Source organism: Thioalkalivibrio sp. ALJ3 (assembly GCF_000377205.1).
In the GTDB taxonomy this organism is placed as follows: Bacteria; Pseudomonadota; Gammaproteobacteria; order Ectothiorhodospirales; family Ectothiorhodospiraceae; genus Thioalkalivibrio.
In genome coordinates, this window is the sequence record NZ_KB897910.1 from 1 (window position 1) to 112,654 (window position 112,654).

Below are 112,654 nucleotides of genomic sequence, written 5' to 3' on the forward strand. Positions count from 1 at the left end.
CGCAAGACACAAGGTTCGTGACCTCAGGATGCGATCGGGTTACCCCGAGTCCGGTGCGGTCCATGGTAGCGATCCGTGAACCGCAAGACACAAGGATGCGTTTCGCTGCCGCTCAACGCATCCTACGGTTCTTCGTTACGGTCGGGATGGCCGGGCGGCATGGGCCGAAACAATCAAACGACCGAACCACAGGGAGGTGGGGATGGCGATTACCGACTGGCCTGCGGCCGAGCGCCCGCGGGAGAAACTGATCGAGCGGGGCGCGGCCGCGCTTTCGGATGCAGAACTGCTGGCGATCTTTCTGCGCACCGGCGTGGCCGGCAAGAGCGCGGTCGATGTCGCGCGCGATCTGCTCAGCCGTTTCGGCGGACTGCGGCCTCTGCTGCAGGCCGATCAGGCGGGGTTCTGCGCGGCGCCGGGGCTGGGCGATGCCAAGTACGCCCAGCTCCAGGCGGTACTCGAGATGGGGCGGCGGCACCTGGCCGCCGACCTGGAGCGTGGCGATGCGCTGACGTCGCCAACCGCCACTCGACAGTTCCTCGCGGCGCGTCTGCGCGACTATCCCTTCGAGGTCTTTGCGGTCCTGTTTCTGGATAACCGCCACCGGGTGATCGCCTTCGAGGAGCTGTTCCGCGGCACGATTGACGGCGCCGCCGTGCACCCGCGCGAGGTGGTGCGGCGTGTACTGCACCACAATGCGGCCGCGGTGATCCTTGCCCACAACCACCCGTCCGGGGTGGCCGAGCCCTCGCGCTCGGATATCGCGATCACCCGGCGCTTGACCGAGGCCCTGGGGCTGGTGGATGTGCGGATACTCGATCACGTGGTGATCGCCGACACCCCGATATCCATGGCCGAGCGGGGGCTGCTATAGACCCAGGCTAGCGCGCCAGGCGCCGCCACAGTGCCTCGATCGGCCCGGCGCCGATGTAGCGCTGCCACAGCAGGGAGAAGGTGATCTGCACGGCCCAGATCGCCAGCACGATGCCGAGCAGTTCGAGATGCCCGAACTGCGAGAACAGGCCGAGCCCGATCCCGTAGAAGATCATTGCGGCCACGATCGACTGGCCGATGTAGTTGGTCAGCGCGAGGCGGCCGACTGCCTCCAGGGCGCGGATGACGCCCGGCAGGATCCGCCGACGCCCGTCGGGATGGGCCAGCAGGATCACCAGGGCCACCCAGGCCAGGGCGATCGCGACACTGCCCCAGAGATTCGCGATGCGGCCCAGGAACATCGAGTAGCGCAGATCCCAATCCACGGCCGTGTTGAACCACAACCCCGCCAGCACCAGCGGGATGCCGATGCCCAGTCCGGCCAGCACGACGCGCCGGTAGCCGGCCAGTGACCAGCTCCCGTGGAGAAAACCAAGCCGCATCAGGGCCATGCCGATGAACATCATCGCGAGCATCTGCCACAGGCGCTCGGAAAAGAACATCCACAGCTGCGCCGTCAGCGCGCCGGTCGCCCGCTCGCCGGTCGCCGCCAGCCAGTGCAGGGACATCCGGTTGAGCTCGTCGCTGACGACATCGGCGCCGGGCTGCCAGTAGCGCTCGTTGAGCGTCTGCAGCCAGTGTTCGGGGACGAGGAAGATCAGGATCACGCTCAGCGCGAGCCAGAGCGCGGTCAGTCCTCCGATCAGCGCGATCCCGAAGGCCAGGAGCGTCATCGGCGGGTGGTCGCGAAAATGCATGGCCACCAGTCCGCACACCGCGTACGCCGCGAGGATGTCGCCGGGCCACAGGATCAGCCCGTGTGCCAGCCCGATCAGGAACAGCCAGCCCATGCGGCGGCGAAAGCGCTGTTCGAAGGTGTCGGCCGGATGGCGTGAGCCCGACGCCATCAGAACGATCCCGGCCCCGAACAGCAGGGTCAGCATGCTGATGAACTTCTCGTCCGCCAGTACGTGGACCACGATCCAGGCGATCCAGTCCGCCAGCGGGAGGGGACCCAGTGCCATCGGGTTCAGGTATTCGCTGGAGATGCGCCCAAACGACTGGATGTTCATCACCAGGATCCCGAGGATCGCGACCCCGCGCAGTACATCCAGCACGATCACGCGTTCCGGTGCGGACGGGGACGTATTGGCGGGCAGGGTCCGGGCCATGGAGTGAACCATTCCGTGCTGTGCGGCCCTTCGGTAGCCGGACGGAAGGCGTCGCCGGCCGGGTCAGGGCAGGTTGGCCCTGCAGGATAGGCGATGGTGCCCGGGGGCGTTCAAGGCCCCCGGGGCACTTGGGGCAATGACGCGCTTATCCGCGGATCTCCCAGTGGCCGGGTTCGTCCGGACAGGCCATGCCGGTATGGCGCTCGCCGTCGATCGTCATCTCGAAGTCCCGGCAGCCGTTATCGCGAACGCGCCCCGGCGTCATGTGCACCGGCTGGCCATGGGCGTTGTCCCAGTACACGGGCTGTCCGGGTTCGGCCAGTTCCAGTGCATGGCCCATGCAGGCCTGGTCATTGCGGTCCATCTGACGTCCGATCATGCCGCCCAGGACCGCGCCCCCGGCCGCCCCGATCAGGATGGCCACCGGATCGCCGTCGCCGACCCGGTGGCCGATGACTGCGCCGGCACCGCCGCCAATCGCCGCGCCGATCGCGTCGCGGTTGCAGCGGCCGTCCATTACGCCGTAGTCGTGTTCCCAGCGGTCGTAACTGTAGCCGTCGTAGCCGGCATAGCCCGGGTCGTTCTGCGCGCGCCAGCCGTGGGCCGGTGCCCAGGGCGGCGGGGAGGCCAGGGTGTCGGCGGCGAAGCCGAGCAGCACCGCAGCCGCCAGCGCCTTCAGATGGGTGGGGACACCGCCTCGGGAATGGTTGCGATTCCTTGCCATGGTCCGTCTCCTTTCGACCGTGTTCGGCTTCAGCCTCGCGTGGGGTCGCTGAACGGTTCTTTAACGGGGAATGGCGGTTGTCGGAAACGTGAAAGACATCAATGCCGGGGTGTGGGCTGGTTCACGGAGCCGCCTGATTGAGGGCGTGTTCCAGCGTGTGGAGCAGGGCATCCACCTGGGCCTCGGTGTGGGCGGCGGACAGTGTGATGCGCAGCCGCGCCTGGCCCTCGGGGACCGTGGGTGGACGGATCGCCGGAACCAGGAAACCGGCGGCCAGCAACCTCTCTGCCACGTCGCTGGCGCGGCGGGCGTCACCAATGTGGACCGGCTGGATCGGGGTCAACGGGGGCGGGTGCTGCAGGCCGAGCCGGTCCAGTCCCGCCCCCAGACGCTGGAGCAGGCCCTGCAGGTGCGCACGCCGATCCTCGGCAGCCTCGGCGATGCGCACGGAGGCCAGCGTTGCGGCGGCGAGGGCAGCCGGCATCGCGGTGGTGTAGATGTAGGGGCGCGCGGTCTGGATCAGGGTCTCGATCAGGGCCTCGGAGCCGGCGACGAATGCCCCGGCGGTGCCGAAGCCCTTGCCCAGTGTGCCCATCAGGATCGGAACCTCGTCTGCGCCGAGGCCGTGGTGCTGGCAGCTGCCGCCGCCGGTCGCGCCCAGCACCGACAGGCCGTGGGCGTCGTCCACCATCAGCCAGGCGTCGTACTCGCGCGCCAGCGCGGCCAGCTCCGGCAGTGGGGCGATGTCGCCGTCCATGGAGAACACCCCGTCGGTCACGATCAGGCGGTGACCGCTATCGGGGGCCTGCTGCAGGCGTTCGCGCAGATGCCCGGGATCGGCATGGCGATAGCGCTGGCTGCACGCGCCGGCCAGGCGCACGGCGTCGATTAGCGAGGCATGGTTCCAGCGGTCCTCGAACACCGTGTCTCGGCGGCCGGCCAGCGTCTGTACCAGCGCCAGGTTGGCCATGTAGCCAGTGGAGAACAGCAGTGCGCGCTCGCGCCCGGTGAAGCGCGCCAGCGCCTGTTCCAGTTCCATATGGGTGCGGGTGTGGCCGTTGATCAGATGGGCAGCCCCTGCCCCGACCCCGTAGCGGTCGAGGGCCTCGCGGGCGGCGGCGGCGACGGCCGGATCCGCCGCCAGACCCAGGTAGTCGTTGGAGCAGAAGGCAACAACCGGCTGGCCGTCGATGACCTGCTCCGGTTGCTGCGGCCCACCCAGCGTGCGCAGCCGGCGCCAGCGACCGTCCGTGCGCACGCGGTCGAGACGGGCCTGCAGGAAGGCCTGCAGCGACTCACTCATGGTGAGTGGCTCATGGTGAGTGGCTCACTCACGGCCGCAGCCCGGCACGCAGGAAGATCGGCCAGTGCACGCGGGCGGTGATGTCCGCGTTCGGCCACAGTGCGTGCAGGGCTGGCTCCAGTGCGGCCAGCGGATCCTGGCCGGCGGCCTGTGCGCGGCGGATGGCGGACCAGGTGCCGAGATAGCCGAGCAGGGTGTCGCGGTCCCAATCGCGGTCGATACGGAACTCGGGCGTCTCGATCTCCGGCCAGGGGAAGGGCAGGTCGCGGTAGTGGCTGCGGATGTGGCTGCGCTCCTCCGGCCACCAGGGCGCCAGGGTCGTGTCGTGGAAGTCGGTCAGCAGGCGGTCCAGCGCCGGGTCCTCGGCGCGCAGGATGCCGTAGCCCCAGATCGCCAGCAGGCCGCCCGGGCGCAGGACGCGCGCGACCTCGTCATGGAACTCGGCGTGGCGAAACCAGTGTGCGGCCTGGGCGACACAGGCCAGATCCACCGAGGCGTCGGCCAGCGCGCAGGCCTCGGCGGCACAGGCCACGCGATCGACCCCGGTGGTCGCCGGCAGGGCGGCCAGCAGGGCCGGGGCGGCATCCGTCGCCACGACCTGCGGGAAGTGCGGCTTCAGGCCCTGCGCGGCCTGGCCGTTGCCGCTGGCGCAGTCCCAGGCCCGTTCGTGGCGCGGGGTGTGTGCGGCCAGCCAGTCAAACAGATCGGCGGGGTAGTCCGGGCGGTGGCGGGCATAAGCCGCCGCCACCGCCGAGAAGTGATCGGGAAAGTCGCCCGCCACCGGCCGTCGGCTCAGGCCGATGCGGAGGCGGGCCGGTCCGATTCCGCGGGGGCTTCCGGCCCGGTCTCCGGGCGCAGGCCCAGGCGTTCGAACAGCGCGAGATCGTGGTTTTCGCCGGGGTTCGGCGTGGTCAGCAGGGTGTCGCCGTAGAACAGCGAGTTGGCGCCGGCGAGGAAACACAGGGCCTGCATCTCGTCGGACATCTCGGTGCGCCCGGCGGACAGGCGCACGTAGGAGGCCGGCATCAGGATGCGGGTCGCGGCGATGGTGCGCACGAACTCGAGCGGGTCGAGGTCCTCGATCCCGTGCAGCGGCGTGCCCTCGACCTGGATCAGCTGGTTGATCGGGACAGACTCCGGGTGTTTCGGCAGGTTGGCCATCTGCTGCAGCAGGCGCGCGCGGTCGCGGCGCGACTCGCCCATGCCGAGGATGCCGCCACAGCAGACGTTCATGCCAGCCTCGCGCACGTGCTCCAGGGTCTCCAGGCGGTCCTCGTAGGTGCGCGTGGAGATGATGTGGCCGTAGAACTCGGGTGAGGTGTCGAGGTTGTGGTTGTAGTAGTCCAGCCCCGCCTCGGACAGGCGTTTCGCCTGCTCGGCCTTCAGCATGCCGAGGGTCATGCAGGTCTCCAGACCCTCGTCCTTAACCGCGCGCACCATCTCGATCACGCGCTCCAGGTTCTTGTCGGTGGGGTTGCGCCAGGCGGCACCCATGCAGAAGCGGGTCGCGCCCTGGGCGCGGGCGTTGCGCGCGGCCTCGACGACCTCGTCGAGCGGCAGCAGACGTTCGCGTTCCAGCTCCACGTCGTGGTGGGCGCTCTGCGGGCAATAGGCGCAGTCCTCCGGGCAGGCCCCGGTCTTGATCGACAGCAGCGTGCTCACCTGCACCGCGTTCGGGTCGAAGTGCTCGCGGTGCACCGTCTGCGCGCGAAAGATCAGGTCGTTCAGCGGCAGGTCGAGCAGGGCCTCGACCTCTTCGGTGTTCCAGTCGTGGCGGGGCTCGCTCATGAGTGTGGCTCCTTGTCGGCTTCCGCCGGAATGGCGACATCGGCCCAGGGTTCGCGATAGATACGGAACAGGGCGTATATCGTCCACGGCAGCAGGATGGCGGCCGCCACGGCCCAGTAGGCTCGGTAGTAGGCCAGATCCGGCGGAAAGAAGGTGGCGACCCCGATCAACAGGCCCATCAGCGCGTAGTAGCGATAGGCCGCCCACTGCGTGAAATGGCCCACGCGCGGATCGGGGTGGTGCTTGTTCAGGGCGTAGACCAGCATGGAGGCACCAAACCACAGCACTAGCGGCACGATGCCCATGATCGCGGCAATGATGAACCCGACCCCGACCCCTTCGCTGCTGACCACAAACAGCGGGATGCCGGCAATCGACACGCTGATCAGATTGCCGATGTCGAACATCGCAGCGGAGCGCCGCGAACTGCGTGCGGAGACGGTCTTGGTCGCCATGGACTACCCTGAATGCAAAAGCGAAAGCATACCATTATGGCTCATCCCCCTTCAGCCACGCCGGGGCGAATCGGGCGGCGATCGGGCGCGTTGCGTGCGCTGGCCACTTGGGCAGCTCGGGCGCTGTACCCGGACCACTGCGGCTTGTGTCTGGCCCCGTTACCGGAGGGTGGGGCCATCTGTCCCGGCTGTCGCGAGGACCTGGTGCGGGTGGAGGCACCGTGCCCGGGCTGCGCGGCGCCTTTGCCGGTGACGGTGGCCTGCCCTGCCTGTCAGCGGCGCCCTCTCGCACTGGACAGCCTGCGGGCACCATGGGCCTATGCCTGGCCGCTGGATCGGGTGCTGCTGGCCTACAAGCGCAGTGGTTACGCCCGGGCCGAACGGATCCTCGTGGAACTGGCCGCGCAGGCGGCCCGCGAACGCCGGGCTGCGCCGACACTGTTACCTACCCGCGTGGTGCCCGTTCCATTGCACCCCTCGCGTTTGCGCGAGCGCGGGTTCAATCAGTGCGAGCCGCTGGCGCGGTGCGTCGCCGAGGTCCTGGGGCTCCCGCTGGATGCCGCATGCGTTCGCCGCGTGCGGGCCACGCCTTCGCAGCAGACGCTGAGTGGCCCTCAGCGTCGCCGGAATCTGCGCGATGCATTTGCCGTGAAGGCGGAACTGGCGGACGAACGGGTGTTATTGGTGGACGATGTGGTCACGACCGGGGCGACCCTGGATGCGCTGGCCCGTGCGCTGCGGGCGGCGGGAGCTGCGTCGGTCGAGGGCTTGGCACTCGCTCGCGCGTAAGCGCGTTAGCCTCCCAGATAGTGATCCGCGATCATCGCGAGCATGACCACGGCGCCGAGATAGTGGTTGTTCTTGAATGCCCGCAGGCAGTCGGTCGGCTCGCGTTCGGCGATCAGGAACTGCTGGTAGAACATCAGCATCGCCACGATCACCAGCCCCGCCGTATAGTAGCCGCCGAACCCGGCATGCTGACCGATCAGGTACAGCCCCAGCCAGACGAGCACCTGTAGCCCTGCCGTGATCAGCCGGTCCATCTCGCCGAACGCGATGGCGGTGGACTTCACCCCGATCTCCAGGTCGTCTTCTCGGTCCACCATCCCGTAGAAGGTGTCGTACACCACGGTCCAGGCGAGCACGGTCACGTACAGCAGCCAGGCGAGCGGAGGCGGGTGATCCCCGGTAACCGCGGTAAAGGCCATGGGCACCGCCCAGGCGAAGGCCGCGCCCAGGTGCACCTGCGGAAAGTGGTGGAAGCGCTTGGCGAAGGGGTAGGTGGCGGCCAGCACCACCGCGACCAGGGAATAGAGAATGGTCAGCAGGTTGGTCAGCAGCACCAGCACGAAGGCGGTCAGCGCCAGCACGGCGAAGGTCGCCAGTGCCTCGTTCGGCGTAATGGTGCCGAGCGCCAGCGGGCGGTCGCGTGTGCGGGCGACATGGGCGTCGAAGTCGCGGTCCGCGTAGTCGTTGATCGCACAGCCGGCCGAGCGCATCAGCACGACGCCGGCAACGAAGATGAAGATCAGCGAACCCGGCGGCCAGCCCTCGGCCGCGATCCAAAGCGCCCACAGAGTCGGCCACAGCAGCAGATAGATGCCGACAGGCCGGTCCAGGCGGACCAGTCGGGCCAGTTCCCACAGGCGTGCACGTGCGTCCATGGCGGCCAAGCTTACCAGCCTGGCGTGCCGGATGGATGCGGAAGGGGGTGGGCCGGACAATCCCCGGCGCGACCCCGCTGGTAGTCTGCGCTCAGTCCGCGGTCAGCGGGAACAGGGTCAGTTCGACGCGCCGGTTCATCGCGCGGCCCTCGGCGGTCTCGTTGGTCGCGACGGGCTGATGCGGGCCGAAGCCGATGGTGTCGACTCGCACCGACTGGACCCCGCGCCGGATCAGGGCGCGCCCGACACTTTGTGCACGGCGTTCGGACAGGTCCATGTTGTACTCGACGCGTCCGGTGATGTCGGTATGGCCGGCGACCTCGATCCCGGTCTGGTCGTATTCGGCCAGGACCAGCGCCACCGAGTCCAGCACGTCCTCGAACTCCGGCTTGATGTCGGTGCGATCGACATCGAAGGTGATGTGCCCCGGCATGTTGAGGATGATGTTGTCGCCGTCGCGGGTCACGCTGACGCCCGTCCCCTGAAGCTGCTCGCGCAGCTCGGCCTCCTGGCGGTCCATGTAGTTGCCGATCGCGCCGCCGGCCAACGCCCCGATGCCCGCCCCGATCATCGCGCGCTGCGTGCGGTTGCGGCGGCTGGTGATGCTGCCGACCACGGCGCCTGCCGCGGCGCCCACGCCGGCTCCGATCGCAGTGCGCGATACGCGCTCCTCGCCGGTATAGGGATCCGCAGTGGTACAGCCGATGGCGAAGGTCAGAAAACCGACCAGTAACAGAACACCAATGCGCGAGATCATGCTTGCCCCCCAGCCGGGAAGGAACTCCCGGGTTTCAGTCTGCGCCCATGGGCGCGCTTGGGGACAGGATTGCGCCGTTGCTTGAACGGAAGGTGAACCGTGCGTCAGGCCGCGTCGTTTTCGTGACGCAGTTGGCGCAATACCGGGGTGGTGTCGGGGTGGATGCCGCGCCAGATCGCGAAGGCCTCGGCGGCCTGCTCGACCAGCATGCCCAGACCGTCCGCCGTCTGCCGGCAGCCGGCGTCATTGGCCCAGTCGAGGAACCGGGCCGCGCCCGCGCCGTAGACCAGGTCGTAGGCCAGGCTGTCCGGGTGCACCAGCGTCGCGGGCAGGGTGAGGCCCTCGTCCGACAGGCCGGCGGCGGTGGCGTTGATGACCAGGTCGAACGGGCCGGCGGGCAGGGCGTCGAGGCCGCAGGCGGACAGCTCGGTCTCGATCGCCAGGTCGGCGAAGTCCTCGGCCAGCGCTTCGGCCCGCGCCGCGGTGCGGTTGGCGATCACCAGCTGTGCGGGATGTCGCTCCAGCAGGGGCTGCAGCAGCCCGCGGGTCGCGCCGCCGGCCCCGAGGATCAGGATGCGCCGGCCGGGCACCTCGCCACCCAGGCGGTCGAGGTCGCGGCAGAAGCCGATGCCGTCGGTGTTGTCGCCGTGGAGCTGGCGCTCGTCGTCGCGCCAGAGGGTGTTCACTGCACCGGCGCGCCGGGCGCGATCGGTTAGCACCCGGGCCAGGGCGAACGCCTCTTCCTTGAACGGGACGGTCACGTTCAGGCCCCGGAGCCCGGAGGAGAACCACGCCCAGACCTCCTCGGCGAACTGCCCCGGGGTGCCCAGCAGGGCTTCGTAGGTCAGGTGCTGCCCGGTCTGTTCGGCGAACAGGGCGTGGATGCGCGGCGACAGCGAATGACGAATCGGATTGCCGACCACGCCATAACGATCGGGGCGCGGCTCGCTCATCGGGCCGCGTCCTCCTCCAGCCATTCGGCCACGGTGCGGGCGTAGTAGGTGAGGATGCCGTCGGCCCCGGCGCGCTTCATGCCGGTCAGGGTCTCCAGCACGCAGGCGCGCTCGTCCAGCCAGCCGCGTTCGGCGGCGGCCTTGAGCATCGCGTACTCGCCGGAGACGTGATAGACGAAGGTCGGGCGCTGGAATTCGTCGCGGATACGGCGGACCACATCCAGATACGGCATCCCCGGCTTGACCATCACCATGTCGGCGCCTTCGGCCAGGTCGAGCGCGACCTCGTGCAGGGCCTCGTCGCCGTTGGCCGGGTCCATCTGGTAGGTCTCCTTGCCACCCTTGCCCAGATTGCCGGCCGAGCCCACCGCGTCGCGGAACGGCCCGTAGAAGGCCGAGGCGTACTTGGCGGAGTAGGCGAGGATGCGCGTGTGCACATGCCCGCCATCCTCCAGCGCGGTGCGGATCGCGCCGATGCGCCCGTCCATCATGTCGGAGGGGGCGACCACGTCGGCCCCGGCCGCGGCATGCGACAGTGCCTGCCTCACCAGGGCCTCGACGGTGATGTCGTTCACAACAAAGCCGTCGTCGTCGACAATGCCGTCCTGGCCGTGGGTGGTGAACGGGTCCAGGGCGACGTCGGTGATCACGCCGAGCTCGGGGTGGGCCTGCTTCAGGGCGCGTACCGCGCGCTGGGCCAGGCCCTCGGGGTTCCAGGCCTCGGCGGCATCCAGGCTCTTCTTTTCGCCCGGGACCACCGGGAACAGGGCCAGTGCCGGGATGCCGAGGCGCACGGCCGCGGCCGCCTCCTCCAGCAGCAGGTCAATGGTGACGCGGTCCACGCCGGGCATCGACGGCACCGCCTCGCGCACCCCCTCTCCTTCGGTGACGAATATCGGCAGGATCAGGTCGTCCGTGCGCAGGTGGTGCTCGCGCATCAGGCGGCGGGAGAAGGCGTCGCGACGCATGCGGCGCGGGCGGCCGGCGGGATAGGGGGCGATCGGTGCGGTCATGCGGGTCATCCTTGTTGGCGTAGTCAGCCAGCGGCCTCGGCCAGCCAGTCGCGCGGCTTCAGGTAACGTTCGTACAGTTCGGCCTCGGGCGTGCCGGCCTCCGGCTGGTAGTTGTATTCCCAGCGCACCAGCGGCGGAAGCGACATCAGGATCGATTCGGTGCGCCCGCCCGACTGCAGGCCGAACAGGGTACCGCGGTCGTAGACCAGGTTGAACTCGACATAGCGCCCACGCCGGTAGAGCTGGAACTGGCGCTCGCGCTCGCCGTATTCGGTCGCGTGGCGCCGGTCGACGATCGGGCCATAGGCATCCAGATAGGCATTGCCGACGCTCTGCATGTAACCGAAGGCGTGCTCGAAGCCGCCCTCGCTGAAGTCGTCGAAGAACAGCCCGCCGACGCCGCGCGGCTCGTCGCGGTGCTTGAGGTGGAAGTACTCGTCGCACCACTTCTTGTGCGCCGGATAAAGGTGCTCGCCAAACGGCCGACAGGCGGCCTCGGCCGTGCGGTGCCAGTGGATGCAGTCCTCGTCGAAGCCGTAGTACGGGGTCAGGTCGAAGCCGCCGCCGAACCACCAGATCGGCTCCTCGCCGGGCTTCTCGGCGATGAAGAAGCGTACGTTTGCGTGCGAGGTCGGTACATACGGGTTGTGCGGGTGGATCACCAGCGACACCCCGGTGGCCTGGAACGAACGCCCGGCCAACTCCGGGCGGTGCGCGGTGGCCGAGGCCGGAAGGTTGTCGCCCATCACATGGGAGAAGTTGACCCCGGCCTGCTCGAAGACCCGCCCCTCGTGCAGCACGCGGGTGCGGCCGCCGCCGCCGGCCGGGCGTTCCCAGGCGTCCTCCTGGAAGCGGGCCTGGCCGTCCAGGCGCTCGAGGCCTTGGCAGATGCGGTCCTGCAGGCCCTGCAGGTATTCGATGACACGGTCGATGGAGACGTGGTCCTGGCTCATGCTGCGTCCCGATTGATCAGTTCTCGGTGTTGGTGTCGGGGTCCGGCGCGCCCCGGAGCCAGGCCCCGGTGCGGGCGTCGCGGATCGCGCTGGGTGCGGTGCGCCCGCCACATTCTGCCTGCAGGATCGCATCGATGCCTGTCCCGAGCTGTGCGTTCACGCAGTCCCAGGTTCGGCAGGGCTCCGCGCCCGCGCGGTTGGCGCTGGTGGAGACCAGGGGGCTGCCCGCGGCCGCGCACAGCGCGCGCGTCTCCGGGTGGGCGGTGACGCGTACCGCGAGGCTGTCGTGTTCGCCGCGTAGCCGCGGCGGGCAGGCATCGGTGACGGGCAACAGCCAGGTGGTCGGCCCCGGCCAGCTGGCGTCGATCTCGGCCCGGCGTTCGGCCGGCAGCGGCGCCAGCCAGGTTGCGAGGCGCTCCATCCGGTCGGTGACCACGATCAGCCCCTTGGCGGCCGGGCGGCCCTTGATCTCGAGGATGCGATCGATTGCCTCGGCGTTATCCGGGCGGCAGCCAAGGCCGAAGACCGCCTCGGTGGGGTAGGCGATCACGCCGCCGTCGCGCACGCACTGCGCGACGGGGTCGATCTCGGGGGTTAGCAACGGGGCGTTATTCGGATCCACGGTCGCCGGAGGGCTGGGCACTCAGGCGGCTGTCGCCGGCGTTGTCGCCGCTGCCGGACTTCGCGCTACCAGACTTGGCGGTCGAAGCCTTCTTCGCCGGGGCTTTCTTCGACGTGCTCTTCTTGGCGGCGGTCTTTTTCGTGCCCGTCTTGCTGGCAGCCTTCTTGGTGGCCGTCTTTTTCGTGGCCGTCTTCTTCGCGGTCGACGACTTGGCGGTCGACTTGGCCGCCCCCTTGCGTCCGCGGCCCTTGCGTTCCGGCGCGGCGGCGATCAGTTCCTGGCACTGCTCAAGCGTCAGGGACTTGGGATCGGTCTCCTTGGGGATCTTGGCGTTTTTCTTGCCATCGGTCACATACGGCCCGTAGCGGCCGTTGAGGACCTGGATACCCTCTTCGTCGAAGCTCTTGATGAAGCGTTCGGCGTCCTTTTTCTTCTTCTCGGCGACGATCTCCAGCGCACGTGGCAGCTCGATGGTCCAGACGTCGTCGTCCGGCCCGAGGGAGGCGTACTTGGAGCCGTACTTCACGTACGGGCCGAAGCGGCCGATGTTGACCATCACCGGCTCGCCCTCGGGGGTCTCGCCGAGGTCACGCGGCAGTTTGAACAGCTCCAGTGCCTCGTCGAGCGTGATCTTGTCCATCTTCTGCCCGGGCAGCAGGCCGGCGAAGCGCGGCTTCTCCTCGTCGTCCTTGGTGCCGATCTGCACGATCGGGCCGAAACGGCCCAGGCGCACGCTGACCGGGCGCCCGCTCTGCGGATCGGTGCCCAGCTCGCGTGACTGCACGGCCTCGGCACGGGTGACGTTCTCTTCCTTTTCCTTTACCTGGTCGCGGAAGTCGCCCCAGAAATCCTCCAGCACCGGGACCCAGTCCTTCTCGCCGCGCGAGATCGCGTCCAGCTCGTCCTCGAGCTTTGCGGTGAAGTCGTAGTCCACGTAGCGGTCGAAATGCTGGGTCAGGAAGCTGTTCACGATCCGGCCGGTATCGGTCGGGATGAAGCGCTTGCCGTCCATCTCCACGTATTCGCGCGACTGCAGGGTGGAGATGATGCTGGCGTAGGTCGACGGACGGCCGATGCCGTATTCCTCCAGCGTCTTCACCAGGCTGGCCTCGGTGTAGCGTGGCGGCGGTTCGGTGAAGTGCTGGTCGGCGGTGACTTCTTCGAGTTGGACCGTGTCGCCCTCGGCCATCTCCGGCAGGCGCTTGTCCTCGTCATCGTCTTGCGCGTCGTCGCGGCCCTCCTGATAGACCGCGATGAAGCCGGGGTCGACCAGGGTGGAGCCGGTGGCGCGGAACTGATGCCGGCTGTCGCCCGGGACCAGGTCGGCGGCGACGGTGTCGAAGGTCGCGTGGATCATCTGGCAGGCGACGGTGCGCTTCCAGATCAGGTCGTACAGTCGCGCCTGGTCGCTGGTCAGCCGGGCGCGGATTTCGTTCGGCAGGCGGCGCACGGAGGTCGGGCGGATGGCCTCGTGGGCCTCCTGCGCGTTCTTCGACTTGGTCTTGTACTGGCGCGGGCTGTCGGGGACGTTGTTGCCGCCGTAGCGCTCCCCGATCAGGCCGCGGATCTCGGCGATCGACTCGCCGGCCAGCGCCACCGAGTCGGTACGCATGTAGGTGATCAGGCCGATCGCACCGGAGCCCAGGTCGATCCCCTCGTACAACTGCTGCGCGGTGCGCATGGTGCGGGACGCGGTAAAGCCCAGCTTGCGCGAGGCCTCCTGCTGCAGGGTCGAGGTGGTGAACGGCGCGGCCGGGTTGCGGCGGCGCTGCTTCTTCTCGACCTTGGCGACACGCAGCTCGCCGTTCGCGGCCTCGGTCAGGCGCTTCTGGGCGTCATGTGCGAGTTCGGCGCTGTTCAGGTCGAACTGGTCCAGCTTGTTGCCGTCCAGGTAGGTCAGGCGCGCGGTGAACGGCTGCTCCTGGCGCTCGGCCTTCGCATCCAGGGTCCAGTATTCGCGCGGGACGAAGGCCTCGATCGCGTCCTCGCGCTCGCAGATCATGCGCAGCGCCGGGCTTTGCACGCGTCCGGCGGACAGGCCGCGCTTGATCTTGCGCCACAGCAGCGGCGAGAGGTTGAAGCCGACCAGGTAGTCCAGCGCGCGGCGCGCCTGCTGGGCATCGATCAGCGGCTTGGCCAGGTCACGTGGCTCCTCGATCGCCTGCTGGATCGCCTTTCTGGTGATCTCGTGGAAAACGACCCGATGCACGCCGCGATCGTCCAGCAGGCCGCGGTCGCGCAGCACTTCGTAGAGGTGCCAGGAGATCGCCTCGCCTTCGCGGTCGGGGTCAGTCGCTAGGATCAGGTCGTCGGATTTCTTCAGCGCCTTGGCGATCGCGTCGATCTGTTTTTCGCTGCGCTCGATCACGTCGTACTTCATACGGAACCCGTTTTCCGGGTCCACCGCGCCTTCCTTGGGGACCAGGTCGCGCACATGGCCATAGGAGGCCATGACCTGGTAGTCCGGGCCGAGATATTTTTCGATGGTCTTGCCCTTGGCGGGCGACTCTACGATGACGAGGTGCTTGCTCATGTCGCTCGGGACCGTCTCCGTGGCAGCGGGTTCCGTTTAGGGGCGATCGCGGTCGCATGGCAGCGACCGGGTTCACGGGCGCTAAAGACTAGAGGAGGAAATGCCGGTTGGCTACCGTGCTGTCTGCGGGAGACGGAGAAATCAGTGCAGATAATCCACGGCCGCGGGGCCAGAATCGTCGCGCATCACCTCTTCCAGTCGGGAGTAGGCGATCGCGTCGTCGGGCTGGTTGAACAGCACCATCAGGACCACCCAGCGCAGCTGGTCGAGGTCGATCTCCTCGGCATCCAGCTCCATCACGCGGTCCAGCACCAGCTCGCGCGTGCCGGCGGTCAGCAGGCCGTTTTGTTCCAGGTGCAACAGGAAGCCGTGCGCCTCGGTATCCAGGCGCTTGCGCTCTTCCGGGGCGTAGATGCGCTGGGCCGCGCTGTCGCCACCGCGGCCGGTGAGCGGGGCCTCGCTCATCAGGCGATCCAGCCAGCCCAGGGCGCGGTCGATCTCGGGGCGGGCGAAACCGGCTTCCACCAGGTGGCGTTCCAGTTCCGCGCGATCCGGCTCCTCTTCGGATTCCTCGTCCATGGTGTGCTCGAACAGGTACATGAGCACATCCAGCACGCTTTCGTTCATGATTCAGGGGATCCTGCGTCGAGGCGCTGGTAGCGCCCGTGGTCGAGGGCGGCCACACGGCCGTTGAGTTCCAGCAAAACCAGCATGGATGAAAGCCGCTCGATGGTCAATTTGGTGCGATCCCGCAGGGTTTCCAGCGGGATCGGGTCAAAACCCATCGCGTTCAGCACGCGTTCCTGCTCCGGGTCCAGTGGTTCCCGAGCCGGCTCCGGCGACGTTTCGGGCGTCTCCCCGGGGGCGACACCGATCCAGTCCGCCAGATCCTCCAGCACGTCGTCGGCCGACTCCACGAGTTGCGCCCCGTCGCGGATCAGGCGATGGCAGCCGCGGCTGACCGAGCTCAGTACCGAGCCCGGCACCGCGTAGACCTGTCGGCCCTGTTCCGCAGCCAGCCGGGCGGTGATCAGCGAACCGCTTTTCAGCGCGGCTTCGACGACGACCGTGCCCAGGGCCATGCCGCTGATCACCCGGTTGCGCTGCGGAAAGTTGCGCGCCAGCGGGCGTGTGCCGGTCGGCCACAGCGAGACGACCAGGCCGTGATCCGCGATGCGGTGGGCGAGGCGACGATGCTGGGCCGGGTAGATGCGGTCCGGGCCGGTCGCGACGACCGCGATCGTGTGGCCACCGGGGGCAGCCAGGGCCCCCTCGTGGGCGGCGCCGTCGATGCCGCGCGCCAGGCCGCTGGTCACCACCACGCCGGCACCGGCGAGCTCGCGCGCGAACTCCCCGGCCAGCCGTTCGCCCTGCGGCGTGCACTCGCGGGCGCCGATGACCGCGATCTGCGGCCGATGTAGCAGGCTCGGGTCGCCGTTCAGGTACAGGACGGGGGGCGGATCGGGGAGTTCGGCCAGTAGCGGCGGGTAGTCGGGGTCATCCCGGCACAGCAGATGGTGCCGTTCGTCCTGGTCGAGCCACGCCTGGTCGGTATCGGCCCCCGCTGTGCGGGCCTCCAGGTCGATATCCAGCTCGACGCCGTGACGCCGCCATTCGCTGAGGGGTGCGGCCAGGGCAGCGCCGGGACCGCCAAAGACCTCGACTAGATGCAGGAGGCGCTGGTGGCCAAGCCCCGGGGTATTGATCAGTTCCAGCCAGTCGCGGTGACGTGTTGCCCGCTCCCGATCATCTGCCATCGGAGGTGATCACGCCCGTGCAGCCGGGTCAGCGCGACGGATGGCGGACCTTGTCGCCCTCGCGCAGGGTACGGTCGGACTCTGTAACCAGGATGTAGGAGACCTTCTCGAAGGTCTGGAACACCATCACCGTGCCGACCGATTCCTCGGGCAGGGTCACGACCTCGTTCGGCCGGTCGCTGACTGGGTCGCGTACCTGGCGACCGGCGGTGTAGGCGGTCATGACCTGGCCGTTCTCGATTCCGTCGCGCTCGCCGCGATTGATGATCGCGGCCTGCAGCTGGCCGATCTGGCTAATTGCATCGAACAGGGAGATGATCGTGCCCTCCATGTCCTCCGGGGGGCGTCCGATCTCGAACAGCATGTCCTGTTCGTCGGCAAAGGGAACGAGACGATCGCCACGGATCGCCTCGCGTTCGCCCTTGCGAATGTTGGCGCGTGCCACGTTGCCGGGTTCGACGATCTCCGCCTCGCCAATTGGCAGAGTCGCAATGCCCAGGTTCTCGCCCGTGTCCGGGTCCACCAGCTCGCCGTCACGGCGAACGATGTGATAGAGGTCGTATTGCTGCGTGTCTTCGGCGTTGCGCACGTAGACACGGTCGCCCGGGCCGAAAATCACGCGTTCGTCCTGCGAGGCCAGGATGTAGGGGGCGTTGTCCAGCGTCTCGTCGTCCAGCACCTGCGGGCGGAACATGAACGACTGCAGGGTGGAGATCGGGGTGACGTCCTCTTCGCGATCCACCACGCGAACTTCGGGCGACAGGCGCTTGGTTGGACGCACGCGCGGGCCACCATCCACGGTGATGCGCGGTTCACCATCTACGTAGTAGATACTGAGGACATCACCCGGATAGATCAGGTGCGGATTCTCGATCTCCGGATTCACCAGCCAGATCTCCGGCCAGTACCAGGGATCACGCAGGAACATCGCGGCGATGTCCCACAGGGTGTCACCTTCGCGGACCACGTAGCGTTCGGGTGCGGACTCGCGGATTTCGGGTTCCGGCTCGGAGGTGCCGGAAGTTTCGGAGGCGCGGTCGTTGTCGCGGGAGGTGCCCTCGGTGCGAGCCGTTTGAGTGGCTTCGCTGTCCGCAGGAGTGGCAGCCCCTTCTTCGGTCTGGGTGGCTGCGCAGGCGCCGAGTAACAGCGTTACACTAAATAGAATGCCCGGCAGAACGAAGGTCGTGGTCGCCCTGGTCTTGTACATTACTGTCCCCTGTCAGGTCCGCGCGCTCCCCGAGCCTTCCTTTTGCCCTAGCCCGGCCCCATGCGGATGACGCAATTCCGCGGATATTGCGGTCCAACGTTAGCAGAATTGTGACGTCTGTACAGTACAAAGTTTGAGGTTTTTCATGGCCAAGCGCGAAATACTGCATTTCCCGGATCCGCGGCTACGCCTGAAGGCGGAGCCGGTCGAGACGGTGGACGACGAGATCCGCACCCTGGTCGACGACATGCTCGAAACGATGTACGACGCCCCGGGCATTGGTCTGGCGGCTACCCAGATCAACGTGCAAAAGCGGGTGCTGGTGACGGACGTCTCCGACGACCAGAGCGAGCCGCACGTGCTGATCAACCCCGAGATCCTCGAGACCTCCGGCGAGGAGGAGATGGACGAGGGTTGCCTTTCGGTGCCCGGTTTCTACGAACGCGTGCAGCGCGCCGATCGCATCCGCGTGCGGGCCCTCGGGCGTGACGGCCAGCCCTACGAGCTCGATATCGACGGCCTTCTGGCCGTCTGCATTCAACACGAGATCGACCACCTCGACGGCAAGCTGTTCGTGGACTACCTGTCCAGCCTGAAGCGCAATCGCATCCGCAAGAAGCTGGAGAAGCAGGGCGCACGGAGCGGCGCGGGAGACAAGGCCGCGGCGCCCGCCGTCTGATGGGAGTGGCGGACACGGACGTCGAGTCCCTGCGCATTGTCTATGCCGGCACGCCGGACTTCGCGGTCCCCGCGCTGGAGGCCCTGATCGAGCGCGGCCCGCGGCCCGTGGCCGTGTACACCCAGCCGGATCGCCCGGCGGGGCGTGGGCGTCAGTTGCGCCCGAGCCCGGTCAAGGTCGCCGCCGAAGCGGCCGGCATCCCGGTGCTGCAGCCGGAATCCCTGAAATCGCCCGAGGCGCAGGCCGAACTGACTGCCTGGCACCCGGATATCCTGATCGTCGCGGCCTACGGGCTGATCCTGCCGCGCGCGGTGCTGGAGATCCCCCGTCGGGGCGGGCTGAATATCCACGCCTCGCTGTTGCCCCGCTGGCGCGGCGCGGCGCCGATCCACCGCGCGATCCTCGCCGGTGATACCGAGACCGGGGTCTGCCTGATGCAGATGGCGCCCGGCCTGGACACGGGGCCGGTGCACGCCTGTCGCTCGACCCCGATCACTGCGGCGACGACCACCGGCGAGCTGCACGACACGCTGGCCGCGCTGGGCGCCGAGCTGTTGCTTGAACGGCTGCCCGCGATCCTCGCGGGGCGTTCGCAGCCGGAACCACAGGACGATGCCGGCGCGACCTACGCGCGCAAGCTGGAGAAGGACGAGGCCTGGCTGGACTTTGCCCGCCCGGCGGTGGAGCTGGATCGCCAGGTGCGGGCCTTCAACCCCTGGCCGGTTGCCCAGGCGCGCTGGGGAGAGCAGGTGATCCGCGTGCATGCCGCGCGCCCGTTGCCCGGGCCGGCGGACCCGGAGCCCGGTACCATCCGTGCCGCGGACCGCGACGGGGTGGAGGTTGGCACCGGGGAGGGCCGACTACGTCTGGAAATTGTGCAGTTGCCAGGCAAGCGGCCAGTCGCGGCCGCGGACTGGGCCAACACCACGGCGCTGGTGGGACAGCGCCTCTCGGGGCCCTAGGCGATGGCAGCCAAGCGCTCCGGACGCATCGTCCCCTCGCGGGTGGACTCGCGCTCCCCGCGCCAGCGGGCGCTGGAGGCGACCGAGGGGGTCGTCCTGCAGGGGCATTCCCTGACGCGCGCGGTGGAGCAGGCTGTCGAGGGACTGAACACCCGCGACGCGGCCTGGGTGCAGGCGCTGGCTTACACCACGCTGCGCTGGTATCCGCAGCTGTCGGCGCTGGTGAACGGATTTCTGGATCGCCCACTGCGCAAGAAAGACGCGGTGATCGGTGTGCTGCTGGCGCAGGGGCTGGTCGAGCTGATGCATTTCTCTACCCGGGACCACGCGGCCGTGCGCGAGACCGCGGAACTGGCGCGGGCGATCCATCGCCCCGGTGCGGTGGGGCTGATCAATGCGGTACTGCGGCGCGCGCAGCGCGAGCAGGATGCGCTGGAGGCGGCGGTCCGGGAAGACCCGGCGCTGCGTTATGCCGTTCCGGAATGGCTGCTGGAGGCGATTCGCGCCTCCTGGCCCGACGATTGGGAGACGCTGCTGGAGGCGGCTACCCGACCCGCGCCCATGACCCTGCGCGTGAACCTGTCTCGCACATCGCGTGAGGACGCCCTCCAGGCGCTCGTTGCGGCGGGACACCCGGCACAAGCACATCCTCAGCTGGATATGGCCCTGACGCTGGAGGAACCCGCAGACGTGACCCGGCTGCCCGGTTTTGCCGAGGGCCGGCTCTCGGTGCAGGACGCCTCCGCGCAATGGGCGGCGGTGTTGCTCGATCCGCAGCCGGGCGAGCGCGTCCTGGATGCCTGCGCGGCCCCGGGAGGCAAGACCGGGCACTTGCTGGAGCGGGCCCGTGGTGATCTCCAGCTGACCGCGCTGGACAGCGACGCCGAGCGCCTGGTGCAGGTGCGCGAGAACCTCGATCGCCTCGGCTTCGCGGCGCAGTTGACCGCAGCCGATGTCGCCGATCCCGCTGCCTGGTGGGATGGTCACCCCTTCGACGCGATCTTGCTGGATGTCCCCTGCTCGGCGACCGGGGTGATCCGGCGCCACCCGGACATCAAGACCCTGCGCCGTGCCGACGACATCCCGCGCCTGGCGGCGGAGCAGGCGCGTATTCTGGAGGCCGCCTGGGGCCTGCTGCGACCTGGCGGGCGCCTGCTGTATGCGACCTGTTCGCTCCTGGCGGAGGAAAACGACGCGGTCGTTGCGGGCTTTCTCCAGCGGATGCCGGATGCGCGCGCGCCGGAGCCCGAGGGTGGCCCGCCGATCGCCGGGGCGCATGCGCGTTCAGCAGGTTGGGCGCTGCCACTGGGCCTGGAGGGCGGCGATGGTTTCTACTACGCACTGCTGAAAAAGGACTAGGGCATGGGCGCGGGTCGTCGGTCGCCGATCGGATTCCTGCTGGCGTGGTCGCTTGTCCTGGCGCTCGTTCCGGGTACGGCGCAGGCGCTGGAGATACGCGACGCTCGCCACCTGTGGATGGGCGATGACACTCTGCTCGTGCGCTTGATGCTCGACATGCGGCTGCCGCAGGTGCTGGAGGATGCGCTGGCCAACGGAGTCACGCTGGAGTTCGAGGCCGAGGCCCGGATCGAGCGCGATCGCTGGCTGGGCCGGGAAGACGTGCAGCGCGAGACACGCCGGGTCAAGCTGCAATACTTTGCGCTGAACCGATATTACCTGGTAACCGACGTGAACGACGACCGGATGGAGCTCAAACCGACCCTGGGCGATGCCCTGGAGCATGTGGCCCGACGGCTGGGGCGCCTGCCGATGCATGGCGTGCCGGAGGCGGTGCGCGAGCAGCCGGAAGACTACAACTTGGCGGCGCGCCTGTTGCTGGTGTATTCGGCGTTGCCCCTGCCGCTGCAGCTGGATGCCGGCCTGCGCGGTGACCTGACCACCCGGCGGGAATGGCACCGATGGTCCTTGGATTAGGGAAATGCTGGTCAATGAACACGCTCGCGTTCGAGTCGCTTTTGCGTGCAAACAAGGCGCGGCGACTGCCGTGCAGTCATTCTGCGCAAGGGAATCGCAACGCCGCGCCCGTTTTTGTCAACAAAGGGAGGCCGGGCCCTTGCTCTCAATGGTTCGTGGAATGGGTACCCCAGGTTCCCCGATCCGGCGTTGCGGCCCGAATCAATCAAAAACGGGCCGGTAGAATTACTACGGGCTGCGGACCGTGCCTTGTCGCGGACAACCTGGGGTGCCAACGCGGGTGTTTACATTGATCAGCGTTTCCCTAAGACGCTTCCCTTGGGGCCTTCTGGGCATGGGCCTGCTGTTTCTGCTGCTGCTGACCTCGCTGGTGGTCATGGGCGGGGCGGCGCAGGATCAGGCCCGCTTCGAGCAGCTGTTCCTGTGGCTGCTGGTATTCCATGCCGCAATCCTCCTGGTGCTGGGTGGCCTGATCATCCACCAGTTCGTGCGTATGGTCGCCCAGTATCGCCAGGGTGTGCCCGGCAGCCGCCTGACACTGCGGCTGGTCGGGGGGTTCATGCTCGTCGCGGTGTTGCCCGTATCGGTGGTCTATTACTTTTCCTTCGAGTTTCTGAACGAGGGTGTGGACTCCTGGTTTGACGTACGCGTGGACTCCGCGCTGGAAGACGCCCTGGAACTGTCGCGCTCGTCGCTGGATCTGCGCGTGCGCCAGCTGGCCACCGAGACGCAGGAGATGATGAGCGAGCTGGAAGGGGTCTCCGAGGGCCTGGTCCCGCTGGCGCTGAATGACTACCGCCGCCAGGTTGGAGCCCAGGAACTGACCCTGGTCGGCTCCAACAACCGCATCATTGCCTCCTCCACCGACAGCCCGATCCGCCGCCTGCCGAGTCCTCCGGGGGCCGATATCCTGATGCGGGTGCGCCCGGAGCAGCCGTATTCGCGGCTGGAACCGCAGCCCGATGGCTCGCTCGTGATTCGCGTGGTGGCCACTACCAGCAGTCGGCGCCCGGGGGCGGAGAACCGCATCCTGCAGGGGATCTATCCGGTGGACCCGCGCATGTCGGCCCTGTCGCAGCGGGTGGAGGATGCCTTCGCCGGTTACCGCGAGTTCGCCTACCTGCGCGGTCCGATCATTCAGGGGTTTATCTTTACCCTGTCGCTGGCCCTGGCGATCTCGCTGATGGCGGCCCTGTGGGCCGGCCTGCTGGTCGCGCGGCGCATGGTGCGTCCGATCTCCGATCTGGTGCAGGGGACACGACTGGTGGCGGCCGGGGACTATTCCACCCGCCTGGCCGTGCAGCGGGCGGACGAGCTGGGCTTTCTCGTGCAGTCGTTCAACGCCATGACCCGAACGCTGAACGAGGCGCGTGACGAGGCCGAACGCAACCGTCGTCTGCTGGACGCCGAGCGCGCGTATCTGGAGAGTGTCCTGCAGCATCTTCGTTCCGGCGTGCTGGCGCTGGACGGCAGTCTGCGCCTGCGCACCGCCAATGAAGCCGCCGGCCAGATCCTGGAGTGCAACCTGCAGGGTGCGCGCACCCGGTCGATCTCCGAGCTGGGCATCGAATGCCCGCTGGTGGGGCAGTTCTTCGAGGCGATCAACGATGCCCTGGCGCGCCAGGAAGACGAGTGGTCACGGCAGGTCGTTGTCTTCACCCGCTCCGGGCGCAAGGTGCTGATGACGCGCGCCGTCTGGCTGCCGACCTCGGGCTCCAGCCGCGGCCTTCACGCGATCGTGTTCGATGACATGACCGAGTTCCTGAAGGCGCAGCGCGACGCTGCCTGGGGCGAGGTGGCCCGGCGTCTGGCACACGAGATCAAGAATCCGCTGACCCCCATCCAGCTCTCCGCCGAACGCCTGTCGCGCCGACTGGGCAAGGTCCTGGACGGCGCCGACCGCGAGGTCCTGGATCGTGCGACCAGTACCATCATTCAGCAGGTGGAGGCGATGAAGACACTGGTCAATGCCTTCCGTGATTACGCCCAGGCCCCGCGACTGGAGCTGGGGTCGGTGGACCTGAACCAGCTGATTCAGGATGTCTGCGAGCTGTATGTCGACTCCGACGGCCATTCCCTGGTGGAAACCGAACTGGAGCCGGATTTGCCCGGGATTCGTGGTGACGCCGGGCGCCTGCGTCAGTTGCTGCACAACCTGATCAAGAACGCGCTGGAGGCCGGCAAGGGCCAGGACACGTTCGCGGTGCATATCGCGACCGCCTATCTCGACGACCCGGCCGGGCCGCACATCGAACTGTGCGTGACCGATACCGGCCCGGGGATCAAGCCCGAGCTCCTGGAACGCATCTTCGAGCCCTACACGACGGACAAGCCACGTGGAACCGGTCTCGGTTTGGCGGTTGCACAGAAGATCGTCGAGGAACATGGCGGCATGATTGAGTGCCATAATGCACCGGCGGGCGAAGGCGGGGCCGTCTTTCGCATCCGCATCCCGGTGGAACATACCCCGCAGGCCCTGGCCCACGAGGAACGGGAATGAGCGAACCGTACGTACTGGTCGTCGACGACGAACCGGATATCCGGATGTTGCTGCAGGATGTCCTTGAGGACGAGGGCTACCAGGTGGCGCTGGCCGGCTCGGTCGCCGAGGCCAAGGCCCAGCGACGGAGTCGGCGGCCGGATCTGATCCTGCTCGATGTCTGGATGCCGGACGGCGACGGGATTTCGCTGCTCAAGGAGTGGGGCGACGACGAGGGCCTGCCCTGTCCGGTGGTGATGATCTCCGGGCATGGGAACGTGGAGACTGCGGTCGATGCCACGCGCCTGGGCGCCTACGACTTCATCGAAAAGCCGCTGTCGATCGACAAGCTGCTGATCACGCTGAACAACGCCCTGGAGGCCGCCCGCCTGCAGCGCGAGAACGTGGGCCTGAAACGCCACGCCGGTACCGTCGCCGACCCGGTGGGCGGCAGTGCGGTCATGGTGAACCTGCGCGATCAGGTGCAGCGCATGGCGCAGCACGACACCTGGGTGCTGATCACCGGAGAGCCCGGGGTGGGCAAGCAGACCTTCGCCCGCCTGCTGCATGCGCGCAGTGCGCGCCGGGACAGTCCGTTCATTGTCGTCTCGGTCGGTTCGCTGTCCGGCGACGAGGCCGTGGCCGAGTTGTTCGGCAGCGAGCAGGGCGACCGCGTGCGCTATGGCTTGCTGGAGCAGGCCGCAGGTGGTGTGCTGTTTCTCGACGAGGTCGCCGAGATGGACATGCAGACACAGGGCCGGCTACTGCATGCCCTGGACACCCAGCGCATTACCCGCATCGGGGGCGATCAGCCGATCAGCGTCAATGTACGGGTGATTGCCGCCAGCCAGCACGATCTCGGCGAGGCGGTGGAACAGGGCCGGTTTCGCGAGGATCTGTACTACCGGCTGAATGTCCTGCCCCTGGCGATCCCGCCACTGCGCGAGCACGCGGAGGACATCCCGGAGCTGCTCGACTACCATATGCGCCATCTGCACCAGCAGGAAGGCCTGCCGATGCGGGCGTTTCAGCGCCCGGCGCTGGAGCGGATGCAGCAGTATCATTGGCCCGGCAATGTGCGCGAACTGCGCAATCTGGTGCAACGGCTGATGATCCTCGGCTCCGGTGACGAGATTACGCGCGACGAGGTCGAACGCACCCTGACCGGGCAGCCGCAGCGCGGCGAGGAGTTCGAAGAGGGGGTGCTGGCGATCCCGGATCTGCCGCTGCGCGAGGCGCGCGAGCAGTTCGAGCGCGAGTATCTGATTCAGCAGCTGGAGCGCTCGGAAGGCAACATGACACGGCTGGCCGAGCGGGTGGGACTGGAGCGTACCCACCTCTATCGCAAGTTCAAGGCACTGGGCATCGATCCAAAACGGGTGAAGGCCGACGGCTGAGGCTCTGGTCGTTTTCCTGGCACGGCGCCCTGACATCTCCGGGACGGGAGACGCATGAAGCACATCATTATCCTCGGCGCGGGGCAGGTGGGCCAGTCACTGGCCGAGGCCCTGAGCGCCGACGGCATCGACATCACCATCGTCGACTCCCGCGCTGAGCGCCTGGCCGAGCTGGAGGATCAGTTCGACATCAAGACGGTGAATGGCTTCGCCTCGCACCCGAGCGTGTTGGAGGCCGCGGGCGCGCAGGATGCTTCGATGGTCATTGCGGTGACCGACTCCGACGAGGTGAACATGATCGCCTGTCAGGTCGCCTCCACCCTGTTCAATGTCGAAACCAAGATCGCCCGTGTGCGCTCGCGGGACTACCACGAGACCCCGGAGCTGTTCGCCCAGGATGCGATGCCGGTGGATATGCTGATCTCGCCGGAGGCGATCGTCACCCGCCACATCCATCGCCTGATCGAGCACCCAGGCTCGCTGCAGGTGCTGGAGTTCGCCGAAGGACTGGTGTCGCTGGTCGGCGTGCGGGCCTACTACGGTGGCCCGCTGGTCGGACACGAGCTGAAGAACCTCAAAAGCGATATGCCCGGCATCCATACGCGGGTCGCGGCGATTTTTCGCAAGAACCGCTCCATCCAGCCGGATGGCGATACCGTAATCGAGGTCGACGACGAGGTCTTCTTTGTTGCCGCGAAGAAGAACATCCGCGCGGTGACCTCGGAGCTGCGCAAGATGGAGAAGCCGTACAAGCGCATCATGATCGCCGGAGGTGGCAATATCGGCGAGCGCCTGGCGGAGACGCTGAGCAAGCGCTACCGAGTCAAGGTGATCGAGCGCGATCCGGACCGCGCCGACCACCTGGCGCGTTCGCTGCCCGGCAATGTGCTGGTCCTGCATGGCGACAGCGCGGACGACCGCTTCCTCGAATCGATCGGCATCGAGAACAACGATGTCTTCTGCGCCGTAACCAACGACGATCAGGCGAACATCTTTGCCGGCATGCTGGCCAAGCGCTGGGGTGTGCGCAAGGTGATGTCGCTGATCAATCGCCCGAGCTACGTGGACCTGCTGCAAAGCGGCACGATCGATGTCGCGATCTCGCCGCAGCAGGCGACCATCAGCGCGCTTTTGGCGCGTGTGCGCGAGGGCGGAACGGCCACCGTGCATACCCTGCGCCGCGGGGCCGCCGAGGCGATCGAGACGGTGGTGAACGGCGATGCCCGCACCTCGCAGGTGGTGGGCCGGCGGATCGAGGAGATCGATTTCCCCGAGGGCACGAGTGTGGGTGCGGTGGTGCGTGGCGAGGACGTGATCATCCCGCACCACGATACGGTAATCGAGGCCGGCGACCACGTGATCCTGTTCCTGACCGACCGGCGCAAGGTCAAGCAGGTGCAGCGCCTGTTCCAGCCCTCCGCGCTGTTTTTCTAGGTCGTCCTGGCCGATGCTCCATTTCGCATCCACTGCCCGCCTGCTTGGGGTCCTGCTGACCCTGTTCAGCCTGACGATGCTGCCGCCGGCAGCCATCGGCTTTCTCTATGGCGAATCCACCGCCTGGGTGTTTCTGCAGGCGTTTGCGTTGTTGCTGCTGATCGGCGGGATCCTGTGGAGCTCGCTGTACAAGGCGCGCTGCGATCTGCAGGTGCGCGACGGTTTCATCCTGGTCGTACTGTTCTGGCTGGGGCTGGGCATTGCCGGGGCGGCACCGCTGGTGCTGGACCCGAACCTGCCGGTGTCGTTCACCGACGCGGTGTTCGAGTCGATGTCCGGGCTCACCACCACCGGCGCGACGGTGCTCACCGGGCTGGACGACCTGCCGCGCGCGATCCTGTGGTACCGCCAGCAGCTGCAGTGGCTGGGCGGCATGGGGATCATCGTGCTGGCGGTGGCGATCCTGCCGCTGCTGGGCGTGGGCGGTATGCAGCTGTTCAAGGCCGAAACCCCCGGCCCGATCCGCGACAACAAGCTGACCCCGCGCATCGCCGAGACCGCGCGCAACCTCTGGTATATCTACCTGGGTCTGACCGTGGCCTGTGCGCTGGCCTACTGGGCCGCCGGGATGGAGGCCTTCGACGCGGTCGGGCATGCGTTTTCGACCATCGCGATCGGGGGGTTCTCCACCTACGATGCCAGCATCGGGCACTTCGATTCGGTGGCAATCGAGACGGTCGCGATCGCGTTCATGATCCTCGGCGGGATGAATTTCGCGCTGCACTTTCTGGTGCTGCACCGCGCGACCTGGAAGCCGTATCAGCGTGACGAGGAACTACGCACCTATCTGATCCTGCTCGTCTCCGCCGCCGTGATCGTGGTCGGCTACATGCTGTGGAGCGGCTTTGCCACCGACACGAACGACGCGCTGCGGCGCGGGGTCTTCCACGTGGTGTCGGTGGCGACTACCTCGGGCTTTACCACCGATGCCTTCTATCTGTGGCCGGGCTTCCTGCCGGTGCTGCTGATCTTCCTGTCGTTCATCGGGGCCTGCACCGGATCCACTGGTGGCGGGATGAAGGTGGTGCGCGTACTGCTGCTGGTCAAGCAGGGACTGCGCGAGATCAAGCGCCTGATCCATCCCCATGCCCGGATCGCGGTGAAGGTGAACGGCAAGGAAGCGCCCGACCGCGTGGTCCAGGCGGTCTGGGGCTTCCTCGCCGCCTACGTGATGGTCTTCGTGGTAATGATGCTGCTGATCATGGCCTCCGGGCTGGATCAGGTCACCTCGTTTTCCGCGGTGGCCGCGACTCTGAACAACCTCGGCCCCGGGCTGGGCGAGGTTGGGGCCAACTACGCCTCGATCAACGACTTCAGCAAGTGGGTGCTGGTGCTGGCGATGCTGATGGGCCGGCTGGAAATCTTTACCGTGCTGGTGCTTCTGTCGCCCGCCTTCTGGCGGCGTTAGCCTGAAGATATCCAGAAGGAGGAGCCCTATGAGTGACATGATCGAACGCTTCCAGAACATGCTGGATGGCGGACAGGACTCCGCGATGCTGCGTTTTTCGCTGGGCAATGCCCTGGCGACCGACGGCCAGAAGGAGGCCGCGATCCCGCACCTGGAACGCGCGCTGGAGCTGGATGGTGGCTATTCCGCCGCCTGGAAGCTGCTGGCCAAGACCCTCGTCGACCTGGAGCGGCCACAGGCCGCGCTCTCTACCTGCGAGCGCGGCATTGCCATCGCTACCGAGAAGGGCGACCTGCAGGCGGTGAAAGAGATGGAGGTCTATGCGAAGCGCGCACGCAAGCAGCTCGACGCGGGCGGGGGCGCATGAGCGAACCGGCCGGGGAGACCCGCTCGGGCCATGAGGCAGGCGCCTATCGGGCCCCGCTGACCGCCCGTCATTTCGCCCCGCGCTACTGGGGCAGCTGGCTGTTGCTGGGCGTGGTCTGGGTGCTGCAGGAGATGCCGCGCCCGGCCGTGCATGCGTTGGCCCGGGGACTCGGGCGGCTGATCCGCAAGGGCGCCGGGCGCAGCCGCGCGGTGGTGGAGCGCAACCTCGAGCTGTGTTTCCCCGAGATGACCCCGGCCGAGCGCGAGAAGCGCATGGAGGCCTATTACCGCTACCAGGCGCAGACCGTGCTGGACTACGGCCTGCTTTGGTTCGGCAAGCCCGGCCAGCACGCCGCGCGCATCCGAGTCGAGGGGCTGGAACACTACGAGCGCCTGCAGGCGGCCGGCACGCCGGTGATTATCCTCGCCCCGCACTCCCTGGCGCTGGACTACGGCGGCGTGCGCATGAGCCAGATGTACGACGGCGTGTCGTTCGCCAAGCCGATGAAGAACCCGGTGCTGGAGTGGATCAACCATCGCAGCCGCACGCGCTATTCGGGCGACATCTTCGCCCGCGAGCAGGGCCTGCGCCCGGCCATTCGCCAGCTCCGCCGCGGCCGCTTTTTCTATTACCTGCCGGACGAGGATCTGGGGGCCGAGGGGGCGGTGTTCGTCGACTTCTTCGGGGTCCCCAAGGCGACGCTCACCGCGCTGGGCCGCCTGGCGCGCATGTCGAAGGCGGCCGTGCTGCCCAGCTTCGTCTGGTACGACTCGGTGGCGGACCAGTACGTGATGCGCCTGTGGCCGCCGCTCGAGGGCTTCCCCAGCGGCGATGACCATGCCGACACCCGGCAGATGAACCAGGCCATCGAGCGCGGGGTCACGCAGGCCCCGGCCCAGTACCTGTGGTCCATGCGTCTGTTCCGCACCCGCCCCGAGGGCGAGCCCCCGCTCTACCCCAGCCGCAAGCGCTGATCGTCCGGCCGCGATGCCCGAAGGCGATACCATCCACAAGCTGGCCCGGGCGCTGGGTCCGGTGCTGACCGGTGCTGCGCTGGAGTCTGTGTTGACCCGGTCGCGGTGTGGTGAGGCACTGGTGGAGCATGGGGCCATGGCTGCGCGTAACGTGAGTGCGCGCGGCAAGCACCTGCTGATCGAGCTCAATGACGCCTCGGGCCGCGCCTGGCAGCTGCGCACGCACCTGGGGATGTACGGGACGTGGCACCAGTATGCGCCCGGGGCCGCCTGGCACAAGCCGGAGCACCAGGCCTGGGCCGTGCTGCGACTGGCGGACCGGGTGCTGGTCTGTTTCCATCCGCGCGAACTCGCCTGGCAGCCACAGCCGGAGGGGCGCGGCGACCCGGAGCGACTGGATGCACGCGTGGGGCCGGATCTGCTGGACCCGGAGGTCGACCTGACCGCCGTCGTACGACGTGTGCGCACCCGCAGCGACCCCGCGCGACCCGTCCTGGACGTGCTGCTGGATCAGTCGCTGGCGTCCGGCATCGGGAACATCTACAAGTCGGAGGTGCTGTTCCTGCTCGGGCGATATCCACTCGACCCGGTCGGTGTGATTGCGGATGACGAGCTCCTGGCGCTCTACCGCGAAGCGGCGCGCCTGTTGCGGCGCAACCTCAAGCCCGGTCCACGCATCACGCGCGAACGGGCCGAGACGGACGAGTATCTACTCGTGTACGGGCGCGGCGGGCAGGCCTGCCGCACGTGCGGGACAGCGGTGGAGCGTGCGCTCGCGGGCGAGCACCTGCGTTCCACCTACTGGTGCCCGTCCTGTCAGCCAGGGAAACATTGATCAGTGGTTCCCTGGGGAACCCCGAGGCGGGTAGGGGCCACCAACGGGTACGGACCTAGGCGAGGGCAGGGATTATGGACAAGCGATACCCGGGGCGGTTACTGGCGGCCCCATTGCTGGGCGGGCTCCTGATGGCCTGCGGGGGAGCGGCCGGGATCGCGGCCGAGGAGTTCTATGCCGCTGACGGTGAGTTGCGCGGCGAGGTCCTGAGCTCGGAGCTTAATCATCCCTGGGCGATGGCCTTTCTGCCGGATGGCGGGATGCTGATCAGCGAACGGCCCGGGCAGCTTCGCTATATCCCCGACGCGGAGAACGTCGAGGGGCGCGGCGAGATGGTTTCCGGTCTTCCGGGCGATCTGATCGCTCAGAACCAGGGCGGGCTGCTCGATCTGGCTCTGCATCCGGATTACGAGGACAACGGCTGGCTGTACTTTACCTACTCCGCGCAGGTGGATGGTGGCCAGACGACCCGCCTGGCCCGCGGGCAGTTCGCCGATGGTGCGCTGCAGGATGTCGAGGTGCTGTTCTCGGTGGAGCCGGGGGTGCGCGGCGGGCGCCACTTCGGTTCGCGGATCGTGTTCGACGCGGACCACTACGTCTATATCAGCATCGGGGACCGGGGAGAGCGTGACCATTCGCAAGACACGTCCACCCACATCGGCAGTATTGTCCGCCTGCATGACGATGGCTCGGTGCCCGAAGACAACCCGCTGGTGGGTGAAGGCGAGGCCAAACCGGAACTGTGGGCCTGGGGAGTGCGCAACCCGCAGGGCATGGTGATCGACCCCGAGACCGGCACCTTCTGGCAGAACGAGCACGGTCCGCGCGGTGGCGACGAGGTGAATATCATCGAGCGCGGTCTGAATTACGGTTGGCCAGTGATCAGCCAGGGCCGCGAGTATTCCGGCGGGCCGGTAGGCGACGGTCTTACGGAAAAGGAAGGGATGGAGTCGCCTCTGCACTACTGGACTCCGGCGATCGCGCCGTCCGGTATGGCGATCCTGCGCGACCCCGCCTTTGCCGACTGGAATGGTGATCTGCTGGTCGGCGGGCTGCGGGGCCAGACCCTGCGCAAGCTGACCTTCGACGGTCGCGAGCTGGTCAACGAGGAAGATCTGCTGCCCGACCTCGGCCGCCGCATCCGTGATGTCCGCGTGCACGATGGGGCGATCTGGGTGCTGACCGACCACAACCCGGGCGAGCTGATCCGGCTGACCCCGGCCGACCCCGGCTGATGAATCCACGTTTCCGGAAGGAGCCCTTTTGATGTTTGCGTTTTCCGAGCCGCGCATGCCCGCGCCCGAGGAGGCCTTGCCCGGGCGCGAAGAGCCGCTGCCGGTCCCGCCACGGCACATGGTGCTGGGCACACCGCTGGTGCTGCCCTATCCGGAGGGCGCGCAGGTGCTGCATGTGGGTATGGGCTGCTTCTGGGGTGCGGAGCGGCTGTTCTGGCAGATCGACGGCGTGTATTCGACCAGTGTGGGTTATGGCGGCGGCTATACCCGCAACCCGACCTACCGCGAGGTCTGTTCCGGGCAGACCGGGCACACCGAGTTGGTGCGTGTCGTGTTCGACCCGGCCCGAGTGTCGATCGATACGCTGTTGCGGGTGTTCTGGGAGGGACACGACCCGACCCAGGGCATGCGCCAGGGCAATGATGTCGGCACGCAGTACCGCTCCGCGATCTATGTGGAATCGGCCGAACAGCAGGCGGCGGCCGAGGTCAGCCGCGAGCGCTACCAGGCGGCGCTGGATGCCGCAGGGCGTGGCGCCATCACCACGGAGATCCAGCCACTGGACGCCTGGTACTTTGCCGAGGACTACCACCAGCAGTACCTGGCCAAGGTGCCTAACGGCTACTGCGGTCTGGGTGGGGTGGGCGTGCCCTATCCCTCGGGCTGAGGGTTCTTCCGTCTGCTATCCGCGGCCGGAAGAGCCGAAGCCGCCGGCGCCACGGGCGCTCTCCTCGAAGTCCTCGACCACGCGAAAGCGCGGCTGGACGACCGGGACGATGACCAGCTGCGCCAGGCGTTCGCCGACCTCCAGGGTGTAGGCGTACGCGCCCCGGTTCCAGCAGGAGACCATCAGCGGCCCCTGGTAGTCGGCGTCGATCAGTCCGACCAGGTTCCCCAGCACCAGGCCGTGCTTGTGACCTAGCCCGGAGCGGGGCAGGATCATCCCGGCATAGCCCGGGTCCTCGATATGGATCGAGAGCCCGGTCGGGATCAGTTCGGCGGCGCCCGGCTCCAGCGTCAGCGGCGCCTCGATCATCGCGCGCAGGTCGACGCCGGCCGAGCCGTTGGTGGCCGGGGCGGGCAGCGGGAAGTCCGCGCCCATGCGCGGGTCCAGGATCTTCAGGTTAATCTCGGGGGCGGGCATTCGGGGTTCCTTGATCCGTTTCGCATTCGGCCAGGCGCTCGACGATCAGGTCGATCAGCGCCCGGGCCAGCTGGGTTTTCGGCTGGCTGGGAAGCCGGTGCTCGCCGCCCTCCCAGAGGCACAGCAGTTCGTTGTCGGGTGTGCCAAAGGCGCGGCCCTCGCCGACCCGGTTGGCGGCGATCAGGTCGAGTCCCTTGGCGCGGCGCTTGGCCTCGGCGTGTTCGCGCAGGTGCTCGGTCTCGGCCGCGAAGCCGACCAGGAACGGGCGTCGGGGGAGGGAGGCCGCCTGTGTTGCCGCCTCGGCCAGGATGTCCCGGGTGCGCTCCAGTGCCAGGTGCATCACCGGGTCGGATTTCTTGATCTTCTGTGCCTGCGGTTCGGCCGGGCGGTAGTCGGCTACGGCCGCGGCCGCGATCAGGATGTCGGTCTCGGGCAGTCGCTCCATCACCGCGGCGTGCATGGCGGCCGCCGTTTCCGTGGCGATGCCTGCGACGCCCGCGGGCACGGCCTCGGCCGTCGGCCCATGCACCAGGGTCACGTGTGCGCCCGCATCGCGCGCCGCCGCGGCCAGGGCAAAGCCCATGCGCCCGGAGCTGCGGTTGCCGATAAAGCGCACGGGGTCGATCGGCTCGAAGGTGGGGCCGGCGGTGATCAGTACGTGACGTCCGGCCAGCGGGGCGTGTACCGGCTGCAGCAGCTCCCGCGCAATCGCGGCGGGCTCGCGCATGCGGCCCTCGCCCTGCTCGCCACAGGCCTGATCGCCGCTGTCCGGCCCGATCAGGGTTACGCCGCGCTCGCTCAGGGTTGCAATATTGGCCTGCGTGGCCGGGTGGGCCCACATGCGATGGTTCATCGCCGGTGCCAGGGCGACCGGCGCGGTGGTGGCCAGCAGCAGCGTACTCAGCAGATCGTCCGCCAGGCCCTGGGCGTAGCGGGCGATCAGGCTGGCGCTGGCCGGGGCGACCACGATGCGGTCCGCCCATCGTGCCAGGGCGATGTGATCCATGCCGGATTCCGCTTCGGCATCCAGCAGCTCGGTACGCACCGGCGCGCCGGACAGGGCCTGGAAGGTCAGCGGGGTTACGAAGGCGCGGGCGCCGGCCGTCATCACTACGCGCACTTCGCAGCCGGCGCGCTTTAGCTCGCGCACCAGCTCGCAGGCCTTGTAGGCGGCGATGCCGCCACTGACGCCGATCAGGATCCTAGGTTGGCTTTGATGGTCCGTCATGCGGCGGATTCTACCCGTTCAGGTCTTTTCCTGGCGCGCGGAGACGCCGGCGGTCAGGGCGTAGCGCATCGCGTCTTCCAGCGACATATCGAGCGGTTCCACGCGGCTGCGCGGCAGCATCAGCGTGTAGCCGCCGATCTGGTAGCTCATCGGTGTGTATACGGCGATGGTTTCCGGGCCGCCCAGGTTGTCCGGTAGTCCCTCGAAATCCTCGCGGGTGACAAACCCGACCAGCTTGAAGTCGCTGCCCGGGAAGGTGACCAGCACGGCCTGTCCGAAGCGCTGGTGGATGTCGCCGGAAAGGAGATTCGTTACGTCGCGCACGGTCCCGTGGATGGTCTTGACCACCGGGATGCGCTGCATCAGCGATTCCATCCAGTCGAACAGGCCGCGTACCACATAGGCCTGCAGCAGTACGCCCAGTGCGAACACGAGCACCAGCCCGGCGAGGATGCCCAGGCCCGGGAAATACAGGGCATCGGGCAGGATCGCGCGCAACAGCCCGCCCAGGACAGTTTCCGCTGTGGTGCCCAGCCACCAGAGCAGGGCCAGGGTGATGACCAGCGGCAGGATGGCCGCCAGGCCGGTCAGGAAGGTCCGGGAAATCTTGCGCACTTGCAGTCTCCATCCTAGGGAAACACTGATCAATGTACACGTCGCGCTCGAGTCGCTTTTGCGTGCGAACAAGGCGCGGTGAGCGCAGTGTAGCCGAGCTACATAAGCGAGCCGCAACGCCGTACGCACGCAAAAGCGGCCGAGCCCCTGCTGTTCAATGGTTTGTGGGGTTGGCACCCCAGGTTCCCCGATCCTGCGTTGCGCCGCTTGCGGGTAGAACCACTACCCGCTGCACGACGCTCCTTGTCTCGGAAAACCTGGGGTACCAACGCGAGCGTGTACATTGATCAGTGTTTCCCTGGGGGAGGCCCCGATGCTACCAGTTTCGGGCGCGCAGGCGCCGCTCCGCACTTTGTGGGGGTTGGCGGGTCTATTCTTCACAATCGAGAATATCCGGGGGTTATTGCGATGCAGGGATGGAAGCCATGGGGGATGTTACTGGCGGTTGTAGCGATGGGATCGGTCTTCGTGACATCGTCGCCGGCCGGCGAGCCGGCGGCGCCTGAAGATTACGAAATGCAGCCCGAGGTCGTGGCCCCGGGGGTCTATGCAGTGATGACTCCGGCGCGCGATTTCCCCAGCCGAGAGAATCTCGGCTGGAATGCGAACATGGCGTTCGTGGTGACCGGCGACGGCGTGCTCGTGTTCGATACGGGGTCGTCCGAGACCATGGGCGTTGCCCTGCGCGAAGCAATCCGCGAGGTGACCGATCAGCCCGTGCGCTGGATCGTGAACAGCCACAGTCATGGCGACCACTGGCTGGGCAATCATGCCTTCGCAGAGGACAAGCCGGAGATCATGGCCGGCCCCGAGGCCATCGAGCGCATGAAGGCCGAAGCCGAGACCTGGGTCGATAATTTTCGCGAGATGACCGAGGGGGCGACCGGTGACACCACGCCACTGCTGCCGAACACGCCCGTGGATGAGCGCATCACGCGCGATCTCGGCGGAAAGGAGGTGGTCATCCTGCCCTCCGGCGGCGCCCACTCCCCGGGTGACCTGATCGTCTGGTTGCCGCAGACGAAAGTCCTGCTGGCTGGGGATGTGGTGTACAGCGATCGCGCGCCCTCGGTCTGGGATGGCGACGTCGTGCAGTGGATCGAGCTGCTGGACGAACTGATCGCGCTGGAGCCCGATGTGGTCGTGCCCGGCCATGGCCGGCTCGAGGGGGCGGAGACCCTGCCGCGCCTGCAGAACTACCTGGTCACCCTCTGGGGCGCGATCGAGGAGGGTGTGGAGCAGGGGCTGGCCGACTTCGAGACCGTGCCGCTCGTGCGCGAGCGCATGGCGGACATCATTGATGACTACCCGGGCTTCGAGGACAAGATCGACCGCTCGGTCGCCACGACCTACCCTGATGTGGAGGCTGCCGTGTTCTGAAGCGCGCGGCCGGCGTCAGAACTGCCAGGTGGCGTGCAGCGAGCCGAACTCCGCTGCGCGCTTGGCCTGGCCACTGAACTCGCGCGAACGCCAGACATGGGTGTATCCCAGGCGCACCCCACCCACGTGGAACACGAATCCGGCCGTAAACTCCCCCACCGCCGGGTGCTTGTCCACCGAGGGCCCGTCGCGAAACAGCGGGCCGTCCAGAAACAGGTCGTAGGCCATCAGCCGGGTATCCACCCCCGCGAACAGGTAGCCGCCCGCGGAGCCGACCGTCTCGAAGGTATGCGAACCTGATAGCGCCGGGTTGATCCGGGGCGGGCCGTAGTCGCGCGGCAGGTTCCGTCCGGCGCGCACGATCGCGCCAGCGTTGGCGAACGTGAACGGGCTGCCCACGGTCGCGCCCCAGTGTGGGGTCAGGTCCCAGCCCCAGCCGCCCTCGGCGCGATGCGAGCGCCCGCGCAGCTGGCGCTCGTAACCCACCATCAGGGTCGCCTCGTTGCCGATCTGGTCGTCCCACCCCTGCGGTTGCGGTGCGCTGGACCAGCTGTGGACTTCCTTTTGTGTGCGGTCGGCCAGCGAGGCGGGCCCGACGGTGCCCACGGTGACCTGCAGGCGGTCCAGACGGTCGCCATGATCCTCGGCCAGGCTGAAGTTCAGGTATAGCCAGCCGGCGTAGGGGCGGTCGTCCGGGTCTGCGGGCGACCGCTCGATGTCCTCTGGGGTGTACATGTTCTGGCCCAGGTGGATAGCCGATTTCAGGCGGCCGCGTTCCTCGCGATCGACGAAGTACGGCAGTGCGTCCGCGACCCGCTGCAGCCAGGGGGGTACGCGCTCTTCGCTGCGCGTCCAGCCGATGCGGAAGCCATTGGTGTAGTAGCGGTCCTCACCAGCGAACAGGTCGTTCTCGAACTCGAAGTGCAGTGCGTCGACGCCGCGTTCAGCGGCGGCCGGTGCCGCCGCGAGACCCAGCGCGGCAACCAGCCCACAGGCCATAACGCGCACCGTGCCGGCCGGGCGGGTTGTCGGGAGCTTCCGGTATGATCGACGCATGGACCTCTCCAACCAGATCATCTTCCTGGCGGCCATTGTGCTGCTGGGCAGCATCCTTTCGAGCGTGATCACCTCGCGCCTGGGCGTGCCCCTGCTGCTGGTGTTCCTGGTGATCGGCATGCTGCTCGGGCCGGAGGGCCCGGGCGGTCTCGAGGTGGAGAATATCACCCTGGCCTATCTGGTCGGCTCGGCCGCGCTCGCGATTATCCTTTTCGACGGCGGGATGCGCACTCCGGCCCGCAATTTCCGTATCGGGCTGAAACCAGCCCTGGGGCTGGCCACGCTCGGGGTGCTCGTCACCTCCGGGCTGACCGGGGTCTTTGCGGTCTGGTGGCTGGGCCTGTCCTGGCTGGAGGGCCTGTTGCTGGGGGCCATCGTGGGTTCCACCGACGCGGCTGCGGTGTTCTCGCTGTTGCGCTCGCGCGGGCTCGAGCTGAAAAGCCGTGTTGGTGCCACGCTCGAGATCGAGTCCGGCTCCAACGATCCGATGGCGATCTTCCTGACCATCGTGCTGATCGAGTTGCTGTTGATGCCCGATCAGCAGTTCGGCGCTGTCGTTGCCATCGAGTTCGTCCAGCAGATGGGGCTGGGGGCCCTGTTCGGTGTGGCCGGAGGTTTCGCCCTGCTGGCGCTGATCAATCGGGTGCCGATGGCGGGCGGGCTGTATCCGCTGTTCGCGATGGCCGGGGCGCTGGCCATCTTCGGCCTGACCGGTCTGGTGGGCGGCTCGGGCTTTCTGGCCGTGTACCTGGCGGGGCTGCTGATCGGCAACCGTCCGCTGGAGGCCTCGCAGAACATCAAGCGCTTCCATGACGGGATCGCCTCGCTCGCACAGATCGGGATGTTCCTGATGCTCGGCATGCTGGTGACCCCCTCGGGCCTGCCGCCGGTGGCCCTGGACGCCGGGCTGGTCGCCGCGGTCCTGATCCTGATCGCCCGTCCCCTGGCCGTATGGCTGTGCCTGTTCCCGTTCCGCTTCCCCTGGCGCGAACAGGTTTTCATTGCCTGGGTCGGTCTACGCGGCGCGGTACCGATCATCCTGGCGCTGTTCCCGCTGCTCGCCGGGTTGGAGTTGGCCGGCTATTTCTTCCACGTCGTGTTCTTCGTGGTGCTGATCTCGCTGCTGGTGCAGGGCTGGACCGTCGCGCCCTCGGCGCGCTGGCTGGGGCTGGAGCTGCCGCCGACCACCGCACGGGTACAGCGCACCGAGCTGGATATCCCCGGGCAGCAGGAGATGGAGCTGGTTGGTTATCGCCTGGCCGAAACCACACCGGTCGTGCGCGAGGCGTGGTCGAATTTCCGTCTGCCGGGCAGCGCGCGGGTCGTGGCCCACCTGCGCAAGGGCAAACTGCTGGACACCCTGGAGCTGCTGGATCTGCATGCTGGCGACCACCTCTACATTATGGTCGCCCCGGCCGATCTGCATGACCTCGACCGCCTGTTCGTCCCGCAGGACGAGGTGCCGGAGCGCCTGACCGAGCGCAGCGTGTTCGGGGAATTCGCCCTCAATGGCGACGCCCAGCTCGGCGCGGTCGGCATGGCCTACGGCGCCCCGGTTCCGCCCGAGCGCCAGGGTGACACCCTGGAGGCCTACCTGCGCCGCGAACTCCAGGCCGAGCCGGTCGTCGGCGACGCCGTCAACCTCGGCCCGATGCGCCTGGTCATCCGCGAGATGGACGGCGCCCGTATCACCAAGGTCGGCCTGAAACTCCGACACTGAGGCCTCTGGCGCTGGATGCTGGATAAGGGTTGCGCCTTGGTGAATCAGCATAGAGAGCATTTGCCGATTCAATTGAAGTGGAGCCTTTGCTATAAGAAAACAAAGGAGAGTGTGACGAACTTCATACTTTCCAGACGGGCCGGAAGCTTGGGGCGAGCGAGCCGCATGCTGCAACTTGGCGTACGCAGTATGCCCGTCACCTTCCGGGTGCCGGAAACGGTACAGCGCACGGCGCGCAGGCCAAAAAGACAAGGGGGGAGCGGGCCGGGCGCCCCTATTCGTGAGCGGATTGCGCCTCCTTCGGCCACCTACTTGCCGAGCATGGCCTTCAGGCCAGCCAGGTGGGCCTGGGCGGTGAGTTTCTGCGTCTCGGGGTCCGGTGGTCTGGCGTCCGGCCATTCGAGGTGTTCTTCGGGTAGCTCGTCGAGAAAACGCGAGGGTTCGCAGTCGATGGTCTCGCCGTAGCGGCTCCGGTTCTGGGCGTAGGTGATCAGCAGGGTCTGCTGGGCGCGGGTCAGCCCGACATAGGCGAGACGCCGCTCTTCCTCGATGGAGTCGTCCTCCACGCTGACCCGGTGCGGCAGCAGCTCTTCCTCGAAACCCACCAGGCAGACATGCGGGAACTCCAGGCCCTTGGCGGTGTGCAGGGTCAGCAGTTGCACCGATTCGTCGCCGTCCTGGGCTTCGCGGTTGCGGTCGAGTATGTCCATCAGGCTGATGCGGTTGACGATGTCGGCCAGATCCATCGTTTGGTCGTCGTCCGCCTCGTCGTCGCCGTACTCGGCCGTGGTGTTGCCACCACCCATGCGCCCGACCCAGTCGATGAACTCGCGCACGTTCTCCATGCGCCGGGTCGCGGCACGCGGGTTGGGACTGTTCTCCAGTAGCCACGATTCGTAGTCGATGTCCTCAATCAGGGCGCGCAGCAGTGCGTCCGGGGCCTCGTCTTCGCCGCGGCGCTGGAAGCCGTCGACCCAGTCGGTAAAGCGCTCCAGACGTGCCTGCGCACGGGCGTCCATGTACTCGGACAGGCCGGCCCCCCGTGCGGCCTGCAATAGCGAAGTCCCGCGCTGGTTGGCGTAGTGGCCCAGCTTCTCCAGTGTGGCCGGACCGATCTCGCGGCGCGGCACATTGACCACGCGCAGGAAGGCGGTGTTGTCGTCGGGGTTGGCGAGCAGGCGCAGGTAGGCGACCAGGTCCTTGATCTCGGCCTTCTCGAAGAACGACTGGCCGCCACTCAGGCGGTAGGGGATGCCCTGCTCGCGCAGGAGCTTCTCGAACAGCCTGGACTGGTGGTTACTGCGGTAGAGGATCGCGAACTCGCCCCAGCCCGCATTCAGGCGAAAGCGCCGGCGCATCAGTTCGGAGACCACGCGCGCGGCCTCGGTGTCGGCGTCGGAGCAGCCGATCACCTCGATCTTCTCGCCCTCGCCGAGTGCACTCCACAGGCGTTTCTCGAACACGTGGGGGTTGTTGGCGATCAGTGCGTTCGCGGTGTGCAGGATGCGGTTGGTGGAGCGGTAGTTCTGCTCCAGCTTGATCACCTCCAGGCGCGGGAAGTCCTGCTGCAGACGTGCGAGGTTCTCCGGGCGGGCGCCGCGCCATGCATAGATCGACTGATCGTCGTCGCCAACCACCGTCAGGCCGTCGCTGACGCCGACCAGCAGGCGCACCAGTTGGTACTGCGCGGAGTTGGTGTCCTGGTACTCGTCCACCAGCAGGTGTCGGATGCGGTCCTGCCAGCGGTTGCGCAGTTCCGGGTCCTCGCGCAGGCAGTCCACCGGGCGCTTGATCAGGTCGTCGAAGTCCACCGCGTTGTAGGCGCGCAGGGCGTCCTCGTAGCGCGGGTAGAGGTTGGCCGCGGCGAGCGCCTCCGGCGCGTCGCTCATCTGACTGGCCTCGTGCAGCGCCGCTTCCGGCGTCATCAGGTCGTTCTTCCAACGGCTGATGTGGCCAATCAGGGCGTCGACCTCGGAGCTGGTATCGTCACGGTAGGTGATCTCGCGCAGCAGTGAGCGGCAGTCGCCCGGGTCGAGGATGGAGAAGCCGGGACGCAGCCCGGCCGCGGCCAGTTCGCGGCGCAGGAAATTCAGCCCGAAGGTGTGGAAGGTCGAAACATTCAGCCCGCGTGCCTGTTCGTTCGAGAGCCGTCCCTGGACACGTTCACGCATCTCGCGCGCAGCCTTGTTGGTAAAGGTGATTGCGACAATCCGGCGCGCCTCGACTCCGCGCTGTTCGATCAGGTGCGCGATCTTCTCGGTGATCACGCGGGTCTTGCCCGAGCCCGCTCCGGCCAGCACCAGCAGGGGGCGGTCCGTGGTGGTCACGGCCGCCTGTTGTTGCGGATTTAGGGAAATACTGATCAATGGACACCCTCGCGCTCGAGTCGCTTTTGCGTGGGAACAAGGCGCGGTGACTGCCGTGCAGTCATTCTGCACAAGGGAGCCGCAACGCAGTTCCCGCGCCCGTTTTTGATAACAACGGGCGGCCGAGCCCCTTCGTTCATTAAGCTGTGGGGTTGGTACCCCCTGTTCCCCGATCCGGCGTTGCGCCCCGAATCCATCAAGAACGGGCGGGTAGAACCACTACCCGCCGCACGACGCGCCTTGTCTCGGAAAACCTGGGGTACCAACGCGAGTGTGTACATTGATCAGTGTTTCCCTGGCTCGAACACCGGGTTGCGACTTCCTTCACGAAAAGAGGGCGGCGCGTAAACTACCCCAGTGCGTGCGCCTCATAAAGTGTGACCCTCCCGGGAACGTCCTTTGAGGGTCGGTATCACGGACCGAATCACGAAAGAGAGAGGAGGCCGTATGCATTTTTCTTTCCGTATCTCCGCCGCCTTGCTGATTCTTCTGGTGGCGGTGGGCTCGCTTGGCGTCGCCGGTTGCGCCACTATGGAGGGGTTTGGCGAAGACGTGCAGGATGCCGGTGAATCCATTGAGCGACAGGCCGAGGATAACTCCAACTGACTCATCCCTGCGTCAGACGGGCCTGTCCCGTCTGACGCAGTTCGACTTCCATCAACACCTCCTGGAGGTTCCGGGCCCCGCGGTGATCCTGTTCACTCGTCGGGGCTGCGGTGCCTGCAAGGTGATGAGCCGGGTGCTGGAGCAGTGGCAGGCCGAGTCCGAAGCGCCCGCCCTGTTTGTCGTCGATGCGGAGACCGATACCGCGCTGGTGCGCGAGTTCGAGGTCTTCCACCTTCCGGCCCTGTTCGTCTTCAACGCCGGTGCTTACCACGGGCGCCTTGAGGCCCCGCCGCGTCTGCCGTTGCTCCGCAAGGCCCTCACGGCTTGTCTGCAGCGCCCGCCCGAGGAGGCCCCGTGACCGAAGCCATGACCGTCGATCACAACTGGTGGCCGCCGGCCCACGTGCTCGAAAGTCCGAACCAGGACGCGCGCCCTGCGGGGATGCAGCCCGAACTAATCGTCGTGCATGCCATCAGTCTGCCGCCGGGCACGTTCGGCGGGCCGCACGTGGCCGAACTGTTCCAGAACCGGCTGGACCCCGATGCCCACCCGTACTTTGCGCAGATCGCCGATTTGCGCGTGTCCGCGCATGTGCTGATCGATCGCGGGGGGGCGGCGACCCAGTTCGTGCCATTCTCCCGGCGTGCCTGGCATGCCGGCGCCTCGCAATGGCGTGGCCGCGCGCGCTGCAACGATTTTTCCATTGGCATCGAACTCGAGGGCACCGACGACGACCCGTTCACGCCGGTACAGTACGCCGAGCTGGCTCGTCTGATCGGCTGGCTGCGCGAACGCTTTCCCGCCATTACCCCGGATGCGCTGGCGGGTCACTGCGACATCGCCCCCGGGCGCAAGACCGACCCGGGCCCGCATTTCGACTGGGCGTACCTGGAGACCTGCCTGCGCGAGGACACGGCATGATTGTGGATCTGTTGCGACACGGCGAGCCAGAAGGCGGGCAACGCTACCGTGGACATGGCTGCGACGACCCGCTCAGCGCGCAGGGATGGACGCAGATGGAGCACGCGGTGCGCGACGATGATGGCTGGCAGGCGGTGGTCAGCTCGCCAATGCGTCGTTGCTGCGAATTCGCCGAGCGCCTGGCGGACGAACGTGACCTGTCCCTGCATCTGGAGCCGGATCTGCGCGAGGTCGGCTTTGGCGAGTGGGAGGGGCGCACGCGGGTCGAGCTGCAGCGCGAACGGTCGGAGGAGTACCGCGCGTTTTATGCCGATCCCGTGCACGCGCGCCCAGCCGGGGCGGAGCCACTGGGGGCCTTTCGCCGGCGGGTGGAGATGGCCTTCGAGGCCACGGTCGACGGCCAGTCGGCGGAACGCGTGCTGGTGATCGTGCACGCCGGGGTCATACGCGCGCTGGTCGGCTGGGTGATGGGCGTGCCGGACGAGCGGTTGTTCCAGCTGGAATGCGAGTATGCGAGCCGGACCCGGCTGCACCGACATCCGACGCGCGGCTGGCGCGTGATCCATACCAACCGCCTGCCGTGATGCGAACCAGACGGTTCCGGTTTGCGCGTGCGCGCCGGAACGGGAAGACGTCTCTGCGAAAAACTATCCGGCGCGGCTCTTGCGCTTGGGTACGGCCTTCACCGACAGGTAGTAGCCCTGGTCGAGGATCTCGAACAGGCGGTCGATGTTCGGGTGCTTGCCCGGGTTGGCACGGGCATCGTCGGCATGGCTGCCGTACATCAGCAAACCGGAGTTGGCGGCCTTCGGGCCGATGCCACCGTAGTCCAGCGCCAGCTGGTAGTAGATCTGCAGCGACAGGGTCTGGCCGTCCACGTTCTCGATGGTCGCGCTCGGGTTGTAGTCCTCGCCAAACAGTTCCAAGCGTTCGAGATTGCTGACGTCGGGCAGGTTCTTGGGCATGTCGGACTCCTCGAAAAGATGGCGGCATTATCGGGGCATGCCGGAGTCGGGACAACCGCCGGCCGCTTCCTGGTCCGAGCCGCTCGGGGCGGCATGCTAAGATAGCTCCTTTTTTTGAAGGGGTAGCAGCATGCAGCAAAGCGCGTTCATGGAGGCCGCCCAGGCCGCCGCCGATGCCGCGGACAAGGTCATCCGTCATTACTACGCCGCCGGCGTCGACGTCGAGACCAAGCCCGACGACACGCCCGTGACGCGCGCCGACGTGGAAAGCGAACAGGCGATCCGCCAGGTGATCCGCGAGCGCTTCCCGGATCACGGCTTCTACGGCGAGGAAACCGGGCAGTCGGACATGGACTCCGACTATGTCTGGCTGATCGACCCGATCGACGGCACCAAGAGCTTCGTACGCCGCTATCCGTTCTTCTCCACCCAGATCGCACTGATGTACAAGGGCGAGTTGATCCTCGGGCTGTCCAACGGCATGCAGTTCGGCGAGCGTGCCTGGGCGGAAAAGGGCCAGGGCGCCTTCCTCAACGGCGAAAAGATCGCCGTCGCCCCGACCACCGAGCTGGGCCGCGCCTCGCTGTCCACGGGGAACCTGAAGACCCTCGCGCAGCATGCCGAAGGCTGGAAGGCGCTGGGCGGGATTATGGCCGAGGTCAATCGCACGCGCGGCTATGGCGACTTCTACCACTACCACCTGCTGGCGCGCGGCAGTATCGATCTGATCATCGAGTCGGACGTGAACATCCTCGACATCGCGGCGCTTGCCGTAATCGTGCGCGAGGCGGGCGGGACTTTCACCAATCTGTCCGGCGGCGAGCTGGACCTGCAGACCACCAACGTGCTGGCGGCCGCGACACCGGAACTGCACCGCACGGCGCTGCAGCGCCTCGGCTGGAAGGGATAGGTCGGTCGATGATTGCGCACACGCCCGTCAGGCGGCGGGCGTGTCCCGGGTCTGGCTGGGTGGGTTAGCGCTGGGCGCCGTTCCCGTTCCCGTGGCCGTTCTCGCAGATCAGGCCATGGGCGCGCAGCTTCTTGCGCAGTGTGGCGCGGTTAAGTCCCAAAAGCGCTGCCGCCCGGCTCTGGTTGCCGTTGCAGCGTTCCAGCACGCAGGCCAGTAGCGGGCGTCCGACCTCGTTCATTACCAGGGCGTAGAGGTCGTGGCTGCTCTGCCCGTCCAGCGTCTCGAAGTACTGGTCCAGCGCATTGCGCACCGACTCGGCGAGTACACAGCCCGATGCGAGGTTGTCCGATGATGCCGGTTCCCCGCTTTGTTCTTGTTCGAAAGTGGGTACGTCCATCCTCATGCAGCCTCGCTTGCGGTTCCTGTCAGGATGGCGCGCAGGCGCCGAAGCTGTTCATTAGCGGTTGTGGCGGCAAGAAGGGACGCCCGTGCCGCCCGAGTTGGGTCCTCCCCCAGGCCCATATGTTGAAGATACCAGCCCAGATGCTTGCGCGCGATACGTACGCCCTGCGTTTCTCCGTATTGCGCATGCAGTTCGAGCAAGTGCTCCTCGATCAGCGCAAGACGCGCATCCCAGGCCGGGTCGGCCGGCACCGGCTCGCCGGCAAGGGCGGCGCGGATCTGGCCCGGTAGCCAGGGGCGCCCCTGTGCCCCGCGACCGATCATCAACCCGGTCGCGCCGGTCACCGCGAGCGCCCGGCGCGCACTGTCGATGTTGACGACGTCACCGTTGGCCAAAACCGGGATGGACACCGCGCGGACCACGCCCGCGATGGTCTCGTAATCGGCCGTACCACGATAGGCGTCGGCGCGGGTGCGCCCGTGTACGTTCAGCATCGCGACCCCGCAATCCTGAGCGATGCTCGCGATGGTCTCGGCGTTGATCCGCTCGCGATCCAGTCCCAGGCGCATCTTGAGGGTGACCGGCACCTCAACGCTCTCCACCAGTGCGGTCAGCAGTTCGCGTACCCGCTCCGGTTCGCCCAGCAGGGCCGATCCCGCGGCCCTGCTGCAGACTTTCTTGGCCGGGCAGCCGAGGTTCAGGTCGATCACGTCCGCTCCGCGGCGCACGTTCTCGCGCGCGGCCTCGGCCAGCGGTTCGGGTTCGTTGCCGAGCAGCTGCACGATGCGTGGGCGGGGCTCCTGTCGGTGGTCCAGACGGTGCCGGCTCTTTTCGCTGTCCCACAGGCGCGTGTCCGAGGTGACCATCTCCGAGACGGCCGCGCTGGCACCCAGGCGCCGCGCGATCAGGCGCAGAGGGCGGTCACTGACTCCCGCCATGGGGGCCAGGAATACCGGCGGGTCGGGGAAATGGTAGGGGCCGAGCTGCATAGGGGGCTGGGTCGACGGCGTAAAACAGGCGATTCTAGCAGCTGCTGTGGAAGCCGAACTCAGTGCAATGTGATCTGGGCCCCTGTGATGTGGGGGCCGGTATCGGGTAATTCGATCTCGATCGCATAGCGTTGATCCGCGCTCATCGGGGATTGCAGGTTGGCATGGCCATCTTCGGGGTGGAGGCGCCAGCCACCGCGACGGGTGCCCAGGCGGTCCGAAATCTGGACGTCCATTACCGGCCATGCCTGTTCCAGTGGGCTCGTCAACTCGAAGCGAATGGACAGGTCGCCCGCGTTGGCGAGACCCAAGTCGGGGGACGAGACGCGGATGAGCCGAGGCTCCCGTGGTGCTTGCCACCGCGGGCAGAGACCCTCGACACGAGGCGTGGTGCAAAGGCTCTCCCGAGTCTGATCCAGTACGCTCCAGGTGCCCGGGGCCACGGGTGGCACCAGCAGGAATTGCAGCGTGAAGGCCGTGAGCAACAGGAGTGCGAGGCTGGCCATGGCGGCCCCGCGCCCTGAGCGGTGTGCGGGCGGTTCCGTCGAGCGTGACGGTCGGGTGTCGATATCGAGTTCCAGCGTTTGCTGTCTGGGGCTGCGCTCGATGTCCAGGGGGGCCGCGTGGTGTACCGAAGAGATGCCGGGGCCGGTCGTCCGTTCGCCGGCGCCACCGATTTCGAGTGCGGGAAACAGTGCAAAGTCCGTACCACAGGCATCGCAGTGAGCCTGGTCCAGTCGCAGTTCCTCGCCACGGGTCAGGGTGTGGGCGACACCGCAATGGGGACAGCGGGCGAGCATCGCGGGAGGGCTCCGGTCAGCCGTGCCAGGGAAACATTGACCAATTCACACACTCGCGGACCGGGCGCGTGCGCATACGCTAGCGCCGGCGCCCGCTGAGCAGGGCCCAGCCCTCGCGGGTGTCCTCGATCCCGATGTCGAAGGCGTCCGTGTAGGCCGCCATGACCTCGTCGGCCTGGCGCTCCAGCAGGCCGGCCAGCAGCAGGCGCGCGCCCGGGCGGGCCGCGCGCGCGAGTTCCGGGGCGAGGTCGATCAGGGGCTTGGCCAGGATGTTGGCGATCACTAGGTCAAAGCCCGCATCCGGTACCGGGTGATCGGTCAGTCCGACCTCGATCTGGTTCTCGGGGATGTCGTTCGCCGCCGCATTGCTGTAGGCGGCTTGGACGGCCTGGCGGTCGATGTCGGTGCCTACCGCATGCCGTGCCCCCAGCTTCAGCGCGGCGATCGCAAGGATGCCGGAGCCGCAGCCGTAGTCGAGCACCTCCTGATCGCGCGGCGGGTTTGCTGCCAGCGATTTCAGGCACATCGCGGTTGTCGGGTGGTTGCCGGTGCCAAAGGCCAGGCCCGGGTCGAGATGGACGAATACGCCATCCTCGACGTCGGGCGGGTTTTCCCAGGAGGGCACGATCCACAGCGGGCCCCCGCAGTGGATGGCGCCCAGGCCGTCGAGCCCCGCGCGCACCCAGTCCTGGTCCTCGATCGCGACCACCGCGACCGACTCCGGTGCCGGCTGATATCGCTCCAGCGAGGCGGCGGCCAGTTCGGCATGGGTGGCGTCGGCGAACACGGCCTTCAGGCACACACTGGACCACAGCGGATGGGTACCAATCGGGGGCTCGAACAGCGGCTCGTCGGCGCCGTCGTGCAGCTCCACGCTGACCGCGCCGAGCTCGAACAGGGCATCCTCCAGGGGCTCGGCCTGTTCCGGGGCGATCTGGCACTGCAGTTCGGCGAGGCTCATCAGGTCAGCGACTTCAGCTTCTTCTCCAGGTAGTGGATATCGGTCCCACCGTTCTGGAAGTTAGCGTCGTTCATCAGTTCGCTGTGCAGCGCGATGTTGGTCTCGATGCCATCGATCACGATCTCGCCGAGCGCGCCCCGCATGCGTGCGATTGCAATGCTGCGGTTATGACCGTGGGCGATCAGCTTGCCGATCATCGAGTCGTAGTAGGGCGGCACCGCATAGCCGTTGTAGATGTGGGTATCCATGCGGATGCCAAGCCCGCCCGGGGCGTGATACTGCTGGATAGTGCCCGGGCTGGGAATGAATGTAGCCGGGTTCTCGGCGTTGATTCGGCACTCGATCGCGTGCCCGCGGATCTCGACCTGATCCTGGTTCAGGGAAAGCGGCTCGCCCGCCGCGATGAGAATCTGCTCGCGCACCAGGTCGATGCCGGTGACCTGCTCGGTCACCGTATGCTCGACCTGCAGCCGGGTGTTCATCTCGATGAAGTAGAACTCCCCGTTCTCGTAGAGGAACTCGAAGGTCCCGGCACCGCGGTAGCCGATCTCCTGACAGGCCCGCACCAGCCGCTCGCTCATGGCCTGACGCTGCTCGTCGGTGATGCCGGGCGCGGGGGCCTCCTCGATCACCTTCTGGTGGCGGCGCTGCATCGAACAGTCGCGCTCGCCCAGGCAGACGGCGTTGCCATGGCTGTCGGAGAGGATCTGGAATTCCACGTGGCGCGGGTGCTCGAGATACTTCTCCATGTACAGGGTGTCGTTGCCGAACCCCTGCTGGGCCTCGTTGCGGGTCAGCGAGATCGAATGCAGCAGCGCACCCTCGGTGTGCACCACGCGCATGCCGCGGCCACCGCCGCCCGCGGCGGCCTTGATGATGACCGGGTAACCGATCTCGTGGGCCAGCGCCATGTTGGTGTCGGCGTCATCGGTCAGCGCGCCGCCGGAACCCGGCACGCAGGGTACGCCGGCATCCAGCATCGCCTGCTTGGCCGAAACCTTGTCGCCCATCAGGCGAATCGTATCGGCGCGCGGGCCGATAAAGGCAAAGCCCGAGGACTCCACGCGCTCGGCGAAGTCCGCGTTCTCCGACAGGAAGCCGTAGCCGGGGTGGATCGCACCGGCATCGGTGACCTCGGCCGCGGCGATCAGCGCGGGGATGTTCAGGTAGCTCTCACCGGAGGCGGCCGGACCGATGCAGACCGACTCGTCGGCCAGGCGCACGTGCTTCAGGTCGCGGTCGGCGCTGGAGTGCACCGCAACCGTCGCAATGCCCATCTCGCGGCAGGTGCGCAGAACCCGCAGGGCGATCTCGCCGCGGTTGGCGATCAGAATCTTTTCAAACATGCTCGGACCTGTAGGCAGCGAAGTCGGAAGGGGTCAGCCGATGATGAATAGGGGCTGGCCGTATTCCACCGGGTTGCCGTTTTCGACCAGGATGTCGCGGATGGTGCCGGCCTGGTCCGCCTCGATGGGGTTGAGCATCTTCATCGCCTCGATGATGCACAGTGTCTCGCCGACCTCTACCGTCTGGCCGACCTCGACAAAGGGCTTCGCGCCGGGGCTCGGGGCGCGGTAGAAGGTGCCGACCATCGGCGCGGTGACCGGGTGGCCATCCACTTCCGGCGCCGCCGGTGCCGCGGCCTCGCCCGCCGGGGCGGCCGCTGGGGCGGCTGGTGCCGGGGCGGGCATCGCTGCCGGGGCGGCGGCCACGGCGGAGCCACTCGGCGAGCGGGTGATGCGCACCGACTCCTCGCCTTCGTGGATCTCGATTTCGTGTATGCCGCTCTCGTCGAGCAGATCGATCAGTTTCTTGACCTTGCGAATATCCATGGGGTGTCTATGACTCCTTGAGGGCCGCGATTGCCGCGTCCAGCGCCATCCGGTAGCCGATCACGCCGAACCCGCTCAGGGTGCCGGCGGCGACATCGGCCAGGCGCGAGGTGTGGCGAAACGCCTCGCGCGCGTGGATGTTGCTGATGTGAATCTCGTAAAACGGGATGTCGACGCCCAGCAGGGCATCGCGCAGGCTTACGCTGGTGTGCGTCAGGCCGCCCGGGTTGATCAGGATGCGGCGTACGCCCTCGCTGCGTGCCGCATGGATGCGGTCGATCAGCTCGCCTTCATGGTTGCTCTGAAAGCAGGCCAGGGTCTCCCCGGCGGCCTGGGCGTGCGCGGTCAGGTCGGCCTCGATATCCGCCAGCGTATGGTGCCCGTACCGCTCCGGCTCCCGCTGTCCCAGCAGGTTCAGGTTGGGGCCGTTGAGCAGCAGGATAGAAGGCATGATGGGCGGAATCGGCAGCGATCCTGTCGTGAATGGACGCGATTACACCAAAAATGGAAGGTGCATCGAATGAACGGGATTCTGCCGTACCGGCGGTGCGAGTGTCCAGCCAGACAGGCGTTTTTTGCCCGAGCTCGGGTGATGGGCGACTGCGATATGCCGATGAGCTGGGGCCGCCGTTCGAGCCTCGCGAGATTCCGGGCGAACGGTACGTTTCGCAGGGCTCAACGCACCCTACGACACTGCCCCGATCTGCAATCGTGCCCCGTAGGATGCGAAGAACGCGGCGAATTGCATCAACGGCGGCCGGTGGGTGGTTCCAGGCGCAGGCCACGGACCTCGCCCATGGCACCGCCGGCGCGCAGCGCAGCCGCGAACGGAGACTGGCGCGCCGGTTCGCCGTTGATGGTTTCGATGGTGACGCCGCGGCGCTTGGGCAGCCAGCGGCTCCCGGCGAGCTGGCGGATGGCCTCGGTGACGAGGGCCGCGTGTTCCTCCGCGGTGTCGATGCTGGGTATCGTCTCCCAGAGGAACAGCTGGCGGCCGGAGGCGGTCAGGTACAGCAGCGGCTGGCCACCGGCCAGGGCTACCAGCGCCCCGGCGACCCGGCGCAGGCGGCCCTCGGCCGCTTCCGGCGGTTCCGGCCAGGGCAGGAGCTGGCCCCAGGGGCTGGCGGGGTCGACGCTCGCCAGCCACTGCGGTTCGGGGATGTCGTCGGCCGCGCGTTCCAGGGCGCGCAGGCGGTCCACCGCGCCGGCGCGGGCGAACTGCGCGCCGGTCAGGCCCTCGACGAAGTGGCCGCGGCGCAGCTTGCCGGCGTCCTCCATCGCGCGGTAGACGGGATACACGCGCCCGAAGCCGCCCGGCAGGCCCTCGGCGCGGGCCATCTCGCGGCTGACCACGCCGTAGCGGGCCAGCAGGTTCTCGGCCTGTTCGCGGGCGCGCTCGGTCAGCGACACGCCGGGGTCGATCAGCTCGGTGACCCGTGACCAGCGCCCGCCCGCCAGACCCTGTCCTGGTCGCCGTCGGCCGCGCGTGGACGTCCTGCGCTGGCCGAGGCTGCGCAGCGGCGCGAAGGTGTCGTTGGTGATCTGCCCGGCCCAGACCAGGTCCCAGATCGCGGCCTCGATCGCGTCCTGGCGGGCGTCCGGCTGCGCCGTCCGGGCCGCGCGTTCCAGCTCCAGGTAGAAGCAGGCGCCGCGCCGGTCCAGGGCCTCGAGGATCGCCTGCGCCAGCGGGTCGTCGCTGGCGGGGGTATCCGCGGCATCGGCCTCCGGCTCCAGCAGCACCATCGCCTGTTCGCGGCGCAGGAAGCGGATGCGTCCGTCGCGCTGGCCCAGCGCACCACTGCCCACCCAGACGAACTCCCCGGAGGCGGTGATGCGGTCCAGCGCATCCAGCGAGAAGTCGCGCACCCGCATCGGCAGCACATGGGCGGTCCAGGCGGACCAGGGCAGGGCGATGCCCTCCAGTTGCGTCAGCGTGTCGCGCAGGGCGCCGGCCCCACGGCCGGGCTCGGTCAGGCCTTGCCAGGCGGGCAGGAAGCGGCCCAGCGCACGGGCATCGACCGCGGCCGCCTCGTCGCGCAGCCGCGCCAGGGTGCGGCGCTTCAGCCGCCGCAGGATGTCCAGTTCGCACCAGTCCTCGCCCGTGCCCTGCGGTCGGATCTCGCCGCGCAGCAGCACACCGGCGCGCTCCAGGCTCTCGAGCGCCGGCAGCAGCGCGCCCGGTGCGAGGCCGTAGCGTGCGCCCAGGTCTTCGCTGCGGAACGGGCCGTGGGTGCGGGCGTAGCGGCGCAGCAGTTGTTCCAGCGGGCGCTGCGGCGGTTCCAGGAAGGCGGCGGGCAGGCCGGGCGGGGGCACCACACCGAGGGCATCGCGGTACAGTGCGGCGTCCTCGGCGGCGATCCAGCGCGGCTCGCCGGCGATGCGCACCTCCACCGCGCGCAGGGACTGGGCGAGTTGTTCCAGCCACGGCCCCGGCGTCTCGGCGCAGGCGGCTGCGACCTCGTCCCGGGTCAGGTCGCCGCGCCGGCGCAGCAGGTCGTGCAGGGCGTCGGCGTCCTGCACCCGGGTCGCCTCGGTGGCGTGCGCCAGCTCGGCCTCCAGCTCGGCGAGGGCCTCGGGGTCGATCAGTTCGCGCAGCTCGGCCTGGCCCAGCAGTTCGGCCAGCATTCCGCGGTCCAGCGTCAGCGCCTGGGCCTTGCGCTCGGCCATCGGCGCGTCCTGCTCGTAGATGTAGGCCGCGACATAGGCGAACACGAGGCTGCGGGCGAACGGCGAGGCCTGTGGCGTCTCCACCTCGTGCACGCGGATGCGGCGTTCCTGCACGCCGCGCAGGATCTGCCGAAGCGCGTCCAGATCGAACACGTCGGCCAGTACCTGGCGGTAGGTCTCCAGCACCACCGGGAAGCTCGCGTACTCGCGCACCGAGGCCAGCAGCTGCTGCGACTTCAGCCGCTGCGCCCACAGCGGGGTGCGCTGGCCGGGGCGGTTGCGCACCAGCAGCAGGGCGCGTGCCGCGTTCTCGCGAAAGGCGCTGGCGAACAGGGTGGAGTTGCCCAGCTCGCGGGTGACCGCCTCCTCCAGCTCCTCCGGGTCGGGAAACAAGGCGTCCAGCTCGGGCAGGTCCTCGCTGTCGGCCAGGCGCAGCACGATGCCGTCATCGGTGTACATCACCTGCACCTCGAAGCCGGAGCGGCTGGTCAGCGCGCCCTGCAGGGCCAGCGCCCAGGGGGCGTGCACGCGCGCGCCGAATGGCGTCAGGATGCAGACGCGCCAGTCGCCGACCTCGTCGCGGAAGCGTTCGACCACGATGCGCTGGTCCGAGGGCAGCTGCCCGGTGGCCTCGCGCTGCTCGTCGATGTAGTCGCAGAGGGTCTCCACCGCCGCCTCCGACAGTGGCGCGTGTTCCCTGAGCCAGGCGGCGCGCTCGGCGCGGCCCATGCGTGCCAGCCGCTCGGTGGCGGCGCCGATGGCCTGGCCGAGCTGGATCGGGCGGCCGGGGCCGTCGCCATGCCAGAACGGCAGCTTGCCGACCTCGCCGGGGGCGGGGGAGACCAGCACGCGGTCGCGGGTGATCGCCTCCACGTGCCAGGTGCTGGCGCCGAGGGTCACGTTCTCGCCAGTCTTCAGCTCGAACACCATCTCCTCGTCCAGTTCGCCGATGCGCGGCCCGCCCTCGCCGACATGTACGCCGTACAGCCCGCGGTCGGGGATGGTCCCGGCGTTCAGGCGCGCGGCCAGTGCCGCGCCCCGGCGCGGGGTCAGCTCGTCGCGGGCGCGGTCCCAGGCGAGCCAGGGGCGCAGGTCGGCGAAGTCGGTGCTGGGGTAATGGCCGGAGAGCATGTCCAGCGTGGCCTCGAGCAGCGGGCGCGACAGCTCGCGCCAGGGCGCGGCACGGCGGACCAGCGCGTGCAGTTCGTCCACCGTGCGCGGGCGTTCGCAGACCATCGCGACGAGCTGCTGGGCCAGCACATCGAGCGGGTTGTGCGGGGCGTGGATCGGTTCCAGTGCGCCGGCCTGCATGCGCTCGCCGATCACCGCGCATTCGAGCAGGTCGCCGCGAAAGCGCGGCAGCAGCAGCGAGCGCGAGACCTGGCCCACGCCGTGCCCGGCACGCCCGGCGCGCTGCAGCCCGCGGGCGACCGCGCCGGGGGATTCGACCATGATCACCAGATCCACCGCGCCCATGTCGATGCCCAGCTCCAGCGAGCTGGTCGCGACGATGCCGCGCAGGCGCCCGGTCTTCAGCCGGCCCTCGATCTCGGCGCGGCGCTCGTGGGAGACGCTGCCGTGGTGGGCGGCGACCAGGTCCTCCACCGGTTCGGCGTCCTCCGGCTGCTGTTCGCGCCAGGCCTCGTTGATGCGCTGGACCAGGCGCTCGCACAGCCCGCGGCTGTTCACGAACACGATGGTGGAGCGGTGCTCGAGGATCGCGGCCAGCAGGCGCGGCTCCAGGCGTGCGGCGCGGTCACCGCCAGCGGCGGGGAGCTGCCCGGTGCCCTGGCCGTACACTGCGCCGAGGATGGAGCCGGACGGGATCGGGCTTGTCGTATCCGGGCCCTCGACGGTGGCGGGTGCGTGCTCGGCGGGTGGCTCCTCGGGAGCGAGGATCTCGAGGTCCAGGCGCGGGGGCTCGGCGGCGTCGATCACCTCCACCTCGCGGTCGCCGCCAAGGAAGCCGCGCGCCACCTCCACCGGGTGCACGGTGGCGGACAGCCCGATGCGCTGCGGGTCCTCGCCGCAGTGCTCGGCCAGGCGTTCCAGCGACAGGGCGAGATGCGCGCCGCGCTTGTTGCCGGCCAGCGCATGTACCTCGTCGATGATCACCGTGTGCACTGACTCGAGGTTCTCGGCGGCCTTCGAGCCCAGCAGCAGGTACAGCGATTCCGGCGTGGTCACCAGGATGTCGCCGGGTTCGCGGGCCTGGGCGCGGCGCTCGGCCTGCGGGGTGTCGCCGGTGCGGATGTGTACGACCGGCTCGCTCGGGGCATCACCTACAGTCTGGCCCGTGGTCTGCTCCAGGCGCGCGGCGGTCTGCGCGATGCCGGTCAGCGGGGCGCGCAGGTTGCGTTCGATGTCGGTGGCCAGCGCCTTCAGCGGCGAGATGTACAGCACCGAGTAGCCGCGACGGGCATCCGGCGCGGGCTCGCCGGTCAGGCGGTCAATGGCGCTCAGGAACGCGGCGAGGGTCTTGCCGCTGCCGGTGGGGGCGATCAGCAGGCAGTGGTGGCCGGCCCGGATCGCGGGCCAGCCGCGCGACTGGATCGCGGTCGCCTGCCCGAAGGCCTCGCCGAACCAGGTGTCGGTCGCGGGGCGAAAGGGCGTGACCGGCATTGGCTCGGGCGTAGCGGGTCAGGCGTGGCCGACGGTGGTGTCGGTGGTGGCGTGGAAGTAGTCGCTGTCGCGTGCCAGCTCGTCGATCAGCTCGTGCAGCATGGCCAGACGGCTCTCGGCGTCCGCGAACGGCGCGCAGTCCTCGCACAACGGATCGCCGCAGGGCTGGCGGCTGTAGAGCCAGAAGTGCACGGCACCGGCCAGCAGGCCGTCGGCGACGTCGCCGGTCTCGGCGGCCTGGCCGTCATCGGCGAGCCGGTTCGCCAGCTCGATCAGGTGCTGGGCGGCGTTGTTGTAGGTCTGGTCGGCGGTGTCGTTCATGGGATCTCGGGACAGTCTTGTTTCAGCCAGCGCCCGCCCGTTTGGCCGGCACAGAACCTGACAGTTTACCGCTACTGGCCGATATTCCGAAGAAACAGGGGAATATGCCGCTCTTCCGGCGACAGGCCGCCGTGGGCACCGCGGAAGAATGGCCCCTCGTCGTCGTCCGGCGGGTCCACCAGGTAGGCGTCCTCCGCAGGCAGCAGCAGGTAGTCGCCGGCGCGTGCCCGTAGTTCGGGGTGCTCCCGGTCATGTCCCGGGGGCAGGCCCAGGGTCCCGGGCCCCAGCCAGTCAGCGGCGGGGACTGCGGCTACGTCCGCGCCGAAGGCGGCGTCCAGGACCGTCAGGAAGTCCGTGTCGCGTCCTTCGCGCACATGGGCGATGGCGGCACGTGGCTCGCCGGTCAGGCGGTGGCGCAGGCAGGCCTGCACCGCCGGGTGCTCGCGCAGGTCCAGCCGGCGTTCCATGGTGCGCATGCCGTGGTCAGCGGTGGTCAGGAAGATGCTCTCGGGGCGCTGGATCTGCGCGCAGGTTGCGGTGTAGGCCAGGTCCAGCTGCTTCAGGTGGCGCTCCACCTCCGGGCTTTCCGGGCCGTAGGCGTGGCCCAGGTGGTCCAGCTCCGACCAGTAGACGTAGGTGAAATGTGGCCCCGGCGTTGCGTTCACATGCGTGGCCACCCGCGCCGGCAGCTCGGACAGGTCCTCGAAGCCGATGAACGCGGCGGAGCCGTTCATCATGCGGTTGTACGGTGTGCCGCCGATCCAGTCCGGGCCGATCATGGTGGTGTGGCAGCCGAGCCGGTCGACCAGTCGGTCCGGCTGTACGCGGCCGGTCAGCTCGCGGTAGCCGAGCGTGGCCGGGCGGTCCTCGGTGTCGCGCTCCTGCCCCATCAGCACCGTCAGCGTGCGCTCGGCGGACGGCAGGCGGGTGTGCCAGCCGAGCAGGCCGTGCTGCGCGGGCGTGCGCCCGGTCAGGATGCTGCTGATCGCCGTGGCCGTGGTGCTGGGGAACACGGTCTCGAGGTCGGTTACGTAGTCCGCGCCCAGTAGCGGCGTGTGGCGGCGGTAGCGGGTGGCAAAGCCGTCGATCAGCCACAGCACGATGTGGCAGTCCGGCCCGAGGTGCTCGGATACGCCCGCCAGCGGCGGGTGGCTGGCCGCCGGGTTCAGGCTGGCCTCGATCTGGCCGAGCAGGTCCATCAGCCCCGGCGATTGCAGCCGGGCGCGCAGGATGTCATCCACGACCGAGGCGGCCGCAGGAGGGTGTGTCATCGGCAAAGGGTCAGGCCTTGCCGCCGTCGCCACCCATGCAGGGCGGGGAGTCGGCGACCTTGCCGGCACGCTCGAACCACTGGTCCGGGTCCAGCGTGTGCAGCGCCAGGGCGTGGATGCCTCCGGCCAGTTCGTCGGCCAGGGCCTGGTTCACCAGCCGGTGCCGCGCGATCAGCTTCTGGTCACGAAAGGCCTCGGACACCACCGTCACCTTGAAATGCGACTCCGAACCCGGTGGCACGTTGTGCATGTGGCTCTCGTTCACCACCTCAAGATGCTCGGGCGCAAAGTGCTCCTCCAGCTTCCGGGTAATGGTCTCCTGCATGCTCATCGACGACTCCAGTGCTTCGATTAACGGGACATCGCACTCAGTGTGCCGTGTCGTACCCGCATGTCCAGATCCTTCGCGGACGGCATGGCTGACCGTTTTCGACGGACAGGAGATCGAGTCGCGGATCAGTCTTTATGTCTGAAGATTCTCCGGAAGACCTCGTCGCCCGGTACGGTGTCTACCGAACCCGAACGGACATCTTCCAGGCGTTTTCGGGAGACCTCCGCCCATTTCCGGTCCACGCCCGCATCGGGCGGGTTAAGGCTGCGCAGTAGCGATTCGGCCACCAGTCCGCGTTCCTCCACAGGAAGGGAATTGGCTTTGTCGATGAGATCTTTGATCTTCATGATTTTTCCCGTGACATCACCATGTGCGGTGAGGAACGCAAGGACTGTGGTCATACTGGCATCTTGCGGCCGGTAGTGCGAGATGGCGGTTTGGTGGTGACATCCGGGAGGAGCTATGCGGCAGACGCTGGCGTTTGATGTTTACGGGACGCTGATTGATACGCAGGGGATTGCGGCCACACTCGAGGGATGGATTGGCGAGCGGGCGCCGGTGCTGGCGCGTGCCTGGCGCGAGAAGCAGCTGGAGTACACCTTTCGGCGCGGGCTGATGGGGGCGTACGCGGACTTCGATGCCTGCACCGAGCAAGCGTTTCAGTACTGTTGCGAGGCGCTGGGTATCGTGCTCGAATCGGAGCAGAAGGCGGAGCTGTTGCGGCGCTATCGAGAGCTCCCGGCCTTCGCTGATGCGGGGCCGGCGCTGGACGGACTGCGCGCGGACGGGCACCGCCTATTTGCGTTCTCCAACGGGACGGCCGAGACGGTCAGTGGGCTGCTGCGGAACGCCGGGCTGGAGGATCGCTTCGAGGATCTTGTCAGCGTGGACGAGATCGGCTGCTTCAAGCCGGACCCGCGGGTGTACCGGCATTTTCTGCAGCGGGCGAATGTGCTGCCCCAGCAGGCGTGGCTGGTTTCAGGCAACGCCTTCGACGTGATCGGCGCGCAGGCTGCGGGCATCAACACGGCCTGGCTCGACCGGGCAGGGGAGGGCCTTTTCGACCCTTGGGGCGGGAAGCCCACGGCCACCATCGGCGGCCTGGACGAACTGGCCGGGGCACTGCATTAGTTGGGGTCTCGCCCCCGGCAAATATTCCTGCTGGAACGGGCCATGGGTGCCCGGTGGTTGCGCTACGATGGAGACCGGGCAGCCGCCAGGAGAGGAGCGTGAGCCAGCAGGTCAAGCAGCGGGTTGCGCCCGCCGCACAATCGCCCTTGATCCGTCCGGCCGCGCTGGAGGATCTGGAGGCGCTGGTGGCGCTGGAGGATGCGGCGTTCGAGATCGATCGGATCTCGCGGCGGCAGTTTCGCTACCTGCTGACGCGCGGGCATGCGGCCACGCTGGTCGCGGAAGATCCCGGCGGGGAGGGCCTGCTCGGCTACGTGATGCTGTTGTTCAGCCGCGGTACGTCGCTGGCGCGGCTGTACTCGATTGCGGTCAGCGCGCGGGCGCGCGGCCAGGGGCTGGGGCGGCACCTGGTCGAGGCGGCGGAGGACGCGGCGCGCCAGCACGGGCGGACCGATCTGCGCCTGGAGGTGCGGCGCGACAACGCCGCCAGCCTGGCCCTGTTCCGCAGGCTCGGGTATCGCGACTTTGGCACCATCGACGACTACTACGAGGACCACATGGATGCCCTGCGGCTGCAGAAGTCGCTGGCGCCCGGGCCCGATCCGGCGCTGGTGCGCGCGCCCTACTACGCGCAGACGCTGGAGTTCACCTGCGGCCCGGCCGCGCTGATGATGGCGATGCGCGCGGTGGACCCGGCGCTGAAGCTGGACCGGCGCCTCGAACTGCGCCTGTGGCGCGACGCCACCACGATCTTCATGACCTCGGGCCACGGCGGCTGCGGGCCGTACGGGCTCGCGCTGGCGGCCGCTCATCGCGGGTTCGAGGTGGAGCTTCTGGTGCGCGATCGCGGTGTGGCGTTTGCCGACTCGGTACGCAGTGCGGAGAAGAAGGAGGTCATGCAGCTGGTGCAGGAGGACATGATCGAGGAACTGAAACAGCTCGGGGTGCCGGTGGTGCACGGCCCGGTGAACGCGTCCCAGCTGGAGGCGCGCTTTGCCGAGGGCGGGGTGCCGGTGGTGCTGATCAGCAGCGTGCGGCTATATGCCGAGCGCTTCCCGCACTGGGTCACGGTGACCGGTTTCGACGAACGCTTTGTCTACGTGCACGACCCGTTCGTGGATGTGGAGCAAGGCGAGCGCGCGGTGGACTCGGTGAACATGCCGATCGCGCGTGCCGATTTCGAGCGCATGGCGCGCTACGGTCGCGCCGGGTTGCAGGCGGCGGTGATCGTCGGCCCGCGCCGTCTGGCGGAGGGTGCGCATGCCTGAGCACCGCATCCTGGTCGAGCGGCGGGCGGACTGGAAGCCGCACTTCCCCGACCTGCCGGTGATAGCCATCGACGACTACCTGCGCGGACCGGCCGCCGACGACCCGGCTACCCTGCGTGTGATCAACCTGTGCCGCAGCCAGCGCTACCTGTCCGCCGGCTACTATGGCTCGCTACTGGCGGAGGCGCGTGGGCACCGGGTGATCCCCAGCGTGCGCACCCTGCAGGACCTGTCGCGCAAGTCCATCTACAGCCTGGATACCGAGGAGCTGGACGAGCGCGTGGCGCGCGTTCTGGGCCGCAGTCGCCAGGGCGCGCAGCCCGAGCGCCTGGAGCTGACCGTGCTGTTCGGCCAGTGCGACGAGCCGGCGCTGCAGGAGATTGCCGCGCAGCTGTTTGCCCTGTTCCCCGCGCCGATGTTCCGGGTGGAGTTCCGGTTGCAGGGGCGCTGGCAGATTCACGCCCTGCGCCCGTTCGCGCTGAACACGCTGGAACCCGAGCAGGAACCAGCCTTCTTCGCCGCGCTGGAGCGCTACCTCTCCAAGCCCTGGCGCCGCCGCCGCGGGGCGCGTAGCGCGCGCTACGAGTTGGCCATCCTGCACAACCCGGACGAGGCGATGGCCCCGTCCACGCCGGCCACGCTCAAGCGCTTCGCCCGCGCCGGGCAGGAGCAGGGGATGGATGTCGAGCTGATCCAGGCACGCGATCTGCCACGGCTGGCGGAGTTCGACGCCCTGTTCATCCGCGAGACCACCGCCATCGACCACTACACCTATCGCTTCGCGCGCAAGGCCGAGGCCGAGGGCATGGTGGTGATCGACGACGCCGACTCCATCCTGCGCTGCACCAACAAGGTCTATCTGGCTGAGCGCCTGGCCGCCCATCGTGTGCCGACGCCAATGACCGTGATCCTCAACCGCGAGACCATCCTGCGTGCGGAGGAACAGATCGGCTATCCCGTGGTGCTCAAGATCCCGGATGGCAGCTTCTCGCGCGGGGTATTCAAGGCGAACGACCGCGCCGAGCTGGAATCCATCGCCCGGCGTCTGCTGAAGGAGAGCGATCTGATCCTCGCCCAGGAGTTCGTCTACACCGAGTTCGACTGGCGCATCGGCGTGCTCAACCGCCAGCCGCTGTACGCCTCGCAGTACCTGATGTCGCGCAAGCACTGGCAGATCGTCAACCACGACGCCAAGGGTGGCCCGCGCGAGGGCGGCTTCCGCACACTGACACTGGCGGACGTGCCCGCCGCCGTGGTCAAGACGGCCGTCAAGGCCGCCAACCTGATCGGCAATGGCCTCTACGGCGTCGATCTCAAACAGACCCCGCGCGGCGTGATGGTCATCGAGGTCAACGACAACCCCAACCTCGACGCCGGCATCGAGGACAAGGTCCTCGGTGAAACGCTCTACACCACCCTGATGCAGGACTTCGTCCGCCGCCTCGACGCCGCCCGCCGCCACCGAGCCGCGCCCTGATTGGCAACGAGAGTCCACCAGTCGCCGCGTCGTAGGATGTGATGAGCGAAGCGAATCGCATCGGGGGCCGCACCGAGCGGGGAGTGGTGCGTTTCGCTGCGCTCAACGGCACCCTAAGGTTGTAGAATCAGGATGTTGCCTGCCTGTGTCGGCAGGCGGTCAGGCCACGGCCTCGGGTGGTTCCTGCAGCGGGTCGTGGAGTTCGAGGTCGACCATCAGTTCGTTGGCCAGAGCCTCCAGGTCGTCCTGCAGGGTGTGCAGGTCCAGGCCTTCCGGCACGCCCAGGCGGGCCATTGCGCGGAACATCGGCTCGCCGGTCATCGAGCCCGGTTCGCAGGCGGTCTCCAGCGTCTCGACGCTCACGCCGTGGCGCGAGAGCACGGCGGTAATATCCTGCACGATCCCCGGCCGGTCGTGTCCGATCAGGTCCAGCACCACCGGATGCCGCGCCGCCGGGGGCAGCTCGCTGCCACGCTGGATATGCACCTGCAGCCCGTCGCCTGCCAGCTCGCGCAGCGCGGCCTCCAGCGCGTCGGCGTTCTCGGCATCCACCTCCAGCAGTACCACCCCGGCAAACTGCCCGGCCAGCTGCGTCATCCGGCTTTCCAGCCAGTTGCCGCCCGCCGACCGAGCCCGCGCCGCCACCGCGCTCACCAGCCCCGGCCGGTCCGGCCCCACCAGTGTCAGAATCAACGAAGTCTTCATACGCACTTCCTCACGCGAGCCGCTATCGGGTCAACCATCCTGCGCGCCCTTGCAGGCCATGACAATGCGCTGGATGTTGCTCACGACGCAGCCGTTCTCAGGCGTCGGGCTCGGAGCCGGGGCGTGGCATGGGGTCAGGCCTTGCCTTTGCCCTTCCTGGCTGAGGAGACAAGACGCAAGGCCAGACCCCTTGGTTGTTGGCCGGGGGTGCTGGCGGGGGCCTCAGGCGTCGGCGGTTTCGGGCAGGTTGTAGAAGGCGCGGGCGGTGGCGGTGGTGTGGGCGGCGAGGTCTTCAGGGGTCTCGTCACGCAGTTGGGCCAGGTACTCGCCGATGTGGGGGAGGAACGCGGGTTCATTGCGCCGGCCATTGCCGATTTTCTTGCCACTCCCCTTGGGCAGGGTGCGCGGCAGGAGGTAGGGGGCGTCGGTCTCGATCATCAGGCGGCCGCGCGGGATGCGCGGGACCAGCGGATGCAGGTGGGTGCCGCGCCGTTCGTCGCAGACCCAGCCTGTGATGCCGATGTGGCAGTCGAGGTCGAGGTATTCGGCCAGGGCGTCGGCCTCGCCGGTAAAGCAGTGCACCACGGTGGCCGGCAGCTTGTCGCGCCAGCGACGCAGGATCTGGGCGAAGTCGTGGTGGGCGTCGCGCTCGTGCAGGAACACCGGCAGGCCGAGATCGGCTGCCAGCTCCAGCTGGGCCTCGAAGGCGATGCGCTGCTGCGGGCGCGGCGAGTGGTCGCGGTTGTAGTCCAGCCCCATCTCGCCCATGGCGACGACGTTTTCGTCCGCGCGGGCGAGGTCACTGAACCGCGCGGCGATCGCATCGGTCCACTGTCTGGCCAGGTGCGGGTGCACGCCCAGGGTCGCGCGGCAGCAGTCCGGGTACTGGTCGGCGATCTCCAGGCACTTCTCGCTCTGGTGGGCGTCGGCGCCGGTGATCAGCATCCAGGAGACGCCGGCCTCGCGGGCGCGCTCGAGGACCTCGGCGCGTTCCTTGTTGAAGGATTCGTGGGTGAGGTTGAAGCAGATATCGATCCATTCCATGCGCGGTATGCTAACGGATTGTTGGTGTGGTGCCAGTTCCCGGGCCGTCATCACGGCGAGGGGCCGGAGCTGCGGTGGCAATGACAGGGCCATGGTCCGGGTTTGACGTCGGCACCGCGGCAGCGTGTTAAACCTTTTGCAGTGCCTTTGATTTGGAGTTCGGAATGCGTGATGCGAGTCCCCAGGCGGTTTATCTGAGCGATTACCAGCCGCCGGCGTTTGTGGTGGAGAGCCTGGAGCTGGACTTTGACCTGGCGGCGGCGACCACCGAGGTGACCACGCGCATGGCGGTGCGGCGCAATCCGCAGGCGGCGGAGCCGAACGGGGCGCTGCGGCTCTACGGCGATGGCGTGGAGCTGGTGTCGCTGGCCGTGGATGGCGCGGAGCCGGGCGAGGGCATGCTAGAGCAGGACGACGAGGGCCTGCTGCTGCACGGCCTGCCGGAGTTGGCGCGGCTGGAGATCGTCAGTCGCTGCCACCCGGAGCAGAACACCGCGCTGGAAGGCCTGTATGCCTCCAGCGGCAATCTGTGCACGCAGTGCGAGCCGGAGGGCTTTCGCCGCATCACCTTCTTCCCCGACCGCCCGGATGTGCTGACCACCTATCGCGTGCGGCTGGAGGCGGACCGGGCGCAGTACCCGGTGCTGCTGGCCAATGGCAATCGCGTGGAGGCCGGCGAGCTGGATGGCGGGCGCCACTATGCGGTGTGGGAGGATCCGTTCCCCAAGCCGTCGTACCTGTTTGCGCTGGTTGCCGGAGATCTGGCCTGCCAGCGCGATACCTTCACCACAATATCCGGGCGCGAGGTCGCGCTGGAGCTGTTTGTGGAGGCGCACAACGCGGATCGCTGCGACCACGCGCTGGCCTCGCTGAAGCGCGCGATGCGCTATGACGAGGAGGCCTTCGGCCGCGAATACGATCTGGACGTGTACATGATCGTCGCGGTGGACGACTTCAACATGGGGGCGATGGAGAACAAGGGGCTGAACCTGTTCAACGCCAAGTACGTGCTGGCCAGCCCCGACACCGCCACCGACAGCGACTTTGTCGCCATCGAGTCGGTGATCGCCCACGAGTATTTCCACAACTGGTCCGGCAACCGCGTGACCTGTCGCGACTGGTTCCAGCTGTCACTCAAGGAAGGGCTCACGGTCTTCCGCGACCAGGAGTTCACTACCGACTGCACCCTGTTCGGCGTCAAGCGCATCGACGATGTCGCCATGCTGCGCGCCTTCCAGTTCCCGGAGGACGCGGGGCCGCTCGCGCACCCGGTGCGCCCGGATCACTATGCCGAGATCAACAACTTCTACACGCTGACGGTGTACGAGAAGGGCGCGGAGCTGATCCGCATGCTGCGCACCCTGATCGGTCGCGAGACCTTCCGCCGGGGGCTGGATCTCTACTTCGAGCGCTTCGACGGCCAGGCCGTGACGACGGACGACTTTGTCGCGGTAATGGCCGAGGCCAGCGGGCGCGATCTCTCCCGCTTCAAGCGCTGGTACACCCAGGCGGGCACCCCGCACGTGACTGCGAGTACCGCCTTTGACGGCCCCGGTGGCCCGGCCCGCATCACGCTCGCGCAGGAGACCCCGCCAACGCCCGGGCAGGACCACAAGGATCCGCTCGTGATCCCGGTGCGCATGGCCTTTCTCGATGCCCAGGGGCGGCGGATCCAGGCCCTCCGCGAGGGCGACGCCGCCGAGTGCGACGAATGGGTTCTGGAGCTGGATGCCGCCGAGCACACCTTCTGCTTCGAGAATCTGTCCGCCGAGCCGGTCGCGATCTCCTGGCTGCGCGGCTTCTCAGCGCCGGTGATCCTGAACGCTAACCAGGGCGTGGATGAACTGGCCCACCTGCTCGCGCATGACGACGATGCCTTCTCCCGCTGGGAGGCCGCGCAGACCCTGTTCCGCCGCGCGATCCGCGCCCGTATCGAACATGACGCTGCCGACTCCGCGCTGGAGGCTGCCACTGAGCGCGCCCTGCATGCCCTGATCGAGGACCCGGCGATCGAGCCGGTGCTGCTGGCGACCATCCTGCAGCTGCCGCCCACGCGCGAGCTGGCCGAGCTGTTCGAGCGCGTCGACCCGGTGCGGCTGCGCATGGAGCGCGACGACCTGGAGAAGCGTCTCTATGCCCCGCTGGCGGGTGCGATGCAGCAGATCCAGCCGAAGCTGGACGACGTCGACAACGGCGCCTTCACCGCCGAGGCAATGGGTCTACGCCAGCTACGCAACCGCCTGCTGGCGCTGCGTGTGGCCGCTGGCGACCAGGCCGCGGTGCCCGAGGCCCTGGCGCAGTACCAGAAGGCGCGCAGCATGACCATGCGCATGGGCGCGCTGAACGCGGTGAACGAGCTCGATCACGAGGCCCGCGAGGTGCTGCTGACGGACTTCGAGCAGCGCTACCGGGACGACCCGCTGGTGCTGGACAAGTACTTCGGCCTGCAGGCTGGCAGTCAGGTCCCGGGCGGCTTCGAGCGCCTGGAGGCGCTGCTGGAGCATCCAGGCTTTCGCTGGACCAACCCGAACCGGGTGCGTGCGGTGCTCGGGCCGTTCATGGCGCGCAACGAACGCCACTTCCACCAGGAGGACGGCGCGGGCTACCGCCGTATGGGCGGCTTCGTCGAGAAGCTGGACGCGATGAACCCGCAGACAGCCGCCCGCCTGGCCCAGCCGCTGACCCGCTGGCAAAAGGTGGACAGCGCCCGCGGCGAACAGATGCGGGCGGAACTCGAGCGCCTCGCCGCGCTCGAACTGTCACGCGACCTGCGCGACGTGATCGAGCGCGCGCTCGCGTAGGAGGCCAGCCCTCTGGCCGATGGGGTGCTGGTCGGGTCGTAATCGGCCAGAGGGCTGGCCTCCTACAGGGGGTGGCCCCGGATCTGTAGGAGGCGAGCCTCTCGCCGATGGGGCGTTGATTAAGTCCCAATCGGCCAGAGGGCTGGCCTCCTGCAGGGATGGCGCCCAAGGGTGTGGGGTGTGGTATGTTGACCGCCGATTGCTGGGCCAAGATGCCCCCAAACGAGATTTGGCCGACGTGAAAAGGGTCTTCCATCGACTGCTGTGTTGGATGCTGGTGCTGGCGATTGCCGGCCTGCCGGCGCTCGCGGCCGTCGCGAGCGTGGAAGGCGGTCACGCCGAGCATGCGATGCACGGGGCCCAATCGAAGGGCGACAAGCCTGCGGAACACGCGGCCCATGACCACTCACATGATCATGCGCACGGCGACGACCATGATCACCATGCGCATGACGATCATGCCGATACCCGATATGGCGGCGACCACGCCCACGAGACTTCGGATTCCTCTGACGCCAGCGGGGTGATCGTGCACGTGGATTGCGTGGACGCCGCCTGTATGGCGAGTTGCTCGGCCTGTAGCCACTGCCAGGGCATGCCGTCCATCACCGGCATGCATCTGCTGGCCCCGGTCACGCAGGCCCTGAGCCTGTATTCCTTCCAGAGCGGTCCGCCCGCGGCCGCGTTATACCGACCCCCGATCCTCTCCTGATCTGACTGTACCGGCCCGAGCGCCGGGGCTGTCCGCACGTCCGGTTCCACCCGGGTTTGGCGGATGGCAAGGCCGTGTCGCGCGTTCGCGCGGGATGCGGAGTCGAAGTCCGATCAAGGAGATTTTCACGATGAGAGCAACCCGATTGCTGCTCCCCGTTGTATCGGTGCTGTTCCTCGCCGGTTGCGCGGTCACCGCGCCCGAGCTGGACCGCTCCGAGCTGGCGGAGGACATCTCGGTACAGGGGATCGACCTGCCCGAGTCGGAGATGCCCCGACCCTCCGGCGAGCTGACGCTCGAAGAGGCCATTCATCAGGCCCTGTGGCGCAACCCGCGCATGCAGCAGGCCTACGCCAAACTGGATCTTACCGCCGCCGACGTGGTCGAGGCCTCCCAGTTTTCCAATCCCACCCTGTCACTGTCGGTGATGCGCCCCGAGGGCGGTGGCGGCAACGAAGTCGGGGTTGGCCTGGCCTGGGGCATTTCCGGCCTGCTGATGCGCAGTGCGCGACAGGACATAGCCGAATCCCACTGGGAGTCCACCCGTCTGCAGTTGGCCGAGGGGATGGTGGCCCTGGCCTCGGACACTGAACGTGCCTGGTATGACGCGGTGGCTGCGCGCCAGCGGGCTCAGGTGCAGGCACTGGAGACCCGTGCAGCGGATCTCGGTTCGCTGCTGGGCGAGCGCTTTTATGACGCCGGCAATATCACCGACCTGAAGCGGGCACAGCTGCGCATCCGCGCGGCAGAGGCCCGACTGAAGCTCGAGGATGCGCGTCAGCGTGAACGCGAGACACGTCTGCGACTGGCCCACCTGATGGGGCTGCCCGGCGAGGTCGATGACTGGGAGGTTCCCGGCAAGCTGCCGCTGCCGCTGGCCGCTGTGGATGACCGCGACGCCCTGGTCGAACAGGCCCTGGAACAGCGGCTGGACCTGCGGGCCCTGGATCACGCCCTGGAGGGGCTCACCGAGGGCGTGGCCCTGGTGCGGCGCTATCGGTGGCTGGGTGACATCGAGCCCGGTATCGAGTTCGAGCGCGAGACCGATGGCACCCGCCTTTGGGGTGGTGGCATCTCCTTCACCCTGCCGATCTTCAACCAGAACCAGGCCGGCATCGCCCGGGCCGAGGCGCGGCTGGAGGACGGCGAGGCCCGGAAGGCCAAACTGGAACAGGCGGTGACCGCCGATGTCCACCAGCACTTCGTCCGGCTGGCCCATAACCGGGACAAGTTCAGCACCAAGCGCTACGAACTGCTCCCGGCCCGCGAAATCGAGCTGGAGCGCATGCAGGAACGCGTCAACTTCATGTTCGACGATGTCTTCGACCTGCTGGTGACCAAGCAGGAAGAGCTGGCCGACTGGCAGCGAGCCGTGGCCGCGCTGGGTGACTACTGGCGGGCCCGGGTGGATCTGGCCTTTACGGTGGCCGGCGAGCTGCCGGGCGGGGCGCCGGGTGACGAGGGCTATCTCGAAACCGACGCGCTCGAGCATGACCCGTCCGAGATGGATCACGACCATCATGACCACGGTGACCACGGTGACCACGGTGACCACGGTGACCACGGTGACCACGGTGACCACGGTGACCACGGGGATCACGGGGATCACGGGGATCACGGGGATCACGGGGATCACGGAGATCACGGAGATCACGGAGATCACGAGGATCATGACCATGGCGATCACGGTGACCACGGCGACGACGGTCACGGAGGGCATCACTGATGAAACGGCGTAATTTCCTGCTGGCCGCCGGCGCGGCAATGCTGCCGGCAACCACCCTGACCCGGGTAATGGCCGAAACGGGTCACGAGCACCACAACGAGGGCGATGCCACGCCCGGCGAACGCACCGAACAGGGCTACATGCCGGTGCACACGCCGAACGGCTGGACCCTGCCGTACGAGATGAACAACGGCGTGAAGGAGTTCCACCTGGTCGCCGAGGAGATCGAGCACGAGTTCGCGCCCGGTTCGGTGGCCAAGTGCTGGGGCTACAACGGCACCACCCCGGGGCCGACCATCGAGGCGGTGGAGGGCGACAAGGTCCGTATCTACGTGACCAATCGCCTGCCGGAATACACCTCGGTGCACTGGCACGGCATCCATCTGCCTTCCGGCATGGACGGTGTGAAGGGTGTGACCCAGCCGCCGATCCACCCGGGGGAGACCTTCGTCTACGAGTTCGAACTGAACCAGCACGGCACGCACATGTACCACCCGCATGCCGACGAGATGGTGCAGATGGCGATGGGGATGATGGGGATGTTCATCATCCACCCGAAGGACGGCGAGATCGAGCCGGTGGACCGCGACTACGCGATCCTGCTGCACAACTGGGCGCTGCATCCCGGTACCCGCACGCCCGATCCGTCGATCATGGTCGACTTCGACCTGTGGTCGATGAACTCCAAGGTGTTCCCGGCCATCGACTCGCTGGTGGCGAAGACCGGCGAGCGGGTGCGCATCCGCATGGGCAACCTCTCGATGTGGAACCACCCGATGCACGTGCACGGGGTGTCCTTCGAGGTGACCGGCTCCGATGGCGGGCGCTGGCCGCGCGAGCAGTGGCGCAAGGAGACCACCGAGATCGTGGCGGTGGGCCAGACCCGGGATATCGAGTTCATCGCACCACCCGGTGATTGGGCGTTCCACTGCCACATGACCCACCACACGATGAACCCGATGGGGCACGGCATCGCCAACACCCTGGGTGTGGACCAGTCCGGCCTCGAGGAGGAGATCCGCTCCCTGCTGCCCGGCTACATGGCGATGGGTGAACACGGTATGGCGGACCACCAGGACCATACCGATGGCGGCCACATGCGCGGTCCCGAGAACACCCTGCCGATGGGTATGGGACATGGACCGTTCGGCAACATCGGTATGGGCGGCATGTTCACACTGGTCAAGGTGCGTGACGACCAGGAGCCTGGGGACTTCAGCGATCCGGGCTGGTACTGGCACCCGGAAGGTGAGGTCGCCTGGAGAGTGAGCAGTGACCCCGATTTCGGCAATCCGGTCCGTCGCGGCAAGGTCGCGGATGCGGATTCCGATGGGCTCCCGACCCCCAGCCGTGATGCCCACGGTGGGCATGGAGGTCATGGGGGACATGGAGGACACAACGGCCACGGAGGCCACAACCACTGAGCTTCCACCGGCACGGGCTCCGGGACTGACACAAGGTGGCCCCGGTGGCCCGCGGTCGGTGGACTCTGACACGACACAACTGCACTTGTATAAAGAGGAAACTCATCATGATGACGATTCGTACCCGCAATACCCTGCGTTCGGCTCTTGCAGCCCTGCTACTCGCTTTTGCCTCTCCCCTGCTGGCCCACGAAGGCGAGATGGGGCAGGTCCCGGAGGATGGCTCTACAGTGCAGGGCACCCCGGAGGAGATCGGGATTCACTTCGATGGCGCGATGCGCATTACCCAGTTCGATGTGATTGGCCCGCAGGGCCGCGTGTCTCTGGAAAACAAGCCGGGCAGTGACCCGACCGAGGAATACCATGTGCAACCGGCCGGCACGATGGAGCCCGGCAATTACGAGGTGCGCTGGCGCGGCCTGGCTCGCGACGGCCACATGATGTCCGGGACCTTCCGCTTTACGGTAGAGGACTGAGCCGTGGCCTGGCTGTCTGCGCTTGCCGGTGTGGATGCCTGGACGGTCGCCATGATCCTGGTGGCGGCCGGCTTCTATGCCGGTGCCTTGCTGGCGGCCGGAGCGGTGTTGTTTCGCCTGGCGTTTCCGGATCTGCCCGATCCGGAACGTCGGGCGGCCAGCCGCACGGGGGCGATCGCGGCCTGGGTCGCGATCGTGCTGGCCCTGATCGAGTGGCCACTGCAAGCCGGGTATCTCGGCGGTGGCAATGGTGCGGCCGCCTTCGACCCGGCGCTGCTCGGGATGGTGTTCGAGGGCGCTCAGGGGACCCAGCTTATCCTCGCCGTGAGCGGTTTGCTGCTGGTGCAGGCGATCCTGCTGGATGCCCGACGCCTTCCGGGCCTTGGGCATGGCCTGAGTCTTGGAGGCGTGTTGCTGGTCATGCTGGCCTTCGTGCAGGTCGGGCATACGGTCGACGAACCCCGATGGCTGCTGGGCAGCCTGCTGGTGGTCCACCTGCTGGCAGCCGCGTTCTGGATCGGCTCGCTGTGGCCGCTGTATCGCCTGGCGGGGCACCCACCTGGCGGAATGGATGCCGTACGTATCCTGGATCGTTTCGGTCGGGTGGCGGTGTTCGGTGTCGGCCTGCTGGTGCTCGCGGGTGTTGTCCTGGCTGCGCTGCTGCTCGGTGGCGTCACACCACTGCTCACGACCGGCTACGGGCAGTTCCTGATCGGCAAGGTACTGATCGTCGCGCTGCTCCTGCTGCTGGCGGCGTCCAACAAGTGGCGCCTGGTGCCGGCTTTCGAGCGGGGCGAGCCTCGGGCCTCGCAGCGCCTCCGGCGCAGTATTGCGCTGGAGATCGGGCTGGTGGGGCTGGTGCTGCTGGTCACGGCCGTACTGACCATGGTCAGTTCCCCGGCCAACGGGTAGAGAAAGGGGCACCTCCCGGACATCCGGGAGGTGCCATTGGGTATCAGATCGGGCGCTGGGCGACAGTGGCCTCGAGTTCGACCTCCTCACCCTCGCGCAGGAGCTTGATTGACAGATCGGAGCCCGGATCGGTACGGGCGATGATGTTCAGAGCCTCGCGCGGGCTGTTGACCGTGTCGCCATTGAGGTGGGTGATCACGTCGCCGATCTCGATGCCGGCGTCCTGGGCCGGGCCGTCGCGCAGGATGCCGGCGACCAGCACTCCGCGCGGGGCATCCAGCCCGAAAGAGTCGGCCAACTCGCGGTTCATCGCCTGGACCTCGATGCCCAGCCAGCCGCGGGCGACATAGCCTTGTTCGATGATCTCGGTCATGACCTCGCGGGCGAGGTCAACGGGGATTGCGAAGCCGATGCCGTGGGAGCCGCCCGAGCGCGAGAATATGGCCGTATTGATGCCGATGACCTCACCTTTGGCGTTGATGAGGGCGCCACCGGAGTTGCCGGGGTTGATCGCTGCGTCGGTCTGGATAAAGTCCTCGAAGGTGTTGATCCCGAGCTGGTTGCGCCCAGTGGCGGAGACGATCCCCTGGGTCACGGTCTGCCCGACCCCGAAGGGGTTGCCGATCGCGAGCACGACGTCGCCGACGCGCAGTTCGCGGGAGTGGCCGACCGTGGCCACCGCCACGCCGTCGGTGCGGATGCGCAGGACGGCGAGGTCGGTATCGGGGTCGATGCCGATGATTTCGGCCGGGTGGGAATCGCCATTGGGCAGGACGACGGCGATTGCGTCGGCTTCCTCGATCACGTGGTGATTGGTCAGGATATGGCCCCGATCGGTCATGATCACGCCGGAGCCCAGGCTGGCCTGTTCGGTGTCGCCCGGCGGCATGGGCTGGCCAAAGAATTCGTGCAGGTCGAGGACGCCGGGGGTGTCGAGCACGCGCGAGGTCATGATGTTGACCACAGCGGGCGCGGCCCGCTCGACGCCGTCGGCATAGCTGACGGCGGCATCCTGATTGACCGACGTGGAGAAGGGGTCGGCGACCTGCAATTCCGCCCGGTCGCTACGATCGCGATCCAGGACGTGCGGAAAGAACACGGCCACGACCACGGCGATCGCGACGCCGGTCAGGGCGGCTTGCAGCAGGAAACGCGAGAAATTCACCATATAGCGAATATACCGAAATGGGATGGGCTGCACAGCCGCCGATCCCGGTTTAGCCGGAGAACCCGTCGTGATCGAACGTGATGTATTGATGCAGGCCCTGAACGAGGAGCTCCAGCCGGAGCGCTTTCGCGACTACTGCCCAAACGGGCTGCAGGTGGAGGGGCGATCGGAGGTGCGCCGCATCGTCAGCGGGGTCACGGCATCGCTGCCACTGATCGACGCCGCGATCGAGGACGGGGCTGACACGATCCTGGTGCACCACGGCTATTTCTGGAAGGGCGAACCGGAGGTGGTGACCGGCATGAAGCGCGAACGCCTGCGCCGGCTACTGGAGCACGATATCAACCTGGTGGCCTACCACCTGCCGCTGGACGCGCACCCGGAGCTGGGCAACAACACGCAGCTGGCCAATCGTCTCGGCTTTGCGATCGAGGGAGTGCTGCGCGAGGACGGCGTGGGCCAGTACGGACGGCCCGCCGCCGAGGTGTCGGGTGCGGATTTGCGCGACCACATCTCGGCTGTACTCGAGCGTGAGTGCCTGTGGGTGCCGGGTGGCGAGCGGCCGATCCGGCGGGTCGCCTGGTGTACCGGTGGGGCGCAGTCATTGCTGATGGGGGCGGCGGCGCAGGGCGTGGACGCCTATATCAGTGGCGAGATCTCCGAGCAGACTACCCACGAGGCGCGTGAAACGGGTGTGCACTACTTTGCCGCCGGGCATCATGCGACCGAGCGGTACGGGGCGCCCGCCCTGGGAGAGTGGTGCGCGCAGCGTTTCGGTCTGGAGCACCGGTTTATCGACATCGACAACCCCGCCTGAACCGGGGCTTCGGCGTGCGCACATTGACGGGACATTTTACGCACACCGTGAGCATCGAAATGCTGCCTTTATTATGAGTTACTTATGGTCTTCCAGCCGCTATTGACGGGCCTGTGCGCCCTGTCTTAAGGCGTTCACCTACTTGACCTTATTAGCGTGTTCGGGAATTCTATCGGATTTTACTGACCGCCTACGGGCGGTCCGTTCCGCGGGGCCTTGCGTGCCCCCGTGCCAGCGCAGTGCGGTTGCCGGAACACGATTTCAACACGTTGTTTGGAGAGACAAACATGGCAAACCAAGGCGTAAATCGAGGCCGTCGCCGGTTCCTCGTCGCCGCGACATCCGTCGTAGGCGGAGCCGGGGTCGTGGCGGTGGCGACTCCGTTCCTGGCGTCCTTGCAGCCCAGCGCTCGCGCTCAGGCGGCAGGAGCTCCGGTCGAGTTCGACGTGTCCGAGGTCGAGCCCGGTCAGCGCGTCAGCATCGAATGGCGCGGTCAGCCGATCTGGATCGTGCGGCGGACTGACGAGATGCTGGAAGGTTTGTCCAAGGTGACTGATCGCCTGCGCGATCCGGACTCCGAAAACGAAGCCCAGCAACCGGAATACGCGCAGAATGAGCATCGCTCGATCAAGCCGGAAATCCTGGTGCTGATCGGGATCTGCACCCACCTCGGGTGCTCGCCCACGTTCCGCCCGGAAATCGGTCATCCCGATATGGGTTCCGACTGGCAGGGCGGCTGGCTGTGCGGCTGCCACGGTTCGCGCTTCGACATGGCCGGTCGCGTCTACCGCAACATGCCGGCGGTCGACAACCTCGAGGTGCCGCCCCACCACTACATCACGGATGACCTGCTGCTTGTGGGTGAAGACGAAGACGGAGGGACTGTCTAATGGCCGGTAACCCCGCTGAGAAGTGGCAGGGCGGTCTGCTGGGCTGGATCGATGCCCGGTTCCCGCTCTCGCAGATGTGGAATGAGCATCTGGCTCAGTATTACGCACCGAAGAACTTCAACTTCTGGTACTTCTTCGGCTCCCTTGCCCTGCTGGTGCTGGTCATCCAGATCGTCTCCGGCATCTTCCTGACCATGTTCTACAAGCCCGATGCGGATCTTGCGTTCGCGTCGGTCGAGTACATCATGCGTGACGTGGAGTGGGGCTGGCTGATTCGCTACATGCACTCCACCGGCGCCTCGATGTTCTTCGTGGTCGTCTATCTGCACATGTTCCGCGCGCTGCTGTACGGCTCCTACAAGAAGCCACGCGAGCTGATCTGGATCTTCGGTGTGCTGATCTATCTGGTGCTGATGGCCGAGGCCTTTGCCGGCTACCTGCTGCCGTGGGGTCAGATGTCCTACTGGGGCGCGCAGGTGATCGTGAACCTGTTCCAGACAATCCCGTACATCGGACCGGATCTGGTGACCTGGATTCGTGGTGACTTCCTGCTGTCCGATGCCACGCTGACGCGCTTCTTCGCGCTGCACGTGATTGCCCTGCCGCTGGTGCTGATCCTGCTGGTGGCCGCGCACATCATCGCGCTGCACGAAGTGGGTTCGAACAACCCCGACGGCGTCGAAATCAAGAAGAACAAGGACGAGAACGGCATCCCGAAGGACGGCATCCCGTTCCACCCGTACTACACCGTGAAGGACATCGTCGGCGTCGGCGTCTTCCTGATGGTGTTCGCGGTGATCATGTTCTTCTTCCCGATGGGCGGTGGCTTGTTCCTGAAGCCGGACAACATGATCCCGGCCGATCCGTTGGTGACCCCCGAACTGATTCCGCCGGTTTGGTACTTCACCTCGATGTACTCGGTGCTGCGTTCCGTGCCGGATCCGTTCCTCGGGGTGGTGGCCATGGGCCTGGCCGTGGTGATGCTGTTCTTTATCCCATGGCTGGACCGCAACCCGGTTCTGTCGATGCGCTATCGCTCGTTCGCGGCCAAGTTCAACCTGGCGGCGTTCGTGGTCGCGTTCGTGATCCTCGGCTGGTTGGGTCTGCAGCAGGCAACCACGATGGTCAGCGAGATGAGCTTCCGCTGGTCCATCGTGTACTTCGCGTTCTTCTTCCTGCTGTGGTTCCTCAGCAAGGAGCGTTCCGCGGTGTTCAGCCTGGTCGCGTTTGCGGTGGTTGTGGGTATCTACACGATCTACGACATCCTGCGTTTCGATCCGAGTGACGCCAGCATGATTATGTGGTCCTGGCTGATCCCGACCGTGCACCTGTTTGTCTGCATGGTGGCTCCGGTGTTTGCCCGGGGTCTGGGTCGTGACCGCGCCGTTCCGGAAAGGGTGACTTCGTAATGAAAACGTTTATCGCAACGACATTCGTGGCCCTCGCGGCCCTGCTCGCAACCCCGGCGGCCATGGCCGCCGGTGGTTCCGGTGACCTGCAAAAGGCCAATGTGGATGTAACCAACCAGGCGTCGCTTCAGCGGGGCGCCCGGCTGTACATGAACTACTGCATGGCCTGCCATTCCACCCAGTACATGCGCTACAACCGCGTGGGTCGGGACATCGGCCTGACTGAGGAGCAGGTGGAGCAGAATTTCATCTTCGTTACCGATCGCGACGGCGAGCTGGTGAATCCGGGCTCGTTGATGACCAACGCCATGACCAAGGAATACGCCGACGAGGCGTTCGGCGTGACCCCTCCGGATCTGACGCTGTCGACCCGGATTCATGGCGAGGACTGGGTCTATACCTTCCTCAAGAGTTTCTACATCGATGAAGACCGTCCGCTGGGCGCCAATAACAAGGTGTTCAGCAACGTCGGTATGCCGCACGTGCTGTGGGAGCTGCAGGGCTGGCAGGCGCTGGTCGAGGACGATGATGGCAATGAACGTCTCGAACTGGTGCGCAATGGTTCCATGACTCCGAGCGAGTACGATCGCGCGGTGCGAGACATCGTCACCTACCTCTCGTACATGGGTGAGCCGATGCAGCTCGACCGTCAGCGTATCGGACTGTACGTCCTGATCTTCCTGGCCGTGTTTACCTTGTTGGCCTACTTCTTGAAAAAGGAGTACTGGAAAGACGTACACTAGGCGGCCTGAACCGTCGCCGGCGGGCACTTACGGATGAGTGCCCGCCGGTGTTATTGACCGTCTGCCCGGCGCGGGAAGCCGTTGGATCGGGTAAGGGAAACGCTGATTAATGTACACACTCGCGTTGGTACTCCAGGTTTTCCGAGACAAGGCGCGGTGCGCAGCCGGTAGTGGTTCTACCGGCAAGTGCCGCAACGCAGGATCGGGGAACCTGGGGTACCAACCCCAAGGGGCTCGGCCGCTTTTGCGTGGGAACGGCGTTGCGCCTCCTTTGTGCAGAATGACTGCACGGCAGTCACCGCGCCTTGTTCGCACGCAAAAGCGACTCGAGCGCGAGCGTGTACATCAATCAGTGTTTCCCTAGGGAGAAAGCCATGGCGCTGGTCGCCAATCGTCGTTCCGTAATGACTCTGTTTTCCGCTCACGACTGCGTGCGCTGCCATCGCGTGCGCATTATCCTCGCCGAGAAGGACATCGCGGTGGATGTCGTCAACCTCGGGCCGGACGAGCTTCCCGAGGATCTCTCGGATCTCAACCCCTACAACGAGGTGCCGACCCTGGTGGATCGGGATCTGGCGCTGTATGGGACCCACGTGATCACCGAATACCTGGACGAGCGTTTCCCGCATCCACCGCTGATGCCGGTGGATCCGGTCTCCCGCGCGGCCGCGCGTCTGGCGCTCTATCGCGTCGAACGCGACTGGTACGAGGGGCTCGATGCGGTGAAGAAGGCCTCCGGTGGGGGCCTGACCAAGGCGCGCAAGATCCTGCGCGAGAGCCTGCTGAATTCGGCCGAGATCTTCGAGCTGAAACCGTACTTCCTGAGTGACGAGTTCAGCATCGTCGACTGCGCGATCGCCCCGGTCATGTGGCGTCTGCCGGCCCTGGGAATCGATCTCGATTCGCTTCCGACCGCAATTCAGGAATACGCGGATCGCGTGTGCAAGCGCGAATCCTTCCAGATTAGTCTCACCGAGGCCGAGCGCGAGCTGAGGCTGTGACCTCTTCGCGTCCCTATCTGCTCCGGGCCCTGTGGGAGTGGATCACGGATAACGGCTTTACGCCGCACATCCTGGTCGACGCCACGGTGGAGGGTACGCTGGTGCCCGATGCCTTTGTCGAACAGGGCAAGATCACGCTCAATATTGGCCCTTCGGCCGTTCAGGCCCTGAATATCGGAGACGAGGCCGTGGCATTCTCCGCCCGCTTTGCCGGGAACCCGATGGATGTCTACGTGCCCACGCAGGCAGTGCTGGCCGTTTACGCGCGCGAGAACGGGCAGGGCATGATGTTCGGCAGCGAGCCGGGTCCGGGGCCGGAGGATGGCCCGGGCGGCGATGGGCCGGACGACTCCGGTCCCTCGGGTTCGGATCAGGACGGGGACAAGTCGGGCGCCAAGCGCAAGGGCCCTGCCCTGAAGGTCGTCAAGTAGTATTTGTGATGTCGGGCCCCGGCGCCTTGCCGGGGTTCAGGATGTTGTCGGGATCGAAGCTCTGCTTGATCCCGGCCATCAGGTTCAGCGCCACGGGATCGATCTCTCGGCCCATGAATGCGCGCTTCACCAGTCCGATCCCGTGCTCCCCGGACAGCGTGCCCCCAAGCCCCAGCACCAGCGTGAAGACCTCGTCCAGGCAGCGCTCGGCGGCGGCCAGTTCCCGCGGGTCGTCCGGGTTCACCAGCAGGTTCACGTGGATGTTGCCGTTGCCGGCGTGACCAAAGTTCACGATCTTGATCGCGTGCGTCTCCCCGAGTTGGTCCAGCCCCGCAATCAGCTCGGGGATGCGGGAGACGGGCACGACCACATCCTCGTTGATTTTCTTGGGCGCGACGGTGCGCAGCGCCGGGGAGAGCGCCTTGCGTACGGCCCACAGGGCCTGGGCCTCTTCCGGGGTGTCCGCGCTGAGCGTCTGTAGACAGCCCGTGCCGTCTGCCACATTCCGGATGCCGCGGGTCGTCGCGTCGATCCCGGCCTCGGTGCCATCTGTCTCGATCATGAGGATGGCCCCGGCGTCGTCGGGCAGGGGGCTGTCTGGTGCATAGTCGCGGATCATCGCAATCGCCGAGTGGTCCATGAACTCCAGGGCCGATGGAACCTCCGTGCGCGCCATCAGCCGGGAAACCGCGGCTGCCGCGTCACCGACGCTGCGATACACGGCCTGGATCAGCCGGGTCGCCTCGGGTCGCGGCGTGAGGCGGAGCGTGGCTTCAGTAATGACGGCGAGCGTCCCTTCGGAGCCGATCAGCAGCCGCGTGAGGTCATAGCCGACGACGCCCTTGGTCGTGTGCACGCCCGTGCGGAAGGACTCGCCCGTGCCGGCGACCCCCGCCAGCCCCAGGGTGTTGTCGCGGGGGGTGCCGTACTTCACTGCATGCGGCCCCGCCGAGTTGTAGGCAAGATTGCCGCCGAGCGTGCAGTAGGCACTGCTCGTGGGGTCGGGTGGCCAGAAAAAACCGTGTGCGCCCGCCGCGGCCTGCACTTCGCTATTGGTGACCCCCGGCTCCGCCACCAGCCAGCGGTTCGCCGGGTCGATCTCCAGGATGCGGTTCATGCGCTCGAACGACAGGACCAGTCCGCCGTGATCGGGTACCGCGGCCCCGGTGGTGCCGGTGCCGCGCCCGCGGCAGGTCAGGGGTGCGCCCAGCCGCCGGCACAGCCGAACCACCTCGCGCACCGTCTCGGCATCGCGGGCGAAGGCCACCGCATCCGGTGCGGCGTGGAGCTTCGAGTTGTCGGCCCCGTAGGACCAGCAGTCGGCCGGGTCCAGCAGGCGGTCCTCGGCGGGCAGTAGTTGCTCGATCTCGCGCGCCAGTGGCGTCATGCCGGGTCCCCCTGAATGGCGTCGGGCAGCCACTCGATGGTGTTTTCGCCGTCCAGCAGGACCACGTCGAAGCGCACGGGGCCTTGCCAGCGGGTCTCCTGCAGATAGCCCTCGGCGGCGCGCAGCAGGCGTCTGCGTTTGCCGGCGTCGATGCTCTCGGCGCCGCCACCAAAGCCACGATGGCTGCGCTTGCGTACCTCGACCAGGACCAGTGTGTCACCCTCGCGCGCCACCAGGTCCAGCTCGCCCCAGGGGCGCCGGACGTTTCGCGCCACAAGCATGAGACCCTGCCCGGTCAGGTAGTGTGCCGCTCGGTCCTCGGCGGCTTGGCCGGCGGTGCCGGGGCGGAACATTGGTCAGTTGCCTTCGTTGGCGGATCCCAGCTGGCGTGGCGCACCGCCCTCGAATCGCGCCCATGCCGGTTCCCGTATCCAGTCGCCGCTCACCGGGTTGAGCGACCAGGTGCCGGCCCCCCCGACGATCTGGTGGTGGGCCGCCGCGCGCACCGCCCGATCGTGCAGGCTCAGGCGCAAGGCATCCATGCCGAGTGCAGTGAACCGCGGAAGTTCATCGGTTGTGTTCTCCGCCGCCTCGCCGTTCAGCGGTTCGATGGTCGCGAACAGATGGGGGGCGTCGGGGAAGACGATGCCGTTGAGGTCGCGGTCGCGATTGGTGTTCGGCTGCCCGGCATAGATGTGCGGGGTCGCCATGATCGGCAGCTGTCGTGCGCCGTGGAAATGCAGATGCGGCACAAGCTGGCGCATCTGCCGTGATGTCCCGGTCACGAACAGATGGTCGGCATCTCCCCGTACTTGGGGATCTCCCTCGAGGCTCAGTCCGGTGCGGCGCGCGACATCGCGAATGCGTGCCTCGCTCTGCTCGATACCCAGCGCATTGCCTACGCGCTCGTTGATGTCCTCGGCGTCCGGGCGCAGGCGCACGATGTCGCGCGGGCGTAGCCCGTAGTCGGAGAGCGCATCTTGGTAGGCCTGTGCCACCCGATCCCCGAATTCGCCCTCGGGGAGGATGACCAGTGGATGTCGCCAGCCGGTCCGCACCGCCCGGTCTACCACGGCGTAGGCATCCTCCTCCGGGTTCAGCGCCAGCGTACCGAAGGCACCGTTGCCATCCAGCCGGGTGCGGTTGAGGAGCAGGGTCGGCCGTGTCTCTTCGCTTGCGGCCACCGCTCGTACCGCATCTCGATCCAGCGGCCCGATGATCCGGTCCACGCCATCCTCCACACCCCGGCGGTAGAGGTCGGCCGCCGTCTCAGGGTCTCCGCGCGTATCGCGCACCACCAGTCGCCCGTGCCCACCGGTCTCGGAGTAATAGGCTCGAGTAATGCCATCGAGGATCGCGTTACCCAGTTGGGCGAGATCCCCGGAGAGGGGCAGGAGTACCAGGATGGTCTCCGGCGATTCGCTCTGGAGCGGATGGCTCGAGACCAACTCGGGGAGGAGGCTATTGGCCGGATGCGACGGGTACCGTTCCCGCCATTGGCCCGCCACCCGCCGTGCATCGTCTTGCGAGTTGACGCCCCGCAACCCTGCAAAGAGTCGCACCCACGGTTCTGCGTCGGGATTCGCGCCGGCGGCCAGGTGATCGCGCTGTCCCGGGCGCAGGCCCGACAGCAGTCCCCAGATTCGCTCCTGATTCCCGGTCTGGGCATCCGGTTCCAGCAGGAGCATGCTGTCCAGGCGCAAACGGGCGTCCAGCGCCTGATACCATTCGCGTTCGTGTTCCAGTAGGCGGGCATGCAGGGCCAGACCTTCGCGGTAGACCTCGGGCGTGCGGGTTTCGTCGTCCGGGTCATCGGCGCCGAGCCGTTCGCGTGCTGTCTCCCACTCGCTGCGTGCGGCCGCCAGGCGGCCGCCGCGCACGCGGTCGGCCAGCGGCTCGCGATGCTGGGCATCGAGATCGCCCCAGAGTGTGTCGGCCCGGTCGATCAGGTCGTCATCCGGGTCGTCCAGGCTCAGGACTGCGTCGATCGCGGCCCGCACGTTGTCGGGCTGAGGATCGGCCCAGGCTTCGTCAAGGAGGGCAGGCGCCCGCTGCTCCATTGGCAGGTCGACGATCTCGGGGCGTTCCTCCTCCGGTTCCGGGGCGGGGGTGGGATCCGGACGCGGGGTTGCGCAGCCGGCGAGGATCGCACCGGCGAGCAGGCTCAGGGCCAGGCGGCCCCGGTAGCGCCGTACGGCGGCTGGAGAGAGGTGTAAGTTCACGATAGCGGGATGCTCGGCGTATTGGGGAGTCAGTATTGAAAGCGCATCAGGTTGTGTCAACGAATTGCGGCACGTTATGGGTGGTTGCCACGCCGATCGGCAATCTGGCCGATCTGAGTCCCCGAGCCCGTGACGTGCTGGCGCGAGTGTCGCGCATCGCCGCGGAGGATACGCGACACAGCGCCGGGTTGCTGGCGCACCTGGGGGTGCAGACGTCGCTGGTGAGTCTCCACGAACATAACGAGCGCGAGCGGATCCCTTCGTTGTTGTCTGCGCTGGAGGCGGGCGACGATCTCGCGTTGATCTCGGATGCCGGTACGCCGCTGGTCTCCGATCCGGGGTATCGTCTGGTACGGGCGGCCACCGAGGCAGGACTGCCGGTGCGTGCGGTGCCTGGCGCCAGCGCGCCGCTCGCCGCGCTTGCCGTCGCTGGTCTGCCATCCGACCGTTTCTGCTTTGAGGGTTTCCTGCCACACTCCGGTGGGGCCCGCCGTCGCCGCCTGGCGGCCCTGCTGGCGCAGCCGGTGACGACGATCCTGTTCGAGTCCTCGCATCGTGTGCGCGCTGCCGCCGACGACCTGGCCGGGCTGGCCCCGGAGCGGGTCGTGTTCCTGGGGCGCGAGCTGACCAAGCAGTTCGAGGAACACTACAGAGGGCTCGCTGGCGAGCTACCGGCCTGGCTCGATGCCGACGCCAATCGCCTGCGAGGTGAATTCGTCCTGATCCTCGCGCCGGCGCCGCAGGCGGCCGACCCGGAGTCCGAGGATGCCCCGCTGGCCGACGAACATGAACGCCTGCTGGTGGCCTTGCTGGGGGAGCTCCCGTTGAAACGTGCGGTGCGGGTCGTCGCCGATGCGACCGGAGTGCCGCGCAACCGTGTCTATGCCCGTGCCCTGCGTCTGAAGTACGAGGGTTGATGGGATATTGCTTGCGTTCCCGCGGGTGCGGGCGTAAAAGGAGCGCGGGAGCTGGCCTGGCAGTCGCTGTATCCACTGGATGCGGAGGAAAGTCCGGGCTCCACAGGGCAGGACGCCAGGTAACGCCTGGGCGGCGCGAGCCGACGGAAAGTGCCGCAGAAAATACACCGCCGATGGCCTTCGGGCACAGGTAAGGGTGAAAAGGTGCGGTAAGAGCGCACCGCACGGCTGGTAACAGTCCGTGGCAGGGTAAACCCCGTCCGGAGCAAGGCCAAATAGGGGTGCATGGTGTGGCCCGCATCGCACCCGGGTAGGCTGCTCGAGGCGTCCGGTGACGGACGTCCCAGATGAATGACTGTCCACGACAGAACCCGGCTTACGGCCGGCTCCCACTTTTTCCCACCTTTGCGGCCCCCTCTGCGGGCCTGTGTCTCGCCGTGTCGGCGGTTCTTGCCAAAAAATAGTGAAGTAGTTTCTTAAGTGTTGCCCTCAAGGCGCGGCTTTTGGGGTCTTATTTTTTGGCTGCGCCGTCGCTGGGCATGCGTTCGCTAAGTCTCTGTGATTCAACGCTTATTTTTGATTTTTTCGGGTCGATTTTCTTGACTCCTGGCGATAGCCGTACCTATAGTGTCGAAAAGTGGGGAATGGTGGGAAAAGGTGGGTGACCACCGCAACCGGTACCGGCCATGTTTCGAGGCGTAAGCCAGCTCAATCTGGATGCCAAGGGTCGCTTGGCCATGCCCGCGCGCTATCGCGATGCGCTGGCGGCATCCTGTGGCGGCCAGCTGGTGATCACCGTTGACCCCGACCGTTGCCTGCTCCTGTATCCGTTCCCCGAGTGGGAGCGCATCGAGCAAAGTCTGATGTCCCGCCCCAACATGAATCCGAAGGTCCGTAACCTTCAGCGCCTCCTGGTCGGTCATGCGACCGAGTGCGAGCTGGATGGCAGCGGCCGTCTCCTGCTGCCGACGCCGCTGCGCCAGTACGCCAGCCTGGACAAGCGTGCGGTGCTGCTGGGGCAGGGCAACAAGTTCGAGATCTGGGATGCCGATTCCTGGGATGCCCGTTGCGAGCAGGCGCTGGGGGGTGACGTGGATGATGACGCGCTCGAGTCCATTGCGTTGTGACCATGATGGAAACCGTCGCTCATATCCCGGTGCTGCGCGACGCGGTGCTGGAGGGACTGGCCGTGCGCGCTGACGGGTTCTATGTGGATGGGACCTTCGGGCGCGGCGGGCACAGCCGTGCGATTCTCGATCGCCTCGGCGCCGGCGGAAACCTGCTGGCGATGGACCGGGACCCCGAGGCGGCTGCGGCCGCCTCTTCGTTTGCGGACGATCCACGCTTCTCCTTCGAGCCGGGGCCGTTCTCGGCAATGGCCGATACCCTGCGCCGACGCTTCCCCGAGCGCACCCCGGATGGCGTGTTCCTGGATCTGGGGGTCTCTTCCCCTCAACTGGACACTCCCGAGCGTGGTTTCAGCTTCCAGCACGACGGCCCGCTGGACATGCGCATGGACCCCACGCAGGGCGAGAGCGCGGCGGACTGGCTGGCCCGCGCGGAGCAGGACGAGATCGCCGACGTGATTTATCACTACGGCGAGGAGCGCCATTCCCGCCGCATCGCCCGTGCGATCGTTGCCGCGCGCGCCGAGGCCCCGATTACACGGACCGCGCAGCTGGCCGAGATCGTTCGCCGAGCAGTCCCTGGCCGCGAGCCGGGCAAGCATCCGGCTACACGCACCTTTCAGGCCCTGCGGATCCATGTGAACCGGGAGCTCGAGCAGTTGGAGCAGTGGCTCGAGACGATCCCGGCGGGCCTGCACCCGGGCGCGCGGATGGTGGTGATCAGCTTTCATTCGCTCGAGGACCGCATGGTCAAGCAGGCGCTGCGTGGCCCGCGCCCGGAAGCCCGCCTGCCGCGCGGGCTTCCGGTGATGCCCGAAACGCCCGAGCGCCCGTGGCGCCAGATCGGAAAGCCCGTGCGCGCCGATGCCGAAGAGCAGCGCCGCAACCCGCGCGCGCGCTCGGCGGTGCTGCGCGTGGGGGAGCGCACCTGATGGTGTTTCGCGGCTTCATCCTGATCATTCTGGCGACCGGGGTCTTCGCCTCCGCCGTGGGAGTAGTCGCGGCCAAGCATGAGGCGCGCCAGGCGTTTATCGCGCATCAGTCGGAACTTTCGGAGCGCGACACCCTGAATCTGGAATGGACGCAATTGCAGATCGAGCAATCGACCTGGGCGACGCAGGGCCGTATCGAGCAGCAGGCTCGTGAAGAACTGGGGATGATCAAGCCCGAGCCGGATCGCATCGTGGTGATCGGAGGGCGCACATGGGAGCGCTGAAGCGCCAGGTCAGCCATGGGCGCCTGAAGGTGCTGCTGGTCGTGTCCGCGCTGGTGCTCGTGGCCCTGGTGCTGCGCGCGATCGATCTGCAGGTGCTCAGCCGTGACTTTCTGACCCAGCAGGGCGAGCAGCGGCAGGTGCGCACGCTGACCGAGTCGGCCAACCGAGGCATGGTGACCGATCGCAACGGCGAGCCGTTGGCGATCTCGGCTCCGGTGCAGACCGCCTGGGCGAACCCCAAGGATTTGCTGGAGCAGCGCGACCGCTGGCCCGAACTGGCCGAAGCGCTGCAGGTCGATGCCGACTGGCTGGGCGAGCGCATCGAGGCGCGCGCCGGCCGGGAGTTCATGTACCTGCGTCGCCATATGCTGCCGGCCCAGGCGGAACAGGTGACGGCCCTGCGTGTGCAGGGGGTGGGGCTGACGCGCGAGTTTCGGCGCTATTACCCGCATGGCGAAACGACCTCGCACATCCTCGGCTACACGGATATTGACGATCGTGGCCAGGAGGGTATCGAGCTGGCCTTCAATGACTGGCTGTCGGGTTCGCCGGGAGCCAAGCGTGTTCTGCGTGACCGTCACGGGCGTACCATCCGTGATGTGGCCAGCATCCGCCCCGCCCGTGATGGCCGCACGCTGCGTTTGACCATCGATCAGCGCCTGCAGTATCTGGCCTACCGCGAACTGAAGGCCGCGGTGGCCGAGCACGATGCCCAGGGTGGGTCGGCGGTGCTGCTGGATGCTCGCACGGGTGATGTCCTGGCGATGGTCAATCAGCCGAGCTTCAATCCGAACAATCGTGGCTCGATCCGTTCGAACCTTGCGCGCAACCGTGCACTGACGGACAGCTTGGAGCCGGGGTCCGTAATCAAGCCCTTTACCGTTGCGGCTGCGCTGGACGCGGGCATCATCGATCCCAACGTCACCCTGGATACTCGCCCGGGCACCATGCGTGTCGGGCGTTTGACCGTGCGTGATTTCCGTGACTACGGCGTCATCGACCTCACCACCCTGATCGCGCGCTCCAGCAACGTTGGTGCGACCAAGCTGGCGCTGGACATGCCGCCCGATCGCTTCTGGCAGGTCCTTCATCAGGCCGGATTCGGCCAGTCTTCCGGCACCCATTTCCCGGGCGAAGTCAGTGGTCGGCTGCGCGACTTTCCCACCTGGCGCGAGGTCGAGCAGGCCACGATGGGGTATGGCTACGGACTGTCCATTACACCGCTGCAGATGGCCGCGTCCTATACCGCGTTTGCCAACGAGGGCCAGCGCATCCCGGTGCGGCTGGTCCACACCGCCGATGATCTGCGCGAGCCGGCCAGTGTCATGACTCCGGAAACCGCCCAGCGTGTACTGGCCATGATGGAGCACACCATTGGCTCCGAAGGGACCGCTCGCCAGGCCGCGATTGATGGGTACCGCATTGCGGGCAAGACGGGTACCAGCCGCAAGAGTGGCCCCGGGGGCTATACCGAAGACCGCTACATCTCCAGCTTTGTCGGCCTGGCACCCGCCTCGGATCCGCGTTTCGTAATGGCCGTGGTCATCGACGAACCCAACGCCGGGACGTACTTCGGTGGTGCCGTGGCCGCGCCGGTATTCCGCAACGTGATCGGCTCGGCGCTGCGGATGTTCAATGTGCGCCCGGATGCGATGCCGGAGATCCCGATGCAGATCGCCGCCGAGCGCGAGGGTTCGACATGATGGCGGCGCGCCCCGTCCAGTCTGTCGCCACGCTGGGCAGCCTGTGGCCCGCTACTGCGCCGCCATTGCCGCGAGAGGTCGCGGATCAGGGCGTCACCGATCTTGTTCAGGACAGCCGCCAGGCGGCCCCGGGTGCAGTCTTCGTGGCCCTGCGCGGGACCCAGGGACACGGCCTTGCCCATGCGCGGGCGGCGGCCGATCAGGGGGCGGTGGCTGTTCTGTGGGACGAGGCCGAGGCGGCCCCGGCCCTGGATATCCCGGTGCTGCATCTCCCCGGTCTGCGTGCCTCGCTCCCGGCGATCTGCGATGCCCTTTGGGGTGCCTGGCCGGACGAGTATCCCGTCGTCGCGGTGACGGGTACCGATGGCAAGACGTCGGTCAGTCAGTTGGTGGCGGGCGCCCTGGAGCAACTGGGGGTCCCCACGGGTGTGGTAGGGACGCTCGGCACGGGACGGTTTGGTGCCCTCGAGGACTGTGGCCACACGACCCCGGGCGTGATCGATCTGCACCGGCACCTGGCCGAGCTGGCCGCTGGCGGCTGTCGGGCGCTCGCCCTCGAGGCTTCGTCGCACGGCCTTGAGCAGGGGCGTATGGCCGGGCTTCCGGTCCGCGTGGCCGTACTGACGCGGCTCGGCTCCGATCATCTGGACTTTCACGGTAGCCAGCAGGCATATGCCGATGCCAAGGCCCGGCTGTTCGCGTGGCCAGGCCTGGAAACCGCCGTGGTCAATGCCGACGACACCTTCGGGCAGCGTCTGGTCCGCGAAACCACGGCTCGGCGCACATTGCGCTACAGCGCTGTGGGCTCGGCTGCCGACCTGGTCGCGCGGGATGTCGAAGCCGGCGCCGACGGCATTCGTTTCACGCTGGAGGCGGCAGGCGAGACATGGCCGGTCGCGTCGGCGCTGTTCGGGCTGTTCCAGGTGGGGAATCTGCTGGCGACGCTCGCGGCCCTGCATGCGCTTGGATATTCCTGGCAGGCCGGTATCGATGCCATCGCGCGCCTGCGTGGGGTGCCGGGGCGCATGGAACGCTTTGACCTGCCCGGCGGCGCGTTGCTGGTGGTGGACTATGCCCACACCGAGCAGGCCCTGGCCGCGGCGCTGGATGCTCTGCGCCCCCACACCACGGGACGCCTGATGGTCGTCTTTGGCTGCGGTGGGGATCGCGATGTGACCAAGCGCCCGGCCATGGGGCGGGCCGCTAGCGCTCGTGCCGATCAGGTGATCGTGACCGACGACAACCCGCGCTCGGAAGAACCGGCCGCGATCCGCGCCGCCGTGCTGGCTGGCTGTAAGCGGCCCGGGGCCTGTCGCGAGCAGGGCGACCGGGAGGCGGCAGTGCGCGAGGCCGTGGCCCAGGCGCGGGCGGGTGACGTGATCCTGCTGGCGGGCAAGGGACACGAAACCACGCAGCAGGTGGGTACTCGGTTCTATCCGTTTAGTGATCGCGACCTGGCCCGACAGCTCAGTGCCGGGGCGAATGCGGGAGACAGTGGGGGGGAGATCCAATGATCCGGATGACCGGACAGGAACTGGCGGACGCCGTGCGCGGGCGTCTGGAGAATGCAGGTGAGGAACGCACCTTCGAGGGGGTGTTCACCGACACCCGACAACCACTCGAAGGGGGGCTGTTCGTGGCCCTGCGTGGCCCGCGTTTTGATGCCCACGAGCATGTCACGGCCGATCTGCCGGCGGCGGCCTTGCTGGTGGAGCGCATGCTGGACGTCCCGCACCCGCAGGTGGTGGTGGGGGATACCGGCGAGGCGCTGGGGCGACTTGCCCAACATTGGCGCCGTCGCAGCCGGGCGCGGGTGATTGCGCTGACCGGATCAAATGGCAAGACCACGACCAAGGAAATGCTGCGCTGCATCCTCGAGGGCGTGGGTTCGGTACATGCCACCCAGGGCAACCTGAACAACGAGATCGGCGTGCCCCTGACCCTGCTGGCCATGCCCGAGGATACCGATTACGCGGTGATCGAGATGGGCGCCAACCATGCCGGCGAAATTGCCCGCATGGCGCGCTGGACCGAACCGATGGTCGCGATGATCACCAACGCCGGACGTGCCCATCTGGAAGGGTTTGGGAGTCTCGAGGGCGTGGCTCACGCCAAGGCCGAGATCTATTCCGGTCTGCCATCGCAGGGCGGCACGGCGGTGGTCAACCTGGACGATCCATTCGCGGACTACTGGCTGTCGCTCAATGAACACCACCATTGCCAGCGGTTTTCCCTGGAGGGGGGCGGCGAGATCGAAGGCATGTGGCAGGCCCCCGACTGCCTGCGGCTGACCATTCTGGGCGCTGGTCGAGACCTGCGTTTGGCCAGCCCGGGGCGCCATGTCGCTGCCAATGCAGTCGCAGCGGCCGCTGCGGCCAATGCGGTCGGTGTGGCGATCGATGCGATCGCCAACGGGCTGGCGCGCTGGACACCGGTGCAGGGGCGTCTGCAGGAGCTTTGGCACGTCAGTGGCGCCCGGCTTTGGGACGACACCTACAACGCCAATCCGGATTCCTTGCGAGCGGGGCTCGAGGTCCTGGCCGCGATGCCCGGTCGGCGCATCCTCGTGCTGGGTGCGATGGGCGAGCTGGGCGCCGAGACCCCGGAGCTGCACCGCGAAACCGGGGCGCTGGCCTGCGCAATGGGGGTGGACTACTGCCTGGCCCTGGGCGAGGCCGCGCGCGACAGCGCCGAGGCCTTTGGCGAGGGGGGGGAGTGGTTTGACGATCATGACGCCTTGCGGGCGCGCCTGCAGGAACTGCTGGAGGATGAGACCACGGTTCTGATCAAGGGTTCGCGCAGCCAGCACATGGAACGAATCATCGAAGGGCTGGAGCTGGCCCAGTCGGCGCGGGGGGCTGCGAATGCTGTTCGCTCTGACTGAATATCTAACGCAGTTCCATAGTGGCTTCACGGTCTTTCAGTACCTGACCCTGCGCGCCATCCTGGGCGTGGTGACCGCTCTGGCGATCGCATTGCTGATTGGTCCGGCGATGATCCGTCGGCTGACAGTCGGCAATGTGGGCCAGCAGGTCCGGGACGATGGCCCAGAGTCACACCTGAGCAAGGCCGGCACGCCGACCATGGGCGGGGCGCTGATCCTGGTCGCGGTGGCGGTCGCCACGCTGCTGTGGAGCGACCTGACCAACCGCTTTGTCTGGATCGTGCTGCTGACCACGCTGGCCTTTGGTGCGGTCGGGGGCTGGGACGATTATCTGAAACTGCGCTACGGCAACAGCAAGGGGCTGACGGCCAGGGCCAAGATCCTCTGGCAGACGCTGTTCGCGCTGGTGGCCGCCGGGGTCATCATGGGCACTGCCCAGAGTCCGGTGGAGACGAGCTTCTATCTCCCCTTTTTCAAGGAGTTCGAGTTTCATCTCGGCTGGCTGTTTATCCCGCTGGTCTGGCTGGTCGTGGTCGGATCTTCCAATGCCGTCAACTTGACCGACGGTCTCGATGGCCTGGCGATCATGCCGGCCGTACTGGTGGCCGGGGCCCTTGGAGTGTTTGCCTATGCGGCGGGGCACGCGGTGTTTGCCGAGTACCTGCAGATCCCGGCGGTCCCGGGCGTGGGGGAGGTGGGCATTTTTGCCGCTGCACTGGTCGGGGCCGGACTCGGGTTTCTGTGGTTCAACGCCTATCCCGCCCAGGTCTTCATGGGGGATGTCGGAGCCCTGGCCCTGGGGGCGGCACTAGGCATGATGGCGATCCTGACCCGCCAGGAGATCGTGCTCCTGATCATGGGCGGCATCTTCGTGCTGGAGACGCTGTCGGTAATGTTGCAGGTCGCCTCGTTCAAGCTCACCGGGCGGCGCATCTTCCGTATGGCGCCGCTGCATCACCATTTCGAACTCAAGGGCTGGCCGGAACCGCGTGTGATCGTGCGCTTCTGGATCCTCACCGTTGTGTTCGTCCTGATCGGTCTCGCGACCCTGAAGATCCGCTGACGCCATGTCGAAGCCACAGCCGCACAACCTGATCGTGGGAACCGGAGCGACGGGGCAGTCCGTCGCCCGATTCCTGCGTGCGCGTGGTGAGGCCTTTGCGATCACCGACACGCGTCGCGATCCACCGGCGCTGGCGGCCGGGGTCGACGCCACTTGGCTGGCCGAGGCCTGGGCCGGACCGCTGGACGGGCTTGAGGCCTCTCGCTATGAGCGGCTGATCGTCTCCCCGGGTGTTGCGCTAGAGCACCCGGGCGTCGAACAGGCCCGCACAGCGGGTGCGGTGATCACCGGTGACATCGACCTGTTTGCAGAAGTGGCACGGGCTCCGGTTATCGCGATCACCGGTTCCAACGGTAAGAGCACGGTCACCGCCCTGGTAGGTGAGATCCTGAGGGCCACCGGCCGCAACGTAGCGATCGGCGGTAACTTCGGCACCCCGGCGTTGGATCTCCTGGACCCGGCGGTGGAGGTCTATGTCCTGGAACTGTCGAGCTTCCAGCTCGAACGCAGCGAGCACCTGGCGCCGGCCGGAGCCGCGATTCTGAATATCTCGCCCGATCACATGGATCGCTATCCGGACCTCGGCGCTTATATTGGGGCCAAGGCCCGCATCCTCGATCGCGCGGCTCGGGGCGTGCTCAACCGCGATGACCCCTGGCTGCGCGAGTTGCCGCTGCCGGCCGGCCTGCGCGTGGTCTCGTTCGGGCTGGATGCCCCGCTGGCCTTGACCGACTTCGGCGTGACCACGGGCGAGGCCGAACCAGATCTGGTGCGTGGCGAGGAACGCCTGTTGTCCACCGCGCGCCTGCGTTTGCGCGGGCAACACAACTGGGCCAATGCCCTGGCCGCGCTGGCGCTGGCGTGGCCGTGGCTGGAGTCGCCGCAGCAACGCGCGGAGGCGCTGGCCGCGCTGGCGGATTTCGCGGGCCTGCCGCACCGCTCGCAGTGGATCGCGCGGGTGGCCGAGGTCGACTACATCAACGATTCCAAGGGCACCAACGTGGGCGCGACCCTCGCCGCGCTGCGGGGCACGCCGGGGCCGCTGGTACTGATCGCCGGCGGCCAGGGCAAGGGGCAGGACTTTTCGCCGCTGGCTGACTACGTACCCGGCAAGGTCCGGGGCGTGGTGCTGCTTGGCGAGGATGCCCCGTTGATCGCCCGGGCGCTGGCCTCAGTGGTGCCGGTTCAGCGGGTGGACGACATGACTGCCGCCGTCGAGCAGGCGGCCGCCTGGGCGCAGCCCGGCGACACCGTACTGCTCTCGCCGGGTTGCGCGAGCCTCGACATGTACGAGAACTACCAGGCACGCGGCGACGATTTCGCGCGGGCCGTGCGGGAGCGAGCGGCATGAGTACCGGATCGCTGCCCCTCGGCCTGCCTTCGCGCGACTCGCTCGACGGGTTGCGCAACAGCGTGGATCTCCCGCTGCTGGCCGCGTCCGCGTTGCTGCTGGGGCTTGGCCTGATCATGGTGGCTTCTGCCTCGATGGATCTCGGCGAGCGCTACTTCGCCAATACCTGGCACTTCTTCCAGCGCCAGGTTCTGTTCGCTGCCATCGGGTTGGCGCTGGCAACGCTCATGTGGACGGTCCCGCTGCAGCGCTGGGAGCGCGCCGGGCCGTGGTTACTGATCCTGGTGATGGTGCTGCTGATAGCGGTGTTGCTGCCGGGCGTGGGCCGGACGGTTAATGGTGCCACCCGCTGGATCCCGATCGGCATGTTCAATCTCCAGGTGGCCGAACCGGTGAAGCTGCTGGTGGTGATGTACCTGGCCGGCTACATCGTGCGCCACTACTCCACTCTGCGGCTGCACCTGCTGGGCTTTGTACGTCCTCTGGTCGTACTCGGGTTCGGGACGGTGCTCCTGCTGCTGCAACCGGACTTTGGCGGCGCGGCCATCATGCTGGCGATCGGCATGGGCATGCTGTTCCTGGCTGGCGCCAAGTTGTGGCAGTTCGTCGCGCTGGGCGCGACCATCGCGGTGGGGATGGCGTTCGTCGCGGTGGCCGCCCCTTATCGGGTCGCGCGTCTGACCGCGTTCCTGGACCCCTGGCAGGACCCGTTCGCGACCGGCTTCCAGCTGACACAGTCGCTGATCGCGATCGGCTCGGGTGGCTGGTTCGGTGCCGGTCTGGGGAACAGCGTGCAGAAGCTGTTCTACCTGCCGGAGGCCCACAACGACTTCCTGTTCGCGGTCTTCGCCGAGGAGTTCGGATTTGTCGGTGTGATTGCCCTGATCGCGCTGTTTGCAGTCGTGGTCTGGCGCTGCGTGAAGATTGGACTCTGGGCGGAGCGTGCGGGCCATGCATTCGGTTCGCACCTGGCCTTCGGCGTCGCAATCTGGCTGGCGCTGCAAAGCGCTCTCAACGTCGCCGTCAACATGGGCCTGCTGCCGACCAAGGGTATGACCCTGCCGTTTCTCAGCTACGGCGGCAGTTCGCTGATCGTCTCGCTGATGGCGATCGGTCTGGTGATGCGGGTTTATCGCGAGGCGCAGATCCCGGCCCCGCGCCAGTCGACCTCGCCGCGGCGCAAGAGGGGGCGGGCATGAACAATCCCCTGCGCATCCTGATTATGGCCGGCGGTACCGGCGGACACGTATTTCCGGGACTGGCCGTCGCCGAGGCCCTGCGCGCCCGTGGCGCCGAGGTCCTCTGGCTGGGCAGCGCGCGCGGGATCGAGACGCGTCTGGTGCCTGCGGCGGGAATCGAGCTGCACACCCTTCCGATCAGTGGGGTGCGCGGCAAGGGCCTGATGGGGCTGCTGCTGGCGCCCTGGCGCCTCGGGATCTCGCTGTGGGCGGCGTTGGCCCTGATTACCCGGTTGCGCCCGGCCGCGGTGATCGGCTTTGGTGGCTTCGCGGCCGGTCCCGGTGGCCTGATGGCCGCCGCGCTGGGCCGCCCGCTGGCGATCCATGAGCAGAACGCGGTGGCTGGTCTGACCAACCGCTGGCTGGCGCGCATCGCGGACCGGGTCTATGCGGGCTTCGATCATGCCTTCCCGGAGCGCCATACGGTGACCGTAGTGGGCAATCCGGTGCGCGCGGAGATTGCCGCGTTGCCGGAGCCGGAGCAGCGCTTCGACGAGCGGTCCGGCCCGCTGCGGCTGCTGATACTGGGTGGCAGCCTTGGGGCGCGCTCGCTGAACCGCATCGTGCCGGCGGGGCTCGAGCAGGCCCGCGACGCGCAGCCGCTGATCATTCGCCACCAGGCCGGGGAGCGCACGCTGGACGAGGCGCGCGCGGCCTATGCCGAGACCGCACTGGAATATGAGGTAACCCCGTTCATCGACGACATGGCCGAGGCCTATGCCTGGGCGGATCTGGTGATCTGCCGCGCTGGTGCGTTGACCGTGGCCGAGGTTGCGGCGGCCGGGGTCCCGACCTTGTTCGTGCCCTATCCGCATGCGGTCGACGATCACCAGACCGCGAATGCCCGCGCCCTGGTCGAGGCGGGTGCGGCCTGGTGCCTGGCGGATGCCGATCTGACGCCCGAGCGGATCGCCAAGATCGTGCGTCCGTTGGGGCGCGAGGCCCTGCGCGCGCGCGCGCGCCTGGCCCGCGAACAGGCCTGCCCGGACACCGCCGAGCGTCTGGCCGAGGCCTGCCTGGAGATGGCCAATGCCCGGCGCGGGAGGAAGAGCTCATGAACGCCCCGCGCCTGCCACGCCACGCGATGCGCCGCATCCGCCGTATTCACTGTGTCGGGATCGGTGGTTCCGGCATGAGCGGGATCGCCGAGGTCCTGCATCAGCTGGGCTACGAGGTCTCCGGATCGGATCTCGGGCAGTCGGCAATGGTCGCGCGGCTGACTGGAATGGGCATCCCGGTGGCCCCCGCCCATACCGAAGAGAATGTTGCCGAGGCCGACGTGCTGGTTGTCTCCAGCGCGATCGACCCTTCCAACCCCGAGGTGCAGGCGGCCCGCCGCCGCGGGATCCCGATCGTGCGGCGCGCAGAAATGCTCGCGGAGCTGATGCGCTTTCGCTACGGCATCGCAGTGGCCGGTACCCACGGCAAGACCACCACGACCAGCCTGGTGGCAAGCGTCCTCGCCGAGGCCGGCATGGATCCCACCTTCGTGATTGGCGGTCGGCTGAACAGCACCGCCAGTCACTCGAACCTGGGGGCGGGCGACTACCTGGTGGCCGAGGCCGACGAGAGCGACGCCTCGTTCCTGCACCTGCAGCCGATGATCAGCATCGTGACCAACATCGATGCCGACCACCTCGGGACCTACGGCAACGACTTCGGCAACCTGCGGGCGACCTTCCTGGAGTTCCTGCATCACCTGCCGTTCTACGGCATCGCCGTGCTTTGCGCGGACGACCCGCAGGTGCGCGATCTCTATCCCGAACTGGAGCGCCCGCGTCTGACCTACGGCATCGAGGCGGAAGCCGATGTGCGCGCCCTGAACGTGCGCCAGGAAGGCGTCCGCATGTTCTTCGACCTGAAGCTGCCGGGGCAGACCGCGTTCCCGGTCACCCTGAACCTGCCCGGGCGGCACAACGTGCTCAACGCCCTGGCCGCGGCGGCCGTCGCGCACGAGTTGGAGGTTGCCCCCGAGGCAATCCAGGCGGCGCTCGAGCGCTTCCAGGGGATCGGGCGGCGCTTCCAGGTGCAGGAGCTCGAGACCGCGCAGGGTCCGCTGACCCTGGTCGACGACTACGGCCATCACCCGCGCGAGATTGCAGCGACCCAGGCCGCGGCACGTGACGCCTGGCCCGACCGGCGGCGTATCACCGTGTTCCAGCCGCACCGTTACACGCGCACCCGCGACCTGTTCGAGGATTTCGCCGAGGCCTTGTCCGAGGCCGATGTGCTGATCCTGCTGGAGGTGTATCCCGCCGGCGAGGAGCCGATCCCCAGCGCCGATGGCCGCAGCCTTGCCCGTGCGATCCGTCTGCGTGGGCAGGTCGAGCCGGTGTTCGTCGAGCATGCGGCCGACGTCGCCGACGTCCTGTCGGGGATGCTGAAGTCGAACGACGTCGTGATCACCCAGGGGGCCGGCGATATCGGCCGGCTGGCCAGCCTGTTACCGGAACAGCTGGGGGCGAAGCGCTCCGGGGGGACGACATGATGGCGGCACGCGCGGTGGAACCGGTGGACGGCCCGTTTGCACATGCCCCTCGGGGCGAGGTGCGGCCCGATGCCCCGCTGGCGGGGCTGACTTCCTGGCGTGTGGGCGGTCCGGCTGACTGGCTGTTCCGGCCGGTGGATCGGGCCGACCTGGTGTCGGCGCTGGCGGATCACGCTCGCCAGGCCCCCGCGATGCCGGTCACCTTCCTGGGGCTGGGCAGCAACGTGCTGATCCGCGACGGCGGCATCGAAGGACTGGTGGTCCACCTGTCCGGTGTGATCAACGAGCGCGAGCGTCTGGAGGGCAACCGCGTGTGGCTCGGAGCAGGGCTTGCCTGCGCCCAGGCCGCACGGTTCTGCGCCCGTCAGGGACTGGTAGGCGGTGAATTCCTGGCCGGCATCCCGGGCACCCTGGGCGGTGCCTTGCGCATGAACGCGGGGGCCTGGGGCGGCGAGATCTGGCCGCTGGTCGAGTCGGTATCCACCGTGGATGCCACCGGACAGGAACACCAGCGCGAGCCGGGCGAGTACCGCATTGGCTATCGCAGCGTGGAGGGCCCGGACGAGTGGTTTACCGGCGGTGTGCTGCAGCTGGAGCCGGGCGATCCGGCTGCTGGCACGGCACGTATCAAGGAGCTCCTGCGGGAGCGTTCGCGCAAGCAGCCGCTGGGTCTGCCGTCGTGCGGATCGGTGTTCCGCAACCCGCCCGGCGATCACGCCGCGCGCCTGATCGAGGCGGCGGGGTTGAAGGGGCTGCGTCACGGCGGCGCGGAGATTTCCTCCAAGCACGCGAACTTCATTACCCACGATGGTTCGGCGCAGGCCGCCGACATCGAGTGGCTGCTGAACCATGCCCAAAGCGAGGTGGAGCGGCGCTTGGGTGTACGCCTGGAGCCCGAGGTGCGGCTGCTGGGTCGACCGGGCCCCATGGACGAGACAATCGAGGGAAGACAATGAGCAGGCGCAAACCGGAAGACTACGGGCGCGTGGCGGTCCTGATGGGGGGCTGGTCCGGCGAGCGGGACATCTCGCTCAAGAGTGGCAATGCCGTGCTGGCCGCGCTGTGCCGCCAGGGCGTCGATGCCCATGCTGTCGATCTCACACCCGAGACGGCGCGCTGCATGGCACTGGAGGGCTACGACCGGGTGTTCATCGCGCTGCATGGCGAGTGCGGCGAAGACGGGACACTGCAGGGCTGTCTTGACATGGCCGGCATGCCCTACACCGGGACCGGGGTCCTCGGCTCGGCGCTGGGCATGGACAAGCTGGCCTGCAAGCGCCTCTGGGCGGGCACGAACCTCCCGAGTGCGCCCTATCGGCTGCTGACGCCGGGCTTCGATCCGGAGGCGGTGGCCGACGCCCTCGGCCTGCCATTGATCGTGAAGCCCGCGCGCGGTGGTTCCAGCCTGGGTATCACACGAGTTGATCGTGCCGAGGACCTGCCGGCTGCCTTTGATGCGGCGCGCGTGCAGCCGGGGCAGGTGTTCGCCGAGCAGTGGATCACCGGACGCGAATACACCGTTGCGGTGCTCGGTAACGAGCCCCTGCCGGTGATCGAGATCCGCGCGGCGACCGGATTCTACGACTACCACGCGAAGTACGAGGCGGACGATACCGGCTACCTGTGCCCGCCCCCGGACCTGTCGCGCAGTGCGCAACTGGAGCTGCAGTCGCTGGCAATCGCCGCCTTTGCCGCCCTCGAGGGCTGTGGCTGGGGCCGGGTGGACATCCTGCAGGACGAACATGGCGAAAACTTCCTGATCGAGGTCAACACCATCCCCGGTATGACCGACCACTCGCTGGTGCCGAAGGCCGCCGCGCATGCGGGCATCGACTTCGACGAACTGTGCCTGCGCATCCTCGATTCCAGCTTCGAATGCGGAGGGCTGCGTTGAACGCGCGACGCACAACGCGACCCGCGCGGCGGCCAGCCGGGCCGTCGCGGCTGCAGGCCATGACGGGGCCGGGGCTGCGTCTGCTCGCCGGCATGGGACTGGCCGGGGCGCTGGTGCTGGGCTTCAGCCTGTGGCTGCACTTCGATCCGGACCAGCACTTGCCGATTGGCTCCATCCAGATTACCGGCGAGCCGCGTCATGCCGACACGGACGCGATCCTCGAACAGGTGCGGGCGCATGCGCCGGGATTCGTGGGTACGGACCTCGAGGTGCTGCGTGAGGAGCTGCAGGCGATGCCCTGGGTGGACGCGGTGCAGCTGCGTCGGCGCTGGCCAGACACCCTGGAGATTCACGTGACCGAGCCGGTCCCGGTGGCCCAGTGGGGCGACGACCACCTGGTCGACCGCCACGGGCGTCTGTTCGGACCGGTGGATCTCGCCGACTGGGATTTCCTGCCCGCACTGGCCGGCGAGGACGGCCGTCAGGTGGTGCTGATGCACCGCTACCTTGAGGTCTCCGCGCGCCTGGCCGATGCCGGGTTCGAGGTGGTGGGTGTGCACGAGGGCAAGCGGCATGACTGGACCATCCATTTGGCCGATGGCGCCGAGGTCCTGATGGGCCGTGACGTGAATCTGAATCGGCTGGGCCAGCTGGTGCGCGCGGCACCGGCCCTGCGGGCGCGCGAGGAAGCCCCGATTGCGCGGGTGGACCTGCGCTATCCGCACGGTCTGGCCGTGGCCTGGGCCGAGGAAGCGGACAACAACGGCGGCAACGCCCGATGACACGAATGACAGGACGCAGAAAGATGATGGCAAAGAAGTCGGAACCCGGACTGATCGTCGGCCTGGATGTCGGTACCTCGAAGATCGAGGCGATCGTCGGCGAGCTGACCGACGAGGGCGAGATCGAGATCATCGGCATCGGCTCCTCGCCGTCGCGCGGGCTGAAGAAGGGTGTGGTCGTCAACATCGAGTCCACCGTCCAGTCGATCCAGCGCGCGGTCGAGGAGGCCGAGCTGATGGCCGGCTGCGAGATCCACTCGGTCTACACCGGGATCGCCGGTTCCCACATCAAGAGCTACAACTCCACCGGCGTGGTCGCGATCAAGGACGGCGAGGTGGTCGCCGGCGACGTCGATCGGGTGATCGATGCCGCCCGCGCGATCGCGATCCCGGCCGACCAGCGCATCCTCCACGTGCTGCCGCAGGAATACATCATCGACGAGCAGGAGGGCATCCGCGAGCCGATCGGGATGTCCGGGGTGCGGCTGGAGGCCAAGGTGCACCTGGTCACCGGCGCGGTGTCCGCGGCGCAGAACATCGTCAAGTGCGTGGAGCGCTGCGGGCTGCGGGTGGACGACATCATCCTCGAACAGCTCGCCTCCAGCTATTCGGTGCTCAGCGAGGACGAGAAGGACCTGGGCGTCTGCCTGGTGGACATCGGCGGCGGGACCACCGACATCGCGGTGTTCGCCCACGGCGCGATCATGCACACCGCGGTGATCCCGATTGCCGGGGATCAGGTGACCAACGACATCGCGGTCGCCCTGCGCACGCCGACCCAGTACGCCGATGAACTCAAGATCAAGTACGCCTGTGCGCTGCGCACGCTGGCCGACCCGGGCGAGACCATCGAGGTCCCGGGTGTCGGTGATCGCGCCGCGCGCCGGCTGTCGCGCCAGACGCTCGCCTCCGTGGTCGAGCCGCGCTACGAGGAGCTGCTGCAGCTGGTGCAGGCGGAACTGCGCCGCAGCGGTACCGAGGAAATGATTGCCGCCGGGGTGGTGCTCACCGGTGGCTCGTCCCGAATGGAAGGTGTGGTGGACCTCGCCGAAGAGGTCTTTCACATGCCCGTACGCCTGGGGGTGCCGCAGCGCGTCACCGGGCTCCTGGATGTGGTGAAGAACCCGATCCACGCGACGGGGGTGGGGCTGTTGCTCTACGCCCGCGAGTCGCGTGCGGAGCAGGAGGCCCGGCCCGTGAGCAGCGGGTTCCAGGGTGTATGGGCGCGCATGAAGCGCTGGTTTTCCGGGCAGCTCTGATGATCAGGGCGACCGGGTTTATGGGGGCCGGACCGCTCTCCGGCCATGGGCAAACAACTGACATGTACACACGAATCGAGAGGACGCAGCCATGACGTTCGAACTGATGGATACCTTTAGCCAGAACGCCACGATCAAGGTCGTTGGTGTTGGGGGTGGTGGCGGCAATGCCGTACAGCACATGGTTCACTCGCAACTCGACGGCGTGGACTTCATCTGCGCCAATACCGATGCCCAGGCCCTGAAGAGCCTGGACTCCAAGACGCTGCTGCAGCTGGGTGGCGATATCACCAAGGGCCTGGGTGCCGGGGCCGATCCGTCGGTCGGGCGCGAGGCGGCCCTGGAAGATCGCGAGCGCATCCAGGACCTGCTCCAGGGTGCGGACATGGTGTTCATTACCGCCGGTATGGGTGGCGGTACGGGCACCGGTGCGGCCCCGGTCGTTGCGCAGATCGCCAAGGAGATGGGCATCCTGACGGTCGCGGTGGTCACCAAGCCGTTCCCGTTCGAGGGCAAGAAGCGCATGCAGGTGGCCGTGTCCGGGATCAAGGCGCTGACCGAGCAGGTCGATTCGCTGATCACCATCCCGAACGAGAAGCTGCTGACCGTGCTGGGCAAGAACACCACGCTGCTGGATGCCTTCAAGGCCGCCAATGACGTGCTGTTCGGTGCGGTGCAGGGGATCGCGGAGCTGATCACCCGTCCCGGCCTGATCAACGTCGACTTTGCCGACGTGCGCAACGTGATGCGCGAGATGGGCATGGCGATGATGGGTACCGGCACGGGTACCGGCGAGGATCGTGCGCGTCAGGCTGCCGAGGCCGCGATTGCCAGCCCGCTGCTCGAGGATGTCGATATCTCCGGTGCCCGCGGGATTCTGGTGAACGTCACCGGGGGCATGGATGTCGGTATCGGCGAGTTCGAGGAGGTCGGTGAAGCGGTGAAGGCCCTCGCCTCCGAGGATGCGACCGTGGTGGTCGGTACCGTGATCGATCCCGAGATGAGCGACGAGCTCCGCGTGACCCTGGTGGCCACCGGTCTGGGCGCCCAGTCGTCCCAGCAGGAGCGCCCACAGGTGCGCGTCGTCGATGCCCAACCGAAGCGCGCAGTGGGTTCCGATGTCGAGGTGGACCTCGATCAGCCGACGGTCAAGCGCCGCGGCGGGGACAACCTTGCGGTCGACTACAACCAGCAGCAGGGCATTGATGTGCTGGATATTCCGGCATTCCTGCGCAAACAAGCCGACTGAGCAAGGGGCCGCATGCAGGGAGAGCGGAAACTTGCAATAATGCGGTAATCGTTGTGTGCATGAGGAGCCCGGGAGGGCCCGGGCTCCACTATGCACTTTAAAAACAAGAGGTTATCTGCGTTGATTCGACAAAGAACGCTGAAAAACAGCATTCGGGCCACTGGCGTGGGTCTGCATACCGGGGAAAAGGTCGTGCTGACGTTGCGACCGGCGCCGGTGAATACCGGGATCGTCTTCCATCGAAGCGACCTGGACCCCGTCGTGGAAATCCCGGCCCGTGCGGAGAACGTGGGCGACACGCGCTTGTCGACAACGCTGGTCAAGGGAGACGTGCGCGTCTCCACAGTGGAACACCTGCTCTCCGCGATCGCGGGGCTGGGCATCGACAACCTGCACGTGGATGTCAGTGCCGCCGAGGTCCCGATCATGGACGGCAGTGCCGGGCCGTTTGTATTCCTGTTGCAGTCCGCCGGGCTGAAGGAACAGGACGCCCCCAAGGAATTCATCCGGGTGAAGCGCAGCGTGGAAGTCCGCGAGGGCGACAAATGGGTGCGCTTCGACCCCTATGACGGGTTCAAGGTCGGTTTCTGCATCGACTTCGAACACCCGATGTTTACCGACGGAAGCCAGCGCGCCGAGCTGGACTTCTCGTCCACCTCCTTCGTGAAGGAGGTTTCGCGTGCCCGGACCTTCGGGTTCATGCGCGACATCGAGGCCCTGCGCGCCAATCAGCTGGCACTGGGTGGCAGCCTGGACAACGCAGTAGTGCTCGATGACTACAAGATCCTGAACGAAAACGGTCTGCGCTATGACAACGAGCTGGTCAAGCACAAGATCCTCGACGTGGTCGGTGATCTGTACCTGCTGGGCCACAGCCTGATCGGTGCGTTCACGGGCCACAAGTCCGGACACGCCCTCAACAATCAGTTGATTCGCCAACTGGCAGCGGACCAGACGGCCTGGGAAAAGGTCACCTTCGAGGACCCCTCGGAGCGACTGCCGATTTCCTTCGGGCAGCTGGCGCCAACGATCGCTGGCAGTTAGGGCGGTCCTGTCCTGTGCAGCGAGGGCTAGCTTCGCTGCGGGGGCACTGCCGCCAGGCGTTTTAGCGCCTCGGCCAGTTCCGGGTCGCTGACCGAGCGCGCGGTCTGCATGAGTAGCGAGCGGGCCGACTCCGGGATCTCGCGCTGGACCGCGACCGGCTCGGGTTGCGGCGCGCGCGGCGTGCTGTCGAGCCGGATACGCACCTCGGCGGGGGCCTCGATGCCGGCCGCCGCGAGCGTCTTGAGCAGCTCGCGCTGCTGGAAGCGGATCTCGGTTGCCAGGGCGCGGTCGGCGCAGACCGCGATCAGGGTGGCCCCCTGTCGCGTCAGCGCCAGGCGTCCGCTCTGCAACTCGTCTCCGACCAGCGGGGCGAGGGCGCGTTCCAGTTCCCGGTCGCGGGAACAGTGAGCGCTCAGGTCCGCCGCGACAAAGCGGTTCGCGGGGCGCGGCATCATCGGCGCGGCTCCGCGAACACTGACAGTACAAGAGTGATTGAGAAACGCATGCAACTGATCGTACTACGACCGGATGGCCTTTGTACCCGACTGCCATTTCGTGCCGCCCTGATCCTTGCCTTCACGCTGCTCGCCCTGGTGGTGGCCTCGGTCGCCGCTGCCTACTGGGTCGGACAGCAACAGCGCGAGGTCATCCAGGTCCCGGTGGTGCCGGGCAGCGACCAGGCCGTGATCGAGGCCGCCGAGCGCGAGGTCGCGCACGAGGGCCTGAAACATCTGGCGGAGCGTGTGGTTGCGCTGGAGCGCCAGCTTGCTCGTGTGGATCTGCGTATGCGTTCGGTCGGCGAGACCCTCGACCTGGACCTCTCCGAGCTGGGGCTCGCGATGGGTGGGCAGGGTGGCCCCGAGCTCGAGGGCCCGAATTCCCCTGTTGCGATGGATGAACGCCTCCAAGCCCTGGAACGCCTGCTCAACCGGCACCAGGCGTCAGTGGCCCTGATCGACGACACACTGCGCGAGGATGCCTCGCGTGAGGCCCTGCTCCCGCAGCTCATGCCGGTGGACGACGAGGCCTGGATCAGTTCCGCGTTTGGGTATCGCAACGATCCCTTTACGGGTGAGCGGCGCTTCCATTCCGGCATGGATTTCGCCGGTAGCCATGGATCTGAGATCCGTGCCGCCGGTGGTGGGATCGTCGTGTTCTCGGGCAAGCGCGACGCCTACGGCAAGATGATCGAGATCGACCACGGGGGTGGCCTGCGTACCCGCTATGCCCACAACTCGGAGCTACTGGTCGATCCCGGGCAGCGGGTGAGCGCCGGTGACACCATCGCGCGGATGGGCCGTACGGGGCGTGCCACCGATACGCACCTTCATTACGAGGTGCTGAAAGCCGGGCAGGCAGTCAACCCCTACGATTTCCTGCCCTCGGACGATTAAGCTAGCGTCCACTGAACGTTGAAAACCTTTCCCGGCTCCGCCACCGCGCAGCTGGTGGGCGGATGGTTTATCCTAGATAGGTTTCGGACAACGGCGGGTTCTAGCAAACCCCCTCAAGCGGATCCCTATGGTCAAGCAGCTCGTACAGAAGTTCTTCGGCAGTCGCAACGACCGCATCATCAAGCGTTATCGCAAGCAGGTCGAGCAGATAAACGCCCTGGCGGAAGCCACGGAGGCCCTGCCACGCGAGGAGCTTCGCAGCAAGACCACGGAACTGCGCCAGCGCGCCCAGGACGGCGAGTCTCTCGACAAGCTGCTGCCCGAGGCCTTTGCAGTCTGCCGGGCCATGAGCGTCCACGTGCTCGGCATGCGCCATTTCGATGTGCAGCTGATCGGTGGCATGGTCCTGAACGACGGGCGCATCGCCGAGATGCGTACCGGTGAAGGCAAGACCCTGGTCGCCACGTTGCCGGTGTACCTCAACGCCCTGACTGGTGATGGCGTACATGTGGTTACGGTCAACGACTACCTGGCCCGCCGCGATGCCGCCTGGATGGGGCGGCTCTATCACGCCCTGGGGTTGAGCATTGGCGTGGTCAACTCCTCCGGGGGGCAGGGTGTCGATACGTCTTCGTATCTCTACGACCCGGAGTACAAGGCCGAGGAAGGGGGGATGGACCACCTGCGTCCCGTGACCCGCCGCGAGGCCTATGCCGCGGATATCACCTACGGCACCAACAACGAGTTCGGCTTTGACTACCTGCGCGACAACATGGCCTTCTCGGCCGATCAGCGCGTGCAGCGCGGGCTCAATTTCGCAGTAGTCGACGAGGTCGACTCGATCCTGATCGACGAGGCCCGGACCCCGCTGATCATCTCCGGCCCCAGCGGCGACAGCTCCGAGCTGTATGAGCGGCTGAACAAGATCCCGCCCCAGCTCACCCGTCAGGAGGACGAGGAGAGCGAGGGCGACTACTACGTCGACGAGAAAGCCAAGCAGGTCTTTTTGAGCGAGGACGGTCACGAGAAGGCCGAGCAGTTGCTGCGCGAGGAGGGCTTGCTGGAGGAATACCAGTCCCTGTACGACGCCGGTTCGATCCAGGTCCTGCATCACCTGAACGCCGCGCTGCGGGCCCACGCCCTGTTCCATCGGGATGTCGACTATCTGGTGCGCGACAACAAGGTACAGATCATCGACGAATTCACCGGCCGTATCATGGGCGGCCGGCGCTGGTCCGAGGGCCTGCATCAGGCGATCGAGGCGAAGGAAGGCGTGCCGATCCAGCGCGAGAACCAGACGCTGGCCTCGATCACCTTCCAGAATTACTTCCGCCTGTACGAAAAGCTGTCTGGCATGACCGGGACCGCGGACACCGAGGCCTACGAGTTCCAGACGATCTATGGTCTCGAAGTCGTGGTGGTGCCCGGCAACAAGCCGCTGGTGCGCGACGACATGCAGGACCTCGTCTATCTGACCCAGGAGGAGAAGTACCAGGCGATCATCAAGGAGATCCAGTGGTGCGTGGATCGTGGCCAGCCCGTGCTGGTCGGCACCGCATCCGTCGAGGCCTCCGAGCGCCTGGCCCAGGCCCTGAAAAAGACCGGGATCAAGTTCGAGGTGCTCAACGCGAAGCAGCACGAGCGCGAGGCCGCGATCATTGCCCATGCCGGGCGCCCGGGCGCGATCACGCTGGCGACCAACATGGCCGGTCGCGGGACCGACATCGTGCTGGGCGGATCGCTGGATGCCGAGCTGGCCGAAGCGGATCCGGACGACACCGAGACGCAGGAGAAGATCAAGGCCGACTGGCAGAAGCGCCACGATGCCGTGCTCGAGTCCGGCGGCCTGCACATTATCGGTTCCGAGCGCCACGAATCCCGCCGTATCGACAACCAGTTGCGTGGTCGTTCCGGGCGCCAGGGCGATCCGGGGTCCAGCCGCTTCTTCCTCTCGCTGGAAGACAACCTGATGCGGGTGTTCGCCTCCGAGCGCGTGCGCGGGCTGATGCAGCGCCTGGGCATGAAGGAGGGCGAGGCGATCGAGAACGCCTGGGTCTCGCGCGCGATCGAGAACGCCCAGCGCAAGGTCGAGGCGCACAACTTTGATATCCGCAAACAACTGCTGGAGTACGACGACGTCGCGAATGACCAGCGGCGGGTGATCTACGAGCAGCGGGCGGAACTGCTGACCACCGAGGACATCAGCGATACCATCGACGCGTTGCTCGGCGACGTGGTCAATGCCCAGATCAGCGAGTACATCCCGCCGGGCTCGATCGAGGACGAATGGGACGTCGCGGGCCTGGAGCAGGCCCTGGCCGGGGAGTTCGGGATCGAGCTTCCCGTGAAGCAGTGGCTGGAAGATGAGGACGATCTGCACGAGGAGCCGCTGCGCGAGCGCATTGTCGAGCATGCCCGCACGCTGCTCGCCGGCAAGCGCGAACAGTTGGGCGACACCACGATGAATCGCCTGCAGCGCGACATGATGCTGCAGGTTCTGGATACCCAGTGGAAGGAACATCTGGCGGCGATGGATTACCTGCGTCAGGGCATCGGGCTGCGCGGGTACGCGCAGCGCAACCCGAAGCAGGAATACAAGAAAGAAGCCTTTGCGATGTTCCAGACCCTGCTGGAGCGCATCAAGCACGATGTCATCAAGTACTTGCTGCGCATCCAGCTGCGTTCACCCGAAGAGGTCGAGGCGTTGCAGCCGAAAAAGAAGGCGCCGGCCGAGTCGGACATGAAGTTCCAGCACGAGAACCCGGACAGCGCGCTGGATACCGGGACGGGGGAACGCGAGCCGGTGGCCACTGGCGATACGCCTTATCGTCGGGAGGGCCCCAAACTCGGTCGCAACGAACCCTGCTGGTGCGGTTCGGGCAAGAAGTACAAGCAGTGCCACGGCAAGCTCTGAGCGTCTAGGTATGGCCGTTGGGCTGCAACCCCCGGATACATTACTGCCGGTGCCGGGCATCCGTCTGGCCACGACGGCAGCGGGTATCCGCTACGCCGGACGCGATGACCTGGTGTTGATCGACGCGGGGCCGGATGCCGCCATTGCCGCGCTGTACACCACCAACGCCTTCTGCGCTGCTCCGGTCATCGTGGCCCGCGACCACCAGGCTGTGACTTCGGGCCGCTGGCTGCTGATCAACGCGGGCAACGCCAATGCCGGTACCGGCGAGCCGGGACTCGCCGCTGCGCGGGCCTGCTGTGAGGCGGTCGCCGATGTGGTGGGTGGCGAAGCTCGCACGGTGTTGCCGTTTTCCACCGGCGTGATCGGCGAGCCATTGCCAGTCGAGCGGATCACCACGGCCTTGCCTACACTGTACGCCGCTATGGTCCCGAATGGCTGGATGCAGGCGGGCCGCGCAATCATGACCACGGATACCGTGCTCAAAGGCGGCAGTCGTCGCATCGAGCTCTCGGGCGGTAGCGTGACTCTGACCGGGATCGCCAAGGGCTCGGGGATGATTCACCCGAACATGGCCACCATGCTCGGGTTCATCGGGACCGATCTCGCCATCACCGAAGCCGATCTGCTGCCTTTGCTGCGCGAAGCGAATGCGGACAGTTTCAATGCCATTACGGTGGATGGCGATACCTCCACCAACGATGCGCTCGTCTGCATGGCCTCGGGTGCCAGTGGTGCGGCGCTGGCCACGACCGAGGACCGCGAGGCTTTTACGCGCGCTCTCGGGGGGCTGTGCCTCGAACTCGCCCAGGCGATCGTGCGTGACGGTGAAGGTGCGACCAAGTTCGTGACCGTGGTGGTTGAGTCGGCACGTGACGAAGCCGAGGCCGCACGGGTGGCCGAAACCGTGGCCCTGTCGCCCCTGGTCAAGACCGCTCTGTTCGCGTCCGATCCCAATTGGGGGCGCATCCTGGCCGCAGTCGGTCGCGCCGGCGTCACGGATCTGGTGATCGAGCAGGTCGCCATCACCGTAAATGATGTCGAGATTGTGCGCGGGGGCGGGCGTTCCCCGGGCTACACCGAGGCAGCCGGGCAGCAGGCCTTCGCGCAGGACGAGATCGAGATCCGCATCGCGCTCGGTCGAGGTCCCGCAGTCGCCCGCAAGTACACCTGTGACTTCTCCCACGAGTACGTTCGTATCAATGCCGAATACCGGTCCTGAGCCGGTGGATCCCGACTCTCCACTGGAAGTTGCGGTGGGGCTGGTCCTTGATGCGACGGGGCGGGTTCTGGTCAGCCGTCGGCTGGCGGGCCGGCACCTGGCCGGCTTCTGGGAGTTTCCTGGCGGCAAGATCGACTCGGGCGAGAGCGCCTTCGCGGGCCTCGCGCGCGAGCTGCACGAGGAGCTTGGGATTCTCGTTCATGCGGGTGTTCAGTGCCTGACCGTGCGTCATGACTTTTCCGAGTGCTCCGTGGCCCTGCGCGTGTTCCGGGTGACGGACTGGTCGGGCGAGGTGCATGGCCGCGAGGGCCAGGAATGGGCCTGGCGTGATCCCGGCACTCTGGACCCGACGGATTTCCCCGCCGCCAACCATCCGATGTTCCAGGCCCTGGTCCTGCCGCATCGCTATCTGATCACCCCGGAGCCCACTAGTGCGGCGGAGATCCCGACGGTGGTCGAACAGGTCCAGACGGCGCTGGCTCGCTTGACCAGCCCTATGTTGCAGGTGCGTGCCCCGAGTCTGGGGCGGGCGGATTACCGTGCCCTGATCGAGCCGCTGTATGGCTTCGCCCATGCCCGTGGCATCCCGCTACTCGCGAATGCACCGTGGGCGTGGGTAGACGATCTCCCGGGTGTGGGCTGGCACCTGCCGGAACGGCGCTGGCGTGAGTGCTCCGCGCGCCCGGTGGTGTCGGGACCGGTAGCCGCTTCGGTGCACGATGCCGAGGGGCTGTCCATGGCCACCCGGTTGGGGCTCGATTTCGCGGTCTTGAGTCCGGTCCGGGCCACCGCATCCCACCGTGGTGTGCCCGGTATGGGATGGGAGGCGTTTGCCGAGCAGGTGCGCGAGGCGGGAATCCCGGTTTATGCCCTTGGTGGCATGCAGGAGGGTGACCTGGAGCGCGCTCGGGCCCTTGGCGCGCAGGGTATCGCGGCGATCCGGGGATTGCTGGGCTAAGCCTCTCGCTCAGGATCGAGTTGGGGGGCGTGCCGCGGGCTTACAGGGCGCAGCAGCACAGCTGGAATTCGATGTCTCTCGCCGCTGGGACGGGGCGGCTGCGAAAGTCCTCGGGGGAAAAAAACCGTACCGTGAAGCGCTGGCGTCCGGCGCTGATCTCCGGATAGTACCCCAGGTCGGGGTCGACACTGACCCGGATCAGCTGCCATGCATGACTCGTATCCAGGCTGCGTTCGAAATAGCCGTCTTCGGCGAGTGCTGACTCGGAACGCCCGGAGCGGCGCATGTAGGACAATACCTGGATGGTCGCTTCCGCGACCGTGTTGAGTGGCTCGAACCACTCCAGTAGCAGTGCGGTCCGTTCCTGGGAGCTCTGGGCCAGCCAGTGGTGGTAGATCGGCAGATCGAAATCGAAGGCCCCTCCAGGCAGGGCCATGCGCTGGCGCACGCTGTTGAAGAACTCGTTACCGCGTACCCGGTGGTCGAGTGCACCCGCCTGGGCCTCCAGCGCCGTGTGCAGGCGTGTCTGGGCCTCCATCGTCTCGGTAAAGCGCTCGGGGTCGACGCCGGGCTGGTGCGTGAGTCGGTTCAGATTCGCCGTCTGGCGCTCGATCTCGCCCATCAGTTCGCGCTTGATGTCGACGCGTGTGACCAGGGCATAGATGTCGACCAGCGATACGAGTGCCTCGTGGTGGTCGAAGGGCCGGCCGGATTCCAGGGCGTCGCCGAACCGCTGCGCCAGGGCCTCCAAACGCAGCAGCAGTCGCACACGTTCATGCAGCGGTTGTTCGAAGGTGAGCAATTGGATCACGGGCGGCCCGTCCGGCTTGGGTTCGCAGTGTTGCGGGGCAACGAGGTTTCGGCAGTATCCGGTATTCCGGGGGCGACTTTCCACCCGGTCCGGAAAGACGCCGGAACTGCACGCGGCTCGTGGCCGTACTCCGGACCGCGTACGAAGTTACCCATCACCCGTTTCGTCACGCAACTGCCTGTGCAGCGCGGCCACCTGCTGACGCAGGTTTTCATCAGTGGTCGCGCTGTCATTGGTGATGAGGTGGTCGGCCCGCTGCCGGCGCTCCTCCGGGGTCAACTGGCAGTCCATGATCGCCTGTATTTCAGCGTGGCTGCGACCGTCGCGAGTCACGACCCTTTCAATCTGTTCCGCTGGCTCGCAGTCGACTACGATGACCTCGTCAAACCCGTTCTCCCATCCGGCCTCGAACAAGAGTGGCACGACGATCAGGATATAGCCGGTGGCGTCTGGCAGTTCGCGGAGTCGCCGTTCCAGCTCCGCGTGCACGGCCGGGTGCACCAGTGCTTCCAGTGCCTTGCGCTCGTCCGGCTGCGCAAAGACCCGTGCGCGCAAAGCCCCGCGATCCAGCCGGCCGCGGGCGTCCAGTATGCCCGGGCCAAAACGGCGGACAATTGCCGCATGCAGGTCGTGGCCGGGCTGCTGCAGTTCACGGGTGATCCGATCGGCATCCACGACCGGCACCCCCAGGCTGGCGAACAGTCCGGCGACGCGGCTCTTGCCGCAGCCAATCCCCCCTGTCAGTCCGACCCGACGCATGAAACTAGAGCCCCTGTGGGAAGTAGAGCGCCACCAGCGTATCGCCCCAGATCAGCGCCAGCCACCCGGCGGCCGCCAGATAGGGCCCGAATGGGATCGGGATATTGCGGTCGCGCCCGCGCAGGAGGATCAGCAGGATGCCGACGATCGCCCCGACCAGGGAGGCCAGCAGCAGGATTACCGGCAGGGCCTGCCAGCCGAGCCATGTGCCCAGTGCGGCGAGCAGCTTGAAATCGCCATACCCCATGCCCTCCTTGCCGGTGGCCAGGCGAAAGCCATGATAGATCAGCCACAGGACCAGGTAGCCGGCGGCCGCTCCGATCACGGCCGACTGCAGATCGGTGAAGGTGCCCGGGATATTGACCAGTAGCCCCAGCCAGAGCAACGGCAGGGTCAGTTGGTCCGGGAGCAGGGTGGTGCGCGCGTCGATTCCGGCGGCGGCGATCAGAATGCCGGTGAAAATCAGCGCCAGCAGTGCCGTCGTGTCGGCTCCGAAGTGCCAGATGGTCAGGGCAAACAGGGCCGCGGTGAGGATCTCGACCAACGGATACTGCCAACTGATGGCCGTGCCGCAGCCCGGACAGCGGCCGCGCAGCCAGAGAAAGCTGAGCACGGGGATATTCTCGTGCGCGCGGATCGGCCGCTCGCAGTGGGGACAGCGCGAACGCGGGCGCAGCAGGTCGAACGGGGTGTCGTCCGCCGGGGGCTCCTGTTCCAGGATGGCCCGCGCCTCGGCATTCCAGCCACGCTCCAGCATTACCGGCAGCCGGGCGATCACCACGTTCAGAAAGCTGCCGATCAGCAGCCCGAATACCGCTGCGACCGCGATTGCCCAGGGTGGCGACAGGAACTCTTCGGTGCCGAGCATCCTAGGGAAGCCCTGACCAATGTGCACGCTCGCGCTCGAGTCGCTTTTGCGTGCGAACAAGGCGCGGCGACTGCCGTGCAGTCATTCTGCACAAGGGAGCCGCAACGCCGTGCGCGCGCCCGTTTTTAATAACAACGGGCGGCCGAGCCCCTGCTTTCAATGGTTTGTGGGGTTGGTACCCCAGGTTCCTCGATACGGCGTTGCGCCCCGAATCAACCGAAAACGGGCGGGTAGAACCACTACCCGCTGCACGACGCGCCTTGTCTCGGAAAACCTGGGGTACCAACGTGAGTGTGTACATTGGTCAGGGCTTCCCTAGATGACCTGACCCATCTGGAAGATGGGCAGGTACATCGCGATCACCAGGCCGCCGACCAGTACGCCGAGTACGACCATGATCAGGGGTTCGAGCAGGCTCGAGAGACTGTCCACGGCGTTGTCCACCTCGGCCTCGTAGAAGTCCGCCACTTTCGCCAGCATCGAGTCCAGCGAGCCGGATTCCTCGCCGATCGCGACCATCTGCACGACCATGTTGGGGAACACGCCGGTGTTGCGCATCGACCACTGCAACTGGGCCCCGGCCGAGGTTTCGTCCCGCATGCGCAGCGTGGCCTCGCGATACAGGGCGTTGCCGGTGGCGCCGGAGACCGAGGTGAGGGCATCGACCAGTGGTACACCGGCCGAAAACATGGTCGACAGCGTTCGCGCGAAGCGGGCGATCGCGGCCTTGCGCAGGATCGGACCGAAGGCCGGGGCCTTTAGGATGGCGATATCGAGAAAGCGCGCGAACCGCGGTGATCGCTGCCGGATCTGTACGAAGGCGAAGCCGATCGCGACCATGGCCGCGAGAATCAGCCACCACCAGGACTGCACAAACCCCGAGAGATCGACCACCATGCGGGTAAAGACCGGCAGGTCCGCGCCAAAGCCCTGGAATAGCGATTCGAACTGCGGGACCACGTAGATCAGCAGGATGGCCGTGACCACGATCGCGACCACGATGACCGCTGCCGGGTAGAACATCGCCTTGCGGATCTTGGCCTTCAGCGCCTCGGTCTTTTCCTTGTAGGTGGCCACCTTGTCCAGCAGGGTCTCGAGCGTCCCCGCCTGCTCGCCGGCCTCGACCAGATTGACGACCAGGTCATCGAAGTACTTGGGCTGCTTGGCCAGCGCGGCGGCAAAGGTCTCGCCGCCCTCGACGTCGGCCTTGAGCTTGAGTACGAGATCGCGCATCGCCGGCTTCTCGTTGCCTCGCCCGACGATCTCGAACGCCTGAACCAGCGGCACGCCGGACTGCAGCATCGTGGTCATCTGCCGCAGGAAGTAGGCGATGTCCGCGGGGACGATCTTCTTCTTGCCGGCGGAAAAGAGCGATTTCGGTTTCTTGCGAATCTTGACGACATTGATGCCGTTCTTGCGCAGCTCGGAGCGTGCGACGGCTTCGCTGTCGGCCGGGGTCTCGCCCTTGACCCGGTCGCCGTTCTTGTTCAGTCCTTCCCAAGCGTAGATTGTCCCGGAATCGGCCATCTACCTGTCCCCCTGTGCTGTTGACCCGAACCGGAGCCCTTCCGGCGTCTCCTAGTCCTTGGTCACGCGGTTAACTTCCTCGAGGCTGGTCATCCCTGCCATGACTTTCATCAGGCCGGCGCGACGCAGATCCTCGACCCCTTCCTTTTCGGCCTGCTGGGCCAGCTGCATGGAGTTGTAGCCCTCCAGAATGCCGCGCTGCATTTCTTCGCTGATCGGCATGACCTGATAGATGCCGACCCGTCCCTTGTAGCCGTTCGTGCACTGATCGCAGCCCACCGCCCGGTAGGCTGTGACTCCGGCCTGGATGTCGGCGTCGGTGAAGCCCTCCTTGCGCAGGACCTCTTCCGGGAGATCCTCCGGTTCCTTGCAGTTAGTGCACAGTCGGCGCGCCAGGCGCTGCGCGATGATCAGCAGGATCGAGGAGGCGATGTTGTAGGGGGGTACCCCCATGTTCGCCAGTCGGGTCAGGGTCTGCGGGGCGTCGTTGGTATGCAGCGTGGAGAGGACCAGGTGCCCTGTCTGTGCGGCCTTGATCGCGATCTCCGCGGTCTCCAGGTCGCGAATCTCCCCCACCATGATGACGTCGGGATCCTGGCGCAGGAAGGCTCGCAGGGCACTGGCGAACGTCAGTCCGACTTTTGGGTTGATGTTGACCTGGTTGACCCCGGGCATGTTGATTTCCGAGGGGTCCTCTGCTGTGGAGATATTGCGGTCCGCCGTGTTCAGAATCCCGAGACCGGTATACAGCGAGACGGTCTTCCCCGAGCCGGTCGGACCGGTCACCAGGATCATTCCGTAGGGGCGCTTGAGTGCCTGGAGATAATCCTCTTTCTGGTGTTCCTCGTAGCCGAGCTGGTCAATGCCCATCTGGGTGCTGCTCGGGTCGAGGATACGCATGACGATCTTTTCGCCGTACAGCGTGGGCAGCGAGGAAACACGGAAGTCGATCGAGCGCGTGCGCGAGAGTTTCAGCTTGATGCGCCCGTCCTGCGGTACCCGCCGTTCGGCGATGTCCATGCGTGACATGACCTTCACGCGCGCGGTGATGCGCGGCGCCAGGTTGTTGGGTGGGTGAGCGACCTCGTGCAGTACCCCGTCGATGCGGAAGCGCACGCGAAAGTCCTTTTCGAACGGCTCGAGGTGGATGTCCGATGCCTTGCGGTTGATCGCGTCCATCAGCAGTTTGTTGACGAAACGCACCACCGGTGCATCGTCCACCGCGTCGGCTGCGTCCGGAGACTCCTGGTCTTCGCCGCCGCCGGATTCGATCGCGAGGTTCTCGAGATCGTCGTCCCCGAGGTCGTCCATCAGTGACGAGGCGGCGCTCAGCGCGCTGTCGATCAGGCGGTCAAGCTTGTGCCCCTCCACCAGCACGGCCTCAACGGGCATCCCGGTAGCGAACTTGAACTCGTCGGTCGCGCCCAGGTTGGTGGGGTCGGAGACGGCAATGTAAAGCCGGTTGCCGCGCTGCATGATCGGCAGGGCGTGGTGCTTCTGGATCAGCTTCTCGTTCAGGTGATCCTTGGGCAGCA

Annotated in this window: 105 protein-coding genes and 1 other RNA gene (1 of these 106 cut by a window edge); 60 read left to right on the forward strand and 46 right to left on the reverse strand. The window is 67.1% G+C overall.

Annotation, left to right across the window (positions count from 1 at the left end; translation table 11 throughout):
- Positions 1-202: 202 nt before the first annotated feature.
- Positions 203-874, forward strand: a complete 672-nt coding sequence (radC, locus tag C935_RS0110825; protein WP_018862515.1) for a DNA repair protein RadC — start codon at positions 203-205, stop codon at positions 872-874.
- A gap of 7 nt (positions 875-881) precedes the next feature.
- On the opposite strand, the gene C935_RS0110830 is transcribed toward radC, so the two are convergent.
- The 6 genes from C935_RS0110830 to C935_RS0110855 all read right to left on the reverse strand — a co-directional run bounded on the left by C935_RS0110830 (position 882) and on the right by C935_RS0110855 (position 6,375).
- The gene (locus C935_RS0110830; RefSeq protein WP_018862516.1) at positions 882-2,105 is read right to left on the reverse strand and encodes a DUF418 domain-containing protein; all 1,224 of its coding nucleotides are present in this window, start codon (positions 2,103-2,105) and stop codon (positions 882-884) included.
- A 145-nt stretch (positions 2,106-2,250) separates the two neighbouring features.
- Positions 2,251-2,829 (reverse strand): glycine zipper domain-containing protein, encoded by a 579-nt coding sequence (locus tag C935_RS0110835; protein WP_018862517.1) that lies wholly within the window; start codon positions 2,827-2,829, stop codon positions 2,251-2,253.
- A 121-nt stretch (positions 2,830-2,950) separates the two neighbouring features.
- On the reverse strand, positions 2,951-4,132 hold the full coding sequence (gene bioF / locus C935_RS0110840) for an 8-amino-7-oxononanoate synthase (RefSeq protein WP_018862518.1): 1,182 nt from the start codon (positions 4,130-4,132) through the stop codon (positions 2,951-2,953).
- A 28-nt stretch (positions 4,133-4,160) separates the two neighbouring features.
- On the reverse strand, positions 4,161-4,913 hold the full coding sequence (locus C935_RS0110845) for a methyltransferase domain-containing protein (RefSeq protein ID WP_018862519.1): 753 nt from the start codon (positions 4,911-4,913) through the stop codon (positions 4,161-4,163).
- Between the two features lie 11 nt (positions 4,914-4,924).
- Positions 4,925-5,920, reverse strand: coding sequence for a biotin synthase BioB (gene bioB, locus C935_RS0110850; protein ID WP_018862520.1), 996 nt, complete (start codon positions 5,918-5,920; stop codon positions 4,925-4,927).
- A complete protein-coding gene (locus C935_RS0110855) occupies positions 5,917-6,375 on the reverse strand; it encodes a hypothetical protein (protein ID WP_018862521.1) in 459 nt (152 codons plus the stop codon). The genes bioB and C935_RS0110855 overlap by 4 nt, the downstream gene beginning before the upstream one ends.
- Positions 6,376-6,411: 36 nt before the next feature.
- Between C935_RS0110855 and C935_RS13445 the strand changes: the two genes are divergently transcribed.
- Complete coding sequence (locus tag C935_RS13445) at positions 6,412-7,164, forward strand: ComF family protein (RefSeq protein WP_255349351.1); 753 nt, start codon at positions 6,412-6,414, stop codon at positions 7,162-7,164.
- A 5-nt stretch (positions 7,165-7,169) separates the two neighbouring features.
- Here C935_RS13445 and ubiA read toward each other — a convergent pair whose 3' ends face one another.
- From ubiA to C935_RS0110910, 10 genes are all read right to left on the reverse strand, one after another.
- Complete coding sequence (gene ubiA / locus C935_RS0110865; RefSeq protein ID WP_018862523.1) at positions 7,170-8,039, reverse strand: 4-hydroxybenzoate octaprenyltransferase; 870 nt, start codon at positions 8,037-8,039, stop codon at positions 7,170-7,172.
- 91 nt (positions 8,040-8,130) lie between these two features.
- On the reverse strand, positions 8,131-8,796 hold the full coding sequence (locus tag C935_RS0110870; RefSeq protein ID WP_018862524.1) for an OmpA family protein: 666 nt from the start codon (positions 8,794-8,796) through the stop codon (positions 8,131-8,133).
- A gap of 104 nt (positions 8,797-8,900) precedes the next feature.
- On the reverse strand, positions 8,901-9,749 hold the full coding sequence (gene aroE / locus C935_RS0110875; RefSeq protein ID WP_018862525.1) for a shikimate dehydrogenase: 849 nt from the start codon (positions 9,747-9,749) through the stop codon (positions 8,901-8,903).
- Positions 9,746-10,762, reverse strand: coding sequence for a porphobilinogen synthase (gene hemB, locus C935_RS0110880; protein WP_018862526.1), 1,017 nt, complete (start codon positions 10,760-10,762; stop codon positions 9,746-9,748). The genes aroE and hemB overlap by 4 nt, the downstream gene beginning before the upstream one ends.
- A gap of 23 nt (positions 10,763-10,785) precedes the next feature.
- Positions 10,786-11,715, reverse strand: a complete 930-nt coding sequence (hemF, locus tag C935_RS0110885) for an oxygen-dependent coproporphyrinogen oxidase (protein WP_018862527.1) — start codon at positions 11,713-11,715, stop codon at positions 10,786-10,788.
- Between the two features lie 16 nt (positions 11,716-11,731).
- The gene (locus C935_RS0110890; RefSeq protein ID WP_026278772.1) at positions 11,732-12,337 is read right to left on the reverse strand and encodes an L-threonylcarbamoyladenylate synthase; all 606 of its coding nucleotides are present in this window, start codon (positions 12,335-12,337) and stop codon (positions 11,732-11,734) included.
- Entirely contained in the window at positions 12,324-14,870 is a 2,547-nt protein-coding gene (locus C935_RS0110895) for a DNA topoisomerase I (RefSeq protein WP_018862529.1), read from the reverse strand. The genes C935_RS0110890 and C935_RS0110895 overlap by 14 nt, the downstream gene beginning before the upstream one ends.
- A 141-nt stretch (positions 14,871-15,011) precedes the next feature.
- A complete protein-coding gene (locus C935_RS0110900) occupies positions 15,012-15,497 on the reverse strand; it encodes a DUF494 family protein (protein ID WP_018862530.1) in 486 nt (161 codons plus the stop codon).
- On the reverse strand, positions 15,494-16,627 hold the full coding sequence (gene dprA, locus C935_RS0110905; RefSeq protein WP_018862531.1) for a DNA-processing protein DprA: 1,134 nt from the start codon (positions 16,625-16,627) through the stop codon (positions 15,494-15,496). The genes C935_RS0110900 and dprA overlap by 4 nt, the downstream gene beginning before the upstream one ends.
- 28 nt (positions 16,628-16,655) lie before the next feature.
- The gene (locus C935_RS0110910; protein ID WP_018862532.1) at positions 16,656-17,834 is read right to left on the reverse strand and encodes a LysM peptidoglycan-binding domain-containing protein; all 1,179 of its coding nucleotides are present in this window, start codon (positions 17,832-17,834) and stop codon (positions 16,656-16,658) included.
- A gap of 145 nt (positions 17,835-17,979) precedes the next feature.
- Here C935_RS0110910 and def point away from each other — a divergent pair, with 145 nt between their 5' ends.
- The 13 genes from def (at position 17,980) to msrA (ending at position 32,266) form a co-directional block, all read left to right on the forward strand.
- A complete protein-coding gene (def, locus tag C935_RS0110915) occupies positions 17,980-18,513 on the forward strand; it encodes a peptide deformylase (RefSeq protein ID WP_018862533.1) in 534 nt (177 codons plus the stop codon).
- Complete coding sequence (gene fmt, locus C935_RS0110920) at positions 18,513-19,475, forward strand: methionyl-tRNA formyltransferase (RefSeq protein WP_018862534.1); 963 nt, start codon at positions 18,513-18,515, stop codon at positions 19,473-19,475. The genes def and fmt overlap by 1 nt, the downstream gene beginning before the upstream one ends.
- Positions 19,476-19,478: 3 nt before the next feature.
- Positions 19,479-20,834, forward strand: coding sequence for a 16S rRNA (cytosine(967)-C(5))-methyltransferase RsmB (gene rsmB, locus C935_RS0110925; RefSeq protein ID WP_018862535.1), 1,356 nt, complete (start codon positions 19,479-19,481; stop codon positions 20,832-20,834).
- A gap of 3 nt (positions 20,835-20,837) precedes the next feature.
- The gene (locus tag C935_RS0110930) at positions 20,838-21,410 is read left to right on the forward strand and encodes a DUF4390 domain-containing protein (protein ID WP_018862536.1); all 573 of its coding nucleotides are present in this window, start codon (positions 20,838-20,840) and stop codon (positions 21,408-21,410) included.
- Between the two features lie 289 nt (positions 21,411-21,699).
- Complete coding sequence (locus tag C935_RS0110935; RefSeq protein WP_038044564.1) at positions 21,700-23,910, forward strand: ATP-binding protein; 2,211 nt, start codon at positions 21,700-21,702, stop codon at positions 23,908-23,910.
- On the forward strand, positions 23,907-25,286 hold the full coding sequence (locus C935_RS0110940) for a sigma-54 dependent transcriptional regulator (protein WP_018862538.1): 1,380 nt from the start codon (positions 23,907-23,909) through the stop codon (positions 25,284-25,286). The genes C935_RS0110935 and C935_RS0110940 overlap by 4 nt, the downstream gene beginning before the upstream one ends.
- Positions 25,287-25,340: 54 nt before the next feature.
- Positions 25,341-26,720, forward strand: coding sequence for a Trk system potassium transporter TrkA (trkA, locus tag C935_RS0110945; protein WP_018862539.1), 1,380 nt, complete (start codon positions 25,341-25,343; stop codon positions 26,718-26,720).
- A gap of 13 nt (positions 26,721-26,733) precedes the next feature.
- Positions 26,734-28,188: a TrkH family potassium uptake protein gene (locus tag C935_RS0110950; RefSeq protein WP_018862540.1), complete on the forward strand. Its 1,455-nt coding sequence runs from the start codon at positions 26,734-26,736 to the stop codon at positions 28,186-28,188.
- Between the two features lie 28 nt (positions 28,189-28,216).
- Positions 28,217-28,555, forward strand: a complete 339-nt coding sequence (locus tag C935_RS0110955; RefSeq protein WP_018862541.1) for a tetratricopeptide repeat protein — start codon at positions 28,217-28,219, stop codon at positions 28,553-28,555.
- Positions 28,552-29,529 carry a lysophospholipid acyltransferase family protein gene (locus C935_RS0110960; RefSeq protein WP_018862542.1) on the forward strand — a complete coding sequence of 326 codons (978 nt, stop codon included), beginning with the start codon at positions 28,552-28,554 and terminating at the stop codon, positions 29,527-29,529. Before C935_RS0110955 ends, C935_RS0110960 begins: the two co-directional genes overlap by 4 nt.
- A 13-nt stretch (positions 29,530-29,542) precedes the next feature.
- The gene (locus C935_RS0110965; protein ID WP_018862543.1) at positions 29,543-30,364 is read left to right on the forward strand and encodes a DNA-formamidopyrimidine glycosylase family protein; all 822 of its coding nucleotides are present in this window, start codon (positions 29,543-29,545) and stop codon (positions 30,362-30,364) included.
- Positions 30,365-30,438: 74 nt separating this feature from the next.
- On the forward strand, positions 30,439-31,599 hold the full coding sequence (locus C935_RS0110970; RefSeq protein ID WP_018868635.1) for a PQQ-dependent sugar dehydrogenase: 1,161 nt from the start codon (positions 30,439-30,441) through the stop codon (positions 31,597-31,599).
- A 31-nt stretch (positions 31,600-31,630) separates the two neighbouring features.
- On the forward strand, positions 31,631-32,266 hold the full coding sequence (gene msrA / locus C935_RS0110975) for a peptide-methionine (S)-S-oxide reductase MsrA (protein WP_018862545.1): 636 nt from the start codon (positions 31,631-31,633) through the stop codon (positions 32,264-32,266).
- Between the two features lie 15 nt (positions 32,267-32,281).
- Here the strand turns inward: msrA and dut are convergent, their stop codons facing one another.
- Genes dut through C935_RS0110990 form a run of 3 tightly spaced genes read right to left on the reverse strand, consistent with a single transcriptional unit; the run spans position 32,282 to position 34,586 of the window.
- Entirely contained in the window at positions 32,282-32,743 is a 462-nt protein-coding gene (gene dut, locus C935_RS0110980) for a dUTP diphosphatase (RefSeq protein WP_018862546.1), read from the reverse strand.
- Positions 32,724-33,971 (reverse strand): bifunctional phosphopantothenoylcysteine decarboxylase/phosphopantothenate--cysteine ligase CoaBC, encoded by a 1,248-nt coding sequence (gene coaBC, locus C935_RS0110985; RefSeq protein ID WP_018862547.1) that lies wholly within the window; start codon positions 33,969-33,971, stop codon positions 32,724-32,726. The genes dut and coaBC overlap by 20 nt, the downstream gene beginning before the upstream one ends.
- Before the next feature lie 18 nt (positions 33,972-33,989).
- On the reverse strand, positions 33,990-34,586 hold the full coding sequence (locus tag C935_RS0110990) for a DUF502 domain-containing protein (protein ID WP_018862548.1): 597 nt from the start codon (positions 34,584-34,586) through the stop codon (positions 33,990-33,992).
- A gap of 432 nt (positions 34,587-35,018) precedes the next feature.
- Between C935_RS0110990 and C935_RS0110995 the strand changes: the two genes are divergently transcribed.
- Positions 35,019-35,966 (forward strand): MBL fold metallo-hydrolase, encoded by a 948-nt coding sequence (locus tag C935_RS0110995; protein ID WP_026278773.1) that lies wholly within the window; start codon positions 35,019-35,021, stop codon positions 35,964-35,966.
- Positions 35,967-35,981: 15 nt separating this feature from the next.
- On the opposite strand, the gene C935_RS0111000 is transcribed toward C935_RS0110995, so the two are convergent.
- On the reverse strand, positions 35,982-37,022 hold the full coding sequence (locus C935_RS0111000; protein WP_038040612.1) for a lipid A deacylase LpxR family protein: 1,041 nt from the start codon (positions 37,020-37,022) through the stop codon (positions 35,982-35,984).
- Here C935_RS0111000 and C935_RS0111005 point away from each other — a divergent pair.
- On the forward strand, positions 37,021-38,742 hold the full coding sequence (locus C935_RS0111005) for a potassium/proton antiporter (protein ID WP_018862551.1): 1,722 nt from the start codon (positions 37,021-37,023) through the stop codon (positions 38,740-38,742). The two genes, C935_RS0111000 and C935_RS0111005, sit on opposite strands and share 2 nt — an antisense overlap.
- 308 nt (positions 38,743-39,050) lie before the next feature.
- Here C935_RS0111005 and C935_RS0111010 read toward each other — a convergent pair whose 3' ends face one another.
- Complete coding sequence (locus C935_RS0111010) at positions 39,051-41,105, reverse strand: UvrD-helicase domain-containing protein (protein WP_196800538.1); 2,055 nt, start codon at positions 41,103-41,105, stop codon at positions 39,051-39,053.
- 450 nt (positions 41,106-41,555) lie between these two features.
- Here C935_RS0111010 and C935_RS0111015 point away from each other — a divergent pair, with 450 nt between their 5' ends.
- From C935_RS0111015 to C935_RS0111030, 4 genes are read left to right on the forward strand one after another with little or no spacing between them, the layout of a single operon-like run.
- Positions 41,556-41,714, forward strand: coding sequence for an entericidin A/B family lipoprotein (locus tag C935_RS0111015; RefSeq protein ID WP_018862553.1), 159 nt, complete (start codon positions 41,556-41,558; stop codon positions 41,712-41,714).
- Between the two features lie 31 nt (positions 41,715-41,745).
- Complete coding sequence (locus tag C935_RS0111020) at positions 41,746-42,072, forward strand: co-chaperone YbbN (protein ID WP_081616606.1); 327 nt, start codon at positions 41,746-41,748, stop codon at positions 42,070-42,072.
- Positions 42,069-42,635, forward strand: coding sequence for a 1,6-anhydro-N-acetylmuramyl-L-alanine amidase AmpD (gene ampD / locus C935_RS0111025; protein WP_018862555.1), 567 nt, complete (start codon positions 42,069-42,071; stop codon positions 42,633-42,635). Before C935_RS0111020 ends, ampD begins: the two co-directional genes overlap by 4 nt.
- The gene (locus tag C935_RS0111030) at positions 42,632-43,219 is read left to right on the forward strand and encodes a histidine phosphatase family protein (RefSeq protein WP_018862556.1); all 588 of its coding nucleotides are present in this window, start codon (positions 42,632-42,634) and stop codon (positions 43,217-43,219) included. Before ampD ends, C935_RS0111030 begins: the two co-directional genes overlap by 4 nt.
- A gap of 63 nt (positions 43,220-43,282) precedes the next feature.
- Here C935_RS0111030 and C935_RS0111035 read toward each other — a convergent pair whose 3' ends face one another.
- Positions 43,283-43,600, reverse strand: a complete 318-nt coding sequence (locus C935_RS0111035) for a DUF2322 family protein (protein WP_018862557.1) — start codon at positions 43,598-43,600, stop codon at positions 43,283-43,285.
- 130 nt (positions 43,601-43,730) lie between these two features.
- Here C935_RS0111035 and C935_RS0111040 point away from each other — a divergent pair, with 130 nt between their 5' ends.
- On the forward strand, positions 43,731-44,510 hold the full coding sequence (locus tag C935_RS0111040) for an inositol monophosphatase family protein (RefSeq protein ID WP_018862558.1): 780 nt from the start codon (positions 43,731-43,733) through the stop codon (positions 44,508-44,510).
- A gap of 64 nt (positions 44,511-44,574) precedes the next feature.
- On the opposite strand, the gene C935_RS0111045 is transcribed toward C935_RS0111040, so the two are convergent.
- From C935_RS0111045 to C935_RS0111100, 12 genes are all read right to left on the reverse strand, one after another.
- Entirely contained in the window at positions 44,575-44,907 is a 333-nt protein-coding gene (locus C935_RS0111045) for a helix-turn-helix domain-containing protein (protein WP_018862559.1), read from the reverse strand.
- 2 nt (positions 44,908-44,909) lie between these two features.
- Positions 44,910-45,902, reverse strand: coding sequence for a tRNA dihydrouridine synthase DusB (gene dusB, locus C935_RS0111050; RefSeq protein ID WP_018862560.1), 993 nt, complete (start codon positions 45,900-45,902; stop codon positions 44,910-44,912).
- Between the two features lie 59 nt (positions 45,903-45,961).
- Positions 45,962-46,702, reverse strand: a complete 741-nt coding sequence (locus C935_RS0111055; RefSeq protein WP_018862561.1) for a hypothetical protein — start codon at positions 46,700-46,702, stop codon at positions 45,962-45,964.
- A gap of 79 nt (positions 46,703-46,781) precedes the next feature.
- Positions 46,782-47,663: a 50S ribosomal protein L11 methyltransferase gene (gene prmA / locus C935_RS0111060; RefSeq protein WP_018862562.1), complete on the reverse strand. Its 882-nt coding sequence runs from the start codon at positions 47,661-47,663 to the stop codon at positions 46,782-46,784.
- Positions 47,663-49,009 carry an acetyl-CoA carboxylase biotin carboxylase subunit gene (gene accC, locus C935_RS0111065; protein ID WP_018862563.1) on the reverse strand — a complete coding sequence of 449 codons (1,347 nt, stop codon included), beginning with the start codon at positions 49,007-49,009 and terminating at the stop codon, positions 47,663-47,665. Before accC ends, prmA begins: the two co-directional genes overlap by 1 nt.
- A gap of 33 nt (positions 49,010-49,042) precedes the next feature.
- The gene (accB, locus tag C935_RS0111070; protein WP_018862564.1) at positions 49,043-49,495 is read right to left on the reverse strand and encodes an acetyl-CoA carboxylase biotin carboxyl carrier protein; all 453 of its coding nucleotides are present in this window, start codon (positions 49,493-49,495) and stop codon (positions 49,043-49,045) included.
- Positions 49,496-49,502: 7 nt separating this feature from the next.
- On the reverse strand, positions 49,503-49,946 hold the full coding sequence (gene aroQ / locus C935_RS0111075) for a type II 3-dehydroquinate dehydratase (protein ID WP_012983603.1): 444 nt from the start codon (positions 49,944-49,946) through the stop codon (positions 49,503-49,505).
- Between the two features lie 296 nt (positions 49,947-50,242).
- On the reverse strand, positions 50,243-54,784 hold the full coding sequence (locus C935_RS0111080) for a DEAD/DEAH box helicase (RefSeq protein ID WP_018862565.1): 4,542 nt from the start codon (positions 54,782-54,784) through the stop codon (positions 50,243-50,245).
- A gap of 18 nt (positions 54,785-54,802) precedes the next feature.
- Entirely contained in the window at positions 54,803-55,105 is a 303-nt protein-coding gene (locus C935_RS0111085; RefSeq protein WP_018862566.1) for a hypothetical protein, read from the reverse strand.
- A gap of 71 nt (positions 55,106-55,176) precedes the next feature.
- Positions 55,177-56,376 (reverse strand): alkaline phosphatase family protein, encoded by a 1,200-nt coding sequence (locus tag C935_RS0111090; RefSeq protein ID WP_018862567.1) that lies wholly within the window; start codon positions 56,374-56,376, stop codon positions 55,177-55,179.
- A 10-nt stretch (positions 56,377-56,386) separates the two neighbouring features.
- On the reverse strand, positions 56,387-56,707 hold the full coding sequence (locus C935_RS0111095; RefSeq protein ID WP_018862568.1) for a BolA family transcriptional regulator: 321 nt from the start codon (positions 56,705-56,707) through the stop codon (positions 56,387-56,389).
- 125 nt (positions 56,708-56,832) lie between these two features.
- Positions 56,833-57,054 carry an addiction module protein gene (locus C935_RS0111100; protein WP_018862569.1) on the reverse strand — a complete coding sequence of 74 codons (222 nt, stop codon included), beginning with the start codon at positions 57,052-57,054 and terminating at the stop codon, positions 56,833-56,835.
- A gap of 115 nt (positions 57,055-57,169) precedes the next feature.
- On the opposite strand from C935_RS0111100, the gene C935_RS0111105 reads away from it, so the two are divergent.
- The 3 genes from C935_RS0111105 to C935_RS0111115 all read left to right on the forward strand — a co-directional run bounded on the left by C935_RS0111105 (position 57,170) and on the right by C935_RS0111115 (position 60,583).
- Positions 57,170-57,838 carry a haloacid dehalogenase type II gene (locus C935_RS0111105; RefSeq protein ID WP_018862570.1) on the forward strand — a complete coding sequence of 223 codons (669 nt, stop codon included), beginning with the start codon at positions 57,170-57,172 and terminating at the stop codon, positions 57,836-57,838.
- 98 nt (positions 57,839-57,936) lie between these two features.
- Positions 57,937-59,106, forward strand: a complete 1,170-nt coding sequence (locus tag C935_RS0111110; protein ID WP_018862571.1) for a GNAT family N-acetyltransferase/peptidase C39 family protein — start codon at positions 57,937-57,939, stop codon at positions 59,104-59,106.
- Complete coding sequence (locus C935_RS0111115; protein ID WP_018862572.1) at positions 59,099-60,583, forward strand: RimK family protein; 1,485 nt, start codon at positions 59,099-59,101, stop codon at positions 60,581-60,583. Before C935_RS0111110 ends, C935_RS0111115 begins: the two co-directional genes overlap by 8 nt.
- Positions 60,584-60,742: 159 nt before the next feature.
- On the opposite strand, the gene C935_RS0111120 is transcribed toward C935_RS0111115, so the two are convergent.
- Both C935_RS0111120 and C935_RS0111125 read right to left on the reverse strand, forming a co-directional pair.
- A complete protein-coding gene (locus C935_RS0111120) occupies positions 60,743-61,288 on the reverse strand; it encodes a glycine cleavage system protein R (protein WP_018862573.1) in 546 nt (181 codons plus the stop codon).
- Positions 61,289-61,510: 222 nt separating this feature from the next.
- A complete protein-coding gene (locus C935_RS0111125) occupies positions 61,511-62,332 on the reverse strand; it encodes a TatD family hydrolase (protein WP_018862574.1) in 822 nt (273 codons plus the stop codon).
- Between the two features lie 164 nt (positions 62,333-62,496).
- Here C935_RS0111125 and pepN point away from each other — a divergent pair, with 164 nt between their 5' ends.
- The 6 genes from pepN (at position 62,497) to C935_RS0111155 (ending at position 70,383) form a co-directional block, all read left to right on the forward strand.
- Entirely contained in the window at positions 62,497-65,133 is a 2,637-nt protein-coding gene (gene pepN / locus C935_RS0111130; RefSeq protein ID WP_018862575.1) for an aminopeptidase N, read from the forward strand.
- Between the two features lie 271 nt (positions 65,134-65,404).
- Positions 65,405-65,845, forward strand: coding sequence for a hypothetical protein (locus C935_RS0111135; protein ID WP_018862576.1), 441 nt, complete (start codon positions 65,405-65,407; stop codon positions 65,843-65,845).
- Positions 65,846-65,990: 145 nt separating this feature from the next.
- On the forward strand, positions 65,991-67,571 hold the full coding sequence (locus tag C935_RS0111140) for a TolC family protein (RefSeq protein ID WP_018862577.1): 1,581 nt from the start codon (positions 65,991-65,993) through the stop codon (positions 67,569-67,571).
- Positions 67,571-68,995 (forward strand): multicopper oxidase family protein, encoded by a 1,425-nt coding sequence (locus tag C935_RS0111145; protein ID WP_018862578.1) that lies wholly within the window; start codon positions 67,571-67,573, stop codon positions 68,993-68,995. Before C935_RS0111140 ends, C935_RS0111145 begins: the two co-directional genes overlap by 1 nt.
- Before the next feature lie 107 nt (positions 68,996-69,102).
- Entirely contained in the window at positions 69,103-69,471 is a 369-nt protein-coding gene (locus tag C935_RS0111150; RefSeq protein ID WP_018862579.1) for a copper resistance CopC family protein, read from the forward strand.
- A 3-nt stretch (positions 69,472-69,474) separates the two neighbouring features.
- Entirely contained in the window at positions 69,475-70,383 is a 909-nt protein-coding gene (locus C935_RS0111155; protein WP_018862580.1) for a copper resistance D family protein, read from the forward strand.
- 43 nt (positions 70,384-70,426) lie between these two features.
- On the opposite strand, the gene C935_RS0111160 is transcribed toward C935_RS0111155, so the two are convergent.
- A complete protein-coding gene (locus tag C935_RS0111160; protein WP_026278775.1) occupies positions 70,427-71,551 on the reverse strand; it encodes a S1C family serine protease in 1,125 nt (374 codons plus the stop codon).
- 67 nt (positions 71,552-71,618) lie between these two features.
- Between C935_RS0111160 and C935_RS0111165 the strand changes: the two genes are divergently transcribed.
- The 6 genes from C935_RS0111165 (at position 71,619) to C935_RS0111190 (ending at position 76,842) form a co-directional block, all read left to right on the forward strand.
- Entirely contained in the window at positions 71,619-72,368 is a 750-nt protein-coding gene (locus tag C935_RS0111165; protein WP_018862582.1) for a Nif3-like dinuclear metal center hexameric protein, read from the forward strand.
- Between the two features lie 287 nt (positions 72,369-72,655).
- The gene (gene petA, locus C935_RS0111170) at positions 72,656-73,258 is read left to right on the forward strand and encodes a ubiquinol-cytochrome c reductase iron-sulfur subunit (protein ID WP_026278776.1); all 603 of its coding nucleotides are present in this window, start codon (positions 72,656-72,658) and stop codon (positions 73,256-73,258) included.
- A complete protein-coding gene (locus tag C935_RS0111175; protein WP_018862584.1) occupies positions 73,258-74,667 on the forward strand; it encodes a cytochrome b N-terminal domain-containing protein in 1,410 nt (469 codons plus the stop codon). The genes petA and C935_RS0111175 overlap by 1 nt, the downstream gene beginning before the upstream one ends.
- Positions 74,667-75,410 (forward strand): cytochrome c1, encoded by a 744-nt coding sequence (locus C935_RS0111180; protein ID WP_018862585.1) that lies wholly within the window; start codon positions 74,667-74,669, stop codon positions 75,408-75,410. Before C935_RS0111175 ends, C935_RS0111180 begins: the two co-directional genes overlap by 1 nt.
- Before the next feature lie 374 nt (positions 75,411-75,784).
- Positions 75,785-76,411 carry a glutathione S-transferase N-terminal domain-containing protein gene (locus C935_RS0111185; protein WP_018862586.1) on the forward strand — a complete coding sequence of 209 codons (627 nt, stop codon included), beginning with the start codon at positions 75,785-75,787 and terminating at the stop codon, positions 76,409-76,411.
- Positions 76,408-76,842 carry a ClpXP protease specificity-enhancing factor gene (locus C935_RS0111190; RefSeq protein WP_018862587.1) on the forward strand — a complete coding sequence of 145 codons (435 nt, stop codon included), beginning with the start codon at positions 76,408-76,410 and terminating at the stop codon, positions 76,840-76,842. Before C935_RS0111185 ends, C935_RS0111190 begins: the two co-directional genes overlap by 4 nt.
- Here the strand turns inward: C935_RS0111190 and C935_RS0111195 are convergent.
- The 3 genes from C935_RS0111195 to C935_RS0111205 are packed head-to-tail and all read right to left on the reverse strand — an operon-like array spanning position 76,835 to position 80,451.
- Positions 76,835-78,229, reverse strand: a complete 1,395-nt coding sequence (locus C935_RS0111195) for an FAD-binding oxidoreductase (RefSeq protein ID WP_018862588.1) — start codon at positions 78,227-78,229, stop codon at positions 76,835-76,837. The genes C935_RS0111190 and C935_RS0111195 overlap by 8 nt on opposite strands.
- Complete coding sequence (locus C935_RS0111200; protein WP_018862589.1) at positions 78,226-78,582, reverse strand: YraN family protein; 357 nt, start codon at positions 78,580-78,582, stop codon at positions 78,226-78,228. Before C935_RS0111200 ends, C935_RS0111195 begins: the two co-directional genes overlap by 4 nt.
- 3 nt (positions 78,583-78,585) lie before the next feature.
- Positions 78,586-80,451, reverse strand: a complete 1,866-nt coding sequence (locus tag C935_RS0111205) for a penicillin-binding protein activator (protein ID WP_018862590.1) — start codon at positions 80,449-80,451, stop codon at positions 78,586-78,588.
- Positions 80,452-80,531: 80 nt separating this feature from the next.
- Here C935_RS0111205 and rsmI point away from each other — a divergent pair, with 80 nt between their 5' ends.
- From rsmI to lpxC, 19 genes are all read left to right on the forward strand, one after another.
- Positions 80,532-81,368: a 16S rRNA (cytidine(1402)-2'-O)-methyltransferase gene (gene rsmI / locus C935_RS0111210; protein WP_018862591.1), complete on the forward strand. Its 837-nt coding sequence runs from the start codon at positions 80,532-80,534 to the stop codon at positions 81,366-81,368.
- 47 nt (positions 81,369-81,415) lie between these two features.
- Positions 81,416-81,762: RNase P RNA component class A (gene rnpB, locus C935_RS12855), an RNA gene on the forward strand.
- A 292-nt stretch (positions 81,763-82,054) separates the two neighbouring features.
- The gene (gene mraZ, locus C935_RS0111215) at positions 82,055-82,495 is read left to right on the forward strand and encodes a division/cell wall cluster transcriptional repressor MraZ (protein WP_018862592.1); all 441 of its coding nucleotides are present in this window, start codon (positions 82,055-82,057) and stop codon (positions 82,493-82,495) included.
- A gap of 5 nt (positions 82,496-82,500) precedes the next feature.
- Complete coding sequence (gene rsmH / locus C935_RS0111220) at positions 82,501-83,427, forward strand: 16S rRNA (cytosine(1402)-N(4))-methyltransferase RsmH (protein ID WP_038040618.1); 927 nt, start codon at positions 82,501-82,503, stop codon at positions 83,425-83,427.
- The gene (gene ftsL, locus C935_RS0111225) at positions 83,427-83,711 is read left to right on the forward strand and encodes a cell division protein FtsL (protein WP_018862594.1); all 285 of its coding nucleotides are present in this window, start codon (positions 83,427-83,429) and stop codon (positions 83,709-83,711) included. The genes rsmH and ftsL overlap by 1 nt, the downstream gene beginning before the upstream one ends.
- Positions 83,699-85,414 carry a penicillin-binding protein 2 gene (locus C935_RS0111230; protein ID WP_018862595.1) on the forward strand — a complete coding sequence of 572 codons (1,716 nt, stop codon included), beginning with the start codon at positions 83,699-83,701 and terminating at the stop codon, positions 85,412-85,414. Before ftsL ends, C935_RS0111230 begins: the two co-directional genes overlap by 13 nt.
- Positions 85,411-86,928: a UDP-N-acetylmuramoyl-L-alanyl-D-glutamate--2,6-diaminopimelate ligase gene (locus C935_RS0111235; protein WP_018862596.1), complete on the forward strand. Its 1,518-nt coding sequence runs from the start codon at positions 85,411-85,413 to the stop codon at positions 86,926-86,928. Before C935_RS0111230 ends, C935_RS0111235 begins: the two co-directional genes overlap by 4 nt.
- Positions 86,925-88,298 carry a UDP-N-acetylmuramoyl-tripeptide--D-alanyl-D-alanine ligase gene (murF, locus tag C935_RS0111240; protein ID WP_018862597.1) on the forward strand — a complete coding sequence of 458 codons (1,374 nt, stop codon included), beginning with the start codon at positions 86,925-86,927 and terminating at the stop codon, positions 88,296-88,298. The genes C935_RS0111235 and murF overlap by 4 nt, the downstream gene beginning before the upstream one ends.
- The gene (mraY, locus tag C935_RS0111245) at positions 88,279-89,361 is read left to right on the forward strand and encodes a phospho-N-acetylmuramoyl-pentapeptide-transferase (RefSeq protein WP_018862598.1); all 1,083 of its coding nucleotides are present in this window, start codon (positions 88,279-88,281) and stop codon (positions 89,359-89,361) included. Before murF ends, mraY begins: the two co-directional genes overlap by 20 nt.
- A 4-nt stretch (positions 89,362-89,365) precedes the next feature.
- Entirely contained in the window at positions 89,366-90,712 is a 1,347-nt protein-coding gene (murD, locus tag C935_RS0111250; RefSeq protein WP_018862599.1) for a UDP-N-acetylmuramoyl-L-alanine--D-glutamate ligase, read from the forward strand.
- Entirely contained in the window at positions 90,709-91,911 is a 1,203-nt protein-coding gene (ftsW, locus tag C935_RS0111255) for a putative lipid II flippase FtsW (RefSeq protein ID WP_018862600.1), read from the forward strand. Before murD ends, ftsW begins: the two co-directional genes overlap by 4 nt.
- A complete protein-coding gene (gene murG, locus C935_RS0111260; RefSeq protein ID WP_018862601.1) occupies positions 91,908-93,008 on the forward strand; it encodes an undecaprenyldiphospho-muramoylpentapeptide beta-N-acetylglucosaminyltransferase in 1,101 nt (366 codons plus the stop codon). The genes ftsW and murG overlap by 4 nt, the downstream gene beginning before the upstream one ends.
- On the forward strand, positions 93,005-94,438 hold the full coding sequence (gene murC / locus C935_RS0111265) for a UDP-N-acetylmuramate--L-alanine ligase (protein WP_018862602.1): 1,434 nt from the start codon (positions 93,005-93,007) through the stop codon (positions 94,436-94,438). The genes murG and murC overlap by 4 nt, the downstream gene beginning before the upstream one ends.
- A complete protein-coding gene (murB, locus tag C935_RS0111270) occupies positions 94,435-95,394 on the forward strand; it encodes a UDP-N-acetylmuramate dehydrogenase (RefSeq protein WP_018862603.1) in 960 nt (319 codons plus the stop codon). The genes murC and murB overlap by 4 nt, the downstream gene beginning before the upstream one ends.
- Positions 95,391-96,332 carry a D-alanine--D-alanine ligase gene (locus C935_RS0111275; protein WP_018862604.1) on the forward strand — a complete coding sequence of 314 codons (942 nt, stop codon included), beginning with the start codon at positions 95,391-95,393 and terminating at the stop codon, positions 96,330-96,332. The genes murB and C935_RS0111275 overlap by 4 nt, the downstream gene beginning before the upstream one ends.
- A 59-nt stretch (positions 96,333-96,391) precedes the next feature.
- On the forward strand, positions 96,392-97,114 hold the full coding sequence (locus C935_RS0111280; protein ID WP_018862605.1) for a cell division protein FtsQ/DivIB: 723 nt from the start codon (positions 96,392-96,394) through the stop codon (positions 97,112-97,114).
- A gap of 23 nt (positions 97,115-97,137) precedes the next feature.
- On the forward strand, positions 97,138-98,373 hold the full coding sequence (gene ftsA / locus C935_RS0111285; RefSeq protein ID WP_018138012.1) for a cell division protein FtsA: 1,236 nt from the start codon (positions 97,138-97,140) through the stop codon (positions 98,371-98,373).
- Positions 98,374-98,464: 91 nt separating this feature from the next.
- Entirely contained in the window at positions 98,465-99,622 is a 1,158-nt protein-coding gene (gene ftsZ, locus C935_RS0111290) for a cell division protein FtsZ (RefSeq protein ID WP_018862606.1), read from the forward strand.
- A gap of 120 nt (positions 99,623-99,742) precedes the next feature.
- Positions 99,743-100,666 (forward strand): UDP-3-O-acyl-N-acetylglucosamine deacetylase, encoded by a 924-nt coding sequence (lpxC, locus tag C935_RS0111295; RefSeq protein ID WP_231367711.1) that lies wholly within the window; start codon positions 99,743-99,745, stop codon positions 100,664-100,666.
- Positions 100,667-100,692: 26 nt separating this feature from the next.
- Here lpxC and C935_RS0111300 read toward each other — a convergent pair whose 3' ends face one another.
- A complete protein-coding gene (locus tag C935_RS0111300) occupies positions 100,693-101,121 on the reverse strand; it encodes a DciA family protein (protein WP_018862608.1) in 429 nt (142 codons plus the stop codon).
- Between the two features lie 48 nt (positions 101,122-101,169).
- Here C935_RS0111300 and C935_RS0111305 point away from each other — a divergent pair, with 48 nt between their 5' ends.
- From C935_RS0111305 to C935_RS0111320, 4 genes are all read left to right on the forward strand, one after another.
- The gene (locus C935_RS0111305) at positions 101,170-102,060 is read left to right on the forward strand and encodes a M23 family metallopeptidase (RefSeq protein ID WP_018862609.1); all 891 of its coding nucleotides are present in this window, start codon (positions 101,170-101,172) and stop codon (positions 102,058-102,060) included.
- Positions 102,061-102,187: 127 nt separating this feature from the next.
- A complete protein-coding gene (gene secA / locus C935_RS0111310) occupies positions 102,188-104,974 on the forward strand; it encodes a preprotein translocase subunit SecA (protein WP_018862610.1) in 2,787 nt (928 codons plus the stop codon).
- 10 nt (positions 104,975-104,984) lie between these two features.
- Entirely contained in the window at positions 104,985-106,196 is a 1,212-nt protein-coding gene (gene argJ, locus C935_RS0111315; RefSeq protein ID WP_026278777.1) for a bifunctional glutamate N-acetyltransferase/amino-acid acetyltransferase ArgJ, read from the forward strand.
- Complete coding sequence (locus C935_RS0111320) at positions 106,177-107,154, forward strand: Nudix family hydrolase (protein WP_018862612.1); 978 nt, start codon at positions 106,177-106,179, stop codon at positions 107,152-107,154. Before argJ ends, C935_RS0111320 begins: the two co-directional genes overlap by 20 nt.
- 40 nt (positions 107,155-107,194) lie before the next feature.
- Here C935_RS0111320 and zapD read toward each other — a convergent pair whose 3' ends face one another.
- From zapD to pilB, 5 genes are all read right to left on the reverse strand, one after another.
- Positions 107,195-107,965, reverse strand: a complete 771-nt coding sequence (gene zapD, locus C935_RS0111325; protein WP_018862613.1) for a cell division protein ZapD — start codon at positions 107,963-107,965, stop codon at positions 107,195-107,197.
- A 147-nt stretch (positions 107,966-108,112) separates the two neighbouring features.
- Positions 108,113-108,724: a dephospho-CoA kinase gene (gene coaE / locus C935_RS0111330; protein ID WP_018862614.1), complete on the reverse strand. Its 612-nt coding sequence runs from the start codon at positions 108,722-108,724 to the stop codon at positions 108,113-108,115.
- Between the two features lie 4 nt (positions 108,725-108,728).
- On the reverse strand, positions 108,729-109,592 hold the full coding sequence (locus C935_RS0111335; RefSeq protein ID WP_018862615.1) for an A24 family peptidase: 864 nt from the start codon (positions 109,590-109,592) through the stop codon (positions 108,729-108,731).
- A gap of 315 nt (positions 109,593-109,907) precedes the next feature.
- Complete coding sequence (locus C935_RS0111340) at positions 109,908-111,119, reverse strand: type II secretion system F family protein (protein WP_018862616.1); 1,212 nt, start codon at positions 111,117-111,119, stop codon at positions 109,908-109,910.
- Positions 111,120-111,170: 51 nt separating this feature from the next.
- Positions 111,171-112,654: the 3' portion of a type IV-A pilus assembly ATPase PilB gene (pilB, locus tag C935_RS0111345; protein ID WP_018862617.1), read on the reverse strand. 235 nt of this gene lie beyond the right edge of the window; 1,484 of the gene's 1,719 nt are visible here — the last part of the coding sequence; the start codon falls outside the window, past its right edge; the stop codon is at positions 111,171-111,173.

Excerpts from the sequence above, each read along its gene's own strand:
- radC (WP_018862515.1), top strand. The coding sequence starts at position 203 with ATGGCGATTACCGACTGGCCTGCGGCCGAGCGCCCGCGGGAGAAACTG.
- C935_RS0110830 (WP_018862516.1), bottom strand. The coding sequence starts at position 2,105 with ATGGCCCGGACCCTGCCCGCCAATACGTCCCCGTCCGCACCGGAACGC.
- C935_RS0110835 (WP_018862517.1), bottom strand. The coding sequence starts at position 2,829 with ATGGCAAGGAATCGCAACCATTCCCGAGGCGGTGTCCCCACCCATCTG.
- bioF (WP_018862518.1), bottom strand. The coding sequence starts at position 4,132 with ATGAGTGAGTCGCTGCAGGCCTTCCTGCAGGCCCGTCTCGACCGCGTG.
- bioB (WP_018862520.1), bottom strand. The coding sequence starts at position 5,920 with ATGAGCGAGCCCCGCCACGACTGGAACACCGAAGAGGTCGAGGCCCTG.
- C935_RS0110855 (WP_018862521.1), bottom strand. The coding sequence starts at position 6,375 with ATGGCGACCAAGACCGTCTCCGCACGCAGTTCGCGGCGCTCCGCTGCG.
- C935_RS13445 (WP_255349351.1), top strand. The coding sequence starts at position 6,412 with ATGGCTCATCCCCCTTCAGCCACGCCGGGGCGAATCGGGCGGCGATCG.
- ubiA (WP_018862523.1), bottom strand. The coding sequence starts at position 8,039 with ATGGACGCACGTGCACGCCTGTGGGAACTGGCCCGACTGGTCCGCCTG.
- C935_RS0110870 (WP_018862524.1), bottom strand. The coding sequence starts at position 8,796 with ATGATCTCGCGCATTGGTGTTCTGTTACTGGTCGGTTTTCTGACCTTC.
- aroE (WP_018862525.1), bottom strand. The coding sequence starts at position 9,749 with ATGAGCGAGCCGCGCCCCGATCGTTATGGCGTGGTCGGCAATCCGATT.
- hemB (WP_018862526.1), bottom strand. The coding sequence starts at position 10,762 with ATGACCGCACCGATCGCCCCCTATCCCGCCGGCCGCCCGCGCCGCATG.
- hemF (WP_018862527.1), bottom strand. The coding sequence starts at position 11,715 with ATGAGCCAGGACCACGTCTCCATCGACCGTGTCATCGAATACCTGCAG.
- C935_RS0110895 (WP_018862529.1), bottom strand. The coding sequence starts at position 14,870 with ATGAGCAAGCACCTCGTCATCGTAGAGTCGCCCGCCAAGGGCAAGACC.
- C935_RS0110900 (WP_018862530.1), bottom strand. The coding sequence starts at position 15,497 with ATGAACGAAAGCGTGCTGGATGTGCTCATGTACCTGTTCGAGCACACC.
- dprA (WP_018862531.1), bottom strand. The coding sequence starts at position 16,627 with ATGGCAGATGATCGGGAGCGGGCAACACGTCACCGCGACTGGCTGGAA.
- C935_RS0110910 (WP_018862532.1), bottom strand. The coding sequence starts at position 17,834 with ATGTACAAGACCAGGGCGACCACGACCTTCGTTCTGCCGGGCATTCTA.
- def (WP_018862533.1), top strand. The coding sequence starts at position 17,980 with ATGGCCAAGCGCGAAATACTGCATTTCCCGGATCCGCGGCTACGCCTG.
- fmt (WP_018862534.1), top strand. The coding sequence starts at position 18,513 with ATGGGAGTGGCGGACACGGACGTCGAGTCCCTGCGCATTGTCTATGCC.
- rsmB (WP_018862535.1), top strand. The coding sequence starts at position 19,479 with ATGGCAGCCAAGCGCTCCGGACGCATCGTCCCCTCGCGGGTGGACTCG.
- C935_RS0110930 (WP_018862536.1), top strand. The coding sequence starts at position 20,838 with ATGGGCGCGGGTCGTCGGTCGCCGATCGGATTCCTGCTGGCGTGGTCG.
- C935_RS0110940 (WP_018862538.1), top strand. The coding sequence starts at position 23,907 with ATGAGCGAACCGTACGTACTGGTCGTCGACGACGAACCGGATATCCGG.
- trkA (WP_018862539.1), top strand. The coding sequence starts at position 25,341 with ATGAAGCACATCATTATCCTCGGCGCGGGGCAGGTGGGCCAGTCACTG.
- C935_RS0110950 (WP_018862540.1), top strand. The coding sequence starts at position 26,734 with ATGCTCCATTTCGCATCCACTGCCCGCCTGCTTGGGGTCCTGCTGACC.
- C935_RS0110955 (WP_018862541.1), top strand. The coding sequence starts at position 28,217 with ATGAGTGACATGATCGAACGCTTCCAGAACATGCTGGATGGCGGACAG.
- C935_RS0110960 (WP_018862542.1), top strand. The coding sequence starts at position 28,552 with ATGAGCGAACCGGCCGGGGAGACCCGCTCGGGCCATGAGGCAGGCGCC.
- C935_RS0110965 (WP_018862543.1), top strand. The coding sequence starts at position 29,543 with ATGCCCGAAGGCGATACCATCCACAAGCTGGCCCGGGCGCTGGGTCCG.
- C935_RS0110970 (WP_018868635.1), top strand. The coding sequence starts at position 30,439 with ATGGACAAGCGATACCCGGGGCGGTTACTGGCGGCCCCATTGCTGGGC.
- msrA (WP_018862545.1), top strand. The coding sequence starts at position 31,631 with ATGTTTGCGTTTTCCGAGCCGCGCATGCCCGCGCCCGAGGAGGCCTTG.
- dut (WP_018862546.1), bottom strand. The coding sequence starts at position 32,743 with ATGCCCGCCCCCGAGATTAACCTGAAGATCCTGGACCCGCGCATGGGC.
- coaBC (WP_018862547.1), bottom strand. The coding sequence starts at position 33,971 with ATGACGGACCATCAAAGCCAACCTAGGATCCTGATCGGCGTCAGTGGC.
- C935_RS0110995 (WP_026278773.1), top strand. The coding sequence starts at position 35,019 with ATGTTACTGGCGGTTGTAGCGATGGGATCGGTCTTCGTGACATCGTCG.
- C935_RS0111005 (WP_018862551.1), top strand. The coding sequence starts at position 37,021 with ATGGACCTCTCCAACCAGATCATCTTCCTGGCGGCCATTGTGCTGCTG.
- C935_RS0111000 (WP_038040612.1), bottom strand. The coding sequence starts at position 37,022 with ATGCGTCGATCATACCGGAAGCTCCCGACAACCCGCCCGGCCGGCACG.
- C935_RS0111015 (WP_018862553.1), top strand. The coding sequence starts at position 41,556 with ATGCATTTTTCTTTCCGTATCTCCGCCGCCTTGCTGATTCTTCTGGTG.
- C935_RS0111030 (WP_018862556.1), top strand. The coding sequence starts at position 42,632 with ATGATTGTGGATCTGTTGCGACACGGCGAGCCAGAAGGCGGGCAACGC.
- C935_RS0111035 (WP_018862557.1), bottom strand. The coding sequence starts at position 43,600 with ATGCCCAAGAACCTGCCCGACGTCAGCAATCTCGAACGCTTGGAACTG.
- C935_RS0111040 (WP_018862558.1), top strand. The coding sequence starts at position 43,731 with ATGCAGCAAAGCGCGTTCATGGAGGCCGCCCAGGCCGCCGCCGATGCC.
- C935_RS0111045 (WP_018862559.1), bottom strand. The coding sequence starts at position 44,907 with ATGGACGTACCCACTTTCGAACAAGAACAAAGCGGGGAACCGGCATCA.
- dusB (WP_018862560.1), bottom strand. The coding sequence starts at position 45,902 with ATGCAGCTCGGCCCCTACCATTTCCCCGACCCGCCGGTATTCCTGGCC.
- C935_RS0111055 (WP_018862561.1), bottom strand. The coding sequence starts at position 46,702 with ATGCTCGCCCGCTGTCCCCATTGCGGTGTCGCCCACACCCTGACCCGT.
- prmA (WP_018862562.1), bottom strand. The coding sequence starts at position 47,663 with ATGAGCCTCGCCGAACTGCAGTGCCAGATCGCCCCGGAACAGGCCGAG.
- accC (WP_018862563.1), bottom strand. The coding sequence starts at position 49,009 with ATGTTTGAAAAGATTCTGATCGCCAACCGCGGCGAGATCGCCCTGCGG.
- accB (WP_018862564.1), bottom strand. The coding sequence starts at position 49,495 with ATGGATATTCGCAAGGTCAAGAAACTGATCGATCTGCTCGACGAGAGC.
- aroQ (WP_012983603.1), bottom strand. The coding sequence starts at position 49,946 with ATGCCTTCTATCCTGCTGCTCAACGGCCCCAACCTGAACCTGCTGGGA.
- C935_RS0111080 (WP_018862565.1), bottom strand. The coding sequence starts at position 54,784 with ATGCCGGTCACGCCCTTTCGCCCCGCGACCGACACCTGGTTCGGCGAG.
- C935_RS0111085 (WP_018862566.1), bottom strand. The coding sequence starts at position 55,105 with ATGAACGACACCGCCGACCAGACCTACAACAACGCCGCCCAGCACCTG.
- C935_RS0111090 (WP_018862567.1), bottom strand. The coding sequence starts at position 56,376 with ATGACACACCCTCCTGCGGCCGCCTCGGTCGTGGATGACATCCTGCGC.
- C935_RS0111095 (WP_018862568.1), bottom strand. The coding sequence starts at position 56,707 with ATGAGCATGCAGGAGACCATTACCCGGAAGCTGGAGGAGCACTTTGCG.
- C935_RS0111100 (WP_018862569.1), bottom strand. The coding sequence starts at position 57,054 with ATGAAGATCAAAGATCTCATCGACAAAGCCAATTCCCTTCCTGTGGAG.
- C935_RS0111105 (WP_018862570.1), top strand. The coding sequence starts at position 57,170 with ATGCGGCAGACGCTGGCGTTTGATGTTTACGGGACGCTGATTGATACG.
- C935_RS0111115 (WP_018862572.1), top strand. The coding sequence starts at position 59,099 with ATGCCTGAGCACCGCATCCTGGTCGAGCGGCGGGCGGACTGGAAGCCG.
- C935_RS0111120 (WP_018862573.1), bottom strand. The coding sequence starts at position 61,288 with ATGAAGACTTCGTTGATTCTGACACTGGTGGGGCCGGACCGGCCGGGG.
- C935_RS0111125 (WP_018862574.1), bottom strand. The coding sequence starts at position 62,332 with ATGGAATGGATCGATATCTGCTTCAACCTCACCCACGAATCCTTCAAC.
- pepN (WP_018862575.1), top strand. The coding sequence starts at position 62,497 with ATGCGTGATGCGAGTCCCCAGGCGGTTTATCTGAGCGATTACCAGCCG.
- C935_RS0111135 (WP_018862576.1), top strand. The coding sequence starts at position 65,405 with ATGCTGGTGCTGGCGATTGCCGGCCTGCCGGCGCTCGCGGCCGTCGCG.
- C935_RS0111145 (WP_018862578.1), top strand. The coding sequence starts at position 67,571 with ATGAAACGGCGTAATTTCCTGCTGGCCGCCGGCGCGGCAATGCTGCCG.
- C935_RS0111150 (WP_018862579.1), top strand. The coding sequence starts at position 69,103 with ATGATGACGATTCGTACCCGCAATACCCTGCGTTCGGCTCTTGCAGCC.
- C935_RS0111160 (WP_026278775.1), bottom strand. The coding sequence starts at position 71,551 with ATGGTGAATTTCTCGCGTTTCCTGCTGCAAGCCGCCCTGACCGGCGTC.
- petA (WP_026278776.1), top strand. The coding sequence starts at position 72,656 with ATGGCAAACCAAGGCGTAAATCGAGGCCGTCGCCGGTTCCTCGTCGCC.
- C935_RS0111175 (WP_018862584.1), top strand. The coding sequence starts at position 73,258 with ATGGCCGGTAACCCCGCTGAGAAGTGGCAGGGCGGTCTGCTGGGCTGG.
- C935_RS0111180 (WP_018862585.1), top strand. The coding sequence starts at position 74,667 with ATGAAAACGTTTATCGCAACGACATTCGTGGCCCTCGCGGCCCTGCTC.
- C935_RS0111185 (WP_018862586.1), top strand. The coding sequence starts at position 75,785 with ATGGCGCTGGTCGCCAATCGTCGTTCCGTAATGACTCTGTTTTCCGCT.
- C935_RS0111195 (WP_018862588.1), bottom strand. The coding sequence starts at position 78,229 with ATGACGCCACTGGCGCGCGAGATCGAGCAACTACTGCCCGCCGAGGAC.
- C935_RS0111200 (WP_018862589.1), bottom strand. The coding sequence starts at position 78,582 with ATGTTCCGCCCCGGCACCGCCGGCCAAGCCGCCGAGGACCGAGCGGCA.
- mraZ (WP_018862592.1), top strand. The coding sequence starts at position 82,055 with ATGTTTCGAGGCGTAAGCCAGCTCAATCTGGATGCCAAGGGTCGCTTG.
- rsmH (WP_038040618.1), top strand. The coding sequence starts at position 82,501 with ATGGAAACCGTCGCTCATATCCCGGTGCTGCGCGACGCGGTGCTGGAG.
- ftsL (WP_018862594.1), top strand. The coding sequence starts at position 83,427 with ATGGTGTTTCGCGGCTTCATCCTGATCATTCTGGCGACCGGGGTCTTC.
- C935_RS0111230 (WP_018862595.1), top strand. The coding sequence starts at position 83,699 with ATGGGAGCGCTGAAGCGCCAGGTCAGCCATGGGCGCCTGAAGGTGCTG.
- C935_RS0111235 (WP_018862596.1), top strand. The coding sequence starts at position 85,411 with ATGATGGCGGCGCGCCCCGTCCAGTCTGTCGCCACGCTGGGCAGCCTG.
- murF (WP_018862597.1), top strand. The coding sequence starts at position 86,925 with ATGATCCGGATGACCGGACAGGAACTGGCGGACGCCGTGCGCGGGCGT.
- mraY (WP_018862598.1), top strand. The coding sequence starts at position 88,279 with ATGCTGTTCGCTCTGACTGAATATCTAACGCAGTTCCATAGTGGCTTC.
- murD (WP_018862599.1), top strand. The coding sequence starts at position 89,366 with ATGTCGAAGCCACAGCCGCACAACCTGATCGTGGGAACCGGAGCGACG.
- ftsW (WP_018862600.1), top strand. The coding sequence starts at position 90,709 with ATGAGTACCGGATCGCTGCCCCTCGGCCTGCCTTCGCGCGACTCGCTC.
- murG (WP_018862601.1), top strand. The coding sequence starts at position 91,908 with ATGAACAATCCCCTGCGCATCCTGATTATGGCCGGCGGTACCGGCGGA.
- murC (WP_018862602.1), top strand. The coding sequence starts at position 93,005 with ATGAACGCCCCGCGCCTGCCACGCCACGCGATGCGCCGCATCCGCCGT.
- murB (WP_018862603.1), top strand. The coding sequence starts at position 94,435 with ATGATGGCGGCACGCGCGGTGGAACCGGTGGACGGCCCGTTTGCACAT.
- C935_RS0111275 (WP_018862604.1), top strand. The coding sequence starts at position 95,391 with ATGAGCAGGCGCAAACCGGAAGACTACGGGCGCGTGGCGGTCCTGATG.
- C935_RS0111280 (WP_018862605.1), top strand. The coding sequence starts at position 96,392 with ATGACGGGGCCGGGGCTGCGTCTGCTCGCCGGCATGGGACTGGCCGGG.
- ftsA (WP_018138012.1), top strand. The coding sequence starts at position 97,138 with ATGATGGCAAAGAAGTCGGAACCCGGACTGATCGTCGGCCTGGATGTC.
- ftsZ (WP_018862606.1), top strand. The coding sequence starts at position 98,465 with ATGACGTTCGAACTGATGGATACCTTTAGCCAGAACGCCACGATCAAG.
- C935_RS0111300 (WP_018862608.1), bottom strand. The coding sequence starts at position 101,121 with ATGATGCCGCGCCCCGCGAACCGCTTTGTCGCGGCGGACCTGAGCGCT.
- C935_RS0111305 (WP_018862609.1), top strand. The coding sequence starts at position 101,170 with ATGCAACTGATCGTACTACGACCGGATGGCCTTTGTACCCGACTGCCA.
- secA (WP_018862610.1), top strand. The coding sequence starts at position 102,188 with ATGGTCAAGCAGCTCGTACAGAAGTTCTTCGGCAGTCGCAACGACCGC.
- argJ (WP_026278777.1), top strand. The coding sequence starts at position 104,985 with ATGGCCGTTGGGCTGCAACCCCCGGATACATTACTGCCGGTGCCGGGC.
- C935_RS0111320 (WP_018862612.1), top strand. The coding sequence starts at position 106,177 with ATGCCGAATACCGGTCCTGAGCCGGTGGATCCCGACTCTCCACTGGAA.
- coaE (WP_018862614.1), bottom strand. The coding sequence starts at position 108,724 with ATGCGTCGGGTCGGACTGACAGGGGGGATTGGCTGCGGCAAGAGCCGC.
- C935_RS0111335 (WP_018862615.1), bottom strand. The coding sequence starts at position 109,592 with ATGCTCGGCACCGAAGAGTTCCTGTCGCCACCCTGGGCAATCGCGGTC.
- C935_RS0111340 (WP_018862616.1), bottom strand. The coding sequence starts at position 111,119 with ATGGCCGATTCCGGGACAATCTACGCTTGGGAAGGACTGAACAAGAAC.